This is a genomic window from Alsobacter sp. R-9 (assembly GCF_054612375.1).
Genome location: NZ_JBTSWJ010000009.1, coordinates 44705 through 153198, shown reverse-complemented (window position 1 = coordinate 153198; position 108494 = coordinate 44705). Strand labels below are relative to the sequence as shown.

The window sequence follows — 108494 nt, the reverse complement described above, 5'->3', positions numbered from 1 at the left end:
ATCGGGCGCCGTCGCGGCGTTGCCCTCCTTGCCCGTCGCGTTGCGCATCCGCTTCTTCGCGTCGTCATCCGCCTTGTCGGCGGAACCCTGCGTCACGCCCTGCTGGCGGGTGGCGCCGGTGGTGGCGGCGTCGCCGTCCTTGCCGTCCATCGTGCGAGCGGCTCCCGAGGGGCCGGTCTCGCCGGGCCGCGTGCGGTCCGTCGAGCGCGCATCGGGCGTGCCGGGACGGGGCGCGTCCCTGCGCTGCTCGCTGCGCAGGCGCTGCTGGTCCTCGGACTGCCGTGTCGTGCCGGACCCTCGCGTCTCGGTCGTCGACCCGGTGATCCCGCTGGACGTGGCGTCATCGCCGGCCGGGCGGGTGGCGTCCTTCTGCTGGTCGCGCCGCAGCCGCTGCTGCGCGTCCGGCGTCTGCTGCGTCGAGCCGGTGGTGGTGCGGTCGGTGTCGGTCGCGCCGGACGGACGCGTCGCGTCCCGCTGCTGGTCCGGGGGACGCGCCCCTTCCGTGGTGGTCGACGTCGTCGTGCGCTGCTCGGTGCTGATGGCCTGCACCGCCTGCGGCACGGGCGCCGCCTCGACGCGGGGGAGGTTGCGGGACTCGATGGTCACGCGCGACTCGCGGCGGACGACGTCGGGATCGAGGCCGAAGTTCACCGCGTACGAGCCCCGCCGCTCCACCCGGCCCATCGGTCGCGTTTCGCGGTAGATCGTCGTGATCTGCTGCGGCTCCTCGACGATGACCGTGCTGATCCGTTCGGTCGTGATGCGCTCCGTCGGGACGAACACCCACTCCTCGCGCACCACCGTCTCGCGGCCGGAACGCCGGGCGACGCGCGGGGCCTGCCGCGGCGGCAGCGGACGCCACCCCACGTGCTGGCGGCTGTAGCGCCACTCGACCCACGCCGGCGCCCACTCGGTGTCGGCGATCCAGACCCAGCCCTCGTCGGGGTCGTCGTACCAGCGGCCGTAATGGTAGGTCACCTCGGCCCACGGCTCATGGGACTCGAAATACCAGCCGACCTGCTGGTTGAAGATCCAGCGGCCGCGCGTGTAGGGCTTCCAGTCGTCGTCGACGTCGTCGGGCTTCCAGGCGCGGCCGAGGCCCTTGATCTGCACGAACTCGCCGGTCCGGGCGACCTCGTCGTAGAGCATCTGCGTCGTCACGCGCTGCCCCTGGCCGAAGCGGCCGGCCTCATCGCCGTGCATCCGGCGCCGGCTGTCGGACGACCGCATGTCGTCCGGGCGCGAGCGGTCCTGGCGGTGCATGTCGCGGGACTGGGCAAACGCCGGCGGACCGGCCAGACCGGCCAGCAGCGCCAGCGCGGCGACGCCGGCCAGGCCATTGATCTTGTTCATCATGGCTCGAACTCCTCGTGGGGTGCCCCCGAGAGGTTCGATCAACGCCTTCTGCCGGCGAGCGTTCCGCCCCGACCGGCAGCGCGACGTCAGCGCGTCCGCGGGACGGTCGTCAGTTCCCCGGGCGGCACTCGCGGACCTTGCCGTCGAAGCCGCGGTAGGTCTGCGTCTCCGGGTTGTAGGTCCTGTACTGCGTGCAACCGGCGGCGCCGCGCTGGGGCCTCTCCGCGGCCGGTGCGGCCTGCGCCGGCGCCACGGGCACGGGCGTCGTTGCCGTCTGTGCCGTCTGCACGGCGGGGGCCGCAGGCGCCGGCGCCCGCGGCAGCACGGCCGGCGCGGGCTCGACCGACCGGGCCTCGACGATCGGCTCGGCCGCCGTGTAGCGGGTGGTCACCCGGGGCGCGGGCTCGGCGGCCGGCGCCAGCGCCACCGGTTCGGCCGGCACCACCGCCGGAGCAGTCGTGGCGCCCGTGGCGACGGGGGCCGCCGGGCGTGGCGGCGGCGCGGCCTGGCGCACGGCCAGGGCAGGGCCCACCTTCTCCGCGGGACGGGCCTCGACGGCGGTGGGGCGGGTCTCGAGCATCTGCGCCGTGCCGAAGAGCGCGGCGGTCACACCCGCGACGCCGGCGAGGAGCGCGGCGACGCCGGTGACGACGGTGAGCAGGGGACGGTGGGTCGCAGAACGAGCCAAGAGGGCCTCCCAGACGCAACATCAGCCGACAGGGTCGTCATCAACGGCATCCGGGGGATCCCGTTCGACCGTCACCCCGGCCGCTGGGCACGCGAAAGGCACGAATGGCCTGGAGAGTGGTGCCGCAAGAGGGATTCGAACCCCCGACCCCATCATTACGAATGACGTGCTCTACCAGCTGAGCTATTGCGGCGACGGGGGCACCTCATAGACGGATGGCCGCGGATTGGCAAGACGCCCGGGCCGACGCGCGTCCGGACCGTACCTTCCGCGCAACAGGCGTCGAATCAACGCGCCACAAGCGCCATCCCGGCCCTTGAGCCTCCTCAAAAGAGTCTGCAAGCTGAAGACGTCGGTCCGCAGCGGACCGCGCGACCAGGTGGGGGGACCATGGAGATCGACCGGAGGGCCTTCCTGGCCGGCGTGGCGGCGGCTGCCGCGGTGCCGGTCGCGGCGAGGGCGCAGTCCGAAGCGGACTATTTCGCCGGTACGGCCGAGGACAACGGCTTCGCGTACCGCAAGACCAACATGAACATGATCCCGAAGGAGTTCCGGCGGCAGCTTGTCAAGTACAAGCACAACGAGCCGCCGGGCACCATCGTGGTCGATACGGCGAACCACTTCCTCTACGTCACCTTCGAGAACAACACGGCGCTGCGCTACGGCGTCGGCGTGGGGAAGAAGGAAGGCTTCCAGTGGTTCGGCCGCGCCTACATCGCCCGCAAGGCGATCTGGCCGAACTGGGTCCCGCCGCCCGAGATGCTCGAGCGCCGGCCCGAGCTGCCGCGCTTCATGGCCGGCGGCCCGGACAACCCGCTCGGCCCGCGTGCGCTGTACCTCTATCGCGACGGCAAGGACCTCGGCTACCGCCTGCACGGCACGGTCGAGCCCTGGAGCATCGGCGACGACGTCTCGTCGGGCTGCATCCGCCTGCTGCCGGAGGACATCATCGACCTGTACCAGCGCAGCCCGGTGGGCACGAAGGTGCTGGTCCTGAAGCACCTCGGCGCGCCGGCGGACGCCTGATCCCGTCGATGCCAGGCGGGCGGGGCGCGGCGCCCCGTCCTTGATCTTCGTGAGCCAGGGGGACTCACCATGCGGCGTATCACATCCATCATCGTGGCCATGGCGGCCGGCCTCGTCGTGGCCGGCTGCGTCGTGGCCGAGAAGTCGGCCGACGTCACCAACGCGCCCGTGGGCGAGGGCGCCGACGTCACGCCGGGCAGCCCGGAGGACTTCATCGTCAACGTCGGGCGGCGCATCTACTTCACGGAGAACTCCGACGACCTCGACGACACGGCCCGCGCCACGCTCGACAAGCAGGCGGAGTTCGCCAAGAAGTGGACCCGCTACAAGCTCAAGGTGGAAGGCTTCGCCGACGAGAAGGGCACCGCCGAGTACAACATGAAGCTCGGCATGCGCCGCGCCGAGGCGGCGCGCGACTACCTCGCCGCCAAGGGCGTGCCCGCCAACCGGATGCGGGTGAAGAGCCTCGGCAACACGCGCAAGGTGAACGACTGCCCGGATTCCTCCTGCACCTCGCAGAACCGCCGCGTCATCACCGTTCTCGAAGGCGACATGAGCTCCTGATCCCGCCTTTCGAGGCGCCGGAACGCAGAAGGCCCCGCGACGGCGGGGCCTTTTTTCGTGGGATGACCCGGTGCGACCGGCGCGGTCGGACCCCGCGCTACTGCAGGTAGGTCCGGCCCCGCTGCGGGCGTTCGCCGAGTTCCGTGCCCGGATCGTCCGGCGGCGTGGTCAGCGGAAACACGACGGGGCTCGGTTGCCCTGGCCCGCCGCGGCGGGCAGAGCCGCCCCGGCCGTCGTCCGCCGGGCCTGGAGGGGGCATCACTTCCACCACGGGCGCCGTCGTCGCGGCGGGCGCCGGTTCGGCGCCCGGCTCGGCGGCCGACGCGGTCGTCACGGTCTCCCTGGCGGCAAGGGCGGCGGCAGGCGCGGACGCCGCGGCGCCGTTGGCCGCGGCCGGCTGCGGCGCAGGCTCGGGCGGGGCAGCCGCCTCGGGCTCGTCGACGTCGACGAGCACCGTGTCCGTCGGAGGCACGGGCAGGCGGGCCGCCGGCGGGCGGTACACGCGCTCGGGATGGGCCGCGGTGATCTGCTCCACCGGCGTGCCCCAGACGAAGGCGTCGAGGCGCCCCGTCACCGGGGAGATCGGCGCCCAGCGGTCGGCGATGACGCCGTCGGCGATCCAGGCCGGGTCGCGCGGCGCGCGGGAGGCCCGCGCCAGCCACTCGCGCACGGCGCCGCCGTGCTCGTGCTCGGCCTCCTCGAGGTCGGCCATCAGCAGGCACACGCGCACCGGCGGCCGGCCCTCCTCCAGCAGAGGTCCGACGACCTTGCGCGCCTTGTCGAACTGCCGAGCCGCCAGCGCCGCCTGCGCCACGGCGAGCCGCGCCTCGGGATCGCGCGGCGTCAGCGACAGCAGCTTCTCGGCCCGCGTGAGGCGGTCGCGCACGGAATCGCCGATGCGCACGGCGAGATAGGCGTCGGCGAGGTCCGGGTGCGGCGACTGGCTCCACGCCGTCTCGACGACGCGGGAGGCCTTGCGCAGGTCGCCCCTGCGCGCCAGCAGGCGCGACATCAGCGCCACCGCCGGCACCAGCGCGGGGGCGAGCTTCACCGCCTCCTGCACCTTCTGCAGCGCGGTGTCCGGCTCGCGCTCGGCGCGCGTCATCGCGTCGGCCGTGAGCAGCACGGCCCGCTGGCGGCGGTAGACCGGCTTGTCGAGGCCCTTCGCTCCGCGGTCCAGCGTGGCGAGGGCACCCGTCCAGTCCTCGTCGGCGCACTGGTACTCCAGCAGCGCCTCCCCGGCCCACGACACCGTCGGCGCCAGCCGCGAGGCCTCGGCGGCATAGGCGCGCGCCGCAGCGGCGTCGCCCTTGCGCCGCGCCTCGACGAAAAGGCCGCGCAGGCCGAGCACGCGGGTCTCGGGCTCCTCCAGCATGCGCTTGAAGGCGCCCTCGGCGGCGGGGCGGTCGCCCGCCATCTGCGCCGCCTGCGCCTGCAGCAGCAGGACGAGCGGTTCGTTGCCGAGCAGCTTGCCGGCGTCGTCGGCGTTGCGCTTGGCGCTGCGCGGGTCCCCGGCACCCACGGCGATCATGCCGCGGGACACCGCGGCGAACCCGCGGGCGCGCTTGCGGGCCCGGGACGCGAAGCCGATCGCGGACGGCAGGCGCAGGATCGCGCGGATGAGCGCCCACAGGATGATGATGAAGGCGGCCAGCGCCGCGACGAGGCCCACCGCGGCGAGCACGCTCGTCTCGATGCGGTAGCCCTCGAAGGTCATGACGACCTCGCCGGGGCGGTCGACCAGCCACGCGGCGCCGAAGGCGAGCCCGACCAGCAGGGCGATGAAGACGAGGACGCGGATCATCGCGTGGGCACTCCGGACGCGGCGGTTGCGGCGATCACCTGCTCGACGGCCGTGGCGACGAGCGCATCGGCCGCCTGGCCGGCGGCGAGCCGGGCCTTGAGCCGATCGAGGAAGGGCTGGACGGTCGCCCGGGACTCGGGCGGCAGTGCCTCGAGGTCCTTCGCGGCGGCGGCGAGGTCGCCGCGGCGCAGCGCGGCCTCGGCCCGGGCGCCGATGGCGGCGGGCTTCTCGCCCGTGGCCTCGCCGATGGGTCGCACCCGCACCACGCCCGACAGGAACGTCGAGACGCGGTCGACGACGCCCGCGTTCGCCGGCGCGGCAGGCCCGCTGGCAAGCGAGACGGCCAGCGGCGCGAAGGCGGTGGCGAGCGCGGGCGCCTGCGGGGCGCCGGACGCGGCGAACGGTTTCAGCTTCGCGACCGTGGCGGCATCGGCGCCGCCGGCCTCGAGCGCGGCGAGCTCGCGTCCGTAGGGTGCGCCGCGGCCCACCGCGTCGCGGATCAGCATGGCGACCGCCAGCGCGGCGCTCTCCTTGCCGGCGACGACCACCGGCGGGAGCGGCGCCGGAGGCGGCGCGCTGCCGTCCGCCGGAGCGGGCGCCCGCGACGCGAGCTGCGCCGTGGCCCTGTCGAGCCGCTCGATGCGCTGCGTCAGCGCGGTGATGTCGCCGGGCGCCACCTGCGGCCGGCCGGCGAGCGCCGTGAGGTCGGTCCGCAGCGACTGCAGCGCCGCCTCGGCCGCCTGCGCGCGCTTCTCCACGGCCTCCATCGCCTTGCGCGGGGCGCGGTCGCCGACGTTCGTCTCGATCGAGGTGAGCCGGTCGGGCAGGTCGGCGAAGGGGCCGACCAGCATCAGCACGGAGCCGATGAGCCCGGCCCCGATGATGCCGCCGACGATCCCCATGGCGATCGGCACGCCGACGGAAGGCCCGCGCTGCACGCGGCTGGACACCGGCGCGACCAGCGGCGCCTCCGGCTCGGCGGCCGGCGTCGGCTCGGGCGTCGCGGCGACGATGATGTCACGCTCGACCGGAGCGGGTTCCGCCGCAGGCTCGACCGCGGGCGCCGTGGCCTCGCTGGCCGCCGGCCCGGCCGCCGAAACGGACGGGACGGACGACATGGGCGACGCTTCCGCCGCCGGCAGAGCCTCGGTCGCGGCGCTGTCCTGGGTCGATGGCTCGCCGGCGGGGCCGTCCGTCACGGGCTCGGCCTTCAGCTCGATGACGGGCATCTCGCGCCGGCCACCCTTGCGCCGCGATCCGCGGTCCACCCCCGCGGCCTCCGCGGCAGGCTCCGTCGGCGCTCCCTCCGTTTCCGTCGCCGGAGCCTTGTCCGCCGTCCGGTCCTTGTCCGCTGCCATCGTCAGCCTCTCTGCCGGCCGGAGCCGTTGCGTTGCGTTCCTTATAGCCCGCCCTCGCGAGGGCGGCACCTCTCCTGTAGGCGCAGGCCGGCGCCGGACTCTCCGGCGCCGCGCCGCGTCCTTCCATGACGAATCGCAAGCCGCCGCGCTCAGCCGCCGGCAGCCGGGAGCAGCGCGAGCAGGGCGGCCTCGTCCGGGCGTTCCGCCACCAGCACCCTCGGCGCTCCGGCGGCCGCGAGCGGGGCCGCGACGTCGGGCGAGAGGCACAGATGGGGCAGCGAAACCATGGCCGCTTCGTGGCCGGCGCCCCGGGCCGCTGCGAGGAAGGCCTCCGCGCTGCGGCGCGAGTAGTGCAGCACGGCGGTCGGGCCCGGCCCACCGAGCAGCACGTCCATCGAGGGCTGCGCGGGAACCGCGTCGTAGCCTTCGACGGCGACGGGCTCCAGCCCCGATCCTGCCAGCGCCTGCTCAAGCACCGGCTTGCGCTCCACGCCCGCGAGATAGAGCAGCCGCCCGCGCTGGCCGGCGGCGAGAAGCGTCGCGGCCAGCGCCCGCGCATCGCCGCCGCCGTCTCGCACGTCACGGAAGCCCGCCGTGCGGGCGGCCCTGGCCGTGGCGGCGCCGACCGCGTGGAACGGCAGGCCAGCCAGCGGGCCGGGCGCGCCGTCCGGCAGGGCCAGGAGGGCATTGGCGCTCGTCGCGGCGATGGCGACGAACGGACCGGGCGGCAGCGGCGCCCCGGTGGGGGCGATCCGCAGCACGGGCAGGACGACGGGATCGTGGCCGAGCGCGGCCAGCCGCGCCGCCGTCCGGTCGGCGGCAGGGCGGGGCCTCGTGACCGCGACGCGCATGGTCAGTGGGCGAGGATGTCGGCCGGCGCGCGTGACAGGATGTCCCGGCCGGCGTCCCGGCCGAGCTCGGCCGCGGAGGCGACAGGCCCCGTGCGGCGGCTCTCGAAGGCTTCGGTCCCGTCGCTGCGCAGCACCAGCCCGCGGAAGGCGATGCCGTCCGCCGTCACGGTGGCATGGCCGGCGATGGGCGTCCGGCAAGAGCCGTCGAGCACGGTGAGGAAGGCCCGCTCGGCAGCCAGCGCGATCCCGACGGCCGCGTCGGTGATGCGGGCGATGGCGTTGAGCGTGGCCTCGTCGCCCGCCCGGCAGGTGATGGCGATGGCGCCCTGCCCGACCGCGGGCGGGAACGACTCGAGGTCGAGGACCGACGTGGCGCGACCGTCGAGGCCGAGCCGCTTCAGCCCCGCCAGCGCCAGCAGCGTGGCATCGAACTCGCCCTCGGCCACCTTGCGCAGGCGCGTCTCGACGTTGCCGCGCAGCAGCGTGGTTGTGACGTCGGGCCGCAGGCGGCGGATCAGGGCCTGCCGGCGCAGGCTGGCCGTGCCCACCACCGCGCCGGGGCGCAGCTCGGCGAGCGACGGCGCCGAGCCGCCGATGAACGCGTCGCGCACGTCCTCGCGCGGCAGGTAGCCGGCGATGGCGATCCCGTCCGGGAAGGCGGTCGGCATGTCCTTGGCGGAGTGCACGGCGAGGTCGACGTCCGAGGCGAGCAGCGCCGTGTCGATCTCCTTCGTGAACAGGCCCTTGCCGCCGGCCAGCGCCAGCGCCCGGTCCTGGATCATGTCTCCAGAGGTCTTGATGATGACCAGCGCGACGGCCTCGAGCGGCCAGCCGTGCGCCTCGGCGAGCCTCGCCTGCACTTCCCGGGCCTGCCAGAGCGCCAGCGGGCTGCCCCGCGTTCCAATTCGCAGGCGAACGTCCACGGCCACGCGTCTCTCTCCCTCGGTCGCCCTCCGGCGGGTGAAAGGTCCCCCGTCCGCCGGCCGGCGCATTGTCAACAGGATGCCCGGCCCCCGCCCGGCTCCGGGCACGTTTCCAACGCGCCCGGCGCGGACTATAGGTCGGGACACGGCCGGGCGAAAGCGCGGGCCGCCATGCGGCACGGGGTGAGACGAGATGCGCGTCCTCGGGATCGAGACGACCTGCGACGAGACGGCGGCGGCGGTGGTGGGCACCGACGAGACCGGCGGCGGCGTCATTCTCTCCAACGAGATCCTCAGCCAGATCGCCGAGCACGCGGCCTATGGCGGCGTGGTGCCCGAGATCGCGGCCCGCGCCCATGTCGAGGTGCTGGACGTGCTGGTGAAGCGCGCGCTGGAAACGTCCGGCACCACGCTCGCGCAGTGCGACGCCATTGCGGCGGCGGCCGGGCCCGGGCTCATCGGCGGCGTCATCGTCGGGCTCACCACGGCCAAGGCGCTGGCGATGGTGGCGAAGAAGCCGCTCATCGCCGTCAACCACCTGGAAGCCCACGCGCTGTCGCCCCGACTGACCGACGGCGTGGCCTTCCCCTACCTGCTGCTGCTGGTGAGCGGCGGGCACACGCAGCTGCTGGCCGTGCGCGGCGTCGGCGACTACGTCCGCCTCGGCACCACCATCGACGACGCCATCGGCGAGGCCTTCGACAAGACCGCGAAGCTCCTCGGCCTGCCTTATCCCGGCGGCCCGCAGGTGGAGAAGGAGGCGCAGCGCGGCGATCCCGAGCGCTTCGCCCTGCCCCGCCCGCTCGCCGGGCGCGGCGTGCCCGACTTCTCCCTCTCCGGCCTCAAGACCGCCGTGCGGCTGGAGGCAGAGCGCATCGCCCCGCTCACCGGCACCGACGTCGCCGACCTCTGCGCCTCCTTCCAGGCGGCGGTGGTCGACGTCATCGTCGACCGCACGCGGGTGGCGCTGCGGCTGTGCCGGGAGGTGGCCGGCCATCCCAACGCGCTGGTGGTGGCGGGCGGCGTCGCCGCCAACCAGGCCGTGCGGCGCGCCCTGCAGCGGCTCGCCGCCGAGGCCGGGCTGCGCCTTGCCGCCCCGCCGCCCGCGCTGTGCACCGACAACGGCGCGATGATCGCCTGGGCCGGGCTTGAGCGCCTGCGCGAGGGGCTCGTCGACGATCTCGGCGTCGCGCCCCGCGCCCGCTGGCCGCTCGACGCGGCCGCCGCAGCGACCGGGACGGCGCGGTGATGTTCGAGCGCATCGGCGTCGTCGGGGCCGGGGCCTGGGGCACCGCGCTGGCCAACGCCGCCGGCCGGGCCGGCCGCGGCGTCGTGCTGTGGACCCACGACGCCGACCACGCCGCGGAGATGGCATCCGCCCGCAGCAACGAGCGGCGGCTGCCGGGGGTGCCGCTGCACGGGGCGGTGGAGCCCACGGCCGACCTGCGCAAGGCCTGCGACGTCCGCGCCATCCTGCTCGCCGTGCCCGCCCAGGCGCTGCGCGAGGTGGCGGACGCCATGCGCCTTGTCACCAAGCAGGGCCTGCCGGTGATCGTCTGCGCCAAGGGCATCGAGCGCGACACCGGCCTGTTCATGACCGAGATCGTCGCCGACGTGCTGCGCGGCACCATGCCGGGCGTGCTCTCCGGGCCGAGCTTCGCCGAGGACGTTTCGCGCGGGCTGCCCACCGCCGTCGTGCTCGCCGCCCCGGTCGACCTCGTCGCCGAGGAACTGGCGCGGGCGCTGAGCTCCGCCAGCTTCCGCGTCTACCACGGAAGCGACGTGCGCGGCGTCGAGATCGGCGGCGCCGCCAAGAACGTGCTGGCCATCGCCGCCGGCATCGTCGCCGGGCGTGGGCTGGGCGAAAGCGCCCGCGCCGCGCTGACGGCCCGCGGCTTCGCCGAGCTCGGCCGCTTCGCCAAGGCCTATGGCGGGCGGCCGGAGACGCTGATGGGCCTGTCGGGCCTCGGCGACCTCATCCTCACCTGCGCCTCGCCGCGCTCGCGCAACTTCGCCTACGGGCTCGACCTCGGGCGCGGCCTGCCGCCCGGCGAGGCCGGCGGCAGCAAACTCGCCGAAGGCGTGCACACGGCCCGCATCCTGGTGGAACTCGCCCGCGCCCGGGGCGTCGACATGCCCATCGCCGAGGCCGTCGACGGCGTGCTCTCGGGCGCCGCCGGCATCGACGCCGCCATCGAGGCGCTGATGACCCGCCCCATTCGCGCCGAGGGCTGAGCGCATCGCCATCCGGTGGAGAACGGCCGCCGGCCGCCCCCGCGCGCCTCGACTTCCCCGCGGCCGCGCCTAAGTTCTCGACACCATCCGCAGGAGCGTCCGCATGGCCCACTGGCTCTTCAAGTCCGAACCCGACGTCTGGTCCTGGCAGCAACAGGTCGATGCGGGGGCCAAGGGCACCTACTGGAACGGCGTGCGCAACCACAGCGCCAAGCTGAACCTGATGGCCATGAAGAAGGGCGAGCAGGGCTTCTTCTACCACTCCAACGAGGGCAAGGAGATCGTCGGCATCGTCGAGGTGATCCGCGAGGCCTACCCCGACCACACCGCCGAGGAGGGCTCGCCCTGGGTCATGGTGGACCTCAAGGCGGTGAAGCCGCTGAAGACCCCGGTCACGCTCGCGCAGGTGAAGGCCGAGCCGAAGCTCGCGAAGATGTCCCTCGTCACCTCGATGCGCCTCTCCGTCCAGCCGGTCACGGACGCGGAATGGGCGCTGGTGCTGAGGATGGGCGGGCTGTGACCGCGCGGCACTAAGAATTTTATCCTTGCATTCCGCATTCCAATTGAACAATGTGTGGCATCCGCATCGGCGGAGGCCGCGCCCATCCTGGCAAGAGGGGCAGGCCGACGCCGGGGACCCCGCCGACCGTCCGGCGGGTTGATGCGGAGGCTGTGGTCCCGCGCGCCCGGGTGACGGACCGGATCGCGCGGCGGCCCGACTGGGGTCCTCCGGGACGCCAAAGCCGGCCCCACCCCAGCGTGCGCGGATCGCAGGCGGCGAACGTCGCCCGGTTCCCCACCCACCTTCCCCCCGCTGACCCCGGGGACGCAGACCCGCCTTCGATCCGCGCACACCCCGCAGGATCACGAGAGAAACGCCAGAATGCGATCAGGATCGAGCCCCCGCCGGACGGCGCCGGGGCCGATGGTGCTTGGCCACGCATCGCCGGCCGACCCCGCGGCGGCACGACCTCCCTACTCCCCGCATACGGGGAGAAGGTGCCCCGAAGGGGCGGATGAGGGGAGCGGGCGGGACCCCTCGGGCTCAAGGTTTCGGGGGCGAGGCCGGCCAGCCTTCAGGGGCGTCGAACGTCCCCTCATCCCCCTCCGCTGCGCTCCGGGAGCTTCTCCCCGCGTGCGGGGAGAAGGGAAGGCCGCCGCCGTCACTCAGGCAGCAGGTCCGGCCGCCGCTCGCGCGTGAGCCTCTCTGCCTGCTCGCGGCGCCAGCGGGCGATGCGGGCATGGTCGCCGGAGAGCAGCACGTCCGGGATGGCCCTGCCCTCCCACTCCCGCGGGCGGGTGTAGTGCGGGTACTCCAGCAGCCCGCCCTCGAAGCTCTCCTCGCTGCCGGAGGCGTCCTTGCCCATGACGCCGGGCAGCAGGCGGACGCAGGCGTCCATCAGCACCAACGCGGCGATCTCGCCGCCCGAGAGCACGTAGTCGCCGATCGAGACCTCCTCGAGGCCGCGGCCGGCGATGACGCGCTCGTCGACGCCCTCGAAGCGACCGCAGACCATCATGACGCCAGGCCCGGCCGAAAGCTCGCGCACGCGGGCCTGGGTGAGCGGCCGGCCCCTCGGGCTCATCAGCAGCCGCGGGCGGGCATCTTCGGCGGGCGTCGCGGCGTCGATGGCGGCGGCCAGCACGTCGGCGCGCAGCACCATGCCGGCGCCGCCGCCGGCCGGCGTGTCGTCCACGGCGCGGTGCCGGCCGAGGCCGTGGTTGCGGATGTCGTAGGAGTCGAGGGTCCAGACGCCCCGCGACAGGGCGTCGCCGGCCAGTGACAGGCCCAGCGGGCCGGGAAACATGTCGGGAAACAGCGTGAGGACCGTCGCGCGCCAGCTCTTGGCAAAAGAGGTCATGGCACGGCGTCCGGCGCGGGCTCCCCGTCGCCCGCGTCGTCCTCGCGGGCCTCGGTCTCGGCCGGGGGGTCGGCGACGAGGCGCCCGCCAGCGATGTCGACCACCGGCACCGCCGCCTTGGTGAAGGGCAGCATGACCGGCCGGCCGCCGTCGGGCGGCGCAATCTCGAGGATGTCGCCGGCGCCGAAGTCGAGCACGGCCGCCACGGTGCCCAGCGTGCCGCCGTCGACCGTGTCCACCCGCAGTCCGACCAGATCCGCCTGGTAGTACTCGTCCTCGTCGTCGATGGCGGGCAGCCGTTCGCGCGGGACGTGCAGCCGAACGTTCGTCAGCCGCGCCGCCGCGTCGCGGTCGTTCACGCCCTCGACGCGGACGACGAGCATGTCGTCCTTGACGAGGCGCGCCTGCGACAGCCGCCACGCAGCCGTGCCGGCGGCGTCGGTCAGCGGCCCGTAGCCGGCGATCGCGAGCGGATCGCCGGTGAAGGACTTCAGGCGCAACTCGCCCCGCACCCCGTGAGGGGCGCCGAAGACGCCGACGAGGATGAGGTCGCGCGCCATGGGCTGCTCCGATGGGCAGGCCGGGCACGGGCCGCGTGTCCACCACCGTCATCCCCGGCGGCCTGAAGGGCCGGGAAGGGGATCCAGAAACGCTTCGGCGGGAACCAGGGGCTGGATCCCCCTCCCGCCACTGCGCGGCGCCGGGGATGACAGCCTTGGTTCCGCGCGGCGCTGTGGGGGACGACCCGCCCTGCCGCCTTACTCGGCGGCCGCGGCCGCCGCGGCGGCGCGCTCCTGCGCCTTCTTCTTCGGCTTGGCCTTCTCGGGGTTGTTGCGCGTCTCGCGCTTCAGCACGCCGGCGGCGTCGAGGAAGCGGGCGACGCGGTCCGTCGGCTGCGCACCCTTGGCGACCCAGGCCTTGGCCTTCTCGACGTCGAACACGACGCGGGCGGCGCTGTCCTTGGGCTGCATCGGGTCGAAGGTGCCGAGCTTCTCGATGAAGCGGCCGTCGCGCGGATAGCGGCTGTCGGCGACGACGATCGAGTAGTGCGGACGCTTCTTGGCGCCGCCGCGGGACAGACGGATCTTGAGGGACATGGTGGTTTCCTTTCAGGCTTGATCAGGGGCGCGAGCCGGCCCGCATCCGCGGGCGGCTCACTTCTTCTTTCCGAAGGGGTTGAATCCGCCCAGGCCCGGCAGCTTGGGGCCGCCGAGGCCGGGCAGGGTGGGCTTGCCGCCGAGGCCCGGCAGCGAGGGCTTGGCGCCGAGGCCGGCCGGCGGGGTCGCAGGCAGGCCGGGCGGCGCGCCGGGGAGGCCGGGGGGCAGGCTGCCGGGCGGCAGCTTGTCCTTCAGTTTCTCCAGCATCTCGGGGGTGACCTCGGGCATGCCGCCGCCGCCGAGGCCGAACATGTTGGCGAGGCCGGCGAGAGGGCCGCGCTTCCCGCCCTGGCCCATCATCTTCATCATGTCGGCCATCTGGCGGTGCTGCTTGAGGAGGCGGTTGACCTCCTCGACCTTGGTGCCCGAGCCGGCCGCGATGCGCTTCTTGCGCGAAGCCTTCAGCACGTCCGGGTTGCGGCGCTCCGCCGGCGTCATCGAGTTGATGATGGCGACCTGCTTGCCGATGACCTTCCCGTCGAGGTTGGCGGAGGCCATCTGGTCCTTCATCTTGGCGATGCCGGGCAGCATCGCCATCAGGCCGCCCATGCCGCCGAGCTTCTCGACCTGGCGCAGCTGCTCGCGCATGTCGTCGAGGTCGAACTTGCCCTTGCGCATCTTGTCGGCGATGCGAAGGGCCTTCTCCTGGTCGATCGTCTGCGCCGCCTTCTCGACGAGCGAGACGATGTCGCCCATGCCGAGGATGCGGTTGGCGATGCGGGCGGGATGGAACTCGTCCAGCGCGTCCATCTTCTCGCCGGTGCCGACGAGCTTGATCGGCTTGCCGGTGACGGCGCGCATCGACAGCGCGGCGCCGCCGCGGCCGTCGCCGTCCACCCTCGTCAGCACGATGCCGGTGATGCCGACCCGCCCGTCGAAGGCGCGGGCCGTGTTGACCGCGTCCTGGCCGGTCAGCGCGTCCGCGACCAGCAGCACCTCGTGCGGGTCGGTGACCGCCTTGACCTCGGCGACCTCGGCCATCAGCGCCTCGTCCACCGTGACGCGGCCGGCGGTGTCGAGCATCACCACGTCGAAGCCGCCGAGGCGGGCCGCCTCGAGCGCCCGGCGGGCGATCTGCACGGCCGACTGGCCGGCGACGATGGGCAGCACCTGCACGCCGACCTGCCCGCCCAGCACAGCGAGCTGCTCCATGGCGGCCGGGCGGCGGGTGTCGAGCGAGGCCATCAGGACCTTGCGGCCCGAGCGCTCCTGCAGGCGCCTGGCAATCTTGGCGGTGGAGGTCGTCTTGCCGGAGCCCTGCAGGCCGACCATGAGGATCGGCACGGGCGGCACGGCGTCGAGGTTGATCGGGTCGGCGTCGGAGCCCAGCGTCTCCACGAGGGTGTCGTGGACGATCTTCACCACCATCTGGCCGGGGGTGACCGACTTGATCACCTCGGCGCCGACGGCGCGGCCCCTCACCTTGTCGGTGAAGCTGCGGACGACCTCGAGCGCGACGTCGGCCTCGATCAGCGCGCGCCGCACCTCGCGCAGCGCGGCGTTGACATCGTCCTCGGTCAGCGCGCCGCGGCGCGTGAGCTTGTCGAGAATGCCGGAGAGCTTTTCGGAAAGCCCGTCGAACATCGAAACCCGCCTTTGCCGGACGGCCGCCCCGCGCGACCGTCTCAGAGAGTGCAACGCCTTCGCGGCGACCCCATGGCCGCCTCACACCGACGAACGCCCCAAAGCCGAACGCGCCCGAGGGCGCATCGCGCTGTCGGGCGTGGACCTCCGGGCTCGGGGCCCGGGCGGCGGCTCAGGGACGCAACGTCACCATGAAGTGCGCAGCCGATAGGGGAAAGGCACAAGGGAGTCAAGGAAGACCGGGCTGAACGGCGGCCCCCGGGGTGATGGCCGGGAGAGGCGGCGACGGGAGTGCCGGCCGCAAGCGAGCACATTCCGCCGCAGTCCGGACCCTTCCCGCCCCGCCACGGCCGCCCCATCTCCTCGGCCATGAACCGACGCACGCTGATGAAGCTCGCCGCCCTGCCCGTCCTGGGCGCCGTTCTCGGAGGGACCGCCGCCATGGCCCGCGGCCGCAACTTCTACTACGAGGGTCCGGTCTCCGACCATTTCGACGGGCAGGTCTTCTTCAATCCCGGCAAGCCGTGGACGAAGACGCCGCTCGACCTCCTGAAGTGGAACCTCGCCCGGGAGGGCAAGGAGGCCTGGCCGGCGCAGTACCCGAGCCCCTTCCGCGACAGGCCGCCGGCGCGGGTGGAGGGCGCGCGGCTGCGCGTCACGCCCATCGGCCACGCCTCGTTCCTCATCCAGACGGGCGGGCTCAACATCCTCGTGGATCCGGTCTGGTCGGACCGCGCCTCGCCGGTCGGCTTTGCCGGCCCCAAGCGCGTCAACGCGCCGGGCGTCGCCTTCGAGGACCTACCGAAAGTCGACCTCGTCCTCGTCACCCACAACCACTACGACCACCTCGACACGGAGACGCTGAAGCGGCTCGTGTCGGTACATGACCCGCGCATCGTCACGCCGCTCGGCAACGACACGGTGATGCGGCAGGCCGGGGTCGGCGGGCGGGTCGAGGCGCACGACTGGGACGCCCGCGTCGCCGTCGCGCCCGGCGTCGAGGTGCACCTCGAGCCCTGCTACCACTGGTCGGCGCGCGGGCTCTTCGATCGCCGCCATGCGCTGTGGGCCGCCTTCGTCATCGAGGCGCCCGGCGGGTCCATCTACCACATCGGCGACACCGGCTTCGGCGACGGCGCGCCCTTCGCCGAAATCCGGCGCAAGCACGGCCGGCCGCGCCTCGCCATCGTGCCGATCGGCGCCTACGAGCCACGCTGGTTCATGAAGGACCAGCACATCAACCCCGACGAGGCGGTGCGCATCGTCAAGGCGTGCGGCGCCCGCTACGCCGTCGGCCACCACTGGGGCACGTTCAAGCTGACGGACGAGGGCATCGAGCGGCCGCTTCAGGCCCTCGCCGCAGCCTTGCGCGAGCACGACCACGATGCCGAGCGCTTCCGCCCGCTGCGCCCCGGCGAGGCGTGGGACGTCCCGGCCGTGGGCGGCGCAGGCGCGTAGTCCTCAGCCCGGAAGGAGCAGGCGCGCGATCTCGTCGGGATGGTCGACGAGGGCGGCGGCGCCGGCGTCGAGCAGTTCCTGGTCGGAGCCGTAGCCCCAGCGCACGCCGATGGTGGCGATGCCCGAGACGTCGGCGCCGATGACGTCGTGCTCGCGATCGCCGATCATGACGGCGCCGGCGGGATCGAGCCGCTCGACCGCCACCACGTGCCGCAGCAGGTCGCGCTTGTCGGCCCGCGTGCCGTCGAACTCGGAGCCGTGGATCGCCCGGAAGGCGCCGTCGAGGCCGAAGTGCTCGAGGATGCGCCGGGCGAACGGCCATGGCTTCGAGGTGGCGACGTAGAGCGGGATGCCCTCGGCGACGAGGGAGTCGACCAGCTCCGGTATGCCCGGGATGACCGCGTTCTCGAACAGCCCGGTCACACCGTAGCGCTCCCGGTAGTGCCGCACGGCCTCGTCGGCCAGCGCCTCCGACCCCGTCAGCGCCACGAAGCTCTGGCGCAGGGGCGGGCCGATCACCCAGTGGAGGTCGTCGGCGTCGGGCGCCGGCAGGCCCATGGTCAGCAGCGCGTGGCGGACGCAGCCCGTGATGCCGGGCTTGGGATCCGTCAGCGTGCCGTCGAGGTCGAACAGGACGGCCCGGGGCGGACGCGGCAGGGACGGGCGCGGGCGCCCGGAGACGGGGGATTCGCTCACGGGACGGGAATCACTTCGGCTGGACGTAGATGTAGATCTCGAGCGCCGGGTCTCCGGCGTTGGCGCCGGGATTGACGTACTCCTCGGTGAAGGCCTCCTTCACCTCGATCCCCTTCGAATCGAGATACGCCGAGATCGCCTCGTAGGTGGAGTCGATGTCGTCGTAGGGCGAGCGGTGGGTGAAGCGGATCGCCCGCCCGCCCGGCGTCTGGCCGAAGTTGACGCCCGGCGCGAGTCCGGGCGGCCGCGTCGCCGGCACCGACTCGACCGGGATCTGCGCCTCGAAGCGGAAACCCATGTCGTCGGTCTCGACGAAGGTCGCGAGCGGCAGGCCCGTCGCCCGGATGCCCGCCTTCGCCGTCTCGGACTTCAGGGTCTCGAAGGTCTTCGTCAGCGTCTCGTAGCCGTCGTCCCAGCTCGACTGGCCCTGCATCGTGGTGGACGGACGCGGCGTGAGCTGGACCTCGTCCGGCACCGACGGGTCGGCCGGCGGCGGTGCCAGCGTGGCGAGCCCGCCCGACGGAGGCACGACAGGCGAGGCGGAAGGGCCGACCGGCGAGGCGGGAGCGGGCGAGGCGGGCGCGGGAGCAGCCGGGGCGGGAGCAGCAGGGGCGGATGGGGCGGACGGCGCCGTGGGTGCCGACGGCAGCGGCGGCAGCGGCTGGCTCTGCACCGGGGCGGCTGGCGGCACCGTCTGGGCCAGAACGGGCGCCGCCGTCGCGGCCGCGACGAGGCCGGCGCAGAGGAGATGGCGGATGTTCGTCATGGCGACGGCCTTTCGGTTGCGTGACGGCGCTGCGGGGCGGCACCTGCGATTCGCAGCAAACGTCTGGCCGAGTCTAAGGTTTCCGGCATGGCGCGGTCGAGCGCTTCCCACGCGCGACTCGTCTCCGGCGCGCGCAGGGGTTATAGGAGCGCCGCATCGGGGCCGCGGGATGGCTCCGCGGAGTGCATGCCATGAGCCCGCTGGCCGGCCGGCCGTTCCTGAAGATGAACGGCCTCGGCAACGAGATCGTCGTCCTCGACCTCCGGGGCACCGCGCTGGCGGTGACCGCGGCGGAGGCACGCGCCATCGCCCGCGCCCCGGGCTCGCATTTCGACCAGCTGATGGTGCTGCACGACCCGCGGACGGCGGGCACCGACGCCTTCATGCTCATCTACAACACCGATGGCTCTGAATCCGGCGCCTGCGGCAACGGCACGCGCTGCGTCGCATGGGCCCTCACGGAGGGCACGGAGCGCCGCGCCCTGCTGCTGGAGACCCGCGCCGGCCTGCTGCAGGCGACGCGCGAGGGCGACTGGACGTTCACGGTCGACATGGGCGCGCCCCGGCTGCGCTGGGACGAGATCCCGCTGGCCGAGCCGTTCGAGGACACGACCGGAATCGAGCTGCAGGTCGGGCCCATCGATGCGCCCGTGCTGCACACGCCCTCCGTCGTCAACATGGGCAACCCGCATGCGATCTTCTGGGTGAAGGACGCGCTGGCCCACGACCTCGGGCGCATCGGCCCGGTCCTCGAGCACCATCCGATCTTCCCCGAGCGCGCCAACATCTCGCTGGCGCAGGTGACGGGACCGGATTCGATGATCCTGCGCGTGTGGGAGCGCGGTGCCGGCCTGACCCGCGCCTGCGGCTCCGCGGCCTGCGCCGCGGCGGTCGCGGCGGCGCGAAAGGGCCTCACCGGCCGGCGCGTGCGCGTTTCCCTCCCAGGCGGCGACCTGCACATCGACTGGCGCGAAAGCGACGGCCACGTGCTGATGACCGGCCCGGTCGAGCTCGAGCACGAGGGGCGCCTCGAGCCCGCGGTCTTCGCCGGAGCGGCGTGAATGGGCGTCGACGTCCTCACCTTCGGCTGCCGGCTGAACACCGTCGAATCCGAGGCCATGCGCCGCGAGGCGGCGGCGGCGGGCCATGACGGCCTCGTCATCGTCAACACCTGCGCGGTGACGGCCGAGGCGACGCGGCAGGCGCGGCAGGCGATCCGCCGGCTGAAGCGCGAGCAGCCGGGCGTGCGCATCGTCGTCACCGGCTGCGCGGCGCAGGTGGAGCCCGAGCGCTTCGCCGAGATGGCGGAGGTCGACCACGTCGTCGGCAACGCCGGCAAGACCGAACGCGCCACCTGGGCGGCGCTGGCCGACCCGTCCGGCCTGGGCGAGAAGGTCCGCGTCTCCGACATCATGGCGGTGCGCGAGACGGCGCCGCACCTGCTCGACGGGTTCGAGGGCCGTACCCGCGCCTTCGTGCAGGTGCAGAACGGCTGCGACCACCGCTGCACCTTCTGCATCATCCCCTACGGCCGCGGGAACTCGCGCTCGGTGCCCATGGGCGCCGTCGTGGACCAGGTCTCCCGGCTCGTCGACAACGGCTACGCCGAGGTGGTGCTCACCGGCGTGGACATCACCAGCTGGGGCGCCGACCTGCCGGGGGCGCCGCGGCTCGGAACGCTGGTCAAGGCGGTGCTGCGGCACGTGCCGTCGCTGCCGCGGCTGCGGATCTCGTCGATCGACTCGATCGAGGCCGACCCGGACCTCCTCGACGCGCTGGCGAGCGAGCCGCGGCTGATGCCGCACCTGCACCTCTCGCTGCAGGCCGGCGACGACCTGATCCTGAAGCGGATGAAGCGGCGGCACCTGCGCGGCCAGGCCATCGCCTTCTGCGACGAGGTGCGCCGGCTGCGGCCCGACGTCGTGTTCGGCGCCGACATCATCGCCGGCTTCCCGACGGAGACGGAGGAGATGTTCGCCCGCTCGATCGACCTCGTCGCCGAGTGCGGCCTCACCCACCTGCACGTGTTCCCGTATTCGCCCCGCCCGGGCACGCCGGCCGCCAAGATGCCGCAGGTGGCGCGCGAGACGATCCGCGAGCGCGCCCGGCGCCTGCGCGCCGCCGGCGAGGCAGCGCTCGCCGCCCATCTTTCCGCACAGGTCGGCCGCCGCCACCGCGTCCTCGTCGAGACCGCCGACGTGGCGCGGACGGAAGGCTTCACGCCGGTGCGCCTCGCCGCCCCGGTCGAGCCGGGGCGCATCGTCGCCGTCACCATCGGCGGCCACGACGGCCGCGAGCTGAAGGCGGCGGCCTGACGGCGCCTAGTCGGCGGAAGCCGGCGGCGCGGGCTCCTGCCCGTCCCAGCCGCAGGCGGTGAGGCGTTCCCGCATGTGGGCGGGCACCGGCGCGACGGCGTGGACCGGCGGCCTGGTCTTCGACAGCGGCACCGTCACCTCCCGGGCGTGGAGGTGGAGCATCGGCCCGCCGTGGCGCGGCGCGGTGCCGTAGACCGTGTCGCCGAGGATCGGCCAGCCCATCGACGCACAGTGCACGCGCAGCTGGTGCGTGCGGCCGGTGAGCGGCTCCAGCGCGAGCCAGGTCAATGGCCTCCCCACGGGCCACCCTTCCGCGGAGCGCCCCATCACCTGCCAGCGGGTGCGGGCGTCCTGCCCGTCGTCGTCGACCTTCATCCACCAGCCGCGCGTGGCGTCGCGGCGGCCGAGCGGCCGGTCGATGAGGCCGCCCTCGCCCTCCACGGCACCCTCGACCACAGCCCAGTAGGTCTTCTGCACCTTGCCCTGCTTGAAGAGCTGCCCCAGGGCCTCCAGCGCCTTGCGGTGGCGGCCGAGCACGAGGCAGCCCGAGGTGTCCTTGTCGAGGCGGTGCGCCAGCGCCGGCGGGCGCGGCAGCCCGAAGGTCAGCTGGCCGAAGAACTGCTCGAGGTTGACGTCGCCCGCCGCCGCCTTCGGCCCCTTGTGCACGGGGATGCCGGCCGGCTTGTCGAGGATCAGCATCAGCCCGTCGCGGTGCAGCAGGCGGGCGGCGAGATCGGGGACGGGCGTGTCGGGGTGCGTCATAGCGGGGCAGGTCTTGGCGGGGCAGGTCTTGGCGGCGAATGTCCTGGCGGCGAAGGTCCTGGCGGGTCCGGTGGCCGGGCTTCTCCTGTAGCACCCCTCGCGACGCAAAGCGCCTTCCTGTCGCCGCCCGAAACCGCTATCGGAAGCCCATGAGCGACGACGACAAGAAGCCCGGCCTCCTCTCCCGCCTCTTCGGCCGCGACACGCCCAAGGCCGACCCCGCGCGGTCCGAAGCGGCGCCGCCCCCGGCGGAGCGGCTGTCGTGGTGGCAGCGGCTGCGGCAGGGCCTGTCGCGCTCCTCCGGCGCCATCGGCACCGGGATCACCGACCTCTTCACCAAGCGCAAGCTGGACGAGGACACGCTCGAGGATCTCGAGGACATCCTCGTGCAGGCGGACCTCGGCGTCGACGTCGCCTCGCGCATTGTTCAGGCGGTCGGCAAGGGCCGCTACGGCAAGGACGTGACGCCGGACGAGGTGAAGGCCGTGCTCGCCGCCGAGGTGGAGAAGGCCCTCGCCCCCGTCGCCCTGCCGCTGAAGATCGACGCCGCGACGAAGCCCTTCGTCATCCTGATGGTGGGCGTCAACGGCTCGGGCAAGACGACCACCATCGGCAAGCTCGCCTCCAAGCTTCGCGCCGAGGGCCGCTCCGTGATGCTGGCCGCGGGCGACACCTTCCGCGCTGCCGCCATCGAGCAGCTGAAGGTCTGGGGCGAGCGCACGGGCTGCCCCGTCGTCACCCGCCCGCAGGGCGCCGACGCCGCCGGCCTCGCCTTCGACGCGCTGACGCAGGCGAAGGAAACCGGCACCGACGTCCTGCTGGTCGACACCGCCGGCCGCCTGCAGAACCGCACGGAGCTGATGGCGGAGCTGGAGAAGGTCGTCCGCGTCATCCGCAAGGTGGACGCGACGGCCCCGCACGCCGTGCTGCTGGTCCTCGACGCCACGGTCGGGCAGAACGCGATCTCGCAGGTCGAGATCTTCGGCCGGACGGCCGGCGTCACCGGCCTCGTGATGACCAAGCTCGACGGAACCGCCCGCGGCGGCATCCTCGTGGCGCTGGCGGCGAAGTTCGGCCTGCCGGTGCACTTCATCGGCGTGGGCGAGGGCATCGACGACCTCGAGCCCTTCGCGGCGGCCGACTTCGCCCGCGCCATCGCCGGCCTCGACGCCTGAGGGCGGCGGCATCCGCGTTCCATCGCGCGGCGGCATCGTCTAGAACGGATGACGCAACCGACCGCAGTCGAAACAGGGCCGATGACCGAGATCCAGAAAACGGACGACAAGGCGGGCCCCGGCGACGGCGTGCTCGAGGGCCCGGCGATCCGCAGCCTCAATCCCCTGCTGAAGCTGGCGCTGGAGATCGGACCCCTGGTGGTGTTCTTCATCGCCAACCAGCGGGCGGGCATCTTTCCCGCCACCGCGCTCTTCATGGTCGCGGTGCTGGCCTCGCTGGCCGTGTCATGGGTCCTCACCCGCCATCTGCCGGTCATGCCGATGGTGTCGGCAGTGGTGGTGCTGATCTTCGGCGGGCTGACGCTGTGGCTTCAGGACGACCACTTCATCAAGCTGAAGCCGACCATCGTGAACAGCCTGTTCGGCGCCGTGCTGCTGGGCGGGCTCGCCTTCGGGCGGCCGCTGCTGCCGCTGGTGCTCGACAGCGTCTTCAAGCTGACGCACGAGGGCTGGCGCATCCTGACGCTGCGCTGGGCGATCTTCTTCTTCGTGCTGGCCGCGCTCAACGAGATCGTCTGGCGCACCCAGTCCACCGACGTGTGGGTGAACTTCAAGGTGTTCGCCATCATGCCGCTGACGCTGGTCTTCGCGCTGGCCCAGACGCCGCTGATCCTGCGGCACGAGGAGAAGGACGAGACGGCGGCCTGACGGCTCGCGTGTCCGTCAGGGCGCCTTGCGCGCCGCCGCGGCCTGCAGCGCCGCCTTGAACGGCCCCTCGAGGGAGGCCGGCGACAGCGGGCCGACGTGCTTGTAGGCGATGGTGCCGTCCGGGGCGACGATGAAGCTCTCCGGCACGCCGTAGACACCCCAGTCGATGGCGGCACGCCCGTTCGTGTCGACGCCCACCGCCGCGAACGGGTTGCCCAGCGCGCCGAGGAAGCGGCGGGCGTTCTCCGGCTGGTCCTTGTAGTTGATGCCGACGACGCGGATGCCCGGCGTCTTGGCGAGCTCGATGAGCAGCGGGTGCTCGTCCCGGCAGGGCGCGCACCATGACGCCCAGACGTTGACGACCGTGACGCCGCCCTTCAGGTCGGCCGCCGAGAGCCCGGGCACGGGCTTTCCGTCGGCGCTCAGGCCCTCCAGCGGCGGCAGCGTGAACGTCGGCACCGGCCGGCCGATCAGCGTGGAAGGCAGCTTGGACGGGTCGCCGGCGCCGAGCCGGACCAGGAACAGCGCCGCCAGGGCGCCGAAGACGGCGAGCGGCAGCAGCAGCATCCAGCGCCGGCGGGCCGGGGCTGCGGCCTCCGGCGAAGCCCCTTGGCGGGCGCTGTCGGGAGAGGCCGTCACGCCGCGCCCTCCCTGCCGCGCTCGGAGCGGCGCCGCGCGCCACGCTCCTCCAGCGCCGCCAGCGCGGCCTTCTGCGCCCGGTAGTCGAGCACGGCGCGCAGGATCAGGCCGCCGATGACGAGCACCGCGGCGACGTAGGAGGCGACGATGAAGCCGCCATGGGGTCCGAGGCCGAGCATCAGCGCGCCGCCTCCGCCACGGCGGGCGCGGGCACGTCGCCCTGCGACGCGGCCAGCAGCCCCAGCGTGCGAACGCGCCGCCGCAGGATCTCGTTGCGCATCCCGGCAAGGTGCAGCGCCACGAACAGCAGCGTCGCCGCCACGGCCATGACCAGCAGCGGCCACAGCATCGAGGGGTCGATCGTCGGCCCGTCGAGGCGGATCACGCTCGCCGGCTGGTGCAGCGTGTTCCACCAGTCGACCGAGAACTTGACGATCGGGATGTTGACGAAGCCCACCAGCGTCAGGATCGCGACGGAACGGCCGGCGCGGGTCGGATCCTCGATGGCGTTCCACAGCGCCATGACGCCGCAATACATGAGGAAGAGCACCAGCACCGAGGTGAGGCGGGCGTCCCACACCCACCACGTGCCCCACATCGGCTTGCCCCAGAGCGAGCCGGTGAGGAGGCACAGGGCCGTGAAGGCCGCCCCGAGCGGGGCCGCCGCCTTGGCCGAGACATCCGCCAGGGGGTGGCGCCAGACGAGGGTCCCGATCGAGGACAGCGCCATCAGCGTGTAGCAGCCCATGGCCAGCCACGCCGACGGCACGTGGATGTACATGATCTTCACCGTCTCGCCCTGCTGGTAGTCCGGCGGGGCGACGAAGAAGACCTTCCACAGCCCCACCGCGGCCAGGAGCCCGGCGAGCACGGAGAGGATGGGAATCAGCCGGCCGGCGATGCCGAGGAAGACGGTGGGGTTCGCGTAGCGCCACATGGCGTCATTCTTTAGAGCAAATCGGGCAGGCTTGGGTACGGGTCCGCCTCACAAAATTGCGCGGCCTGCGGCTCGACGCCGCGGCGACCCGGGGGGCCGGCCGTTTCCCGCCGGCTCCCGGCCCGCCTCAGTGCCGGAAATGCCGGTGGCCGGTGAAGACCATGGCGAGCCCGGCCTCGTCGGCCGCCTTGATGACCTCGTCGTCGCGCATCGAGCCGCCCGGCTGGATCACCGCCGTGGCGCCGGCCTCGGCGGCGGCGAGGAGGCCGTCGGCGAAGGGGAAGAAGGCGTCGGAGGCGACCACCGAGCCCTTGGCGAGGCTCTCCGCGAGGCCGGCCGCCCTCGCCGCCTCGCCCGCCTTCCACGCCGCGATGCGGGAACTGTCGACCCGGCTCATCTGGCCCGCGCCGATGCCGACCGTCGCGCCGTCCTTCGCGTAGACGATGGCGTTCGACTTGACGTGCTTGGCCACCCGGAAGGCGAAGGCAAGGTCTGCGAGCTCCCGCTCGCTCGGCTGCCGCCGGGTGACGACGCGCAGGTCCATGTCGTCGACGACGGCGTTGTCGCGGGCCTGGGCGAGGAACCCGCCGGCCACCGTGCGAACCACGACGCCCTCTGCCCGCGGGTCGGGCAGGCCGCCGGTGACGAGCAGGCGCAGGTTCTTCTTGGCCGCCACGATCGCCACGGCCTCCTCGTCCGCCTCCGGCGCGATGATCACCTCGGTGAAGATCTCGACGATGGCCCGCGCCGCCTCGGCGTCGAGCCGCCGGTTGAGGGCGACGATCCCGCCGAAGGCCGACACCGGGTCGCAGCGCAGCGCCTTCGCGTAGGCCTCGGCCAGCGTCTCGCCGGTCGCCACGCCGCAGGGGTTGGCGTGCTTGATGATGGCGACGGCCGCCCCGGCGGCCGGGTCGAACTCGGCCACGCACTCGAAGGCGGCGTCGGTGTCGTTGATGTTGTTGTAGGAGAGCTGCTTGCCCTGCAGCTGCCGCGCCGTCGCGACGCCGGGCCGGCTCTCGGCCGTGCGGTAGAAGCCCGCCCACTGGTGCGGGTTCTCGCCGTAGCGCATCGGCTCGGCCAGCGTGCCGCCGACGGCCCGCCAGGTCGGCGTGGTGTCGCCGAGCTGGCCGAGGAACCAGTTCGAGATGGCCGCGTCGTAGGCGGCCGTGCGCGAATAGGCCTTGGCCGCGAGCCGGCGGCGGGTGACCAGCGACGTGGAGCCGCCCGTCTCGGCGATCTCGGCCAGCACCTTGGCGTAGTCGGCCGCGTCGACCAGGACAGCGACGTCGGCGTGGTTCTTGGCGGCGGCGCGGATCATGGCCGGCCCGCCGATGTCGATGTTCTCGATGCAGTCGTCGAAGCGCTTGCCGGCGGCCACCGTCGCCTCGAAGGGGTAGAGGTTCACCACCAGCAGGTCGATGGGGCCGATGCCGTGCGCCAGCATGGCCGCTTCGTGCTCGGGGTTCTCACGGATGGCGAGGAGGCCGCCGTGCACCTTGGGGTGCAGGGTCTTGACCCGCCCGTCCATCATCTCGGGAAACCCGGTGAGGTCGGACACGTCCAGCACCGGCAGCCCCGCGTCGGCGATCGTCTTGCGCGTGCCGCCGGTGGAGACGAGCTCGACCCCGGCCTGGTGGAGGGCGCGGGCGAAGTCGACGAGGCCCGTCTTGTCCGACACGGAGAGGAGCGCGCGGTTGACGCGCCGGAGGTCGCTGGCCATGGGATCACCCGCCTGTCGCCGAGGGCCGGGACGGCGGTCCCGGCGGTGACGCGCGCTTAGCACGATCGCGCGGGGCGGGAAACCGAGGCGAAGGGCGGATCAGTCCTGCGGCACGGGCGCGTCGGGATCCTCGTCCGGACGGCCCGCGTCCTCGCGCTCGAAGCTCCAGGACACGGCCTCCTGGGCACGGAAGCCGCCGGCGACGACGATCTGCTCGGTGGCCCGCGCCCCGTCGGGCGTGGCGAAGAAGATGCTCTCCTCCAGCACCGTCGGCAGGCCGCCCGCCCGGAAGATCCACGTCCGCCCGTCGGGCAGGTCGAGATAGACCGACACGCCGTCAGCCGCCCGCGACGCCCGGACGGACGGATGCAGGTGGAAGCGCACGGCATAGGTGTCGTCGACGCCCCTGCCCTGGTGGGTCACGATCAGCCGGTCCTCGCCGAGGAGCCGCCGGCCGTCGGCCTCCAGCACGAGGCGGCGCTGGTGCACGACCCCGAAGGCCGGCTCGTAGCCGTCATGGGTGGCGACGACGCCGGGGCCGGGACCCGCCGGCCCGCGCTGGACCTCGCGCTCCATGGTCACCCGGCCGGGGCCGGCGATGATCGGCGTGCCGAGGCCGCCTCGGTTCTGCAGGTCGACGAAGCGGCAGGAGGACGTGTCCGCGATGGTCACCGTCGAATGCGCCGCCGTGGCGCGCGCCAGCGCCCGCCACGGCTCCGCGCCCGGCGGCGGCGCGCCGCAGTTCACGACGATGCGCGACGTGCCGTCGGAGAACTCGAAGGACAGGCACCCCGCATGCGCCCGGTCCGAGTGGACGGGGGGTGGCGGCGGGCCCGCGTCGAGGACGACGACCGCCCGGCGAGCCTGCAGCCGCTGGTAGCCGGAATGCGGGGCGTTCTCGATCGGCTGCACGCGGGCGTCGGTATAGGCAAGCAGCGTCGCCAACCGGTCGGGCGGCGACACGCTCATGCCGTTGAACAGCGCGAGCGACCCGTCGCCGTGCCGGAACAGCCGCAGCGCCGGCATCATCCGGTCGATGGCATTGAGCATGCCGCGCGGCGGCTCGATGCCTTGGCTGGCATAGGCCTGCCGCAGCGGCAGGAGGTCCGTCAGCAGGTCGACGAGCGTCTGCGGGTTGCGCCCCACATGCCCGCCATCAGGGAGGATCTGGCGGTCGAGCTGTTCGCCGAGGAGGCGGGACGCGCGGCGGAACTGCGAGACGGAGGCCTGCGTGCACAAGGCGACGTAGGCGAGCGCGATGGCCGCGAAGAGCTTCGCCTCGGCATCCGGCATGTCGCCCGTCGTCCGGGCGAGCCACACGGTCTGCCGGCCGAGCGACTTCAGGAACCGCCGGTAGAAGGTCCGGTCGGCACCCTCGAGGATCAGGGGGGACTGGGTGAGCCACGAGATCAGCCGGCGCGACACCACCTCGGGCCGCCATGCCGGCCCGGTCGCGCTGCGGCCGGCCTCGCTGATCCAGTCGTCGACGAGGGCCCGGGCATTGGCGCGGGCCAGGGCCGAGTCGGCGGCGCGCAGGTGGCGAAGCCAGCCGAAGCCCATCAGGGCCTCGCTCCACGCCTCCGAGGGCGGCGGCACCCGGAACGGCGAGATGCCGCTGACGGGGACAACCTTGCCCGCGAAGGCGAAATAGCCGGCATAGATGTCGTTGGCGACGGTGGGGTCCGTCGTGCGCAGGTCCTGCGGGGCGATGACGAGCCGGTCGGGCGAGCCGCCGCGGGGGCCCGGCAGGAGGACGCGAACGGGCGCGGTCGCGAGCCGCAGGGCGCGACGCGCGGCATGGCGCGTCACGAGACCCGCGATGCGCCAGCGATCCCCGATCGCCCGACCCGTCAATCAGCCCTCACAGTCCACCGGCCCCTGCCCCGCGCGACCGCGCGACGGCAGGGCCGACACTGGCCCCTTATGGTTAACGGACGTTTACCGCACCCGGACGAGACGGCTGGCGAAGAAGCCGTCGAGGCCCGATTGCCGCGGATCGTCGTCCGGCAGGTGGAAGGGCAGGGTGCGAAGGTCGCCCTCCGCCGTCACCGCCTCGGCGAGGCCGGGCAGCTCGTCAGGCGAAATCGGGTCGCGCTTCACCCTGTCGTCGCGGGCCAGCAGCGCCGCCACCTGCGCCTCGCCCTCCTCCGGCTCCAGGGAGCAGGTGCAGTAGACGATCCGCCCGCCCGGCCGCACGAGGTCGACGGCGTGGGCCAGCAGCCTGGCCTGAAGCCCGGCGAGCCGGGCGACGTCCTCGTCGGACTTCGTCCACGCCACGTCCGGGTGGCGCCGCAGCGTGCCGGTCGCCGAGCACGGCGCGTCGAGCAGGACGGCGTCGGAATCCCCCGACGGCAGGTCCTGCGCGTCGGCGACGCGGGTCTCCACCGCGAGACCGAGGCGGTTGAGGTTGCCCACCAGCCGCCGCATGCGCGGCTCGGAGCGGTCGACGGCCGTCACCTGGGCACCGGCGGCGGCGAGCTGGGCCGTCTTGCCGCCCGGCGCGGCGCAGAGATCGAGGATCCGCTCGCCCGGCGACGGCCGCAGCAGGCGGGCCGGCAGCGCCGCCGCGGCGTCCTGCACCCACCACGCGCCCTCGGCGAAGCCCGGCAGGTCCTGCACCGGCGTGCGCGGGCGCAGCCGCAGCGATCCGCCCGGGAGCAGGCGGGCGTCGAGCCGCTCCGCCCATGCGGCGGCATCGGTCTTCACCGACAGGTCGACCGCCGCCTCGTGCATGTGCGCCGCAGCGATGCGGGCCGCGACGGCCTCGCCATAGGCGGCGATCCAGCGGCGCCGCAGCCAGGCGGGCGTGTCGAGCATCAGCGGGTCCTGCGCCGCGAGGATCGCGTCCCGCTCCCGCCCGATGCGCCGCAGGAGCCCGTTGGCCAGCTTGGTGTAGCGCTGGCCGTGGCGGTCCTGCTGCAGCAGCCGCACGGCGGTGTCGACGGCGGCGTGGTCCGGCACGTCCATGAACAGCAACTGCGCCGCGGCGGTCGCGAGGACCTGCGGCAGCGTCCCGCCCTGCTCGGGCAGCCCCGTCGCCAGCCGGTCGAGGAGGGCGCGCCGGATGGTGCCGAACCGGCGCACGGCCACCGTCGCGATGGCTCGCGCCAGCGCCCGGTCGCGGTCCTCCAGCGCCTGCCCCTGCGGCGAGGCGATGAGCCGGTCGAGCGTGTCGTCGAGCGCCAGCCCGTCCTCCGTGACCGCGGCGAAGGCCTCCGCCGCCAGCCGCCGGGCCGGCATCCCGGCCGTGTCGCGGGCGCCCGGCGGGCGGGGCCGCGCGTCGGGACGCCGGCGGTCCGGCTTGGACGGGGCTGGCTTGTTCGGGCCGGGCTTGGGCATGCGGGCGGGCTTTCCTCGTCGGCGGGGCGTGACGCGGGCCTTGAACCCGGACGCGTGGCGTCCTTTATGACGGGTCCGGGCCCGGCCTGCCAGCGGAGCCATGCGAGGAAAGACGCCATGAGCGACGACCAAGCCCCGGCGAACGCCGGACCAGCACTCCCGCCAGACGCCGGAGAAACACCGCCCAAGGTGCTGACCGAGGCCGCCCGCCGGGCGTTGGCGGAGGCACAGGCGCGGCGCGAGGCCATCGACGCGCAGGCCGCCGCCATCGCCGCCGCGCCGGAGAAGGACGGCCGTGGCGGCCTCGAACCGGTCCGCTACGGCGACTGGGAGGTGAAGGGCCTCGCCTCGGATTTCTGAGACCGGTGCGCATCCGTCTCGCGTGGACGGGCACAGGTTGCGCGTGGATGCCCGAATTCCACGTTCTCGCGGCGTGCTCTAGCCGTCCCCGCCCCCTCTCGGCTATTCAGGATCGTCGGGAGACGGCACCAGCGGGGGCGGTATGTCTCGGGAGACCACGACGGACGGGCGCGAGGCGGCGCGGGCCGCGGCACGGCTGGAGGCGCTGCGGGCGGTGCTCGAGGACGCCCGGCGGACGCTGGGGCTCGGCTTCGGCTTTCGCCTGTGGGACGGCTCCACGGTCCCCGCCGACTGGCCGTCGGACGCGCTGACGCTGGCCATCGCCGACGAGGGCGTCATCGCCGGCCTGCTGCGCCGCCCGAAGCTGGAGACCGTCCTCGAGGCCCACGTTTCCGGGCGGCTCGACCTCCTGAACGGCACGCTCTTCGATCTCGCGAAGGCCCGCCCCGACGGCAAGACCGGCCGCCTGCTGCGAAAGCTCGGCAAGTGGCGGCTGATCAAGGCGGCGGCGCTCTTCCTGCGTGCGCCGAAGTCCCAGGCCGGGTCGCTGGCCGCGATCACGGAGAAGGCGGACGCGCGCTCGGGCGACGCCGCGGTGAACAAGCGCAACATCGCCTACCACTACGACGTGTCGAACGCCTTCTACCGGCTCTTCCTCGATGCCGACATGGTCTATACCTGCGCCTACTTCCGGCCGGAGTGGCACGACGACCTCGACCGCGCCCAGCGCGACAAGCTCGACATGATCTGCCGGAAGCTGCGCCTCGCACCCGGCGACCGCTTCCTCGACATCGGCTCCGGCTGGGGCGCGCTCGTGTGCCACGCGGCCGAGCACTACGGCGTGACGGCGACCGGCGTGACGCTGTCCGAGGAGCAGGCGGCGCTGGCCCGCGAGAAGGCCGCGGCACGCGGGCTCTCCGACCGTGTCACGATCCTGCTCAAGGACTACCGGCAGCTGGAGGGCGAGTTCGACAAGATCGCCTCGATCGGCATGTTCGAGCATGTCGGCATCGACAACCATGCCGCGTACTTCGCCGCGATCCACCGGCTGCTGCGCCCGCGCGGGCTCTACCTGCACCACGCCATCGCCCGGCCCGCGAAGGGCACCGACAAGGCCTTCCGCAAGCAGCGGCCCGAGTACCGGGCCCTCACCCGCTGGATCTTCCCGGGCGGGGAGCTCGACCACCTCGGCATGTCGGTGTCGAACCTGGAGCGCGCGAAGTTCGAGGTGCACGACGTCGAGGGCTGGCGCGAGCACTACCAGCGCACGACACGCCTCTGGCACGACCGGCTGCTCGCCAACCGCGCCGCCGCGGAGGCCGAGGTCGGCGCGGAGAAGACGCGCATCTGGCTGCTCTACCTCGCCGGCTGCTCGCTCGCCTTCGAGCGCAGCGCCGTCGGCATCTTCCAGACGCTCGCCTCCAGGCGCACGCGCGGCCCCGCCGGCCTGCCGCCGACGCGGGCGGGACTGTACGAGGGATGGAGCGATCCGGCTGCGGGCGGATCGTGATCCGGAGCGGCGCCCCTAGGGCAGCACGACCACCTGCGTGCCGACCCTCACGCGCTCGTAGAGGTCGATGATGTCCTCGTTGAGCATGCGGATGCAGCCGAACGAGGCGGCGGTGCCGATGGAGCCCCGCATGGAGGGGCTGGTCCCGTGGATGGCGTACTCGCCCCGGTCGAGCGTCAGCGCCCGCGCCCCCATGGGGTTGTTGGGCCCCGGCGGGATCACGTCGGGCAGCGACGGCTTGGCCCGCTTCACCTCGGCGGGGGGCGACCAGGCCGGCTCGACATACTTGCCGTCGACGCGCGCGGTGCCCTGCCACTGCTTGCCGCGCATGCCGACCGCGACGGGGTAGCGCAGCGCGCTGCCGTCGCCGAGCACGAGGTAGAGCTTTCGCTCGGCGGTCTTCACCACGATCACGCCGGGCGCGACGTCGTGCGGGAAGGGCACGCGGTCGACCGCGGCGGACGCCGGCGCGGCGAGGCACGCCGCCAGCAGGGACGCAAGAACGAGACGCAGCACCGCAACCTCCGCGTGGGCCCCTTCGGAAGCAACGCCGGAGGGTAGGGCGCGGTCTCGGTCGAATGCGACGGGATTCGGAAAGGACAGTTAACGGCGGGGGGCGGATGGGCAGTCGCGGCCCCGCTCCCTCCCCGTCATCCCCGGCGGTCCGCGCAGCGGACCGGGAAGGGGATCCATCCATCCGGGCCGTCTGGGTCCCCTTCCCCTGCGCGGCTGCGCCGCTCCGGCCGGGGATGACCGGTGGAGGGGTCGCACCTCCCTTCGCCCCCAACCGGGGAGAAGGTCCCGGAACGCACGCGCCGGGCTTGCCCGGCTCGTGCCTCGAAGAGTGCGGGAGCGGGCAACAGCCCGTGCCCGCAGCGGAGGGGGATGAGGGGGTGGCTGGGCAGCGAGCCCTTGCCGGAGCCCGCCCCTCATCCGGCCCTGCGGGCCACCTTCTCCCCGCAGGCTGGGAGAAGGGAGAGCGGGCTGCGGCGCTGGCCTCCTGCTCGGCGCGCCTCAGCCGGCGCGGCGGTTCTGCCGGTTGTCGATGAGGTCGGTGACCACGCCGGGGTCGGCGAGGGTCGACGTGTCGCCCAGGTTGCCGAACTCGTCCTCGGCGATCTTGCGCAGGATGCGGCGCATGATCTTGCCGGAGCGGGTCTTGGGCAGGCCCGGAGCGAACTGGATGAGGTCGGGCGAGGCGATCGGGCCGATCTCCTTGCGCACCCAGGCGACCAGCTCCTTGCGCAGCGCCTCGGTGGGCTCCTCGCCCGCCATCAGCGTCACGTAGGCGTAGATGCCCTGGCCCTTGATGTCGTGCGGGTAGCCCACGACGGCGGCTTCCGACACCTTCGGGTGCGCCACGAGGGCGCTCTCGACCTCGGCCGTGCCCATGCGGTGGCCGGAGACGTTGATGACGTCGTCGACGCGGCCCGTGATCCAGTAGTACCCGTCGGCGTCGCGGCGGCAGCCGTCGCCGGTGAAGTACTTGTTGGCGTAGGTCGCGAAGTACGTGTCCATGAAGCGCTGGTGGTCGCCGTAGACCGTGCGCATCTGGCCCGGCCAGCTGTCGGCGATCACGAGGTTGCCCTCGCAGGCGCCTTCCAGGATCTTGCCCTCGGCGTCGACCACCTCCGGCTTCACGCCGAAGAACGGGCGGGTCGCCGAGCCCGGCTTCAGCGCGGTGGCGCCGGGCAGCGGGGTGATCAGCACGCCGCCGGTCTCCGTCTGCCACCAGGTGTCGACGATCGGGCAGCGGTTCTCGCCGACGACGCGGTAGTACCACTCCCACGCCTCGGGGTTGATCGGCTCGCCGACCGAGCCCAGCAGGCGCAGCGAGGCGCGCGAGGTCTTCTTCACCGGCTCCTCGCCGGCGCCCATCAGCGAACGGATCGCGGTGGGCGCGGTGTAGAAGATGTTGACCTTGTGCTTGTCCACGACGTCCCAGAAGCGGGAGATCGACGGATAGGTCGGGATGCCCTCGAACATCAGCGTCGTCGCGCCGTTGGCGAGCGGGCCGTAGACGATGTAGCTGTGGCCCGTCACCCAGCCCACGTCCGCGGTGCACCAGTAGATGTCACCCTCGTGGTAGTCGAACACGTACTGGTGGGTCATCGAGGCGTAGACGAGGTAGCCGCCCGTGGTGTGGACGACGCCCTTCGGCTTGCCGGTCGAGCCCGAGGTGTAGAGCAGGAACAGCGGGTCCTCGGCGTTCATCGGCTCGGCCGGACAGTCGGCCGAGACGCCCTTGGCGGCCTCGTCGTAGTAGACGTCGCGGCCGGCCTTCATGGTCACCGCGCCGCCGGTGCGCTTCACGACCAGCACGGTCTTGACGAGGTCGAGCTTGTCCGCGGCGGCGTCGACATTGGCCTTCAGCGGCACCTTGCGGCCGCCGCGCAGGCCCTCGTCCGCCGTGATGACCACGGCCGAGGAGGCGTCCTCGATGCGCGAAGCGAGGCTGTCGGGCGAGAAGCCGCCGAAGACGATGGAGTGGATGGCGCCGATCCGCGCGCAGGCCAGCATGGCGTAGGCGGCCTCGGGGATCATCGGCAGGTAGATCGTGACGCGGTCGCCCTTCTTCACGCCGTGCGCCTTGAGCACGTTGGCGAAGGTGCCGACCTCGCGGGCGAGCTCCCTGTAGGTGATCGACTTGGAGTCGTTGGGGTCGTCGCCTTCCCAGATGATCGCCACCTGGTCGCCGCGCTTCGCCAGATGCCGGTCGACGCAGTTCAGCGCGACGTTGGTGACGCCGTCCTCGAACCACTTGATCGAGACCGCGCCCGGCGCGTAGCTCGTGTTCTTCACCTTCGTGTACGGCTTGATCCAGTCGATCCGCTTGCCGTGCTCGCCCCAGAAGGCCTCGGGGTCCCGCACGGACGCGGCGTACATGTCCTTGTACTTCGCGTCGTCGACATAGGCGCGCTTCGCCCACTCGGCGGAGACCGGGTACAACTTGTCGGACATGACTCACCTCCCAAATGACGCGACCGCCCTCGTGGACGGTCGTTGAATGCGGGCGCACGGCGTACGGCCATCGCAAGGCCGGGCCCCTTGCGGCCGCTCGCAGCCGGCCCGCGTCTCGTTCACCATTATGCGAATCGCCCTTGAATGCGGCAAGGCGACGCGTGCTCGCACTTTGGTCGCTGAAACTTTGGGCGCATGGCCCGAAGGCCGCCGTTTGCCCGGCGCTCAGCGGCCCGCGCGCAGCCCGTCCAGCACGCTGCCGGAGGCCCGGCCGGTGCGCTCCATGCCGTTCTTCGCCTGCCAGTCGGCGATGGCGGCGCGCGTTTTGGTACCGATGGCACCGTCGGGGGTGCCCACATCGTACCCGCGCCGGTTGAGCAGCGCCTGCACCTCGCGCCGTTCGGCCCGCGACAGGCCGCGGTCGTCGGTCGGCCACCGCGTGGCGAAGGGACCGCCGCCGCGCAGCCGGTCCGAGAGGTGGGCGATCGCGAGCGCGTAGCTTTCGGCCGCGTTGTAGGCGTAGAGCGCGTCGAAGTTCCGCGTCACGAGGAAGGCCGGGCCGTTGCGGCCCGCCGGCAGGATCAGCCCGGCCGAGCCCTCGGCCGGCAGCGCGCCGCCGCCGACCCGCCGCACGCCCAGCGACGACCACGCCGAGAAGGGCCGCTTCTTCGTGCGCCCGGCCATGCCGGCGTCGACACCGGCCGGCAGCGTCACCTCGAAGCCCCAGGGCTGGCCCTGCGTCCAGCCCGCCTTGTCGAGGTAGTTCGCGGTCGAACCCAGCGCGTCAGGGATGGAATCGACGACGTCGCGGCGCCCGTCCCCGTCGAGGTCGACGGCGAGCCGCAGGAAGGTCGAGGGCATGAACTGGGTGTGGCCGAAGGCGCCCGCCCAGCTCCCCGTGAGATGCGAGGGGTCGACGTCGCCCCGGTCGAGGATCTTCAGCGTCGCCGCGAACTCGGTGCGGAAATAGGCCTGCCGGCGGCCGTAGCAGGACAGCGTCGCCAGCGACTGAACCAGGGGCCGCTTGCCGATGGCCTTGCCGAAGTCGGATTCCACGCCCCACACGGCGACGATGGTGAAGCGGTCGACGCCGTAGCGCGATTCCGCCGCCGCCAGCGCCTGCGACCACTGCCGCAGCATCGCCCGCCCGTCGGCGACGCGCTCCTCGTCCACCAGCGCGGCGAGGTAGTCCCAGATCGGCGTCTTGAACTCGGGCTGGTTGTCGAGGAACTCCAGCACCTTCATGTCCGGCTCGAGCCCCCGCGTCGCTTCGTCGAAGGTGGCGGCGGACAGGCCCGGCCCCACCATCGTGGAACGCAGGCCGGCGAGGCAGGACCGGAAGTCCGCCTGTGCGAGCGCGGGAGGAGCGGCCGCGAAGGTCGCGGCGGTCAGGGCGAGGGCGGGGGCAAGGGCGATTCGGCGCATGGCCGGATGGTACCGGACCACGGCGCCGCGGTGAATCCGCCGCGACGGCGCGACAGGCGCCGCCGGCCGCCCCATGCTGTCATCCCCGGCGCGCCGAAGGCGCGGGAAGGGGATCCAGCCATCCTTCGGCCAGTTGCGAAAAGGCATGCCCGACCCGCAGAGCCGCTGGATCCCCTTCCCGACCGGCTGTGCCGGTCGCCGGGGATGACGAGGGTCGTGTCGGAACGCGCCGGGACCCCCAGGCTCACAGCCAGGGGCGGGACTCGGCCGTCTTCTTCTCGAAGCCGTCGATGGAGGACGCCTTCTCCATCGTCAGGCCGATGTCGTCGAGGCCGTTCATCAGGCAGTGCTTGCGGAAGGCATCGATGTCGAACTTCACGACGCCGCCGTCCGGACCGCGGATCTCCTGCGCCTCGAGGTCGACCGTCAGCGTCGCGTTGGCGCCGCGCCGCGCGTCGTCCATCAGCTTGTCGAGGTCTTCCTGCGAGACGGTGACCGGCAGGATGCCGTTCTTGAAGCAGTTGTTGTAGAAGATGTCGGCGAAGCTCGTGGAGATCACGCAGCGGATGCCGAAGTCGAGCAGCGCCCACGGCGCATGCTCGCGCGACGAGCCGCAGCCGAAGTTGTCGCCCGCCACGATGATCTGCGCCTTCCGGTAGGCCGGCTTGTTGAGCACGAAGTCGGGGTTCTCCGACCCGTCCTCCCGGTAGCGCATCTCCGAGAACAGGCCCGTGCCCAGCCCGGTGCGCTTGATCGTCTTCAGGTACTGCTTCGGGATGATCATGTCCGTGTCGACGTTCATGATCTCCAGCGGAGCGGCGACGCCGGTGAGCGTGGTGAAGGGCTGCATGGTCGGTCCCGGAACTGACGCTGTGCGGCGGCTGCCGCCTCGCGGGTTCCTTAGCAGAAGCGCGCTCGCCAGAACAAGCCGGGCGGGCGTAACGCGATCTTTGCGCGATCCTGCGACCCTGGCGGCATGTCGGCCGACCTCGATCGCCTTCCCCCGTCCCTGCGGCGCCGCGTCGCGGCGGAGCTCCAGCCCGGCGAGACCGTTCGGTGGGCGGGGTCGCCGGGCATCGTGCGGGCCGTCCTTCCCACCCTCTTCCTGTTCGGGTTCGGCTTGGCGTGGTCCAGCCTCACCTTCACGTGGGAGGCCATCGCGGTGGCCTCGCTCTTCGCGTCGGCCGGGGACCGGCAGGCCGTGCCGCCGGGCCTCTCGGTCGTCCTCGCCATCTTCGGCCTGCCGTTCGTCGCGATCGGGGTCGCCCTCCTTGCCAGCCCGGCCTACGCCGGCCTGAGGGCCATGCTGACGGCCCATGCCGTCACCGACCGGCGGCTCCTGACGGTCGTCGGGGGTCCGTGGCCGTCGACCGAGAGCCGAGCCCCGGCGTCCCTCACCTATCTCCACCGTAGCGAAGGGGCATCCGGCCGCGGCACGCTGCGGCTCGGGTTCGGCACGGAGACGGACAGCGACGGCAGCACCACGCGCATCGAGGCCCGCTGGCCCGGCGTCCCCGCAGTCCGGGATGCCGAGGCGGCGGTACGCGATCTCGCGCGCAGCGTCGGACGTCAAATCTGAGAGAGCGGATTCCGCGTCACCCGGCCTGCCGCTCGATCTCCTCCATGTCCTCGTCAGACAGGCCGAAATGGTGGCCGATCTCGTGGACGAGGACGTGGGTGACGAGGTGGCCCAGCGTCTCCTCGTGCTCGGCCCAGTAGTCGAGGAGCGGGCGGCGGTAGAGCCAGACCATGTTGGGGAACTGCCCCGTGTGCATCAGCTCGCCGCCCTGGGCGAGGCCGACGCCGCGGAACAGGCCGAGCAGGTCGAAGGGCGTCTCGCACTGCATCTCCTCGAGGGTCTCCTCGTCGGGAAAGTCCTCGACCTTGATGACGACGCCCTCGCACAGCGCGCGGAATTCGTCCGGCAACCGCGCATAGGCGGCGTCGGCGAGGGCCTCGATGTCGGCGAGGCTGGGCGAGGCCAGCCGGCTCCAGTCGGGAGAACTCAAGGGGCGGCTCCGGCCTCAGCGGTAGAAATACTGGACGATCGTCCAGATCAGGTAGAGCGCGAACACGAGGCCGAGCGAGCGGCCGATGCGGCGGCCCCACAGCTCGATGCGGTCGCCCTCGGGCGCGTCGTTCGCGCCGAAATGCCGCGCCGCGCGGGCGAGCGCCGAGTGGCCCACCGTCTCGGTTTCGGCGGAAAGCCGCTCCAGGGTGCGCCGCGCCTCCTCGGCACGCTCCTCCTCGCGGCGTCGGTGCTCGCCGGTCACGGCCCGGAAACCCTGTCGACGCGATGAACGTTCGCTGAACGGGTGGTTACGGACATGTTCAGCGCCTCTGGCGTTGACTGGAGGGGTCGCAGGGGGTCATCGCGTACAAGGACAGCATATCATGCCTGCACATCATGCCATCTGGTCCACTTTCGGCGCCTTGAAGGTCGCCGCCATCAGGGGCGCGGTCCTGGGGGCCCTCGCCCTCGCCGCCGTCACGGCGTCGGAGGCCTCCGCCGCCCCGGCCATGCCCGGCGCCGCCGCGCCGCTCGCCGCGGCCCCGGCCGTGGACCACCAGGACGGAAACCTCCTCGAGCAGGTCCAGTGGGGCCCGCCCTACGGGCGCGCCTACGGCCACCGCCGCCACTGGCGGGAGCCGGGCTGGCGGCATCGCCCGGGCTGGGGACGGCCCTACTACCGCTGCCGCACGGTCTGGGAGCGCCGCTACGACCCGTGGCGCGGCTGGCGCAGCTACCCGGTCCGCCGCTGCTGGTGAGCGGTCAGGGCCGGCCCTGACCGGTCGGCCAGCCTGACGGGAGGCGGGAGGCGGCTCAGCGCCACTCCCGCACGTCGACGAAGCGGCCCGCCACGGCGGCCGCTGCCGCCATCACCGGCGACACGAGGTGCGTGCGGCCCTTGAAGCCCTGGCGCCCCTCGAAGTTGCGGTTCGAGGTGGAGGCGCAGCGCTCGCCCGGCGCCAGCTTGTCGGCGTTCATCGCGAGGCACATCGAGCAGCCCGGCTCGCGCCAGTCGAAGCCCGCCGCCTTGAAGATGCGGTCGAGGCCCTCGGCCTCGGCCTGCGCCTTCACGAGGCCGGACCCCGGCACGATCATGGCGTTGACGTTGGCGTTGACCGTCCTGCCCTCGACCATGCGGGCCACGGCGCGCAGGTCCTCGATGCGGCCGTTGGTGCACGAGCCGATAAAGACGCGGTCGACCGCGATGTCGGTGATCCGCTCGCCGCCCTTGAGGCCCATGTATTCGAGGGCGCGGGCGATGGCCGCCTTCTTCTGCTCGTTCGGCGCGTCCTCGGGCCGCGGCACGAAGCCGGTGACCGAGGTGACGTCCTCGGGGCTGGTGCCCCAGGTGACGATCGGCGGCAGGTTGGCCGCGTCCAGCCGGACCTCGCGGTCGAAGTGGGCGCCCTCGTCGGAATAGAGGGTCTCCCAGTACTTCATCGCCATGTCCCAGGCCGCCCCCTTGGGCGCCTTCGGCCGGTCCTTGAGGTAGGCGTAGGTCTTGGCGTCCGGCGCGACGAGGCCGGCGCGGGCGCCGCCCTCGATCGACATGTTGCAGACCGTCATGCGGCCTTCCATGGAGAGCGAGCGGATCGCCTCGCCCGCGTACTCCATGACGTGGCCGGTGCCGCCGGCGGTGCCGATCTCGCCGATGATGGCGAGGATGATGTCCTTGGCGGTCACGCCCTCGGGCAGCTGCCCGTCGACCGTGATCCGCATGTTCTTCGCCTTCTTCTGGATCAGCGTCTGCGTGGCGAGCACGTGCTCCACCTCGCTGGTGCCGATGCCGTGGGCGAGCGCGCCGAAGGCGCCGTGCGTCGAGGTGTGGCTGTCGCCGCACACGATCGTCGTGCCCGGCAGCGTGAAGCCCTGCTCCGGCCCGATGATGTGGACGATGCCCTGCCGGCGGTCGAGCTCGTTGTAGTACTCGATGCCGAAGTCGCGGGCGTTCTCTGCCAGGGTCTCGACCTGCGTGCGGGACTCGGGATCCTCGATGCCGTGCGAGCGGTCGGACGTCGGCACGTTGTGGTCGACGACCGCCAGCGTCTTCTCCGGCGCGCGCACCTTGCGGCCGGCGACGCGCAGGCCCTCGAAGGCCTGCGGGCTCGTCACCTCGTGCACGAGGTGGCGGTCGATGTAGAGCAGGCAGGTCCCGTCCGGCTGCCGGTCCACGACGTGGTCGTCGAAGATCTTGTCGTACAAAGTGCGCGGGGCCATGGGCGGTACTCGCTGGTCGGAAAGACGCTGAGGCGACTTCCTTTACCCAAGCCACGCCACGGAGGGAAGACGACAATTGCCGCGCCGCGCGGCCGTTCCCAGGCCCGGACGAAACGGGAAAACGCGGGCCGAAACGAAAAAGGCCGGGAACGGGCCCGGCCTGGTCGGTCGATGGAAGTTTGTCCAGTGGCCCCCGCGACTGGACGATCGGTGGCGGGTCCTAGGACCGTGGGGAGCAGGACGGCCCGCCATCGACAAATTGAATGTAACCCAAGACGCAACAGTTCGCTTGCGAAAAGAGGTCACACTTGCGTGTACGGGCCGACCGGCCCGCCGGACGCTTACTTGTTGACGTTGACCGTCTTGCCGGACGCGTCCTTGCGCTCGGCGATGCGGGCCGACTTGCCGCGGCGGTCGCGCAGGTAATAGAGCTTCGCGCGCCGCACCTTGCCGGTGCGCACGACCTTGATGCTCTCGATCATCGGCGAATAGACCGGGAACACGCGCTCCACGCCCTCGCCGTAGCTGATCTTGCGGACGGTGAAGCTCTCCTGGAGGCCGCCGCCGGACCGGGCGATGCAGACGCCCTCGTAGGCCTGCACGCGGGTGCGCTCGCCTTCGACCACCTTCACGTTGACCTGGACGGTGTCGCCGGGACGGAAGTCCGGGATGGCGCGGGCAGACGCGAGCTTCTCGGCCTGCTCCTTCTCGAGCTGCTGGATGATATCCATCGTTGTCTCCTGCCGGTGGGCCTCGCGAACCGGCCCCGTGGTTGATCCGTGGGGTGTCCGCAGGCAGCGTTCGGCGCCGCTGTTTTCAGTTGAGGTGCGAGCCCATACACGAACGCGGCCGCGATGTCGATTCCCGCCCGGCGGAAAAAGCCCGCGCCCTTGCCGGGGCGCGCCGTCGGCGGCATGCGCCCGCTTGCCTCCCGCGCCGCCGCCGCCTAAACCGTCGCCCGGAAAACCGCGATCCCGGGGGAAACCGATGGCGTCCTACAACCTTCTTCTTCTGCCGGGCGACGGCATCGGCCCCGAGGTGATGGCCGAGGTGACGAAGCTCGTGCGCTGGCTCTCGCAGCAGGGCGTCGCCCGCTTCGAGACGGAGACGGACCTCGTCGGCGGCGCCTCCTACGACGCCACCAGGCAGTCGATCACCGACGCGGCCATGGCCCGCGCCATGGCGGCCGACGCGGTGCTGTTCGGCGCCGTGGGCGGCCCGAAGTGGGACAACGTGCCCTACGACGCGCGCCCCGAGGCGGGCCTGCTGCGCCTGCGCAAGGACCTCGGACTGTTCGCCAACCTTCGCCCGGCGATCTGCTACCCGGCGCTGGCGGACGCCTCGTCGCTGAAGCGCGACATCATCGAGGGGCTGGACATCGTCATCGTCCGCGAGCTCACCGGCGGCGTCTACTTCGGCGAGCCCAAGGAGATCGTGACGCTGGAGAACGGCGAGAAGCGCGCCGTCGACACGCAGGTCTACACGACCCACGAGATCGAGCGCATCGCCCGCGTCGCCTTCGAGCTCGCGCGCAAGCGCCGCAACAAGGTGACGTCGTCCGAGAAGCGCAACGTCATGAAGTCCGGCGTGCTGTGGAACCAGACGGTCTCCGCCCTGCACAAGGCCGAGTACCAGGACGTGAACCTCGAGCACCAGCTCGCCGACGCGCTGGGCATGCAGCTCGTGCGCTGGCCCAAGCAGTTCGACGTGATCGTCACCGACAACCTGTTCGGCGACATGCTCTCGGACGTGGCGGCCATGCTGACCGGCTCGCTCGGCATGCTGCCGTCGGCCTCGCTCGGCGCCGAGGACCCCAAGACCGGCCAGCGCAAGGCGCTGTACGAGCCCGTCCACGGCTCGGCCCCGGACATCGCCGGCAAGGGGCTCGCCAACCCGATCGCCATGATCGGGTCCTTCGCGATGACCCTGCGCTACTCGTTCGGGTTGCTGGAGGCCGCCGACCTCGTCGAGAAGGCCGTCGCCAACGTGCTCGACCAGGGCCTGCGGACGAAGGACATCGCCGCCGCCGGCCAGAACGCCGTCGGTACCGGCGAGATGGGCGACGCCATCCTGCGGGAAGTGCAGGCGCTGGCCGGCTGACGCCGGCCGGGCAGACGTGAAGGCATCGGCCGGCTGACGCCGGCCGCCCCCCGCTCAGCGGTTGCTGGAGCCCGGAATCTCCGAGAAGCGCACGTCGCAGCAGTTCGGCAGGTCCCAGCGCCGTGGCAGCGTCTCGCCGCCGAAGCCGCTGCGGTTGGCGTCGAACGGCGGCTGCACCGCGTTCGCGCCGACGCGCACGTAGTTGAGGGCGCCCGAGGTGCCCGGCTTCACGACGTTGCCCGCGTCGAAGTAGGAGCGCGGCCGCACCGTGATCTCGTTCGGACGCCGCTTGGCGGCCTCGGCCGGGACGGCGACGGCCGCGGCGAAGGTGGCGAGGGCGGCGATGGCGAAGGCGGAGGGGCGCATGGATATCCTCTGCTGCGTTGGGGCCGGCCCACCCCCGGAGAGGCGGTCCGACAGGGATTGACCGGCATCCGGCCGGTTCAGGTCAAGCATTTTCGACGCTCACGCCGCCCGCCGGCTTGCGGCGGCAGGCCGCGCCGGCGCGCAGGAGGGCCGTCCGGCCTCGCCGAAGGCGCGGCGCAGGTCCTTCTCGGACACGGACGCCGCGAGCTCCAGCCGGTCGATCGCGCACGACAGGGCCGCCCGTTCCGCAGGGCGGTCGCCGCTGCCGCACAGCCAGCCGGACAGGCGCAGGTCCACGTCGTCCCGGTGCAGGCGCCAGGCGAGGCAGGTCAGCGATCCGTCGCCAGACGCGACGACGACCTCGGCGACCTCGGCCTGGCCGAGGCGGGTGGCGAGCGGGGCGCCGACGCGCGAGCGGGTGACGGCAAGGCCGGCGTCTGCCGCCCGCCGCACGGTCTCCACGAAGAGCGTGGGGGCGGGGCGGACCTCGCTGCCGAAGCGATAGGCCACGATGCGCAGCGCGCCCGGCGGGCCGCCGGCCCGTCCTGCGGTGAAGATGTCCTCGCGCCCGCCGCCGACATGCCGGCGGGCCTCGAGCTGCGGCTTGTCGAAGGCGAGGCCGCCGAGGTCGAGCGTGAAGGCGGGCTGCGGCCGCACGACCGCGGACCACGCGGGCGGCGCCGGCGGGATGGCGGCCGTCTGGTCCATGGTGTCCGGCGTCGTGTCGGGCGCCCAGCCGAGGCCGGCGGCGAGGCACAGGAGCCCGGTGGCGAGCGACAGGGTGGTCCACCACGCCGGCGTCAGCGGCGTCGCCACCCGACGGGCGAGCCGGCGCAGGCGCGCCGCGGCCCCGCGCCAGCCGGAACCGGCGGCGGCGACACGCGATGCGGCGGTGGGCAGGTCGACCATCCTCGTTCCGGTGTCCGGCGGCCCCCGCAGGGGCGGAATGGGTCGACATTGAGCGAACGCGGAAACCCATCGGTTACCGCGACCGGGTCATCTCCGGTTAGGGTCAATGACGCGTGAACGGGCAGGGTTAACCGTCCGTTGGCGACGGCACCGGGCATCCGGCGGCCCCGGGGAGGACGGCGGCTGGCGCCGCCCCCGCCTTTCTCACGATTGACTCCGGCACCGGCTGCTGCTTTTCCTGCGCCGTCGGCAGTCCCGTCCGGGTCGTGCCGCAACATGGAACACGCCATGCGCACCGCATCGTCACAGGTCGGCCGGCTCGCCCGGACGCTGAAAACGACGCAGACCACGCCCGCCACGAAAGGTGGCGCGGCGCTTTAGGCTGTTCCTCGCTCCGGATCCTCCCCCGGCGGGGGAGACGGGGACCGCGGCACGCGGAACGATCCCGGGGGAGACGAACCAGAGCCGATCGGCATTGCCGGGATCGGCCACCAGACAGGAACCAGGACCATGGGCTTCAACGTCGCCGTCGTCGGCGCCACCGGAAATGTGGGCCGCGAAATGCTGTCGATCCTCGCCGAGCGGGCCTTCCCCGCCGACCAGGTCGTGGCGCTCGCCTCCTCGCGCAGCGTCGGCACCGAGGTGTCGTACGGCGACAAGACGCTCTCGGTGAAGGCGCTCGAGCACTTCGACTTCTCGGGCACCGACATCTGCCTGATGTCGGCCGGCTCGGCCGTGTCGAAGGACTGGTCCCCCCGCATCGGCGCGCAGGGCTGCCTCGTCATCGACAACTCGTCCTGCTGGCGCTACGACGACCGCGTTCCGCTGGTCGTGCCCGAGGTCAACGCCCACGTGCTCCCCGAGTACATGGCGCGCAAGGACCGGCTCAACATCATCGCCAACCCGAACTGCTCGACGGCGCAGCTGGTGGTGGCGCTGAAGCCCCTCCACGACCGGGCGACGATCACCCGCGTCGTCGTGTCGACCTACCAGTCCGTCTCGGGCGCCGGCAAGGACGGGATGGACGAACTCGACCGCCAGACCAAGGCGATCTACTCGCTGCGCGACGTCGAGACGAAGAAGTTCCCCAAGCGCATCGCCTTCAACCTGATCCCCCACATCGACGTGTTCATGGAGGACGGGTACACGAAGGAAGAGTGGAAGATGACGGTCGAGACCAAGAAGATCCTCGACCCGAAGATCAAGCTGACCGCGACCTGCGTGCGCGTGCCGGTGTTCATCTCCCACTCGGAGGCGGTCAACGTCGAGTTCGCCAACCCGATCACCGCCGACGAGGCCCGCGACATCCTCCGCGCCGCCCCGGGCTGCCTTGTGATCGACAAGCGCGAGCCCGGCGGCTACATCACGCCGCACGAGGCCGCCGGCGAGGATGCCACCTACATCTCGCGCATCCGCGAGGACGCCACGGTGGAGAACGGCCTCGCCTTCTGGTGCGTGTCCGACAACCTGCGCAAGGGCGCGGCCCTGAACGCGGTGCAGATCGCCGAGTCCCTGATCAACCGCAAGCTGCTGCAGCCGAAGGCGCTCGCGGCCTGACGGCGGCGGGCGGGATCATCGACGGGATGCTCTGGCGCCTGCGTTCCCTTCTCCCCGTGCGCGGGGAGAAGGTGGCGCGAAGCGCCGGATGAGGGGAACCACCGGCCGCTGCGCTACGACCGGGCGGCGATGGCCTCGGCGATGGCGACGGTGCGGCGGCCCATCTCGGCGTGAAGGCGCTCGACCATCTTGCCTTCCAGTTGCAGCGCGCCCTTGTCGCGGTTCTCCGGCAGGGCGAAGGCGGCGATGATGGCGCGGGCCCACGTCACCTCGCCCACCGTGGGGCCGAAGACCTCGTTCGCGACCGCGATCTGGCTGGGGTGGATCAGCGTCTTGCCGTCGAAGCCGAGGTCGCGGCCCTGCTCGCACTCCTCGCGGAATCCCGCCTCGTCGGTGAGCCCGTTGAACACGCCGTCGACGATGTCGATGCCGTAGGCGCGGGCCGCGGCGAGGCAGGCCTGCAGCCACGGGACGAAGGGCAGCCGGCCCGGCACCAGCCGCGCGCGGGTCTCCTTGGCAAGGTCGTTGGTCCCCATGACCATGCAGGCGAGCCGATTGGCCGGGTCTGACGCCGTCGCCGCGATGGGCAGGGCCGTCAGCATGGCCAGCGGCGTCTCCATCATGATCCACAGCCGCGTCCTGTCGGGCGCGCCGGCCTTCGCCAGCGCCGAGGCGGCCCTGACGACGTGGGCCGGCGACGACACCTTGGGGATCAGGATCGCGTCCGCGCCGGTCGTGGCGACGGCCCGCAGGTCGTCCTCGCCCCACCCGGTGTCGAGCCCGTTGATGCGGACCACCACTTCGCGCGGCCCGAACCCGCCCGCCCGCACCGCGTCCGCCACCTGCTGGCGCGCCTGGCTCTTGGCGTCGGGGGCGACGGCATCCTCGAGGTCGAGGATCAGGGCGTCCGCGGGCAGGGTCCTCGCCTTCTCCAGCGCGCGGGCGTTCGAGCCCGGCATGTAGAGGACGCTGCGGCGCGGTCTGACGCTGTGCGACATGGGCTGTGGTCCATCCTTGTTGTGCGGTGCAGCATAACGGCTCGGCAGCACCGCGCCAATCGTGATAAAGGCGGACCCGACGGAGACGCTGCCGATGCCCATCCCCCGCCGCCTCGCCGGAATCGACGGCTGCCCCGCCGGCTGGGTCGCCGTGGTGGCGGCCGAGGACCTGTCGGCGTGGTCGATCCGCGTGGTGGGGCGCCTCGCCGATCTCCTGTCGGGGGACGAGGCGCCCGACCTCGTCGCGGTGGACATGCCGATCGGCCTTCCGGGGCGCACCGGCGCGGGGGGACGCGGCCCGGAGACGCTGCTGCGGCCGCTCCTCGGCGCCCGCCAGTCCTCGGTCTTCTCGGTGCCGTCGCGCGCAGCCGTCTATGCCGCCGACTATCCGGCGGCCTGCATGGCGGCCCTGGCGACGTCCGATCCGCCGCGCAAGGTGTCGAAGCAGTGCTTTCACCTGTTCCCGCGCATCCGCGAGCTCGACGCCCTGCTGCGCGCCGATTCCGCGCTCGCCGCCCGCGTGGTGGAGAGCCATCCCGAGGGCGCGTTCATGCGGATGAACGGCGAGCGCCCGCTCGGGGAGCCCAAGAAGGTGAAGTCCCGTCCCCACGGCCCGGGGCTGGCGCTGCGCCGGGGGCTCCTGCGCTCCGCAGGCCTGCCGCCCGAGCTCGTCGACGCGCCGCCGCCCCGGGGCGCCGGTGCCGACGACCTGCTCGACGCCTGCGCCTGCCTCGTGACGGCCCGGCGGCTCGCGGAGGGAACGGCCCGGTCCTGGCCAGCGAACCCGCAGGTCGACGCCTTCGGCCTTCCCATGGCGATCTGGGCCTGACGAGGACCGCGTTTCCGTCCGCCGCGGCGTGGTCTAGAACAGGCGCCCGGAGGTCCCGCTCATGTCCCTGCCCGTTACCGCCGACGCCATCCGCGACGCCTACGCCCGCATTCGCAGCCATGTGCGGCGCACGCCGCTGCTGCCCGTGGAGCCCGACCTCGCGCCCGGCGCGACGGTGACCTTCAAGCTGGAGTGCCTGCAGCATTCCGGCTCGTTCAAGGCGCGCGGCGCGTTCAACAACCTGCTCTCGCGCACCGCCCCCGCGGCCGGCGTCACCGCCGCCTCGGGCGGCAACCACGGCGCCGCCGTGGCGCTGGCCGCCCAGCGGCTCGGCCTGCCGGCGCGCATCTTCGTGCCGGAGATCTCCTCGCCGGTGAAGATCGCCGCGATCCGCGACCGCGGCGCGGAGGTGGTGGTGGGCGGCGCGCGCTACGCCGACGCGCAGGCCGCCTGCGACCGCTACGCGGCCGAGAGCGGCGCGCTGCTCGTCCATCCCTACGACACCGCGCAAACGATCGCCGGGGCCGGGACGACGGCGCTCGAATGGGAGCAGGACCAGGAGAAGCTGGGCCTCGCGCCGCTCGACACCGTCCTCGTCGCCGTGGGCGGCGGCGGCCTCGTCGCCGGCATGGCGGCGTGGTGGAACGGCCGGGTGAAGGTGGTTGCGGTCGAACCCGAGGGCTCGCGCTGCCTCGCGGCGGCGCTGGAGGCCGGCCAGCCGGTCGACGTCCCGGTGGAGTCGATCGCCGCCGACAGCCTCGGCGCGCGCCGCGCCGGCGACCTCGTCTTCGCCATTGCGAAGGAGGCCGTCTCGGCCTCGGTCCTCGTGCCGGACGCGGCGATCCGCGACGCGCAGCTGCGGCTGTGGTCGAACTGGCGCATCGCGACCGAGCCCGGCGGCGCCGCGGCGCTGGCGGCCCTCACGTCGGGACGCTACAGCCCCGCGCCGGGCGAGCGAGTCGGCGTCCTCGTCTGCGGGGCGAACGTCGATCCGGCGACGCTCGCGGGCTGAACCGTCCGCTTACCGCCGCGCGGCGCGGCGGGCGGGTGTCGCGTCGGTCTCGTCCGGGGCGCGCGGCGCCCGGGCGACGATCCGGACGATGTCCTTCATGATCTCGTCCATGGCGTAGTCCTTGGGCGTGTAGACCGCCGTGACGCCGATGTTGCGCAGCACGTTCTCGTCGTCGGGCGGGATGATGCCGCCGACGACCACGGGAATGTGCCCGAGGCCCTCGGCCCGCAGGCGTGCCATCACGTCGCGCACCAGCGGCACGTGCGAGCCGGACAGGATCGACAGGCCGATGACGTGGGCCCCCGTGTCACGGGCCTTGGCGACGATCTCAGCCGGGGTCTGCCGGATGCCGTCGTAGGTGACCCCGAAACCGACGTCGCGGGCGCGCAGGGCCACCTGCTCGGCGCCGTTGGAATGACCGTCGAGGCCCGGCTTGCCGACGGTGATGCGCGGCGTCTCGCCGAGCTTTGCGGCGAGGTCGGCGACCATCAGCTTCACCTCGCGCTCGGTCTCGAGCGTCCGCGTCTCGGGCGTGACGCCGGTCGGCGCGCGGTACTGGCCGAACACCTCGCGCAGCGTCTCGCCCCATTCGCCGGTCGTCACGCCGGCGCGGGCGCAGGCGATGGAGGGCTCCATGACGTTGCGCCCCTCCTGTGCCGCGGCGCGCAGGTCCGCGAGCGCCGCCTCGGCGGCCTTCGCGTCGCGCGCGTCCCGCCACGCCCGCAGCCGGCCGATGGCCTCGATCTCGATCTGCTCGGGCACGGTGAGCACCGCCCCCTCGCCCGCCGTCAGCGGCGAGGGCTCCGTCTCGCGCCACTTGTTGACGCCGACGACGATCTGCCCGCCAGCCTCGATGCCGGCGATGCGCCGGGCGTTGGATTCCACCAGCGCCCGCTTCATGAAGCCGCTCTCGACGGCCGCGATGGCCCCGCCCATGGCCTCGATCACGGCGAGCTCGGCGCGCGCCGCCTCCTTGAGCTCGCCCACCTTGCGGTCGACTTCGCGCGACCCGTCGAACAGGTCGCCGTACTCGAGCAGGTCCGTCTCGAAGGCCATGATCTGCTGCATGCGCAGCGACCACTGCTGGTCCCATGGGCGCGGCAGGCCCAGCGCCTCGTTCCAGGCGGGCAGCTGCACGGCGCGGGCGCGCGCCTTCTTCGACAGCACCACGGCGAGCATCTCGATGAGGATGCGGTAGACGTTGTTCTCGGGCTGCTGCTCGGTGAGGCCGAGCGAGTTCACCTGCACCCCGTAGCGGAAGCGGCGGTGCCGCTCGTCGGCGATGCCGTAGCGCTCCAGCGTGATCTCGTCCCACAGCTCGCAGAACGCCCGCATCTTGCACAGCTCGGTGACGAACCGCATGCCGGCGTTGACGAAGAACGAGATGCGCCCGACGACCTCGCCGAAGTCGGCGTCGGAGAAGACGCCGGACGCCTTCACCGTGTCGAGCACGGCGATGGCGGTGGCGAGCGCGTAGGCGAGCTCCTGCGTCGGCGTCGCCCCCGCCTCCTGCAGGTGGTAGCTGCAGACGTTGGTGGGGTTCCACTTCGGCATCTCGCGGGTCGTGAACAGGATCACGTCCTTGACGAGCCGCATCGAGGGCGCCGGCGGGAACACGTAGGTCCCGCGGGACAGGTATTCCTTGATGATGTCGTTCTGCGTCGTGCCCTGCAGCCGGTCGCGAGGGGCGCCCTGCTCGTCGGCGACGGCGACGTAGAGCGCCAGCAGCCATGCGGCCGTGGCGTTGATCGTCATCGACGTGTTCATCTCGGCGAGCGGGATGGCGTCGAACAGCGTGCGCATTTCGCCGAGATGGGCGATCGAGACGCCGACCTTGCCGACCTCACCGCGCGACAGGACGTGGTCGGGGTCGTAGCCGGTCTGGGTCGGCAGGTCGAAGGCGACCGAGAGACCCGTCTGGCCCTTCGCGAGATTGCCCTTGTAGAGCTTGTTGGACTCCGCCGCGGTGGAATGGCCCGCATAGGTGCGGAAGATCCAGGGCTTGTCGCGTTCAGCCGTGTCGCGCTCGGGGCGCCCGGCGTCGCGGCTGGCGGTGTCGCGGCTCATGCGGATGTCCTCCGGCAGGGTCTCGGCCCCGACGGGGCCCTTTCTCCAGGATGCTGCACTGCATCATACCGGAGCAAGGACCATCCGCGCCAATCGTACTTAGGTCGCCCGGCGCCGGATCAAGGGACGGCTCGCGCAGGCCTTCAAGGGGTGAGGCGCCGCACGAAGGCCGTCGCCAGCACGGCGCCGAAGGCGGAGCCGATCGCCGTCCACGTCATCAGCAGGGTGTCGGACGTCCGCACCGGGGTCACGGTACCCCAGCAGAAGAGGCCGACGCACATGCCGACGAAGGCGAGGAAGCAGCTGGGCCCAAGGCCTGGCCCCGCATCGCCCAGAATGGCGTCGCAGATCCAGCCGAACACGACGCTGGACGCCATGAGGACGAGGAGGACGGACCCGATGGTCTCGACCGGCAGGGTGGAGAGCTGAAGCGACGCGAGCATGGGGGCGGCCCTTGCATCGACCCGATGGGCAGATCATGGCCGGGAAATCCTTAATGCGCGTAAACCACCGGACGCGGTTTCGATTCAAACTGAGGGAAACCGTGCAGCCTCGACCTTGGCAGGACGGGACGTTCTCACTTCGGCCTATGGCGCACTGCAACATGGCTCCTATAATCCGGGGAAACCCGGACGGAGGACGACCCGTGGCCGCACAAACCGGACTGAAGCAGCCCGCGACCAAGGACCTGTACGATATCGGCGAGATCCCTCCGCTGGGCCATGTCCCGGCGAAGATGTGGGCCTGGGCCATCCGCAAGGACCGTCACGGACCGCCCGAGAGCGCCATGCAGCTCGAGGCCGTTCCCACCTGGAGCATCGGCGACGACGAGGTGCTCGTCCTCGTGATGGCGGCCGGCGTGAACTACAACGGCGTCTGGGCCGCCCTCGGCGAGCCGATCTCCCCGCTGGACGGCCACAAGCTGCCCTTCCACGTGGCCGGATCGGACGCGGCAGGCGTCGTCTGGGCCGTCGGCAGCAAGGTGAAGCGCTGGAAGGTGGGCGACGAGGTCGTCATCCACTGCAACCAGGACGACGGCGACGACGAGGAGTGCAACGGCGGCGACCCGATGTTCTCGCCGTCCCAGCGCATCTGGGGCTACGAGACGCCGGACGGCTCCTTCGCGCAGTTCTGCCGGGTGCAGTCGCGCCAGCTGATGCGCAAGCCGGCGCACCTCACCTGGGAGGAGAGCGCCTGCTACACGCTCACCCTCGCCACCGCCTACCGCATGCTGTTCGGCCACGCGCCGCACACCGTGCGCCCCGGCGACAACGTGCTGGTGTGGGGCGCCTCGGGCGGCCTCGGCGTGTTCGGCGTGCAGCTCTGCGCAGCCTCCGGCGCCAACGCCATCGGCATCATCTCCGACGAGTCGAAGCGCGACTACGTGCTGGGCCTCGGCGCCAAGGGCGTGATCAACCGCAAGGACTTCAACTGCTGGGGCCAGTTGCCCAAGGTGAACTCGCCCGAGTTCCACGCCTACATGGCGGAAGCCCGCAAGTTCGGGAAGGCGATCTGGGACATCACCGGCAAGAAGGACGTCGACATCGTCTTCGAGCACCCGGGCGAGTCGACCTTCCCCACCTCCTGCTTCGTCGCCAAGCGCGGCGGCATGGTGGTGTTCTGCGCCGGCACGACGGGCTTCAACCTCACCTTCGACGCCCGCTTCGTCTGGATGCGGCAGAAGCGCATCCAGGGATCGCACTTCGCGCACCTGAAACAGGCCGCCGCGGCGAACCAGTTCGTCGTCGACCGGCGGATCGACCCCTGCATGAGCGAGGTGTTCCCCTGGGAGCAGATCCCGGTGGCGCACACCAAGATGTGGAAGAACCAGCACGCCCCGGGCAACATGGCCGTGCTGGTGAACTCGCCGCGCACCGGGTTGCGCAGCACCGACGACGTGATCGAGGCGGCGCGCTGAGGCGCGCCGGTCCGGTCAGGTCCGGCCTTCCGACACCTCCGCGGTGCCCGCCGCCTCGGGCGGGCACGGCACCTTCTTCTGCGATCGGCCGAGCAGCACGGCGTTGATGTGCCCGCCGTAGATGAACGTCGCGGCGATGGCGTAGAGGAACACCAGCGCGATCATCACCGAGGCAAGGCCCGCATAGGTGGTGACGTAGGTCTGCCCCGCCTGGTTCAGGTAAGCCGCGAAGGCGATGGCGTAGGCCAGCGACAGCACCACCGTCACCACCACGCCCGGCATGATCTCGCCGAGGCGGCGTCGCCCGCAGGGCAGCCAGAGGTGCACCACGAGCAGCGCGACCACGATGATCAGCGTCGCCGATCCGAGCCGCACCAGCGTCACCGTGTAGGAATAGGGCTCCAGCGCCGGCACGTAGGCCACGATGGTCGACCAGATGAGCGGGCCGAGCACCACGAGGAACGCCAGCGCGAGGATGGTCACGGCGCTGACGAGCACGTAGGCGATCGATTCGAGCCGCGTCAGCCACCACGGCCGCAGCTCCTTGAGGCCATAGGCACGGTTGAGCGCGATGCGCAGCGCCTCCACCCCGTTCGACGAGAAGTACACCGCCAGCACCACGCCCACCGTCAGCACGTCCGTGCGCGTGTTCAGGAGGACGTTGTGGATCTCGCGGGCGATCGGGCCGGAGACGCGCTCCGGCCAGGCGTCGAGGATCAGGTTCGCCGCCTCGTCGGCGAGGTTCTGCGAGCCGAAGAAGGCGGCCAGCGACGTGACGAAGATCAGGAACGGGAACAGCGACATGAGCCCGGACAGGGCGATGTGCGAGGCGATGGCCCAGCCGTCGTCGTCGACGAACCGCCAGTAGGCGTCCCAGGCGATTCGCGGCAGGCTGAGCATCGGCGAGGCTGTCTCCGTGGCGGTGGCCACCCTCCCAAGATTGGCCCTCCGGCGGCCCGGCACAAGCGCTTCGCCCGGATGTGAACGCGGGCCGGAATGGGAACGCGGCCGCGATTGCGGCCGCCGGACGGCGGCTCGACCCCCGCAACGCCGCGCGCTATCAAGCGTTCCTTCCGCCGCAGACCCCGGACGCCGCCTTGCCCAGCACCCAGACCCTCCTCCGCGTCGCGCCGGTCGTCTTCGTCCTGATCTGGTCCACGGGGTGGATCTCGGCCCGCTTCGGGGCGCCCTATGCCGACCCGCTGACCTTCCTGTCGATCCGCTACACGCTCGCCGCGCTCGTCATCGCGGCCATCGCGACCGTCGTCGGCGCGCCGTGGCCCCGTGGCCGCAACGCCGGGCACGCGCTCGTGTCGGGGGTGCTGCTGCACGCGATCTACCTCGGCGGCGTCTGGTGGGCGATCCGAAAGGGCCTGCCGACGGGCGTCTCCGGCCTCATCGCCGCGGTGCAGCCGATCCTGACCGCGCTGCTCGCCCCGGCCCTGCTCGGCGAGCGCATCACCCGCCCGCAGTGGATCGGCATCGCGCTGGGTTTCGTCGGGATCGTGCTGGTGCTGGAGCCGCAGCTCGAGACGGTGTCGCGCGAGACGCTGGCCGCCGTCGTCGGCCCCATGCTGGTCAACGTGATCGCCATGGTCTCGGTGACCTTCGGCACCTTCTACCAGAAGCGCTTCATCGCCACCGGCGACCTGCGGACCGTGACGGCGCTGCAGTATGTCGGTGCACTCGCGGTGACCCTGCCGGTCGCGATGCTGATCGAGCCGATGCAGATCACGTGGAACCTGACCGTCATCGCCACGATGGCGTGGTCGGTGCTGGCGCTCTCCATCGGCGCCATCGGCCTGCTGCTGCTGCTCATCCGGCACGGTGCCGTGTCGCGGGCCGCGACGCTGATCTACCTCGTGCCGCCCGCCGTAGCGCTGGAGGCCTTCCTGCTGTTCGGGGAGCGGATGCTCCCGGTCCAGGTGGTGGGGCTGGTGGTGACGGCCGTCGGCGTCGCGCTGGCCACGCGCCGACGCTGAACCCGGCACCCGGCTCTCCGCCGAAGGCCCCATTGAACCAAAGACGCATCGCAGCCATGCTGCGGTGCGATAGATGATGTTGCATCGCAAGATGAGCCGGAGAGCCCCATGCTGCGCCCCGCCGCCGCCGACATGCCCGCCCGCCGCGACTGGACCGGCCTTGCCGAGGATGCCGGCGCCGCGCTGAACGCGCTTCTCGGCGATGCCGTTGCCGCCGTCCGCAAGACCGTGCTGCAGGACGGCCGGATCTCGGCGGCGCTCGTCGAGCAGGAGCAGCATGCGTGCCACGGCCTCGCCTGGCTCGCCACCTATGCCGAGGCCGTCCGGGAGCTCGGCGCCTACGGCCGCCGGCTGGCGGCGGAGGGGCGGCTCGGCGAGACCGAGGAACTGCTGATCGCCATCGGTGCCGGCGAGTACTGCGCGCAGGTGTTCGGCGGCATCCCCATGAGCCAGGGCGAGATCCTGCGCCTCCCGGCGCTCGGCCTGTCGCCGGCCGCCGTCGCGGCCCGCCGCGTCCCGGCCATCGACATCCTCGTCGACGAGGGCAACACGCCGGCCCACCGGGCCCGGCTCGTGGACCTGATGCGGGCCTCGCAGGGTGCAGCCACCACCGGCGATGCCGGCCTGGACGAGACGCTGGAGGCCATCCGCGCCGAGATGCGCAAGTTCTCCGAGACGGAGGTGCTGCCCCACGCGCACGAGTGGCACCTCAAGAACGACTACATCCCCATGGACGTGGTCGAGAAGCTCGCCGAGCTCGGCGTCTTCGGCCTGACGCTGCCCGAGGCGTTCGGCGGGCTCGGCCTCGGCAAGGTGTCGATGTGCGTCGTCTCCGAGGAGCTGTCGCGCGCCTATATCGGCGTCGGCTCCCTCGGCACCCGCTCCGAGATCGCCGCGGAGCTGATCCTGTGCGGCGGCACCGACGACCAGAAGGCGCACTGGCTGCCGCGCATCGCCTCGGGCGAGGTGCTGCCGACGGCCGTCTTCACCGAGCCGAACACCGGCTCCGACCTCGCCTCCCTGCGCACCCGCGCGGTGCGCGAGGGCGACGTCTACAGGGTCACCGGCAACAAGACGTGGATCACCCACCCCGTCCGCGCCGACGTGATGACCATGCTCGTGCGCACCAACCCGGACGAGCCGGGGTACAAGGGCCTGTCGATCCTGCTCGGCGAGAAGCCGCGCGGCACCGACGAGAACCCCTTCCCGGCCAGGGGCATGACCGGCGGCGAGATCGAGGTGCTCGGCTACCGCGGCATGAAGGAGTACGAGCTCGCCTTCGACGCCTTCGAGGTTCCGGCGGCGAACCTGCTCGGCGGCGTCGAGGGCCAGGGCTTCAAGCAGCTCATGCAGACCTTCGAATCGGCGCGCATCCAGACCGCGGCCCGCGCGGTGGGCGTGGCCCAGTCGGCGCTCGACCTCGGCATGCGCTACGCGCAGGAGCGCATCCAGTTCGGCAAGCCGCTGATCGCCTTCCCGCGCGTCTCCGACAAGCTCGCCATGATGGCGGTCGAGGTGAACATCGCCCGGCAGCTCACCTACTTCGCCGGACGGGCGAAGGACGAGGGCAAGCGCTGCGACCTCGAGGCCGGCATGGCCAAGCTGCTCGGCGCCCGCATCGCCTGGGCTGCAGCCGACAACGCCCTGCAGATCCACGGCGGCAATGGCTTCGCGCTGGAGTACGAGATCTCCCGCGTCCTCTGCGACGCCCGCATCCTCAACATCTTCGAGGGCGCGGCCGAGATCCAGGCGCAGGTGATCGCCCGCCGGCTGCTCGACGGCGGCAACGCCTGACCGTGCACGCTCCTTGATCTGAATCGAGGACGGAACCGAACGGCCGCGGCAATCTTCCCCCGACAGGAAACGGGGAGACGACCCGATGACGACCGCACGCATCAGCCACGGCACGTGGATTCTCGTCAGCGACGGACGCAAGGCGCTGCTGCTGCACCAGGACGGCGACCACGACCTGCCGAACTTCTCGGTGCGCCACGTGCTCGAGGCGCCCGAGAACCCGCGCACCGCCGAACAGGGCACCGACCGTCCCGTGCTGACCCGCCCCGCCAACGGCGCCGGCGGCAGCACGACCGGTCAGACGGACTGGCACGAACAGGCCGAGCGCGCCTTCGCCCGCCAGACGGTGACGACCGTGGCGCGGCTGCTGCAGGAGGCCGACGACGCCACTCGCCTCGTGGTGGTGGCGCCGCCGAAGACGCTGCACGTGCTGCGCGAGGACATGTCGCCGCAGATGCGCGCGATCGTCGTCGGCGAGATGGCCAAGGACTACGTCCGCCATCCCATCGGCGAGATCGAGACGCTGCTGACGAAGGGCTGAGCCCTCAGGCGCCGTGCGCCCGCGCCAGCGCGCGGTCCAGATCGGCAAACAGGTCGTCGGGGTCCTCGATCCCGACCGACAGCCGCAGCAGGTCGGGCGGGCAGGGGCTGCCCGGCCCTTCGATGGACGCGCGGTGCTCGATCAGGCTCTCGACGCCGCCGAGCGATGTCGCGCGCTTCCACAGCTCGACCCCCGCGGCCGTCGCCACGGCGCTCGCCTCGCCGCCCTTGACCCGCACGGACAGCATCGACCCGAAACCGCCCGTCATCTGCCGCGCCGCGACGTCATGGCCGGGGTGCGACGGCAGGCCCGGATAGAGCACTTCCGCCACCAGCCTGTGACGGGCGAAGCGCTGCGCGAGGTCGGCGGCGGCCGCCGACGCGGCCCGGACCCGCAGGTCGAGCGTGCGCATGCCGCGCATGAGCAGGAAGGCCTCGAACGGGCCGAGGATCGAGCCGAGCGACTTGCGGTTGGACGCGATCCGATCCCAGAAGGCGTCCTTCCGGCGCGCCGCCAGCGCCCCCGCCACCACGTCGGAATGTCCGTTGAGCGCCTTCGTCGCGGCGTGCATCACGATGTCGGCGCCGAGCGTCAGCGGCCGGGTGAAGACCGGCGTCGCCACCGTCGAGTCGACGCCCAGCCGGGCGCCCGCCTCGTGCGCGATGGCCGCGATCGCGGCGATGTCGCTGATGCCCCACAGCGGGTTCGACGGCGTCTCCAGCCAGACGAGCTTCGTCCGTCCCGGCCGCATCGCCCTGCGGACGGCATCGACGTCCGCCGTGTCGACGAGCTCGACCTCCAGGCCCCAGTGGCGCGCGTCGTTCATGAGCCAGTTGCGCAGCGCCCAGTACATCACGGTCGGCGCGACCACATGGTCGCCGGGCGCGAGCGCCAGGAACACCGACGTTGCCGCCGCCATGCCCGAGCCGAACAGCATCGCCGCCTCGGCCTCCTCCCACATCGCGATCACCGCCTCGGCCTCGCGGATCGTGGCGTTGTCGGGCCGGCCGTAGACGTAGCCGGAGGAATACTGGTTGTCCGGATCGCGGATGAAGGTCGTGGCGACGTGGATCGGCGGCACGACGGCCCGCGTCGCCTCGTCGATGGTCCCCAGCGCCTGCGCCCCCAGGGTGCGCTTGCTCCAGGAGGGACGGTTCTTGCTGCGGTCGGTCATCATGCGGCTCCGGATCGGGAGCCGCACTGAACCAGAGGACGCGCAGCGGATAAAGCCGGGATTTCGCCACCGTGATCCGCCGGCACCGCAGCCCTGCGCGACACGGGGCCGCCGGTGCCCTATCTTCCGGGCGGACCAGGAGGATCGCGCGGCATGACGGCTTTCGACGGGACGACGGGCACGGGCGGCCGCGGGCGCGCGATCGGACACGGCGTGCTGGCCGGCATCCTGTCGGTCGCGGCCAGCGCCATCGGCGGGATGGTGACCCGCCCGCACATCCCGACGTGGTACGCGGGGCTCGCGAAGCCGTGGTTCAATCCGCCGAACTGGCTCTTCGCCCCCGTGTGGACGATCCTCTTCGCGATGATGGCGCTCGCCTTCTGGCGCGTGCTGCAGACGCCGCCGAGCCCGGCGCGCCGCGCCGCGATCGTCGCCTATCTCGTCCAGCTGGCGCTGAATGTCGGGTGGTCGGCGTCGTTCTTCGGGCTGCAGAGCCCGGGCCTCGGCCTCGGGGTCATCATCCCCTTCGCCGTCATGATCGCCGTGACGATCGCGCTCTTCGCGCGGCTCGACCGGCCGGCGGCATGGCTGCTGGCGCCCTATCTCGCGTGGGTGTCCTTCGCCACGGTGCTCAACGGCTGGATCTGGTGGGCGAACGCCTGAGCCGGGCTCAGACGGGAGGCGCGTCGCCGTCGAGGACGCGGCGCACGGCCGCCCGCAGGTCGGAGAGGGAGAACGGCTTCGTCAGCACGTCGCGGATCAGCGCGTCGAGGTTGCGGGCCCGCTCGCGCTGGTCGGCATAGCCCGTCATCAGCATGATCGGCATGTCCGGCCGGGCCTGCGCGGCGGCCAGCGCCAGCGCGATCCCGTCCATGATCGGCATCCGGATGTCGGTGAGCAGCAGGTCGTAGGCGGCGCCCGGCACCATCAGCATGTCGAGCGCCTCGGCCCCGTCCTCGGCGGCGTGCACCGTGTGCCCGTCGAGCTGGAGGCCCCGCGCCACGAAGCCGCGCAGCGGCTCCTCGTCGTCGGCGATCAGGATCATGGCCATGGCGCTGCCTCCCCCGCCCGCTCACTTCGCCGTGGAGGGGGCGTCCTCGTCCTTCTCGACGACGCCGATGAACGGAAGTTCCCGATAGGAGTGGGCCACGTCCATGCCGTAGCCGACGACGAACTTGTCCGGGCACTCGAAGCCGACGAAGTCCGGCTCGACGCTGACCGCCCGCTTGCCGGGCTTTTCCAGCAGCACGCAGGTCAACACCCGCGCCCCGCGCGCGGCCAGGAGGTCCTTGGCGAAGGCGATGGTGCGGCCGGATTCGAGGATGTCGTCGACCAGCAGCACGTCGCGGTCGCGCACCTCGCTGTCGACGTCGCGCAGGATCGCGACCGCGCCCGAGGACACGGTGGAGGCGCGGTAGCTGGACAGGTGCATGAACTCCACCTGCGGCGCGAGGCCGGCCCGGTGCATGGCGCGGATCAGGTCGGCGGCGAACATGAAGCTGCCCTTCAGCACCGCGACGACGAGCAGGTCCCGCGGCTGGCGCGCCGCGATCTCGGCGGCAATCTCCGCGTTCCGGCGGGCGATGGTGTCTTCGTCGAAGAGCACCTTCACGCGGCGCTGCTCGGTCATGGTTCGGCTCCTGCCTGTCCCGGCCTAGTGGGTGGCGACCCGGGCATCGCGTTCGACGAACCGTACGAGAACGTCGTGTCCTTCCGGCGGCGGCGCGACAAGGCGGGCGCGGAAGGGCACGCTGTCGCCGGAGTCGAGCGTGGCCCGCGGGGCGTCCGCGGTCCACGAGTAGAGATCCTGTCCATCCGCGCCGCGCACGCTGAGCTGCAGGCGCGGCACCTCGGTCGTGCCGGGGGCGATGGCCCTGACCTCGCCCTCGACGACGAGAATGCGCTGGTCGGCGTCGTTCACCACCGAGGACCGCACGCTGCGGAACTCCAGCCCGCGCAGGTTCACCGGCAGGCCAATGGCGGCGTAGATCTTCGCCGTCTGCGGCATCAGCCGCACCACGGCCTTGCGTTGCACGACGGCCACCGCGACCACGAGCAAGATGGCCGCCGCCGCCGCGTGGGCCGGCGAGAAACGACGCGGCAGGTGGAACCGCGAGAGCAGGGGCGCGAGCCTCTCGCGCAGCGGCACGCGCGGCTTCGAGGATTTTGCGCGGCCCTTGCGAGAGGCCGGGGCGGCAGGTTCGGCGACCGGCGGCGGCTCGGCGGCCGAGGAGAAGGCCTGCGCGTCGATCGACATCCCGGCGGGGTCGCTTGCGTCCGCCGGCGCCGCCTCTTCGGCTGGCGGGGTGGCGTACCACTCGTGCCGGCAGGCGGCGCAGCGCAGCTTGCGCCCCGCCCCGAGCTGCTCGGGCGTCAGCGAATAAGTGCTTGCGCAGGACGGGCAGACGATGAGCATGGCGAATCAGGTGGCGGCTTCCGACCCGGCCCTCCGGTCGCGATGAGGCATTCGTGGGCCGCTATCGTTAACGGACGGTGAAGATCGCGGTCGTCCGCGGCGCGAAGTTAACGGAGTGACGGTGGTCCGGTTCGAAAACGTCGGCCTTCGCTACGGAATGGGACCGGAGGTGCTGCGCGACATCACCTTCAGCATCGAGCCCCAGTCGTTCCAGTTCCTCACGGGCCCGTCCGGGGCCGGCAAGACCACGCTCCTGCGCCTGATCCTGCTCGCGCTCAAGCCGACGCGGGGGCTGATCAACCTCTTCGGCCACGATGTCGCCGGGATCGACAAGGACACCCTGACCGCCCTGCGCCGCCGCATGGGCGTCGTGTTCCAGGACTTCAGGCTGCTCGAGCACCTCACCACCTACGAGAACGTCGCCCTCCCCCTGCGCGTGCAGGGCCGCGAGGAGGCGTCGTACCGCGCCGAGGTGGTGGAGCTGCTGCGCTGGGTGGGCCTCGGCGAACGCATGCACGTGCTGCCGCCGGTGCTGTCGGGCGGCGAGAAGCAGCGCGCCGCCATCGCCCGCGCCCTCATCGCCCAGCCGCAGCTCCTGCTCGCCGACGAACCCACGGGCAACGTGGATCCCTCGCTCGCCCGGCGCCTGCTGCGCCTCTTCGTGGAGCTGAACAAGGCGGGCACCGCCATCGTCATCGCCACCCACGACATCGCCCTGATGGACCAGTTCGACGCCGCCCGCCGGCTGGTGCTCGGGGAAGGCCGCCTGCATGTCTATGATTGAGACGCTGCGGGAGCGGGCCGAGGCCGTCGTCGCGCGGGTGCTCGACCGCGGCGGAGACCGGCACGACGCCGAGGACTTCGGCGGGCAGCAGGCGCTCGTGCCGGCGGCCTCCATCGCCGGCCGCTCGCTCGTCACCGTCATCGCCATCATGACGTTTCTCGCCGGGCTCACCGCCGGCGCGGCGCAGCTGGTGGCCGAGGCGTCCGCCGGCTGGCGCTCGCAGGTGGCGCGCGAGGTGACCATCCAGATCCGCCCCACGCCGTCGCGCGACGTCGAGCAGGACGTGGCCCGCGCGGTCGATCTCGCCCGCGGCACCCCCGGCGTCACGGCCGTGCGTGCCTACACGAAGGCGGAATCGGAACGGCTGCTGGAGCCGTGGCTCGGCACCGGGCTCAACTTCGACGAGCTTCCGGTTCCCCGCATCGTCGTCCTCCAGATCGACGCCGAGAAGCGGCCCGATTTCGCCGCCCTGCGGAAAGGGCTCGCCGACGTGGTCCGCGGCGCGACACTGGACGATCACCGGTTGTGGATCGACCGGTTGGCCACGATGGCCAACACGCTGGTCCTGCTGGGTCTGGGCATCATGGGGCTGGTGCTGGCCGCGACGGGGCTCGCCGTCGTCTTCGCCACGCGCGGCGCCATGGCGGGCAACCGGGAGATCGTCGAGGTGCTGCACTTCGTCGGCGCCAGCGACGACTACATCGCCCGCGAGTTCCAGAAGCATTTCCTGAGGCTCGGCCTGCGCGGCGGCGCCATCGGCGGCCTGTGCGCGGCGGCCTTCTTCATCGGCGCCGGCATCCTGGCCGGGACCGTGGTGGCGACGCCCGGCGGCACCCAGATCCAGGCGCTGTTCGGCACCCTCGACCTCGGGCGCGGCGGCTATCTCGCCATCGCGGCCATCGCGGGAGTCGTGGCGGCGGTCACCGCCGTCGTCTCCCGCCTCACGGTCCGCAAGACCCTGCTGGAGCTGGGGTAGACGGCTTGCCCCCGGCTTGCCGCATTGCGGAATATGATGGGGGCATAGGAAATCACAGCCTTGGCGTGCATGATGCGCCGAGCGGGGGTATTCAGGCCATCATGGAGCGGCTCGTCCGGCTCGTCCGCAACCTCGTCCTCACCGGCGTCGTGGCCGGTGTGCTGGTGCTTGCCGGCGGCTTCTGGCTGTTCCTCGGCACGCTGGACCGGCACGAGACGGCGGTGCCCGACAAGGTGGACGGCATCGTCGCGCTCACCGGCGGCGCGGAGCGCATCAACGACGCGGTCGACCTGCTGCTGCGCGGCCGCGGCTCGCGACTGCTGATCACCGGCGTGGGCGAGAAGACGACCCGCGAGGAGCTGTCGCGCGTCCATCCCGACGCCCGCGCCGCCTTCGCCTGCTGCGTCGACCTCGACTACCGAGCGCTCAACACCATCGGAAATGCCGAGCAGACGGCGCACTGGGTCCGCGCCAACGGCTTTCGCTCCCTGGTGGTGGTGACGTCGAACTACCACATGCCGCGCACGCTGGCCGAGATCGCCCACGTCCTTCCGGACGTGAAGCTGGTCGCGCACTCGGTGGTCCCGGACACGCTCGACGTCGATGCGTGGTGGAAGGAGCCGCAGCTGGCCCGCCTGCTCGTCTACGAGTACGCCAAGTTCGTCGTCGCGATGACCCGCATGCGCCTCGGCGACCGCCCCGCCATTCCCGAACCGGCGACCACGGCCAGCCAGGGCCAGGCCCCGGGCTTGCGCCGGATGTGAGACTGCGCCAAGAGACTGCGCCAACGGATGGCGCACCATCCTGCGGAGCCTCCATGCCCTCCCCGCGTTCCCTGGCCCTCAACGCCTGCCTCTACGCCAGCCTCGTCGTCATCATGATCGCGGCGCTGCCGACGCTGGTCCTGCCGCGACAGGCCCTGATGGCCTACATCCGTGGCTGGGGCCGCTACTTCGTGTGGCTGTGCCGCGTCGTCGGCGGGATCGGGCTCGAGGTGCGCGGCCGCGAGAACATCCCGCCCGGCCCCCTGCTCGTCGCCAGCAAGCACCAGTCGATCTGGGAAACCTTCGCCCTGATCGGCCTGTTCGACGACCCGTGCTTCATCCTCAAGCGTGAACTCACCTGGATTCCGCTGTTCGGCTGGTACGCCCTGAAGTCGCACATGCTGCCGGTGGACCGGCGCGGCGGCAGCGCGGTGATGAACAAGCTCAACCAGCGCGCCCGCGAGGAGGTGCGTCGCGACAAGGGCCGCCAGATCCTCTTCTTCCCCGAGGGCACCCGCCGGCCGGCCGGCGCGCCGCCCGCCTACAGGCACGGTGTGTCGTACGTCTACGACAACCTCGGCGTGCCGTGCCTTCCGGTGGCCCTGAACTCGGGGCTCTACTGGCCACGCCGCAGCATGAAGCTGCGGCAGGGGACCGTCGTCGTCGACATCCTGCCCCCGATCCCGCCCGGGCTGCCGCGGGACGTGTTCTTCGCGCGCGTGCAGGCGGACATCGAGGGCGCGACCGACGTCCTCGTGCGCGAGGGCCGCGCCGCGCTGGGCCTGCCCGTCGCATCATCGGCTTGACATTCTCCCGAGGTCGATGTTCGCTCTCTGTTCTCATGGAACAGGGATCACCGGGCATGGCCACGGCCGCGCGCATCCTCGCCTTCCCCAACGCACGGATCCTTCCGGTCCGGCCCGCGCCGCGGCTCGAGCCGCTCGCCGTGGCGGATGCGCTGGGTCCTGATTCGCGGCTGCGGGCGTGGCGTGGGCGATCCGGGCGCCGCTACGTCGTGTTCACGGTGCCGGCAGCGCGGCTTCCCGACCTCGCCGAGGCCGTGTTCGTCGCCGTGCGCCGCCGTCCCGGGATCTCGCCAGCCGTACTGGCCGCCGTCGCCGGGACCGGGGCGGACGCGGCGGCCGACGCACGCTTCGCGGGGGCGGACGAGATCGACGTGCACCTGATCGCCCGCACGCCGGCCGAGAGGCACGAGGTCGCGGCCGACCTCGCGGCGGGATCGGCCTGAAGGGCCGCCGACCCAGCCCGCGCAGGCCGCGGCCGCTAGACCGACGACTGCTCCGCCTCTTCGGCCAGCTCGCCGACGAGCCACGTCAGCGTGGCATCGTGGATGCCGAGCCCGGCAAGATGGGCCTGCGTGGCGCGGACGTAGTCCGGGTTGCGGCCCGACACGCCGACGCCGTTGCGCACGTGGTGCAGCAGCTGCGCCCGCGGCAGGGCCCGCGCATACTGCTCATGCGCCCGGTCGACCGCGTAGCTCAGCGCGGCCACGGTGCGGCCGTCGAGGAGCCGGACGCGGCGCCACATCTCCACATACACGGACGTCACCTGCTCGCGCGCGGTGAGATAGGCGTGGGCGGCCTTCGCCTCCTCCGCCGCGACCCGAAAGGCGATCCCGCGGCAGGACCCGCCCCGATCGAGCCCCAGCACGAGGCCCGGACGCTCCGGCGTGCCCCGGTGCACGTAGGAGTAGACGCACAGCGACCGGTGGAAGCCGTGCAGGATCGCCTGCTGGCGCTCGACGAAGGGGAAGCCCGGGTTCCACATCAGGGACCCGTAGCCGAAGACCCACATGTCGCCCCGATCCGGTGTCATCGGTTGCATCGCTCCTGCTTGGCGCCCCGTCGGCTAGCAGGTAGGAGGAAGCCACGCAACGAGAGGACCCGCCCGATGGCGCCACCGCCCCGCCGCACCGAGCCGGCCTCGCCCGGCCTCCGGCGCTACCGGATCTTCCTGCCCACCGCGATCCTGTTCCTCGCGCTGATCGGGCTCGGCGGCGTCTGGGCCTTCCTCGCGTGGCGGACCGGGCAGGAGATCGACGCGTGGCTGCAGCGCGAGGCGGCGCTCGGCCGGACCTGGGCCTGCCCGGACCGCTCGATCGGCGGGTTCCCGTTCCGCATCGAGATCATCTGCACGAACCCCAGCTTCACCGGCGTCGCCGAGGCGCGGCAGGTCCGCGGCCGGCTGGCGCGCATCCACACGGCGACGCAGATCTACAACCCGAGCCACATGATCGTGGAGGCCGAGGGCCCGCTGGTGGTGGAGGCCGACGGCGGCGACCGGCTCGAGGCCGACTGGCTGCTCGGCCGCGCCAGCATCATGGGCAAGCCCGGCATCGGCCTCGACCGCCTGTCCACGGAGTTCACCGAGCCGCGGGTCACGGTGACGAGCGGCCAGCTCGGAACCACCGCGCTTGCGGCCTCGCTGGCCGACTTCCACATCCGCCGCACGCCGAACCGGCCGCCCGAGGACGGGGCCTACGACGTCGCCTCCCGGATCACCAAGGCCTCGGTGCCGCCGCTCGACGCGTGGCTGGGCGGGCAGGCATCCACGGAGGCCGACATCGTCGCCACCATCACCAAGGCCGAGCCCCTCTCTGGCCGCGGCCTGCCGCTGGAGCTCGAGCGCTGGCGCACGGCCGGCGGGCGCATGCAGGTGTCCACGGTCTCGCTCTCGCACGGCGTGCGCCGCGTGGACGCGGCCGGATCGGTGGGGCTCGACGACCTGCACCGTCCGCAGGGCCGGCTCGACGTCACCATCTCGGGCTTCGACGACCTGCTCGCCCGCTTCGGCATCACCGGTCGCAGCGCGGCCATCGGCGGGCTGATCGCCGGCGTGCTGGGCGGCAAGGCCGCCGCGGCGACGAATGGCGACGGGGCGCAGGCGGGCACCCCCGCCGCCAAGGGCGTCGTGCTGCCGCTTCGCCTCGACCAGGGCCGGGTCTTCCTCGGCCCGATCCCGGTCGCGCAGCTGCTGCCGCTGTACTGAGCGTCAGCTCTCGACCGGCTTGCGGCGGCCGAAATCGGGCTCCGCCGTCTCCTGCCCCAGCTCGATGATGCCGCGCCGGATCGCGCGGGTGCGCGTGAAGAGCGTGAACAGCGTCTCGCCGTCGCCCCAGCGGATCGCCCGCTGCAGCGCCGTGAGGTCCTCGGTGAAGCGGCCGAGCATTTCCAGCACGGCCTCCTTGTTGTTGAGGAAGACGTCGCGCCACATCGTCGGGTCGGAGGCGGCGATGCGCGTGAAGTCGCGGAAGCCGCCGGCCGAGAACTTGATCACCTCGGACTGCGTGACCTGCTCGAGGTCGGCCGCCGTGCCCACGATGTTGTAGGCGATCAGGTGCGGCACGTGGCTGGTGATGGCCAGCACGAGGTCGTGGTGCGACGGCGTCATCACCTCGACGTTGGAGCCGAGGCCCTCCCAGAAGGCGCGCACCCGCGCCACCGCCTCGGGGTCGACCCCCTCGGGCGGCGTCAGGATCGACCAGCGATTGTGAAACAGGGTGGCGAAGCCGGCGTCGGGGCCGGATTGCTCGGTGCCCGCCACGGGATGGGCCGGCACGAAATGCACGCCGTCGGGCAGATGCGGCTGCACCTGAGCGACGACCGCGCCCTTCACCGAGCCCACGTCCGACACGATGGCGCCGGCCTTCAGCACCGGGCCGATGGCCTCGGCCACGGCGCCGCACGCGCCGACCGGCACGCACAGCACGACGAGGTCCGCGTCGCGGGCGCCCTCGGCCACGGTCTCGGCCACGACGTCGGCGAGGCCGAGTTCGCGCACCCGGTCGCGCACCGCCGGGGAGGCATCCGCGGCGACGATGGTGTGCGCCAGGTTCATGCGGCGCACGGCGCGCGCCATGGACGACCCGATCAGGCCGAGGCCGACGATCAGGACGCGGTCGAAGAGGGGCTGCGCCAGCGGCGGGCCGAGACGGTCGGTCACGCCTTGCTCCCTTCCATGAAGGCCTTGAGGCCGTCCACCACCAGCCGGTTCGCCTCCTCCGGGCCGATGGTGAGGCGCAGCGCGTTCGGCAGGCCGTAGGCGCCGACCGCGCGCAGGATGACGCCGCGCGCCGTCAGGAACGCGTCGGCCTCGCGTGCCGTGCGGCCCGGTGTCGTCGGGAAGTGGATGAGCAGGAAGTTGCCTACCGACGGCGTCACCTGCAGCCCCAGCGCCTCGATCTCCTTCGTCAGCCAGGGCAGCCAGCGGTCGTTGTGCTCGACCGCGGCGGCGAGGTGCTTCTCGTCCGCCAGCGCCGCGATACCGGCCTCGATGGCCGGGCCGTTGACGTTGAACGGCCCGCGGATGCGGTTCAGCGCGTCGACCACGTGCGCCGGCCCGTAGCACCAGCCGAGCCGCACGAGAGCCAGCCCGTAGATCTTCGAGAAGGTCCGGGTCATGACGACGTTGTCGGACGTCGAGACGAGCTCGATGCCGGCCGCGTAGTCGTTGCGCCGCACGTACTCGGCGTAGGCCGCGTCCAGCACCAGCAACACGTGCGGCGGCAGGCCGGCGTGCAGCCGCTTCACCTCCTCGAACGGCAGGTAGGTGCCGGTCGGGTTGTTGGGATTGGCGAGGTAGACGACCTTGGTGCGCGGCGTCACCGCTGCGAGGATGCCGTCGACATCCGCCGTGAAATTCTTCTCCGGAACCACGACGGGCGTGCCGCCGGCCGCCAGGATGGCGAGCTTGTAGACGAGGAATCCGTACTGCGAGTAGAGGCCCTCGTCCCCCGGCCCGATGTAGGCGGAGGTGAGCAGCGACAGGATCTCGTCCGACCCCGCGCCGCAGACGATGCGCGCCGGGTCCAGCCCGTAGCGCGCGCCGATGGCCTCGCGCAGCAGCGTCGAGGACCCGTCGGGGTAGAGCTCGAGCTTCTCGGCCGCCTTCACGTAGGCCGCCTTCGCAAGCGGCGAGGCGCCCAGCGGCGTCTCGTTGGACGACAGCTTGTAGACCTTCGCCACGTGGGCGGGGGCACTGCTCTTGCCGGGGACGTAGGGGTCGATCGCGAGCACGCCGGGACGCGGGACGGGGCGGGCTTGGGTGGTGGCCATGGCGGTGATCGACCCTCAGGCTGACGGTTCGAGACGGAAACGGTTGGCGTGGCTGCCGATCTCCTGGACGTCGAAGACGCCCACGTCGAGGCCGGACATTGCCGCGTAGAGGTCGTCGAGCGACACGCTGCCGGGCGCGGAGACAAGCAGGCTGAGCCCGCCCTGGTCCCCGGCGGAGCTCTCGACCGTGGCGCCGAGGCGCACCAGCGCCGACTGCAGGCCCTCGCGCCAGCGCTCGACGCCGAGCGCGAACAGCACGACCTCGCGCACCGCCGCGTCCTCGATCGGTTTCGAGACGACGTAGACGGGCAGCCCCGCCGGATGGTCGGGCCGCTCCACGAAGGGCAGCCGCGCGATGATCTTGGGCCGGCCGGCCCCGGCGAGCGCAGTCCACCACGCCCCGGCGCCGCGGCCGGGTTCGGCGCGGAAGACGCCGAGGTCGCCGGCCGACTGCGCCACCGCGTCGATCACAGCACCCGCGTTCGGGTGCGGCACGTAGGGCACGGTGAAGCCGAAGTGGAAGCGCGCCGTGTCGCGCACCGGCGCGTCGCCGCCCGACACGTCCGCGTGCACGGAATAGGGCGCCTGGACGTAGGTGAAGGTGGAGATGATGACCCGCCAGATGCTCTCGACGGTGTCGAAGGGCAGGATGCCGCGGTGGCGCCCGGCCATCGTCTTCATCATCGAGGCTTCGCGCCCCGGCCGGAAGGCCGAGCCGGAGGCCTGAGTCTTCTTCACCTGGATGAGCGTGTCGATGATCTCGCCCCGCTCCATGAGGAGGCGGTGCATCGCCTCGTCGATGCGGTCGATCTCGCGCCGCAGGTCGGCGAGGGTCGGAGGGGGAGACGCGTCGGCCATGACGGAGCCCGTGGATGGAAGGCCCGCAGTCATAGTGCCGGTGCGCCGGGAACGCAAAGCCCACGGCCCGGCGGGATTGCAGGGATGCCCGCCGGGGAGCGCGCGGCATCGATTTGTCTTGCGGGCCGCGACCAGTGGCGCTACCGAACGTGTTCTCTACTCCGAACGATATGGACTGTGAGCGGAACGCGATGATCCGCAGCCCCGTTGCAGCGTCAGTCACCGCCAACCAGGCGGACCAGCCCTCGAGCCTCTCCGTCCAGTTCGGGCCGGAGACGCCCCTGATGCTGGACTGCGGCGTGGCCCTGTCGCCGGTGACGGTGGCCTACCAGACCTACGGCACGCTGAACGCCGCGCGCAGCAACGCCGTGCTGATCTGCCACGCCCTGACGGGCGACCAGCACGTCGCCAACGTTCATCCCGTCACCGGGAAGAACGGCTGGTGGGAGACCATGATCGGCCCCGGCAAGCCGATCGACACCGACCGCTTCTTCGTCATCTGCTCCAACGTGGTGGGCGGATGCATGGGCTCCACCGGCCCCGCCTCGCGCAACCCGTCCGGCGAAGGGTCCTATGCCCTCGACTTCCCGGTCGTGACCATTCGCGACATGGTCCGCGCGCAGGCGATGCTCATCGACCATCTCGGCATCGACAGCCTGTTCTGCGTCGCCGGCGGCTCGATGGGCGGCATGCAGGTGCTGCAGTGGGCCGCGAGCTACCCGGATCGGGTCTTCTCGGCCCTGCCCATCGCCACGGCGGCCAAGCACTCGGCCCAGAACATCGCCTTCCACGAGGTCGGCCGGCAGGCGGTCATGGCCGACCCCGACTGGCGCGCCGGCCGCTACCTCGCCGACGGCCTGCGCCCGGAGAAGGGCCTCGCCGTCGCCCGCATGGCGGCGCACATCACCTACCTTTCCGAGAGCGCCCTGCACCGCAAGTTCGGCCGCAAGCTGCAGGACCGCGAGGCGCCGACCTTCTCGTTCGACGCCGACTTCGAGATCGAGAGCTACCTGCGCTACCAGGGGCGGAGCTTCGTCGAGCGCTTCGACGCCAATTCCTACCTCTACCTGACGCGCGCGATGGACTATTTCGATCTCGCCGCCGACTACGGCGGCGTGCTGGCCAACGCCTTCCGCGGCACGAAGACGCGCTTCTGCACGGTCTCGTTCACCTCGGACTGGCTGTTCCCGACCACCGACACCCGCGCCATCGTGCATGCGCTGAACGCGGCCGGCGCCTCCGTGTCCTTCGTCGAGATCGAGACCGACAAGGGCCACGACGCCTTCCTGCTCGACGTGCCGGAGCTCCTCGCCACGACGCGCGGCTTCATCAACGCCGCGGCGCGCGCCCGCGGCCTCGCCGTGCCGGCGGAGGCCTGAGCATGGGGGACGCGCTCTTCCCGACCGGCGCCTCGGCGACGCGCATCGACCTCGTGCTCGTAGCCGGCATGGTGGAGCCCGGCTCGCGGGTGCTCGACGTCGGCTGCGGCGACGGCACGCTTCTGCGCATGCTGCAGGACGGCCGCGGCGTGGACGCGCGCGGCATCGAGCTGTCGCAGGCCGGCGTCAACGCCTGCGTGGCGCGCGGTCTCTCCGTCATCCAGGGCGACGCCGACACCGACCTCGAGGCCTACCCCGACGACAGCTTCGACTACGTGATCCTGTCCCAGACGCTGCAGGCGACGCACCGGCCCAAGGTGGTGCTGGAGCACATGCTGCGCATCGGCCGGCACGCCATCGTGTCGTTCCCCAACTTCGGCCACTGGTCGGTGCGCTGGAAGCTCGCCGTCGGCGGCCGGATGCCAGTGACCGAGAATCTTCCCGTCTCCTGGTACGAGACGCCGAACATCCACTTCTGCACGATCCGCGACTTCGTCGACCTCGTCGGCGTGGTCGGCGCCCGCATCGACCGCGGTGTCGCCCTCAATGCGGGCGGCGGCCAGATGAAGTTCAACCTGCCGTGGTGGGTGTGGAACCTCTTCGGCGAGCAGGCTGTGTTCGTGCTGTCGCGGCCGGGCCGGGGCTGAGCCGCCCTACCCCTCGTCCGCCAGCGGATGCAGGTCGCGCACCATGCTCTTGAGCCGCTCGTCGATGACGTGGGTGTAGATCTGCGTCGTCGCGATGTCGGCATGGCCGAGCAGCTGCTGGACGATGCGCAGGTCGGCCCCGTTGTGCAGCAGGTGACTGGCGAAGGCGTGCCGCAGCACGTGCGGGCTCACGCGGTCGGAGCGGATGCCCGCGGCGGCGGCGCAGGTCTTGAGGTCGCGCGCGAACACCTGCCGGGCGAGGAAACCCGTGTCCGTGTCGGCCGGGAACAGCCACGGCCCCGTGACCGCCTGCCCCGCCTCCCGGCGCAGCGCCAGCCACGCGGCGAAGGCCTCCCGCGCCCGCGCGTTCAGCGGCACCAGCCGCTCCTTGCCGCCCTTGCCCCGCACCACGATGAGCCCGTCGGCGACGCGCGCCGCCGACAGCGGCAGCGACACGAGCTCGGAGACGCGCAGCCCCGTGGCGTAGAGCGCCTCCAGCAGCGCCGTGAGGCGGGCGGCGCGAAGGCGCTCGCCCATCGGGCGGCCGGGGTCGTCGATCCCTTCCGCCGCCGTCGCGAGCAGCCGGTCGACTTCGGCAATGGAGAGCACCTTCGGCAGCGGGCGCCGCCGCTTCGGTCCGCTCAGGGCCCCGGCCGGATCGTCGCCGCGCATCTGCTCGCCGTACAGGAAGCGGTGCAGCTGCCGGATCGCCGACAGGCGCCGTGCGGCCGACGAGGCCTTGAGCCCCAGCGCCTCGATCTCGGCGAGGTAGCGGCGGATGCCGTCGGTCGTCACCGTGAGCGGCGTGTCGCCGTGCCTCGCGAGCGATTCGGCATAGTCCCTCAGGTCGCGGCCATAGGCATCGAGGGTGTTCTTGGCGGCCCCGCGTTCCGCCGACAGCATGTCGAGGAAGGCGTCGACCACGCCGCGGGGGGCCCGCGGATCACGCCCGCGCGTCATTTCCCGAGCTTCGAGGCCGGGATGGTGATGGTGATCTCGCGCTGCTCGGGCTCGTAGAATGTCGCCAGCGCGAAGAGGCCGGCATAGGCGCACCCGGCGAGAATGCCGACGACGAGGACAAATCGGATGATGACAGGCACGGCCGCATTCCGTTAACCGCGCCCTTTGCAGCACGCTCCCCGCGCCTTGGCAAGCCGGAGCGTGAGGGTGGCGCCGGAGGGGTGCCGCCGATGGCCGACCCGTGATAGGGGAAGGCCCGGACAAGGGCAGGGCCGACGTGCGCATGGACCTCGGAACATCGGGAACGGACAGGACGGACGACGGCACCGCCGCCGTCGACGTGCCCGCGCGCCTGCGCGAGGCGCTGGCCGGCCGCTCCCTCGTCCTCGTCGGCATGATGGGCGCGGGCAAGAGCTCGGTCGGGCGGCGGCTCGCGGGCCGGCTCGGGCTGCCCTTCTTCGACGCCGACACCGAGATCGAGCGCGCCGCCGGCATGACGATCCCGGAGATCTTCGCCGCGCGGGGAGAGGCCGAGTTCCGCGACGGGGAGCGGCGCGTCATCGGCCGGCTGCTCGCGGGCGGCCCGTCCGTCATCGCCACCGGCGGCGGCGCCTTCATGAGCCAGGACACCCGCGACCGGATCGCCGGGTCCGGCCTGTCCATCTGGCTCAAGGCCGACTTCGACGTGCTGATGCGCCGGGTGCGCAAGCGCTCGAACCGGCCCCTGCTGCGCACCGCCGATCCCGAGGCGACGCTGCGCAAGCTCATCGACGACCGGTACCCCGTCTACGCGCTGGCCGACATCACCGTGCATTCCCGGGACGTGCCGCACGAGACGGTCGTGCAGGAGATCATCGACGAGCTGTCGAGCCGCCTCCTGCCCGGCCTCGCCGCCCCATGGAGCGCGGCACCACAGCCCCATGCCCGCGAGCCCGCCACCATGACAGCCCCGCCGCCCGAAACGGTCCACGTCCCCCTGCCCGGCCGCGCCTACGACATCGTCATCGGCAGCGGCCTCATCGGCTCGGCGGGGGAGCGGATCGCGGCGCTGGCGCCCGGCGCGGCGTGCGGCATCGTCTCCGACACCGCCGTCGCCGACATCCACCTGCTGGCGCTGCGGGAGAGCCTGGAGGAGGCCGGGATCCGGACCGAGACCGTGCTCGTCCCGCCAGGGGAGGGCTCCAAGAGCTACGCGATGCTGCAGGAGGTTTGCGACGGCCTGCTGGCGGCCCGGCTGGAGCGCGGCGATCTCGTCGTGGCGCTGGGCGGCGGCGTGGTGGGCGACCTCGCGGGCTTCGCCGCCGCGGTGGTGCGCCGCGGCATGCGCTTCGTGCAGGTGCCCACGACGCTGCTCGCGCAGGTGGATTCGTCCGTGGGCGGCAAGACCGGCATCAACTCCCGGCACGGGAAGAACCTCGTCGGCGCCTTCCACCAGCCGAGCCTCGTCCTCGCCGACGTCGACGTGCTCGACACGCTGTCGCCGCGCGAGTTCCGCGCCGGCTATGCGGAGGTGGTGAAGTACGGGCTCATCGACGACCCGGCCTTCTTCGCCTGGCTCGAGGAGCACCACCGTGGCGTGTTCGCCGGCGGCGCCGACCGGGTTCACGCCATTCGCACGAGCTGCGCGGCCAAGGCGGCGGTGGTCGTGCGCGATGAGCGCGAGGACGGCGACCGGGCCCTGCTCAACCTCGGCCACACCTTCGCGCACGCCTTCGAGCGCATCACCGCCTATGACGGCCGCCGGCTGGTGCACGGCGAGGCCGTCGCCATCGGGCTCGCCTGCGCCTTCCGCTTCTCCACCCGGCTCGGCCTGTCGCCGGGGCAGGACGCGGGGCGCGTCGAGGGTCACCTGCGCACGGTGGGGTTGCCGACCCGCATCCGAGAGATCCCCGGTTGGGATGCCGGCACCGACGCCATCCTCGATGCCATGGCGCAGGACAAGAAGGTGAAGCGCGGGGCACTGACCTTCATCCTCGCGCGCGGCATCGGCCAGAGCTTCATCGCGCGGGGCGTCGAGTCGGACGCGGTCCGCTCCTTCCTTGACGCGGAACTTGCCGCGCCCTGAATTGGTCCGCCATGGACGCCATCACCCACAGTTTCTGGTTCGCGCTCGTCGTCGTCGTCGGCTGCCTCGCCCTCTCTGCCTTCTTTTCGGGGGCGGAAACCGGAATGACCGCAGCCTCGCGCGCCCGCATGCTGGCGCTGGAGAGCTCCGGCGATGGCCGCGCCCGCATCGTCAACAGGCTGCTCCTGGCCCGTGAACGCCTGATCGGCGCCATGCTGATCGGCAACAACGTCGTCAACATCGGCGCCTCGGCCTTCACGACCAGTGTGCTCGTCGGCCTCTTCGGGCCCGAGGGCGTGCTCTACGCCACCATCGTGATGTCGATCCTCGTGATCGTCTTCTCCGAGGTCCTGCCCAAGACCGTCGCGATCAACAAGCCGGACCAGGCAGCGCTGGCGCTGGCGCGCCCGGTCGCGCTGGTCGTGGCCCTGCTGGGACCGCTCACCATCGCGATCGAGGCGTTCGTGCGGCTCGTCCTGCGGACGTTCGGCGTCGACATCAACGCCAACCAGGCCGTCCTGTCCGCCAGCGAGGAGCTGCGCGGCACCGTGGACCTCCTCCACAAGGAGGGCAGCGTCGAGAAGGAGGCCCGCAAGATGTTCGGCGGCCTTCTCGACCTCGAGGACCTCGAGGTGTCGGACGTCATGATCCACCGCACCAAGATGCGCACGATCTCGGCCGACCTGGCGTCCGAGGAGATCGTGCGCGAGGTGCTCTCCTCCCCCTACACGCGCATGCCGCTGTGGTCCGGCACGCCGGAGAACATCGTCGGCGTGCTGCACGCCAAGGACCTGCTGCGCGCCCTCGACGCCGTGAAGGGCGAGGCGGCGCAGCTCGACGTCAAGGCCATCGCGCTCGACCCGTGGTTCGTGCCCGACACCACGTCGCTCGCCGACCAGCTCAAGGCCTTCCTCAGCCGGAAGACGCACTTCGCGCTCGTCGTCGACGAGTACGGCGAGGTGATGGGGCTGGTGACGCTCGAGGACATCCTCGAGGAGATCGTCGGGGACATCAAGGACGAGCACGACCTGTCGATCCAGGGCGTGCGGCCGCTGCCGGACGGCTCGGTCAACGTCGACGGCTCGGTGCCGGTGCGCGACCTCAACCGCGCCATGGACTGGGCGCTGCCGGACGAGGTGGCGACGACCATCGCCGGCCTCGTCATCCACGAGGCGCAGACGATCCCCGACGCGGGCCAGATCTTCACCTTCCACGGCTACCGGTTCCAGGTGCTCCGGAAGTCGCGCAACCGCATCACGTCGCTGAAGATCGTCCCGCTCAACAACCGGGCGCCGACGACCGCCTGACGCCCCGACCGGTGACGATGCCCGCTGACGCGGAGGTCAGCCCGTGACAATGCCCGCTGACGCGGGCTTGGCGGCCTGGTCCATGAACTGGGCCTTGGCCAGCGCCGCGAAGCGGCCGCCCTTCGAGACCAGTTCGTCGAAGTTGCCGGATTCGACGATCCGGCCCTCGTGGAAGACGAGGATCCGGTCGGCGTTGCGGATCGTGGCGAGCCGGTGCGCGATGACGAGCGTCGTGCGGCCGGCCATGACCTCGGTCAGAGCCTGCTGGAGCTTGGCCTCGGTGGCGGCGTCGAGCGCCGAGGTCGCCTCGTCGAGGATCAGGATCGGCGGGTCCTTGAGCAGCGCACGGGCGATCGAGATGCGCTGGCGCTCGCCGCCGGAGAGCGAACGGCCGCGCTCGCCCACCACCGTGTCGAGCCCGTCCGGCATGCGGGCGATGAACTCGCTCGCCTGCGCCCGGTCGAGCGCGCTGCGCATCTCCGCCTCCGTGGCGTCCGGCCGGCCGACGCGCAGGTTCTCCTCGATCTCCCGGGCGAACAGCATCGGCTCCTGGAAGACGACGCCGATGTTGCGCCGGAGCGAGGCGAGCGACACCTGCCGGATGTCCTGCCCGTCCACGAGGATCCGCCCCGACTGGGGGTCGAAGGCGCGGTGCAGCAGCCCGAGCGTCGTCGACTTGCCCGAGCCGGTGGCGCCGACCAGCGCCACCGTCTCGCCCGGATGGACCGTGAAGGTCACGTCCGCGACCGCCGACCGCTTGCCGTCGTAGGAGAAGCTCACGTCCTCGAAGGCGATGGCGCCGGTGACGCGGCCGAGGTCGGGCGCCCCCGGTACGTCGCGCACGGCCGGGACGGTGTCGATGACGTCGAAGAACTCGCGCAGCTTCGGCGCTTGCAGAAGCACCGCGTTCATGAAGCCGACGGCCTGCTCCATGCGGCCGATCAGCATCGTGGCGAGGCTCATGAAGGCGACGATCTCGCCGACCGTGGCCTTGCCGTTGAGGTTGAGCCACGTGCCGAGCAGGAAGATGCCCAGAATGGTGAGCGTGGCGGAGGCCCGGGTCGCCACCGCGGCCACCGCCCACCACGACAGCACCGGGATCTGGGCCGCCAGCAGCTGGTCGGCGACGTTGCGCAGCGCCCGCGCCTCGAGCTCGACGCGCGTGAAGCTCTGGATCACCGGCACGTTGCCGAGCGCGTCGGACGCGTGCTCGGCGAGCGACGAGTGGTAGCGCTCCACCGAGCCCTGCAACGTCTCCGTGCGGCGCAGGACCACGGCGGTCAGCGCGGTGAACAGCACGAGCAGCGCCATCAGCAGCAGGCCCAGCTGCCAGTTGATGAAGAGGCTGAGCGGCAGCAGCACGAGCAGCGCGATGAAGGAGGCGAAATGCTCGCGGAAGAACGAGAGCATCAGCCCCTGCATGCCCGCCGCTCCGTCGAGCATGACCTTGAGCACGCGGCCGGAGTGGGTGGACGCGTGGAAGGACAGCGGCAGGGTCAGCACGTGCTCGAAGAACGAGGCCATGATGGCGAGCCGGCGCCGGTGCGACAGCCGGTCCGCGTGCAGCGCGACGAGCACGCCGCCGGTGATGGTGAAGAGCCCGAACCCGACCCAGGCGCCCGCGAGCGGGAAGAGATCGCCCCACTGCGGCGGGATCCCGGTCGCCTGCGCCTTGGACAGGAGGTCGACGATCCGGCCGAACAGCACCGGCTCGGCGAACTGCGCGATGGCCAGAAGCACGTTGGCGAAGGCCAGCAGCGCCCCGAGGCGCGCCTCCCCCCCGAGCTGCTGGAGCACCCGGACATACAACCTCAGGAGGTTCATTGCCGAGACTCCACAAGGGTCGGTTGAGCCCCCGACTTAACCGTTCCTTCAGCCGAAAACGCTAGTCTCCTCCGAGGTTTCGCGCCGCAGAAGTGGCCGGGCGGGTTCGGTCGCCAGGATTCTAGAATGGATTTCGCCACAGCCGTCGGTCTCATCTTCGGAGTGATCGTCGTCTGCACGCTCATCCTCATGGGCGGCAGCTTTTCCCTTTACTACGACATCCACGCGGTGATCGTCATCGGCGGCGGCACGCTGGCCGCCACGATCATCCGCTTTCCGTTCTCGGCGCTGCTCCACGGATTTCCCATGGGCCTGCGCTATGCCTTCACCATGCGCAGCATGCACCCGCGCGACCTGATCGACGAGATCACCAAGGTCGCCGACACGGTGCGCCGCAGCGGGCCGATGGCGCTGGAGAACGTGCAGGTCGACGACGCGTTTCTCGCGCAGGGCATCCGCTTCATCGCCGACGGCTACGACCGCGAGTTCATCCGCGACACGATGGAGCGTGACCGCGACAACTTCCTCATGCGCCTCGAGGAGGGTGCGAAGATCTACCAGTCAATGGGCGACGCCGCGCCGGCCTGGGGCATGATCGGCACGCTGATCGGCATGGTGCAGATGTTCGCCAACATGGAGGACCCCTCCAAGCTCGGTCCGTTCATGGCGATCTCGCTGCTCGCCACGCTCTACGGCGCGCTTGTCGGCAACCTGCTCGCCCTGCCGATCGCCGACAAGCTGAAGCTGAAGGTGGAGGAGGAGGAGATCTCCCGTACCCTCATCATCGACGGCATCCTCCAGATCCGCGACGCCAAGAGCCCGTCCGTGGTCCGCGAGATGCTGCTCGCCTACCTGCCCGACCACCACCGCCACGACCTCGCCGAAGCAGCCTGAGCGGGACGCGGGGCCATGGCGCGCAAGAAGGGGGGGCACGGCGGCGGCCACGGCGGCTGGTTCGTGACCTTCGCCGACCTCATGGCCCTGCTGATGAGCTTCTTCGTGATGCTCACCGCCATGTCGACGCAGGACCAGAAGAAGCTGCAGATCGTCGCCGGCTCGATGCGGGACGCCTTCGGCAGCCAGCGCGAGTCCCGCCTGTCCGGCATCGTCGAGGCCGACGGCATCCCCGTCCGCCCGAACCTCAAGAACGTCCGGATCGCGCCGCCCGAGCAGGGCTCCGACTTCACCGCGCCGAGCAACTTCGACCGCCCCGACGAGGGCGTGGCGGTGACATCCTTCGACCGCGCCTTCGCGCTCGCCGCAGTCTCGCTGCGGCAGGCCATGCAGGACATGCCCGAGATCGCCGAGGCCTCGAAGAACATCATCGTCGAGGAAACGAAGGACGGCCTGAACATCTCGCTGGTCGACCAGGACGGCCGATCGATGTTCCCCGACGGCGCGCGAGAGCCCTACGAGCGCACGCGCAAGGTGCTGGAGAAGCTCGCGCCGATCATCCGCCGGCTGCCCAACCGCATCGCCATTTCCGGCCACACCTCGGCGCAGCGCCCCGGCACGCTCCCCGGCTGGACCGCCTGGGACCTCTCGGCCGCCCGGGCCGGCGCCGTGCGCGAGATCCTCGCCGCCGCCGGCGTGCCCGACCAGCGGTTCGCGTCGATCTCGGGCAAGGCCGACACCGAGCCGATGTTCCCCGACAACCCGCATCTGCCCGCCAACCGCCGCGTGACGATCACGCTGGTGCGCGAGGCGCCGCCGCTTCCGATCGGCAAGAAGTTCTGAGCCTGACCCGGGCTACTCGACGATGATCGCCCAGTAGACGCGATACTTGGTGCCCGGCCGGTCGACGGCGGCGATGCCGAGCCGCGTCGCCTGCTTCTCCAGCATGACCGCGTTGTGCGGCGGGGAGTCCCGCCAGCCGGAGAAGGCCTCCGCCAGCGTCCGGTAGCCCGCCGACACGCGCTCCCGCCGCATCCCGGCACTGGCCGTGGCCGCCGCCTGCGACACCTTCGGCACCTCGCCCCAGGTGGAGGTGTCGGTCTCCGCCACCGTCGCGGCGCGGCGGCGCGCCTGCTCCGACAGCTGCGGGTCCAGCGCCACGGGCGCGAGGCCCTGCCGCGCCCGGTGGGCGTTGACGAGACTCGCCGCCGCCTGCTCGTCGAGCCGGGCCCCCTCGTCGATCCGACGGTAGAAGGAGGGCGTCGCGTCGCCTGCCGGCCGTTCCATGCAGCCGGTCGCAGCGAGCAGGATCACGGCCGCGAGCGCCGCAGCTGGCCTTCGGAAGGCGGTCATGTCAGCGCGTGCCCTTCACCGGGTGGAAATCGGGATCCTCGTCGGCGACACGCCGCGCCGCCTGCGTGTCGAGCGCGGCGCGGATGTGGGCCACCTCCTCGCGCAGGTCGAGCATGCCGTCGAGCTCGAACTTCGCCGGTCCGGCCGGCTTGATGATGCCGTTCTCGCGCAGCCGCCGCACGATGGCGAAGGTCAGGTCGCTCGACACGCGGGCGCCCGTGTCGACCTCGGCCACGAAGCAGACGAGGTCGAAGGTGAGCGAGGTCTCGGTGATCCGCTTGAAGAGCACCCGCGGCGCCGGGTCCTCCAGCACGTCCGGGTTCTCCTGCGCCGCCGCGCGCATCAGTGTCGCGACCATGTCGGCGTCCGTGTCGCGCGCCACCGGGATGGTGACAATGATCCGGCCCACCCGGTCCGTGTGGACCCAGTTCTTGACGGTGCCCGAGACGAGATTCGAGTTCGGCACGATGAGGGTGGCGCGATCGAAGGTCTCGATCTGCGTGGCGCGGACGTTGATCTTCTTCACGTAGCCCTGCTCGTCGCCGACCACGATCCAGTCGCCCACCTTCACGCCGCGCTCGGCCAGCAGGATCAGGCCGGAGACGAAGTTGTTGACGATGGACTGCAGGCCGAAGCCGATGCCGAGCGAGAGGGCGCCGGCGACGATAGTGAGCTTGTCGAAGCTCAACCCCAGGTAGGACACCGCAATGGCGCCGGCACCGACGATACCGGCGTAGCCGACGCCGGTGGTGATGGAGTTGCGCAGGCCGGCGTCCATCTTGGTGCGCGGCAGGTACTCCTTCTGCAGCCAGCGCTGCACGGCGCGCGTGGCGAAGACGCCGATGCCGAAGAAGACGAACGCCAGCACGATCGTCGACATCGACAGCGTCACGCCGCCGATGGTGATGCCGAAGAACGCCGCCTGAAGGGACGACAGGACGTCGCGGGATTCGACACCCCACGGCGCCAGCAGGAACAGCACCGCGAGGCCGATGATGACGACGCGCGAGACGCCCGAGGCCAGCACGCCGAGCTGCTCGATCGACTGGCCCGACAGCCCGATCGAGCTGCGCACGACCCGCGACACCGGCCCGCGCGACGCGAACGCCGCCGTGATGCCCTCTCCGGCGAGGATGACGAGCAGCAGGGTGATGGCGATGACGATGCCGGCCCAGGTGAACTGGTCGGCGAGGAAGGAGGCCAGCGCCACGTAGCCGACGGCCGCCGAGGCGGTCACGACCGTGACGACACCCCAACCGACGCCCCGGACGATGCCCGAATAGTCGACCCCCTCGGTGACGTGCGGTCCGAACGCCGCCTCGTCGGAGGGGGACACCGTCTGGATGAGGGGCAGGGCGCGGGAGAAGATCAGCGCGGCCAGCACCGCGAAGAGCCCCTTGAGCGCCACCGAGAGCTTGAGGCTCGCCGCGATGGCCTGCAGGACGGTCTCGCTGAAGCGGCCGAGCGCCAGCACCACCGCGACCGCCGTCAGCACCCGCACGAGGCGCTGGGCCTTGTCGTCGGAGAGCCCGAACAGCCGCCAGTTGGACCGGTCGGGGGCGAGAAGCGCGTCGGCCAGGCCGCTGGCGAAGGCGACGAAGGCCATGCCGTAGGCCAGCGCCCCGAAGATGGGCTCGACGCGGGGCGGCAGCAGGTCGATGGAATCGATGAACGAGTAGACGACGTAGGCGGCGCTCACGGGCAGCAGCGCGCTGATGAGGACGAGCCCGGCCGCGGCGATGGCCTTCTGCAGGCGGTTGGGCTGTCCGGCGAGCCGGTCGCGCTTGACGAAGGCGACGCCGAATCGGCGCAGCGGCAGGATCAGGAAGGCCGCGAGGGCGAGGGCCGCGAAGACGGCGATCGCGCCCCGAGGCGTCAGCCGCTCCAGCGCCCGGTCCCATGTCTGCGCGGCCAGGAACCAGAAGGCCTTGATGTCGCCCGGCAGACCCTTGCCGATCTCCATCCACAGGGTCGGCGAGAGCAGGCTCGCCGAGGATTCGAACAGGCGGCTTGTGAAGAGCGAGCGCCGGAGGTCGGCGATCTCCTTCTCGATCTGCTCGGCCTGCACCAGCAGCGAGCGCGCGATGCGGATCGTCTCGTCGATCTCCGCCAGCGCGGCCTGCCGGTCCTCGCGCTCCTTGGTGACGTCGGCGCCTTCGGGCGGGTCCTTTTCGCCGGGCTTGGGCCCGAGCTCCTTGAGACGGAGCCGGATGGCCTCGGCCCGCGGGGCGAGGTCAACGACGACGGACCGCGCCTGCGTGGCCAGGGGGTCGACGCTGGCGCGAAGCGCCTGCAGGGCCTGGTCGGAGGAGCCGCGCCGCTGGAGGCCTGCCTCCAGCTGGTCGAGCTGGATCCGCACCGCGTCCAGGTTCTGCCGGACCTGCACGGCGTTGGAGGAGCCGGACGGCTGGACCGGCGCCGTGGCGGTCGCGGAGGCAGGCTGCTGCTGGGCCGAGGCGGGCGCCACGGAGGCCGGCCACCAGCCTGCCGCCGCCGCGCACAGGGCGGCGAGCAGGACCACGACGGGCCAGCGTCGCAAGGGGGCAGGGGGCATGGACTCGACCCTCGGCGCAAGGCGATCGGGCCCGCGGCGGGCCGGCGATTCGGTTCAGCCGTCAGGTTTTGCCCTTGCCTTGCGTCAGCGGCAAGGCAGAGGTCCGGTCAGCCCTTGTTGGCCTTGTGCCGGGCCATGCCCTGCAGGATCAGCTCGCGCGCCTCGTTCGCGTCGCCCCAGCGGATCACCTTCACCCACTTGTTGGGCTCGAGATCCTTGTAGTGCTCGAAGAAGTGCTTGATCTGGTCGATCGTGATCGCCGGCAGGTCGGTGTAGTTCTCGACCTTCTCGTAGCGCCGGGTCAGCTTGTTGGACGGCACGGCGACGATCTTCTCGTCACCGCCGGCCTCGTCCTCCATGAACAGCACGCCGACCGGACGGACCGCCATGACCGCGCCGGGCACGATGGCGCGGGTGTTGGCGATGATCACGTCGCAGGGGTCCCCGTCCTCCGAAAGGGTGTGCGGGATGAACCCGTAGTTCCCCGGGTAGCGCATGGAGGTGTAGAGGAAGCGGTCGACGACGAGCGCGCCCGACGCCTTGTCCATCTCGTACTTGATCGGCTCGCCCCCGATCGGCACCTCGATGATCACGTTGATCTCGTGCGGTGGATTCTTGCCGGTCGGCACGGCGTCGATGCGCATGGAACCTGCTCCTCACGGTCCTGGCGGCGCGGCGCCACCGGAATCGCTGGCTAATTAGGGGCGGCAGGCTAAGGCGACAAGAACGACTTTCCGGTCATGCCTAACCGGAATCGCGGCTACACCCAGCCGAAGGCGTGGCGCGAGCGGACCGTTTCGCCGAAGGTCTCGTCCATCTCGCGCACCTTGATGCCCCCGAGATGGCGGTAGAAGTCGCACGCGCGGTCGTTGTCGGCGAGCGCCCAGACGAGCAGCCCCTTCAGTCCGCGGGCGTCGAGGTCCCGCCGGGCCGCGTTGAAGAGCCGCCGGCCGAAGCCGAGGCCCTGGTAGGCCGGGGTGAGATAGAGCTCGAAGATCTCGCCGAGATAGGGCGACACCGCCAGCCGGTTGCGGCCATAGCTCGCATACCCGCGCAAGGCGTCGTCGAACTCCAGCACGGCGATGCGGGCGCCCCGGTCGAGGATGGTGCGCCACCAGACCGGGCCGCGCCGCTGGATCATCCGCTCGAGGTCGCGCCCGGGAATGATGCCGCGATAGGCCTCCCGCCAGGCTTCGTCATGGACGGAGGCGATGGCCGCTGCATCGGCCGGGCGAGCGGGCCGGATGGTGATGTCGACCTGGGTCACCGGCAGAGAGTGGACCGGACTCGCCCGCCCGTAAAGGGCCGTCGCCGCGGCGCGACATTGCGGTCGGGGCGTGTGGCTGCTATGGCGCACCGCCCCCGTGGAGCCGCGCCGCCCCTTGTCCCACCTCTTCTCCCGCTGGTTCGAGACGCCGCCCGAGGAGCGCTACCGCCGCCGCATGGCGCGGATCGCGCGCTGGGACCGTCCCATCGGCGGCACGTGGGACCGGATCGCGGCGTGGACCAACATGCTGCTGGCCGACCACGGCATCTTCCGGCTCGCCTATCTCAACCTGCACAAGGTCGGAACGGGCCTCTGGCGATCGGCCCAGCCGGCGCCCGGCGACATCGACACCCTCGCCCGGCAGGGGCTGAAGACCGTCGTCAACCTGCGCGGCGGCCGCGAATACGGTTCCTGGCCGCTGGAGCGGGAGGCCTGCGAGCGAAACGGGATCGCCATCGTCGACTACGTGGTGCGTTCGCGCGGGGCGCCCGACCGGGACACCCTGCTGGCCGCGCCGGCGCTGTTCGAAACCCTTCAATACCCCGCGCTCGTCCACTGCAAGTCGGGCGCCGATCGCGCCGGCTTCGTCGCCGCGCTCTATCTCCTGGTGCACGAGAAGCGGACGGTCGCGGAGGCGCTCAGGCAGCTGAGCCCGCGCTACGGGCACTTCCGCTTCGCCAAGACCGGCATCCTCGACGCCTTCTTCGAGACCTACCGCGACGAGGGCGAAGCCCGCGGCATCGACTTCGTGACATGGGTGCGCGATCACTACGACCCGGCGGCGCTGGAGCGCACGTTCCGGCCGCACGCCTTCTCCGACTTCGTGGTCGACCGCCTGCTCAGGCGGGAGTAGCCGCCGGCGCGTCGTCCTCCAGCAGCCCGCCGCCCTGCTGCAGGCGGTGCAGGCGCGCGTAGATGCCGTTCAGCGCGATCAGCTCGTCGTGGGTGCCGGTCTCGGCGACGCGGCCCTCGTCCATCACGACGATCAGGTCCGCGGCCCGGACGGTCGACAGCCTGTGGGCCACCACGAGGCTGGTGCGACCCTCCGTCAGCCGCGCGAGCGCGTCCTGGATGAGGCGCTCGCTCTCGCTGTCGAGCGCGCTGGTCGCCTCGTCGAGCAGCAGGATCGGCGCATTCTTGAGGATGGCCCGCGCGATGGCGATCCGCTGGCGCTCCCCGCCCGACAGGCGCGACCCGCGCTCGCCGACGCGCGTCTCGTAGCCCTCGGGCAGCCGGGCGATGAAGTCGTGCGCCGCCGCCGCGCGGGCCGCCGCCTCGACCTCCGCGTCGGTGGCGCCCGGTCGGCCGAAGCGGATGTTGGCGCGGACCGAGTCGTCGAACAGCACCGCCTCCTGCGCCACCACCGCGATCGAGGCCCGCAGGCTCTCGAGCGTGACGGAGGCAATGTCGACCCCGTCGATGGCCACGCTTCCCCGCGAGGGATCGAACAGGCGCGGGACGAGGTTCATCAGCGTCGACTTGCCCGATCCGGACCGGCCGACCAGCGCCGTCATGCGGCCAGGCGGCGCCACGAGCCGGATGTCGGACAGCGCCTCCGTGCCGTCGGCATAGCGGAACGAGACGTCGCGGAACGCGATCGCGCCCTCGCGGACGGTGAGCGTGGAGGCGCCCGGCCGGTCGAGGATCGTCGGGCGCTCGTCGAGCAGCGTGAAGACCCGGGCAAGCGACGCCGCCGCCTCCTGCAGGATCGCGTTGAGGTTCCCGAGGGTGCGCATCGACTGCGCCGCCAGGAGGAGCGCGGTGACGAAGCCGGTGAAGTCGCCGATGGTCGTCTGGTTCTTGACGATGCGCCAGCCGATGAAGACCAGAACGCCGGCCACCGCGATGCCACCGGCGATCTCGAGGATGGGATCGAGCCGGGCGCGCTGGTTCGCCGCCTTCATCTTCAGGCGGCGGATGTCGTCGAAGGCCGACGCGGCGCGCCCCTTCAGGTAGGATTCCATCCTGTAGGTCTTGGCAACCCGCGCCGCGCCGAGGCTCTCGGCGACGAGGCTCGCCATGTGACCGGTCTGCTCCTGCGTATCGCGCGCAGTCCGGCGCAGCTTCTTGCCGATCCGCACGATCGCCGGGGCCACGAGCGGCAGGACCACAAGGGCCAGCAGGCTGACCTGCCAGTCGATCCAGAACATCACGCCGAGGAGGCCGAGGCCCGTCGCGATGTCCCGCAGCGCGACGGTCGACAGCCTGACCAGCGCCTCGCGGATGTAGAGGAAGTCGGTGGTGAAGCGCTGCGTCAGCGCCGCCGGGGTCTCGCGCGCCAGCTGCGCGAGGTCGGCATCGATCAGCCGGGCATAGAGCGCAGACTGCATGTCGGCCTCGATGCGGGTGACGACGCGGTTGGTGAGGACGGTCTGCGCGAACATGGCGAACCCCTTCACGACCGTCACCGCGATGACGACGAAGGGGATGAGCTGGACGAGCCTCTTGTTCTGCTGGTCGAACGCGTCGAACGCCGTCTTGATCACCACCGGATAGAGGCTGCTGGCCCCCGCCAGGACCGCCACCGTGAGCAGGATGACGAGCAGGGCGCCCCGGTGCGGGCGCATCCACTCGCGCCACAGGCGCCCCACCAGGGGCAGCACGTCGGAGGAGAGGTAGGCGGGAAGCTTCACTGTCGCCATGCCGGACCGGGACCGCGCCCGCCGGGTCGGCGGCCGGGAATCCGGCCCGGACGCCGCGGGCCCGCCGCCCATAGCACGGATGCGGCGCACGAAGAACCGCGCAGGAGTGGCCCCCTGCGCGGTCCGCGGCCCCGCGGAACGGGGGCGTTACTTCTTCTCGCAGCCCGACACCACGTCGGCCGGATAGCGGCTGCGGTTGGCGAGCACACCGGCGCAGCGGTCCTCGCCCTGTCCGACGGTGCCCGTCGTGGCCGGGTCGTTCGCGCCGTTCCGGTTCATGGTGCCGCTGCCGGAGCCCATGGTCCCGCTGCTGCCGCCCGCGCCGAGCGAACCGCCCGCGCTGCCGGCCGCTCCGCCCGACACGCCGCCGGCGCCGCCGCTGGCGCTTCCGCCGGCCCCGCCGCTCGACTGGGCCAGCGCCATCGCAGGCAGCGCCACCGCGAGGCCCGCCGCCACGAGCATCGTCTTCAGGTTGATCATCGTCATCTCGGGTCTCCCATCGTGTTGCCGTGGCCATGCAACGCCGCGGGGTGGCAAGGGTTCGGCGCGACATCCGGGGAACGGACCTCCGTCACGCCGCGTTCGGCGGCAGGGATTTCGCCGCTCCAGGGAGGCCGCCGTGAAAGCCATCAACGTGATCGCCATGATCCTGCTGATCGTCGGCGGCCTGAACTGGGGCCTCGTCGGCCTGCTCGACGTGGACGCCGTCGCCGCGATCTTCGGCGAGGGGACGGGCCTCGCCCGGGCAGTCTATTGCCTCGTCGGCCTCGCCGCCCTGTGGGGCCTCTATCTCCTCAAGCCCGTGACCCGGGGGTCGGACGCGGGGTACGCGGTGGAGCGGTTCCGCTGAAAGACGACGCCCAGGAGCGCAGGTAGGGCTGATTTGTGCTGCCGATCCGGGTATCACGGGAGCGACGCTCTCGCTGGATGCCCGGATGACCTACGATCCCGCCGCCTTCGTCTCCACGCCCGCGCCCGGCCGCTCGTGCGGGACCTGCACCCTGTGCTGCAAGGTCTTCGACGTGCCCTCGCTGGAGAAGCCGGCCGGCCAATGGTGCCAGCACTGCGCGCCCGGGCGGGGCTGCGGCATCCACGAGACTCGGCCGCAGCACTGCCGCTCCTTCCACTGCATGTGGATGACCGAGTCGTGGCTCGGCCCGGAATGGAAACCTGAGCGGGCCAAGTTCGTCCTCACCACGGACCCCGCGACACGCAACCTTCTGGTTCAGGTCGACCCCGGTCACCCGCAGGCGTGGAAGCAGGCGCCCTACTACGCGCAGTTCAAGCGCTGGGCGCAGGCCGCGCTCGCCGAGAAGAAGCACGTCATCGTGTTCCTCAACCGCTCGGCGACGGTGGTTCTGCCGGACCGGGACGAGGCGGTGGGCGTGGTCGGGCCGGGCGACAGGCTGACGTTCAACCAGCGCGTCACGGCCCACGGCGTCATGGTGGACGTGAAGAAGGTCAGCCCTGCCTGAGCCCAGCGCCGCCCGGCAGGGGCTTGGCGCGCAGCAGGCGCCGGTCCTCGCGGCGCGCCACGAGCGCCAGTTCGCCCGCCGTCGAGCGCGTCAGGGCCGGTGAATCCAGCGCCACGACCTCGACGTCGGCGACGTGGAGCTGCGCGAGGAAGGTCCAGTCGCGGATCATCAGGCCGAGCTTGGGGAGGATGAGCACGGCATCGCGCTGCTTGCAGAGGTCGAGCCCCTTCCTGAGCTGGACGAACGCCGCGCGGTTGCCGTTCTCGTAGTCGACGAACTCGGCGATCACCTGCAGCCCGTGCGTGGCTGCGTACTCCTTCAGCCGCTTGCGCTGCGCCTCGAGCTCCGCCCGCAGCATCCCCTGCTGGCGTCCGGACACGCGGAAATACCCCACGGCCCGCGCCACGGGGATGGCCGGCATCAGCACGCCTTCGTCCGCCATCGACATGGCGGCGGACTCTAGGCGCTGGAGCCAAACGCAAGCTTAACGAGAAAGGCCAACCTCAAGCTGCCGGAGGTTGTAGAGGGCGCCGAAACGAGAAAGGCCGCTTTCGCGGCCCCGTTTTTCGTCAGCGCTGAGCGGAAACTGGAGCGGGCGAAGGGATTCGAACCCTCGACCCCAACCTTGGCAAGGTTGTGCTCTACCCCTGAGCTACACCCGCATCCTGTTCCGCGACGGCACCCGGCCGTCGGCGAGGCGGTATATGCCGCAACTCGCCGGGTGATGCAACAGGCTTCTCGCGGCATCCTTTCCGTCCACTGGCCGGGCGCGGCCCGCCGCGACGGCGCCCATGCCCGTGCCCGTCTTGCGGCCGGGCGCGTCACTCCTCTAGAACGCGGGCGCAGACCCTCTGGAAGGACTCCCCAGCCGATGGCCGACGCCCCCGCCCCGCGCACGCCGGACGATCTCTTCGCCGCCCTCGACTCGCTCGGGATCGCGCACGAGACGCAGCATCACCCGGCGGTGTTCACCGTGGAGGAATCGAAGCGCCTGCGTGGAGTCCTGCCGGGCGCGCACGTCAAGAACCTGTTCGTCAAGGACAAGAAGAGCAGGCTCTTCCTGATCTCGGCCGTCGAGGACACGCGCATCGACCTGAAGAAGGTGCACGAGCTGATCGGCGGCTCGGGCCGCGTCTCCTTCGGCTCGGCCGAGCTCCTGCGCGAGGTCCTGGGGGTCGAGCCGGGCTCGGTGACCCCCTTCGCTGCCATCAACGACACCGCCGGCCGGGCCACGGTCATCCTCGACGAGCGGCTGATGGCGCACGATCGGATCAACGTCCATCCGCTGGTCAACACGATGACGACCGGCGTGCATCGCGACGATCTCGTCCGGTTCCTGCGCTGGACCGGTCATGAGCCCGTCGTCGTCGCGCTGGAGAGTGCCGAGGCGCCGGCGGCCTGAGCCCCCGTGTTGCAGTTCGCGGGCGTTCATCCCACATTGTGACGACGCAGAGATCAGAGGCCGGCGGCAAGGCCGCCATGCACCGGACCCACCCGCGACGATTCGGGTCGGGCAGCCGGGGAGACGAAGGACGATGGCACTCGACGCGACGATGGCGGCCCCCGGCGGGCAGCAGGATACCCTTGTTTCCGACACCACCACGGCCGGCTTCCGGCAGGACGTGCTGGTCGAATCCACCCGCCGGCCCGTCCTGGTCGACTTCTGGGCCCCCTGGTGCGGGCCCTGCAAGCAGCTGACGCCCGTCCTCGAGAAGGTGGTGAAGGCCGCCGGCGGCAAGGTGAAGCTCGTCAAGATGAACATCGACGAGCATCCGCAGATCGCCGGCCAGCTCGGCATCCAGTCGATCCCCGCCGTCATCGCCTTCCAGAACGGCCAGCCCGTGGACGGCTTCATGGGCGCCCTGCCCGAAGGCCAGGTGAAGGCCTTCATCGAGCGCATCGCCGGTCCGGCCGGCCCCGACGCCATCGAGGAGGCGCTGAAGGAGGCGGAAGCCCTCGCCGCCAGCGGCGACACGGATTCTGCCTCCCAGATCTTTGGCGCGATCCTCGCCGAGGAGCCGGGCAACGTCCCGGCGCTGGCGGGCCTCGCCAAGATCCACGCCGACCGCGGCGAGCTGCAGGCCGCCCGCGACGTGCTCGCGGGCGTGCCGGCCGACAAGCAGTCCGATCCCGCCGTCGCCAGCGTGCGCGCCGCCATCGAGGTCGCCGAGCAGGCCGCCTCGCTGGGCGACCTCGCCGACCTGCAGGCCAGGGTGGACGCCAACCCGGCAGACCACCAGTCGCGCTTCGACCTTGCCCTCGGCCTGGCCGCCAAGGGGGACCGGGAGGCGGCGGTCGACCACCTCGTCGAGATCATCAAGCGCGACCGCACGTGGAACGAGGACGGCGCGCGCAAGCAGCTGGTGCAGTTCTTCGAGGCCTGGGGTCCCATGGACGACATGACGGTCGCCGGGCGCCGCAAGCTGTCTGCCGTGCTCTTCCGCTGACGGCGCGGGGCGGCGGATGAGCATCAACGCGGTCTACGGCGGCCCCTCCGACCTGCCCGGCGTCATCCCGGTGTTCCCTCTGCCCGGCGCGCTTCTCCTGCCGCGCGGGGAGATGCCGCTCAACATCTTCGAACCGCGCTACCTGTCGATGATCGACGACGCGCTCCGCTCGTCGCGCATCATCGGCATGATCCAGCCCGAGCTCGGGACCGGCGAGCTCAAGGTGCCCCGCCTGCTGACGGTCGGTTGCGCCGGCCGCATCACGCAACTGGCGGAGACCGGCGACGGCCGCTACCTCATCACGCTGACCGGCGTCGCCCGCTTCCGCGTGCTGGAGGAACTGGCCTCCGTCACCGCCTACCGCCAGTGCCGGGTGGACTTCGGCGCCTTCCCAATCGATTTCGAGGCCCGGGCCGGCGAGGACAAGGTCGACCGCGGCGCCGTGATCCGCACCTTGCGCGCCTTCGTCGACGCCAACGAGCTCAGCGTCGACTGGAAGGGCATCGAGGAGGCCTCGAACGAGGCGCTCGTCAACGCCCTGTCGATGATGAGCCCCTTCGACATCCGCGAGAAGCAGGCGCTGCTCGAGGCGCCGGACCTCAAGACGCGGGCCGAGATTCTCGTCGCCATGACGGAGATGGAGCTGGCGCGCGGCGACGACGGCTCGGAGACGCCGCTCCAGTAGCGGCACACAGGAGGATGCCCGTGTCCGGAACACCGCCCGCCGAAGGCCAGGCCGCCGCACCGGCCACGCCGCACCGCCTGGACCCGAGGCTTCTCGAGATCCTGGTCTGCCCGCTGACCCGCGGCCCGCTGGAATACGACGCGGAGAGGCAGGAGCTGGTGAGCCGGTCGGCGAAGCTCGCCTATCCGATTCGCGACGGCATCCCGATCATGCTGCCGGACGAGGCGCGGCGGCTCGACGACTGATCAGGGACGCTCGCCGCGCAGCAGGCGCGGCTGCGACGGCGACAGGCCCGCCGCCTCGCGGATGAAGAATCGCTTCAGCCCGGGCAGCCGGTCGACGACGCCGAGGCCGGCGTCGCGCAGCATCCGCAGCGGCGTCAGGTCGTTCGAGAACAGCCGGTTGAGGCCGTCGGTGGCCGCCCCCATGAGCACCGTGTCGAAGCGGCGCGCCCGCTCGTAGCCGGCGAGCACGTCCGGCGCACCGGGGTCGAGGCCGAGCGAGGCAGCCTCGACGACCGCATCGACGAGCGCGGGGACGTCGCGCAGGCCGAGGTTGAGGCCCTGCCCCGCGATCGGGTGCACGACATGCGCCGCGTCGCCGACGAGGGCCAGCCGGGGCCCGACGAACCGCCGCGCCACCGCGAAACTGAGCGGATAGGCACGAGGGCGGCTTTCCAGCGTGATCGGACCGAGGTGCAGGCCGAAGCGCCGCTCGATCTCCTCGTGCAGGTCGGCGTCGTCGAGATGCAGCAGGTCCTCGGCCGTCTGCGTCGACTCGGTCCACACGATGGAGGCCCGCCGGCCCTTGAGGGGCAGGATGGCGAAGGGTCCGCCGGGCAGGAAGTGCTCCTCGGCCCGGCCCTCGTGGTTGCGCGTGAAGGCGACGGTCGCGACGATGCCGGACTGCCGGTACGACCACGACACGACGCCGATCCCCGCCTCTTCGCGCAGCGGCGAGCGCGCGCCGTCGCAGGCGACCACCAGCCGCGCGGCGATGGTCTCGCCGGTCGACAGCCGCACCTCCTGCTCCTCCTCCTGCGGGTCGGCCCGCGTCACGCGTGCAGCCTTCAGGTCCACGCCAGCCGCCGTCGCGGCAGACGTGAGCGACGCCAGCAGGGCGTCATGACGGAGCATGTGCGCGAAGGCCTCTCCCGGGGCGACCTCGCCCGAGAAGGTGAGGAACACGGGCCGCACCGGGTCGTTCACCCGGCTGTCGGTGATCACCATGTCGAGGATCGGCTGCGCGTCCGCCGCGAGCGAATCCCACACGCCGAGCGCCTCGAGCATCCGCCGCGGACCGGCCGCGACGGCGAAGGCGCGGTCGTCGCGCCCGGCGGGGCGGGCGAGGGCGGGATCGCACAGCGTCACGGAGAGGCTGCCCCCGAGGGCCTGCCGCAACGCCGTTGCCAGGGCGAGCCCGGCGACCCCGGCTCCGGCGATGAGGATGTCGGTACGGGCCGCTTCGGCCATCCGGAGGCTCCGTTCTCGCTGGCATCGCCGCCGGGCTACGCCACGACTGGCGCCGCGACGGCGATGGTGATTGTCTCGGTCCCGACAACAGGAGTCATCATGAGTGCCGTCGACCGCCTGCTGACGCTTCTCGATCTTGAGCGCCTCGAGATCAACCTCTTTCGCGGTCGCAGCCCCCAGACCGGGTGGCAGCGCGTCTTCGGCGGGCAGGTGATCGGACAGGCGCTCGTCGCGGCATGCCGCACCGTCGAAGGCATCCGCCCGCATTCGCTGCACGCCTACTTCATGCTGCCCGGCGATCCGGCCGTGCCGATCATCTACGAGGTCGAGCGGCTGCGCGACGGGCGCAGCTTCGCCACGCGCCGCGTGAAGGCGATCCAGCATGGCCACGCGATCTTCAGCCTGTCCGCCTCCTTCCACCAGGAGGAGGCCGGGCTCGATCACCAGATCGGCATGCCCGACGTGCCCCCGCCGGAGGACCTGCCGGGCGAGGACATCTTCCGCTCCAGCATGCTGGCTCACCTCCCGGACGCCGTGCGCGCCTATTTCAGCCGCGAGCGGCCGATCGAGGTGCGTCCGGTCGACCTCAGCCGCTACACCAGCACGGGACCGCGCCCGCCGGTCTCGCACGTCTGGATCCGCGCGACCGCGACCCTGCCGGACGACCCCGTCGTGCACCAGTGCGTGCTGGCCTACGCCTCCGACATGACGCTCCTCGACGCAACGCTCGTCGCCCACGGCAAGTCGGTGTTCTCGAAGGAGGTCCAGGCCGCGTCGCTCGACCACGCCCTCTGGTTCCACCGCGGCTTCCGCGCCGACGAATGGCTGCTCTACGCCCAGGACAGCCCCTCCGCGAGCCGGGCGCTCGGCTTCGCCCGCGGTTCGATCTTCACCCGCGACGGGGTCCTCGTCGCGTCGGTCGCGCAGGAGGGACTCGTCCGCCTGCGGGGAGAAATGCCTAGCGAATAGGCATCTGCTGGAAAAACGGCCTGATCGAAGGGTGGCAGTCCTGCCGGCTGCCCAACCTTGAGTCGTTTCTGCCGTCTTTTCGCGCATCGAACGCGAAGGCGACGACCGCGGCGGAAATCTGGCACGGCCCTTGATTGTCGGACCCCGGCTCGAACCGTGCGCGAAGGCGCAGGTGGCGTAACGGGGAACCGATATCCATGAAAATCGTGATGGCGATCATCAAGCCGTTCAAGCTCGAGGAGGTCCGCGACGCGCTGACCGCCATCGGCGTGCACGGCCTGACCGTGACCGAGGTGAAGGGCTACGGCCGCCAGAAGGGTCACACCGAGATCTACCGCGGCGCCGAGTACGCGGTGAGTTTCCTTCCCAAGCTGAAGATCGAGGTCGCGGTCCCCTCCGACGTCGTGTCGAAGGTGATCGACGCCATCTCCTCGGCCGCCAAGACCGGCCAGATCGGCGACGGCAAGATCTTCGTCTCCCCGATCGAACAGGCGGTCCGCATCCGCACCGGCGAGCGCGACGGCGACGCGCTCTGATTTCAAGAGGCCGACAGGAGTTTTCGTGATGAGAATGACTACGTTCATGAGGGCCGGCCTCGCCGCCGCGACGTTCGCGGCCCTTGCCGCGGTGCCGGCGCTGGCGGAGGAGGCGGCCGCCGCGGCGCCCGTGCCCAACAAGGGCGACACCGCGTGGATGCTGGTTTCGACGATCCTCGTTCTTCTGATGACGGTTCCCGGGCTCGCGCTGTTCTACGGCGGGCTCGTCCGCACCAAGAACATGCTGTCGGTGCTGAGCCAGGTGTTTGCCATCGTCGCCCTGGTCGCCATCATCTGGGTCACCTACGGCTACTCCCTGGCCTTCACCAACGGCGGGGCGCTGAACGCCTATGTCGGCGGCTTCTCCAAGGCGTTCCTGGCGGGCGTCGACACCACCACGGTGGCGGCGACCTTCTCCAACGGCGTCGTCATCCCCGAGCTGGTCTACATGGCCTTCCAGATGACCTTCGCCTGCATCACCCCGGCCCTGATCGTCGGCGCCTTCGCCGAGCGCATCCGCTTCTCGGCGGTGCTGCTGTTCACGGCGCTCTGGGTCACCTTCGTGTACTTCCCGATCGCGCACATGGTCTGGTACTGGGCCGGTCCGGACGCGCTCGCTGCCGCCGCCAAGGCCGTCGCGACCGCCGGTGACGCCGCTGCCAAGACCGCCGCGCAGGCCAAGCTGGACGAGGTCACCGCCGACGCCGGCCTGATCTTCCAGTGGGGCGCGCTCGATTTCGCGGGCGGCACCGTCGTGCACATCAACTCAGGCATCGCCGGCCTCGTCGGCGCCCTGATGATCGGCAAGCGCATCGGCTACGGCAAGGACCTGATGGCCCCGCACTCGCTGACCATGTCGATGATCGGCGCCTCGCTGCTGTGGGTCGGCTGGTTCGGCTTCAACGCCGGCTCCAACCTCGAGGCGAACGCCACCGCGGCGCTGGCGATGGTGAACACCTTCGTCGCCACCGCGGCCGGCGCCCTCGCCTGGCTCTTCGTGGAGTGGGCCGCCAAGGGCAAGCCGACGATGCTCGGCCTCATCTCGGGCGCCGTCGCCGGCCTCGTGGCCGTGACCCCGGCCTCCGGCTTCGCCGGCCCCATGGGCTCGATCGTCCTCGGCCTCGTCGCCGGCGGCGTCTGCTTCGTGTTCTGCAGCAGCGTGAAGAACGCCTTCGGCTACGACGACTCGCTGGACGTCTTCGGCATCCACTGCGTCGGCGGCATCGTCGGCGCGCTGGCCACGGGCATCCTCGTGAACCCGGCGCTCGGCGGCGGCGGCATCCCTGACTACATCTCCAAGCCGGGCGAACTCGCCATCGCTGAGTACGTCTTCAGCGCCGCCTTCACGGCTCAGGTGAAGGCCGTCCTCCTCACGCTGGTCTGGTCGGGCGTCGGTTCCGCCGTGCTCTACAAGGTCACCGACATGATCGTCGGCCTTCGCATCAGCACCGAGAAGGAGCGCGAGGGTCTCGACATCGCCGAGCACGACGAGCGCGCCTACAACTACTGAGGCCGGGCATCGCTCCACCAGCCCCTCCCGGCTGGTGGACCCCGGATGCTCCAGATGTTCCGCCGCGGAGCGACCCGAAGGTCGGCTCGTCCCGCGCCGGGGTTGGAGGGCCTGGCCCTCCGGTTTCCTCCCTGAACTGGGCGGCCGGTGTTCCGGCCGCCCTTTTTCATGGGACCGGCGCCGTAAGGTTAAGGAGGCATTAACCGCGCCCTCCCTACCGTGCGAGGAGGGACCGGCCGCGCCGCGCCGGACCGTTCCACCGCCTGGGTTCCGTGATGCGCACTACGCGGGCAAGCCGTTCCGGCTTCGAGCACGTTTCGGAGATCGTCCGGGACTTCATGTGGAGACGCGCGGCCGAGATCGCCGGGCTGGCGATGCTCGCCTTCGCGGGCGCCTGCGGCCTCGCCCTCGTCACGTGGTCCGTCCAGGACCCCAGCCTGAACCACGCCATCGACGGCCCTGTCCGCAACGCGCTGGGCCGGCCCGGCGCCATCGTCGCCGACATCCTGATGCAGCTGATCGGCGTGGCCTCGATCGCCCTCATCGCTCCGCCCGCGCTGGCGGGCGTGCGCCTGCTGGGCGGCCGGCCGCTCGTGCGGGCCCGTCTCCGCACGCTGCTGTGGATCGGCGGCACGCTGGCCGCGGCCGCCGTCGCCAGCGCCCTGCCCGCCACCGCCCGCTGGCCCCTGCCGACGGGTCTCGGCGGCGTCGTGGGCGATTTCGCTTTCTCCCTGTTCCGCGGCCTGACCGGCCAGGAGCACGGGCCGATGCGCGTCCTCGTGACGCTCGGCCTCGCCCTGCTCGCCATCCTCGGCCTTTCCGCCGCCGCAGGCTTCGGCTTCGACCAGGCCGAAGCCGAGGAGCAGGAAGCACGCGAGAAGCGTCCCGCCCGCCTCGAGGACCTCGACGAGGACGACGGCGCCGGCGAGCCTGGCCTCGGCATTGTTTCCGTGGGGGCGATCTTCCACGGTCTGCTGTCCGTGAAGGGCAGCGCCGTCCGCTTCTGGCAGCGACGCCGGTCGTCCGCCCGCCCCGGCCTGCTGGCGCGCCTGCGCGCCGCCGTCCCGGCCCCGAAGCGGCAGGAGGAGGACGACCCGCTCGCCGCCCTGCGCCGTCGCATGATCGACCGGACCGAGCCCGGCTTCGGCCCGCCGCCGGCCGGCCCCGCGCCCGTCGCGCCCGGCGGGGCCATGGACGACGACGACTTCGCCGACGAGGACGACGCGCCGCCCCCGCCGCCCGCCCGGGCCGAGGCCCCGATCATCGACGGAACCGCGCAGCCGCGCGTCGCGCCGCGCGCCCCGGCGCCCAAGCCGGGCAAGCGGCTGGCGCGCGAGGCGCAGCCCTCGCTTCTCGACGAGGACCGCTACCACCTGCCGCCGCTCGCCCTGCTGGCCGAGCCGAAGAAGACCGGCGTCGCCACGGTGTCGACCGACGCGCTGGAACAGAACGCCCGCCTGCTGGAAGGCGTGCTGGAGGACTTCGGCGTCCGCGGCGAGATCATCAACGTCCGCCCGGGCCCGGTCGTCACGCTCTACGAGCTGGAGCCCGCCCCCGGCATCAAGTCGTCGCGGGTCATCGGTCTCGCCGACGATATCGCCCGTTCGATGAGCGCCGTCTCGGCCCGCGTCGCGGTGGTTCCGGGTCGCAACGCCATCGGCATCGAGCTGCCCAACCAGAAGCGGGAGACCGTCTACCTGCGCGAGCTGCTGGCCTCCGAGGACTTCGAGAAGACCAAGCTCAAGCTGGCCCTGTGCCTCGGCAAGACGATCGGCGGCGAGCCGGTGATCGCCGAGCTCGCCCGCATGCCGCACCTCCTCGTCGCCGGCACCACGGGCTCGGGCAAGTCGGTCGCCATCAACACCATGATCCTGTCGCTGCTCTACCGGCTGCAGCCGGAGCAGTGCCGCCTCATCATGGTCGACCCGAAGATGCTGGAACTCAGCGTCTACGACGGCATTCCCCACCTGCTGACGCCCGTCGTCACCGACCCCAAGAAGGCGGTCGTGGCGCTGAAGTGGGCCGTCCGCGAGATGGAGGAGCGCTACAAGAAGATGTCGAAGGTCGGCGTGCGCAACATCGACGGCTTCAATGCCCGCGTGGCCGAGGCCAAGGCGAAGGGCGAGGTCATCACCCGTACCGTGCAGACCGGCTTCGACCGCGAGACCGGGGCGGCCGTGTACGAGGACGAGGTCATGGACCTCGAGCAGCTGCCCTACATCGTCGTCATCGTCGACGAGATGGCCGACCTCATGATGGTGGCCGGCAAGGACATCGAGGGCGCCATCCAGCGCCTTGCGCAGATGGCCCGCGCCGCCGGCATCCACGTCATCCTCGCCACGCAGCGCCCGTCGGTGGACGTCATCACCGGCACGATCAAGGCGAACTTCCCGACCCGCATCTCCTTCCAGGTGACGTCGAAGATCGACAGCCGCACCATCCTCGGCGAGATGGGCGCCGAGCAGCTGCTGGGCCAGGGCGACATGCTCTACATGGCCGGCGGCGGCCGGATCGGCCGCGTTCACGGGCCGTTCGTGTCGGACGACGAGGTCGAGAAGGTCGTCGCCCACCTCAAGATGCAGGGCCGGCCGCAGTACCTCGAGGCCGTCCTGCAGGACGACGAGGAGGCCCCGGGCGAGGAGGCCGACGGCGGCGCCGTCTTCGACAAGGGCGAGTTCGGCGCGCCCGGCGGCGACCTCTACGATCAGGCCGTCGCGGTCGTGCTGCGCGACCGCAAGGCCTCCACGTCCTATATCCAGAGGCGGCTGCAGATCGGCTACAACCGCGCGGCCTCTCTGATGGAGCGCATGGAGAACGAGGGGATCGTGGGGCCGGCCAACCATGCCGGCAAGCGCGAGATCCTCATGGAGCAGCCCGCGGGACGCGGAGACGCGCCCTTCGACGACGACTGACGCGGCGAGGTCGCGAAAGCGCCACAACAGGGGGCTACCCGGACGGCATGGACATCAGGCGACGAGCGACGCGATTCACGGCCGGCACCCTGCTCGGCGGGGCCGCCCTGCTGGTGGCGTCCGCCGCCGGCGCGCAGCCTCTGCAGCTGCAGCCGCCGCGTCCGCCGGGATCCGTCGGCACGCCCGCCGCGCCCGCTCCGGTCACCGCACCGCCGGCCGCGGCGGCGCCCAAGCCCGCGCCGGTGGTTCAGGCCCGCCCGATTCCGCTCCCGCCGCCCAGGCCCGCCGGCCTCGCCGAGGGCGCCGCTCCGAGCGCGGCCGCGCCGGAGGAGAAACAGGTCGCCCGGCCTGCTCCGGTCCCCGCCGCGCCGGCGCCGGCCGCGACCGTGCAACCGGTGGCAGCGGTCGAAACATCGCCGGACGCCGTGCTCCGGCGCGTCAATGCATCGCTCAACGCGCTCTCGTCGATGCAGGCCGAGTTCGTGCAGACCGGCAGCAACGGCCGCCGCGTCGAGGGCAAGCTCTTCCTGCAGAAGCCGGGGCGCCTGCGGTTCGAATACAAGGCGCCGGCGCAGCTCGAGATCGTCGCCGACGGCACGTCGGTGGTGATCCGCGACCGGAAGCTCGGCACGCAGGACATGTACGGCATCGGCCAGACCCCGCTGAAATTCCTGCTGCGCGACAAGGTGGACCTCGCCCGCGACACCCGCCTCGTCGAGGTGAACCCATCGCCCGACCTCGTCTCGGTGCAGATCGAGGACCGCTCCACCTTCGGCGGGACGTCGCGGATCGAGCTCTTCTTCGACCCCAGGTCCTACGCGCTGCGGCAGTGGACCGTGGTCGACCCGCAGGGCTACCAGACGGCGGTGGCGCTGCGGAACGTCGACACGAACCACCAGCCGGATCCCGGCCTGTTCCAGATCGACTATTCCCGCAACATGCCCAACATGACGGGGAGCAACCGCTGAGGCGGTGACGGTGGCGCTTGCCCTCCCGGGTCCGACGCTTTAGCCCTTCCCGCGACCATCCGCGGGAGACGAGCGTGCGCTTCACCGTCGCGACCTGGAACATCAATTCGGTTCGGCTGCGCGCCGGTCTCGTCGGGCAGTTCCTCGAGACCCACGCCCCCGACGTCCTGTGCCTGCAGGAGACGAAGTGCCCGGACGACAGCTTCCCGCTGTCGGCCTTCCGCAAGCTCGGCTACCACCACGTCGCCGTGCACGGGCAGAAGGGCTACCACGGCGTCGCCATCGTCTCGAAGCTGCCCTTCGAGGCCCGTGACGCGATCCGCTTCTGCGACAAGGACGACGCGCGCCACGTTGCCGTTACCCTGACCAAGGACGCGGGCGCTGCCGCGGGGATCACGCTCCACAACTTCTACGTGCCCGCCGGAGGCGACATCCCCGACCCCGAGGCGAACGTGAAGTTCGCCCACAAGCTGCAGTTCCTCGACGAGATGGTGGCGTGGGGGCGCAAGGACCGCCCGGCCGCGGGCCGGTCGATCCTCGTCGGCGACCTGAACATCGCGCCGCTCGAGCACGACGTGTGGAGCCACCGCCAGCTGCTCGACGTGGTCTCTCACACGCCCGTCGAGACGGAAAAGCTCGGCATCGTGCAGGAGGCGGGCGACTGGGTCGACGCGGTGCGCACGCTGCGCCCCGAGCCGGAGAAGCTGTTCACCTGGTGGAGCTACCGCGCCCAGGACTGGCAGAAGGCCAACCGCGGCCGCCGGCTCGACCATGTCTGGCTGTCGCGGGGGCTGGAGGGATCGCTCGCCGGCAACACCATCCTGTCGGAAGCCCGTGGCTGGGAGCGCCCGTCGGACCATGTACCGGTGATGGTCAACCTCGAGCTGTGACGGGGGTCGTGTCGTCGAGCGCCAGCAACTGGCGCCGCACGCCGCCCAGGTCGCCCGTCATCGCCTCCAGCCGCGCCAGGCAGTGCGCCTGGACCGAAGCCGCGACCTCCGGGAACTCCTCGAGCACGCGCCGGAAGACGTGCCGGCTGATCTTCAGCACCGAGCAGGGCTCCCGCACGATGGCGGTGGCCGGGCGCTGCGTGTCGACGATCAGCGCCAGCTCCCCGATCAGCGTCCCGGTGGTGGCCACCATCGGCGCGGGTGACCCGTCGTCGGCCTCGTCGAGGGCCACCGCCCCGCTGGTGACGACATAGCCGCCGTCCGACATGTCGCCGCGCCGGAACAGCAGGTCCCCGGCTCGGTAGACCCGGTTCTCGGCGGAAAACGCGATCAGCCGCAGCGCGTCCTCGTCCATCGCCGCGAAGAGCGGCACGGTCTGCAGGATCGCGATGTCGCGCTTGAGCGCCATGGAACTCTTACGGGTTGAGCTTGTAGCCGCCCGATTCCGTCACGAGGATCTGCGCGTTGGAGGGATCGCGCTCGATCTTCTGCCGCAACCGGTAGATGTGGGTTTCCAGCGTGTGCGTGGTCACGTTGGCATTGTAGCCCCAGACCTCCGTCAGGAGCACGTCGCGGGTGACCACCTTGGAGTCGGCCCGGTAGAGGAACCGCAGGATCGCCGTTTCCTTCTCGGTGAGCTTCAGCTTGGAGCCCTGCGGCGACACGAGCAGCTTGGCGCTCGGCCGGAACGTGTAGGGCCCGATCGTGAAGATCGCGTCCTCGGAGGCCTCGTGCTGGCGCAGGTGGGCCCGGATCCGGGCCAGCAGCACCGCGAACCGGAACGGCTTGACGACGTAGTCGTTCGCCCCGGCCTCGAGCCCGAGCACCGTGTCGCCCTCTGAATCGTGCCCGGTCAGCATGATGATGGGCGAGCGGAACCCGCTGCTGCGCATGATCTTGACGGCGTCGCGACCGTCCATGTCGGGCAGGCCGACGTCCATCAGCGCGAGGTCGACGCGGTTGTCGCGCACGAAGGCGATGGCCTTGCCCGCGGTGTCGACCGTGGTCGTGGTGAACTCCTGGTGGAGGGCCAGCTGCTCGCAGACGGCAGCCGCCAGTTCGAGGTCGTCGTCGACCACCAGGATGGTACGCACATTCGACATCAGTCGCAGTCCCCGGGGCGTCCTGCCGCGACCCGGACTTGGTGCGCGGCAGGCCCTGTGATTGAAGTAGACGAGAGAGGCGTCGCTTCGCAAGCACGCCCCACCCCGGCGCCGGAGCCGAAGAGTGCTGCAAATCCGCCCATGATCGCGCCGTCCCGTCTCCTGTACGTCCGTGTCGACCCGCTCGATCATCGCCGTGGCCGGATCGGCATCGGCCATCGCACCTATCCCTGTGCCCTTGGCCGAAGCGGAGCCACGCGGCGCAAGCGGGAAGGCGACGGCGCCACGCCGCTGGGCGTGCTGCGCCCCCTCGGGGTGTTCTGGCGGCGCGACCGCGTCACCCGCCCGCTGTGCCTCCTGCCGCGTCGGCCGATCCAGGCAAACGACGGGTGGTGCGACGACGTGAATCACCCGCGCTACAACCGTCCCGTCCGGCTGCCCTTCCCGGCCAGCCATGAGACCATGCGGCGCGCCGACCACCTCTACGATGTCGTGATCGACCTCGACTGGAACCGCCGCCCGGCGATCCGCGGCCGCGGCAGCGCCATCTTCCTCCACCTCGCCCGGGCGGGCTACGCGCCCACCGAAGGGTGCATCGCCGTCTCGGCGAAGACCATGCGCCTCCTGCTCCCCCTGCTGACGCCGGCGACACGCCTCGTCGTCACGCGCTGACCCTGCAAGGATCCCCCGATGCCCGTTCCGCCGCGCCCCGGCCTGCTGTTCGACCTCGACGGCACGCTGGTCGAGACCGACCCCGTCCACTTCGCGGCCTTCAACGACGTGCTCGCCAAGTACGGCAAGCCGACCGTCGACCAGCACTTCTACGACACGCACATCATCGGCCACCCCAACGCCGACATCTTTGCCCGCCTCTTTCCGGACCGGGACACGCAGGAGCACCGCCGCCTCGCCGACGAGAAGGAGGCGCTCTTCCGCTCGCGGGCCGGCGACCTGGAGCCCGCAGCCGGTCTCTTCGACCTTCTGGCATGGGCCGAGAGCCGCGGCGTCGCCATCGCCGTGGTGACCAACGCGCCGCGCGCCAATGCCGACATGATGCTGGGGGCGCTGGGGCTCGGCGGACGGTTCCCGCACGTCGTCATCGGCGACGAGCTGCCCCATCCCAAGCCGCACCCGATGCCCTACCTCGTCGGCCTGGAGATGACGGGCGCCAGCCGCGGCCATACCGTCGCCTTCGAGGATTCGCGGTCCGGCGTGCGCTCGGCGGCGGCTGCGGGCCTCGGCGTCGTCGGCATGGCCACGTCACTGGCGCCCGACGACCTCATCGCCGCCGGAGCCCGCCGGGCCGCCCGCGACTTCACCGATGCGGATCTGATCGCCTTCGTGCGCGAGACGACCGGCGTCGCCTGAGGCTGCTCAGCCGCGGGCGCCGAAGATGGCGCTGCCGACGCGGACATGGGTGGCGCCGAGCTGGATCGCCTCCTCGAAGTCCGCGCTCATGCCCATCGACAGCAGGCCGATGCCGTTGCGCAGGGCGATGGCGGCCAGCAGCGCGAAATGCGGCGACGGCGGCTCGTCCGCCGGCGGGATGCACATCAGCCCCTCGATCGGCAGGGACCAGCGCTCCCGACACGCGGCGAGGAAGGAATCCGCCTCCCCCGGCGCGATGCCGGCCTTCTGCGGTTCCTCGCCCGTGTTCACCTGGACGTAGAGCCGGGGCAGGCGTCCGCGCTTGCCCTTCTCCTGCGCCAGCGCCACGGCGAGGCTCTCGCGGTCCACCGTCTCGATGACGTCGAACAGCTGGCACGCGTCACGGACCTTGTTGGTCTGCAGCGGGCCGATCAGGTGCAGCTCGATCCCGGGGAATCGCTCGCGCAGGCCCGGCCACTTGCCCGCGGCCTCCTGGACGCGGTTCTCGCCGAAGACGCGGTGGCCGGCCTCCAGCACGGGCGCGATTCCCTCCGCGGGAATGGTCTTCGACACCGCGACCAGCCGGACGTCGCCGGGCGCCCGGCCCGCATCCTCCGCTGCCCGTCCGATCGCCGCCTCGACGTCGTGGAGCCGCGCCACGGCGTCGATGCCCGTCGCCTGCCCTGCCATGGTCCGATTCCCTTGCTCCCCGCGCCGATTGACCGGCGCAAGCATTCGTGTCCTAGTCCGGCCGGGTCGGGCGGCGCAAGCCGCGCGAACCCTTTTCCGTGTCCGCCCGTCCCTTGTCCGATTTGCCGAGCATACCCGCACCATGATGTCCGAGCGCTACAACGCCCGCGAGGCCGAGCCGAAATGGCAGAGCGTGTGGGAGGAGCGTGAGCTTTTCCGCACCCGCAACGACGATCCGCGGCCGAAGTACTACGTGCTCGAGATGTTCCCCTACCCGTCGGGGCGCATCCACATGGGCCATGTCCGCAACTACGCGATGGGCGACGTGGTCGCCCGCTACAAGCGCGCCCGCGGCTTCAACGTGCTGCATCCCATGGGGTGGGACGCCTTCGGCATGCCGGCCGAGAACGCCGCCATGGCCAACAAGGTCCACCCGGCGCAGTGGACCTACGCCAACATCGCCACCATGCGCGGCCAGCTGAAGAGCATGGGCCTGTCGCTGGACTGGCACCGCGAGATCGCGACCTGCGATCCCACCTACTACAAGCACCAGCAGCGGATGTTCCTCGACTTCCTGGCCGCCGGGCTGGTCGACCGCAAGACCGCCAAGGTGAACTGGGACCCCGTGGACCAGACCGTGCTCGCCAACGAGCAGGTGATCGACGGGCGCGGCTGGCGCTCGGGCGCGCTCGTCGAGCAGCGCGAGCTCACCCAGTGGTTCTTCCGCATCACCGATTTCGCGCAGGAGCTGAACGACGCGCTCGACACGCTGGACCGCTGGCCCGAGAAGGTCCGCGTCATGCAGCGCAACTGGATCGGCCGCTCGGAGGGCCTGTCCGTGCGCTTCGCGCTCGATCCCGCGACGACCCCGTCCGGGGAGACCGACCTCGAGATCTACACGACCCGCCCGGACACGCTGTTCGGCGCCAAGTTCATGGCGCTGGCGCCCGACCATCCGCTGGCGCGGGCCGCCGCAGAGCGCGACCCGGCGCTGGCCGAGTTCATCGCCGAGTGCAAGCGCACCGGCACGGCGCTGGAGCTGATCGAGAAGGCCGACAAGAAGGGCTACGACACGGGCATCCGCGCCGTGCATCCCTTCGACCCGTCGTGGACGCTCCCCGTCTACGTCGCCAACTTCGTGCTCATGGAGTACGGCACGGGCGCCATCTTCGGCTGCCCGGCGCACGACCAGCGCGACCTCGAGTTCGCCAACGCCTACGGCCTCGGCAACCAGGTCGTGGTCTGCCCGGCGGGCGTCGATCCCGCGGGCTTCGTGGTCACCGACACCGCGTTCGACGGCGACGGCCGGATCGTCAACTCCCGCTTCCTCGACGGCATGACGATCGCCGAGGCCAAGGAGGAGGTTGCCCGCCGGCTGGAGCGCGAGACGCGCGGCAACGCGCCGGTCGCGCGGCGCAAGGTCAACTTCCGCCTTCGCGACTGGGGCATCTCCCGCCAGCGCTACTGGGGCTGTCCGATCCCCGTCATCCACTGCGACGCCTGCGGCGTGGTGCCGGTCCCGGTGGCCGACCTGCCGGTGAAGCTCCCGGACGACATCGACTTCGACAAGCCGGGCAACCCCCTCGACCGTCACCCCACGTGGAAGCACGTCGCCTGCCCGACCTGCGGTGGAAAGGCCCGCCGCGAGACGGACACGATGGACACCTTCGTGGATTCCTCGTGGTACTTCGCCCGCTTCACCGATCCGTGGCGGGAGGACGCGCCGACCGACCGCTCGGCGGTGGATTCGTGGCTGCCCGTCGACCAGTACATCGGCGGCATCGAGCACGCGATCCTGCACCTGCTCTATTCGCGCTTCTTCACCCGCGCCATGAAGCGGACGGGCCATGCCGGGCTCGACGAGCCCTTCGCCGGCCTCTTCACGCAGGGCATGGTGGTGCACGAGACCTACAAGGGGCCGGACGGCGGCTGGGTGCCGCCCTCGGACGTGAAGATCGAGGCGGAGGGCGCCACGCGCCGCGCGACGCTGCTGTCGACCGGTGCGCCGGTCGAGATCGGCCCCATCGAGAAGATGTCGAAGTCCAAGAAGAACACGGTGGACCCGGACGACATCATCGGCACCTACGGCGCCGACACCGCGCGCTGGTTCATGCTGTCCGACTCGCCGCCCGAGCGCGACGTCATCTGGACCGAGGAAGGCGTGCAGGGCGCCGCCCGCTTCGTTCAGCGCCTGTGGCGGCTCACCGGCGAACTCGCGACGCTGGCCGCCGCGCCCGGCACGCCGGCCCCGGCCTCGTTCACCGAGGAGGCGCTGGCGATCCGCAAGGCTGCCCACCGCGCGCTGATCCGCGTGGAGGAGGATGTCGAGCGGCTGCGCTTCAACCGCTGCGTCGCCCATATCTACGAACTCTCCAACGCCCTCTCGGCCGCCGTCGGCGCCGTGGCGAGCGAGCAGCGCCCGGCCGACCTGGCCTGGGCCTTCCGGGAGGCAGCCGACATCCTGGTGGCGATCCTGTCGCCGATGATGCCCCACCTCGCCGAGGAGTGCCGGGCGGCGCTGGGCCACGCGACACTCGCCGCCGAGACGCCCTGGCCCGTCGCGGACCGCTCGCTGGTCGTCGAGGACATGGTCACGCTGCCGGTGCAGGTGAACGGAAAGAAGCGCGCCGAACTCGTCATCGCGCGCGACGCCTCGGAGGAGGCGGTCAAGGCCGCGGTGATGGCGCTCGACGCCGTCCAGCGCGGACTCGAGGGCCGTCCCGTCCGCAAGATCGTCGTGGTGCCGCAGAGGATCGTCAATGTCGTCGGTTGATCGCCGGTCCCTGCTGCGCACGGTCGTCCTCGTCGGCCTCCCCCTGGCGCTCGCCGGCTGCATCCGGCCGATGTACGCGCCCACCTCGGGCCCCGGCGGGGACGTCGCGGCCCGGCTGGCCCAGGTCGCGGTGGACCCCGTCCAGGACCGCCTTGGCCACTACCTCGTGCAGGAGACCCGCTTCGAGCTGTTCGGAGCCGGGGAGCCGCCGCAGCCGAAGTACCGGCTGACCATGACGGTCAAGGAAAGCATCCAGTCGGCCACGGTGAACACGCTGACCGGCCGCACCACGTCGGCGACCCTGGTGGCGACGGTCACCTTCCAGCTGACCCCCTACGAAGGTGGCAGCGTGCTGATGCAGGGGACGGCCACGGCCACGGCCACCTATGACCGCACCCAGCAGCGCTTCGCCTCGACCCGCGCGGCAAGGGATGCGGAGATACGGGTGGCGCGGACCCTCGCGGACCAGATCCGGACCCGCATCGCCGCGCACTTCGCCACGGCCAAGTAGTCCCGTCGTGGCCCAGCGCAAGGCGCACGAGGTCGACGCCTTCGTCCGCCGCCCCGATCCGGCCTGCCGCATCATTCTGGTCTACGGCCCCAATGCCGGCCTGGTGGCCGAGCGCGCCCGCGAACTGGCGCGCGGCGCGGTCGACGACCCCGAGGACCCCTTCCAGCTCATCCGGCTCGACGGCGACGAGGTCGCCGGCGATCCGCTCCGGCTTGCGGACGAGGCCAACACGATCGGGCTGTTCGGCGGCAAGCGGTCGCTGTGGGTGCGCGTCGGGGCGCGGAACCTGGCACCTGCCGTGGCACCCCTGCTCGTCGCACCCCCTGCCGATGCCGTCGTCGTGCTGCAGGCCGGAGACCTGACCCCGCGCCACCCGCTGCGCCAGGCCGTGGAGGCGAATCCGCGGGCCATGGCGCTGCCCTGCTATGCGGACGAGGCGAGGGACCTCGCCGGTTTCGTGGAGAGCCTCCTGCGCGAACACGGCCTCGGCATCGAGCGGGACGCCCGCGACGCGCTGGTGGCGACACTGGGCGCGGACCGCGCCCTCAACCGGCAGGAAGTCGAGAAGGTCGCCCTCTATGCGCATGGCGACCGGACGGTGACGCTGGACCACGTCGAGGCGATCGCGGCGAGCTCTGCGGTTTCGGCCGTCGACGGGGTGGTGGACGCGGCCTTCGCCGGCGAAGGCCTGGCGCTGGACATCGGGCTGCGGGCGGTCGTCGCGGAGGGCGAGGACCCCGGCATGGTCGTCGCCGCGGCGCTGCGCCATGCGATGGTGCTGCACCGCGCCCGCCTCGGCATGGACCGTGGCGGCTCGGCGGACGCCGCCCTCCAGCAGGCGCGCATCTTCTTCAAGCGAAAGGCGAGCGTGCAGCGCCAGCTGCAGCTGTGGTCGACGGAAAACCTCGAGGACGCCATCGGCCTGCTGCGCGAGGCGCAGGCCAGCACGCGGCGGCAGGCCCGCCTGGGCGAGGCTCACCTCGCCCGCACCCTTCTCCAGATCGCCTCCCGCGCCCGCCGGCGCTGAAGTTCAGTCGCGCAGGCGCCGGCAGACGGTGTCCAGCTGGTCCAGCGTCTTGTACCGGATGCGGACCTCGCCGCCTCGCGCCCCGTGGCGGATCTCGACGGCCATGCCGAGGACATCCTCGAGCGCCTTCTCAAGCGCGCGGGTGTCCGGATCCTTCTCCCGGGTGGCACGAGCCGCGGGCTCGGCGGCGGGCTCGACCGCCCGCGTCGCCTCGTCCTGAGCGAGCCGCTCGACGTCCCGGACGTTCAGGCCCTTCTCGATCACGGCCTTCGCCGTGCCCTCCGGATCCGGCACGGACAGCAGCGCCCGCGCGTGCCCCGCGCTGAGCTCGCCGCGCTGGACATGCGCCTTCACGCTCTCCGGCAGCTTCAGGAGGCGCAGCGTGTTGGCCACGTGGCTGCGGCTCTTGCCGATGATTTTCCCGAGGTCGGCCTGGGCATAGCCGAACTCGCCGATGAGGCGCTCGTAGCCCTGCGCCTCCTCCAGCGGATTCAGGTCGGCGCGCTGGACGTTCTCGATGATCGCCAGCTCCAGCGCCTCGCGGTCGCCGGCCTCGACGAGGAGCACCGGAACGTCGTGCAGGCCGGCGCGCTGCGCCGCCCGCCACCGCCGCTCCCCGGCGATGATCTCGTAGACGTCGGCCATGCCGGGCAGCGTGCGCACGAGGATGGGCTGGATGATGCCCTTCTCGCGGATCGAAGCCGCGAGGTCCTCCAGATCCGCATCGTCGAAGCTCTTGCGCGGGTTGCGCGGGTTGGGCCGGAGGAACTCGACGGGAACGCGACGCTGGCCGCGGCTGCGCTCGACGGCAGCCACCTCGTCGCCGACGTCGCCGATCAGCGCGGCGAGGCCACGGCCGAGGCGCGGGCGGGCGGGTTCGTCGGCCATGGCGGCCTCCTTCTTCATACGCACGACGGTGTTCATGTCAGGCTGCCTGCAGGGCGCGTTCACGCTGGATAATTTCGGAGGCGAGACGAAGATAGGCCTGCGCCCCGGTGCACTTCAGGTCGTAGAGCAGGACCGGCTTGCCGTGGGACGGCGCCTCGGACACCCGGACATTGCGGGGGATGATGGTCTCGTAGACCTTCTCGCCCATGAACTGCCGCACGTCCTGCACCACCTGGGTGGAGAGGTTGTTGCGCGGATCGAACATCGTCAGCACCACGCCGTGGATGGTCAGCCGCGGATTGAGCGCCGCGCGCACCTGCTCGACCGTCTTGAGGAGCTGGCTGAGACCCTCCAGCGCGAAGAACTCGCACTGCAGCGGCACCAGCACCGCATCGGCGGCGCTCATCGCGTTGATCGTCAGCAGGTTCAGCGACGGCGGGCAGTCGACGAGAATGTAGGTGAAGCCCTCGCCGCCCGCTTCGAGCGACTGCGCATGCAGGGCGCGAATGGCGCTCCGCAGCCGGAAGGCCCGGTCCTTCTCCGCCGCGATCTCCAGCTCGACGCCGAGGAGATCGAGCGTCGAGGGGGCCACGGACAGCCGGGGAACGGCCGTCTCCAGCACGACCTCGCCAAGCGTCGCATCACCCACGAGCACGTCGTAGGTGGAACGGGTGCGGCTGCGCCGGTCGATGCCGAGCCCTGTCGAGGCATTGCCCTGCGGGTCGAGGTCGACGATCAGCACGCGCTCGCCGATGGCCGCCAGGGCCGTGCCCAGGTTGATCGCGGTGGTC

Annotated in this window: 109 protein-coding genes, 2 tRNA genes and 1 pseudogene (1 of these 112 cut by a window edge); 53 read left to right on the top strand and 59 right to left on the bottom strand. The window is 71.7% G+C overall.

Going from position 1 to position 108494, the window contains the following annotated elements; genetic code table 11:
* The 3 genes from ACX9GQ_RS15775 to ACX9GQ_RS15765 form a co-directional block, all read right to left on the bottom strand.
* Nucleotides 1–1356, bottom strand: the 5' portion of a protein-coding gene (locus ACX9GQ_RS15775; RefSeq protein WP_459630515.1) for a DUF6600 domain-containing protein. It extends 348 nt beyond the left edge of the window; the window shows 1356 of its 1704 coding nt (coding positions 1–1356); the start codon lies at nt 1354–1356; its stop codon lies beyond the left edge, outside the window.
* A 109-nt stretch (nt 1357–1465) separates the two neighbouring features.
* Nucleotides 1466–2044, bottom strand: a complete 579-nt coding sequence (locus ACX9GQ_RS15770) for a hypothetical protein (RefSeq protein WP_459630514.1) — start codon at nt 2042–2044, stop codon at nt 1466–1468.
* Between the two features lie 117 nt (nt 2045–2161).
* Nucleotides 2162–2237: transfer RNA gene (locus tag ACX9GQ_RS15765), tRNA-Thr, on the bottom strand.
* A 197-nt stretch (nt 2238–2434) separates the two neighbouring features.
* Between ACX9GQ_RS15765 and ACX9GQ_RS15760 the strand changes: the two genes are divergently transcribed.
* Nucleotides 2435–3070 (top strand): L,D-transpeptidase, encoded by a 636-nt coding sequence (locus ACX9GQ_RS15760; protein ID WP_459630513.1) that lies wholly within the window; start codon nt 2435–2437, stop codon nt 3068–3070.
* Between the two features lie 69 nt (nt 3071–3139).
* A complete protein-coding gene (locus tag ACX9GQ_RS15755; RefSeq protein WP_459630512.1) occupies nt 3140–3634 on the top strand; it encodes an OmpA family protein in 495 nt (164 codons plus the stop codon).
* Between the two features lie 97 nt (nt 3635–3731).
* Here ACX9GQ_RS15755 and ACX9GQ_RS15750 read toward each other — a convergent pair whose 3' ends face one another.
* From ACX9GQ_RS15750 to hemC, 4 genes are all read right to left on the bottom strand, one after another.
* Nucleotides 3732–5438: a heme biosynthesis HemY N-terminal domain-containing protein gene (locus ACX9GQ_RS15750; RefSeq protein WP_459630511.1), complete on the bottom strand. Its 1707-nt coding sequence runs from the start codon at nt 5436–5438 to the stop codon at nt 3732–3734.
* The gene (locus tag ACX9GQ_RS15745; RefSeq protein ID WP_459630510.1) at nt 5435–6796 is read right to left on the bottom strand and encodes a COG4223 family protein; all 1362 of its coding nucleotides are present in this window, start codon (nt 6794–6796) and stop codon (nt 5435–5437) included. Before ACX9GQ_RS15745 ends, ACX9GQ_RS15750 begins: the two co-directional genes overlap by 4 nt.
* A gap of 149 nt (nt 6797–6945) precedes the next feature.
* Entirely contained in the window at nt 6946–7647 is a 702-nt protein-coding gene (locus tag ACX9GQ_RS15740) for a uroporphyrinogen-III synthase (protein WP_459630509.1), read from the bottom strand.
* 2 nt (nt 7648–7649) lie between these two features.
* Entirely contained in the window at nt 7650–8576 is a 927-nt protein-coding gene (gene hemC, locus ACX9GQ_RS15735; protein WP_459630508.1) for a hydroxymethylbilane synthase, read from the bottom strand.
* 187 nt (nt 8577–8763) lie between these two features.
* On the opposite strand from hemC, the gene tsaD reads away from it, so the two are divergent.
* The 3 genes from tsaD (at nt 8764) to ACX9GQ_RS15720 (ending at nt 11325) form a co-directional block, all read left to right on the top strand.
* On the top strand, nt 8764–9819 hold the full coding sequence (tsaD, locus tag ACX9GQ_RS15730) for a tRNA (adenosine(37)-N6)-threonylcarbamoyltransferase complex transferase subunit TsaD (protein ID WP_459630507.1): 1056 nt from the start codon (nt 8764–8766) through the stop codon (nt 9817–9819).
* Entirely contained in the window at nt 9819–10805 is a 987-nt protein-coding gene (locus tag ACX9GQ_RS15725) for an NAD(P)H-dependent glycerol-3-phosphate dehydrogenase (RefSeq protein WP_459630506.1), read from the top strand. Before tsaD ends, ACX9GQ_RS15725 begins: the two co-directional genes overlap by 1 nt.
* Before the next feature lie 103 nt (nt 10806–10908).
* On the top strand, nt 10909–11325 hold the full coding sequence (locus tag ACX9GQ_RS15720; protein WP_459630505.1) for an EVE domain-containing protein: 417 nt from the start codon (nt 10909–10911) through the stop codon (nt 11323–11325).
* Nucleotides 11326–11968: 643 nt separating this feature from the next.
* Here ACX9GQ_RS15720 and trmD read toward each other — a convergent pair.
* From trmD to ffh, 4 genes are all read right to left on the bottom strand, one after another.
* Nucleotides 11969–12667, bottom strand: coding sequence for a tRNA (guanosine(37)-N1)-methyltransferase TrmD (trmD, locus tag ACX9GQ_RS15715; RefSeq protein ID WP_459630504.1), 699 nt, complete (start codon nt 12665–12667; stop codon nt 11969–11971).
* Nucleotides 12664–13227: a ribosome maturation factor RimM gene (rimM, locus tag ACX9GQ_RS15710; protein WP_459630503.1), complete on the bottom strand. Its 564-nt coding sequence runs from the start codon at nt 13225–13227 to the stop codon at nt 12664–12666. The genes trmD and rimM overlap by 4 nt, the downstream gene beginning before the upstream one ends.
* Nucleotides 13228–13425: 198 nt before the next feature.
* Nucleotides 13426–13764, bottom strand: coding sequence for a 30S ribosomal protein S16 (gene rpsP, locus ACX9GQ_RS15705; RefSeq protein WP_459630502.1), 339 nt, complete (start codon nt 13762–13764; stop codon nt 13426–13428).
* Nucleotides 13765–13821: 57 nt separating this feature from the next.
* Nucleotides 13822–15408 (bottom strand): signal recognition particle protein, encoded by a 1587-nt coding sequence (gene ffh, locus ACX9GQ_RS15700; RefSeq protein ID WP_459630501.1) that lies wholly within the window; start codon nt 15406–15408, stop codon nt 13822–13824.
* Nucleotides 15409–15795: 387 nt separating this feature from the next.
* On the opposite strand from ffh, the gene ACX9GQ_RS15695 reads away from it, so the two are divergent.
* Complete coding sequence (locus ACX9GQ_RS15695; protein WP_459630500.1) at nt 15796–16866, top strand: MBL fold metallo-hydrolase; 1071 nt, start codon at nt 15796–15798, stop codon at nt 16864–16866.
* Between the two features lie 3 nt (nt 16867–16869).
* On the opposite strand, the gene ACX9GQ_RS15690 is transcribed toward ACX9GQ_RS15695, so the two are convergent.
* The gene (locus ACX9GQ_RS15690; protein ID WP_459630499.1) at nt 16870–17562 is read right to left on the bottom strand and encodes an HAD family hydrolase; all 693 of its coding nucleotides are present in this window, start codon (nt 17560–17562) and stop codon (nt 16870–16872) included.
* Between the two features lie 10 nt (nt 17563–17572).
* Entirely contained in the window at nt 17573–18328 is a 756-nt protein-coding gene (locus ACX9GQ_RS15685; RefSeq protein WP_459630498.1) for a GyrI-like domain-containing protein, read from the bottom strand.
* A 191-nt stretch (nt 18329–18519) separates the two neighbouring features.
* On the opposite strand from ACX9GQ_RS15685, the gene dapF reads away from it, so the two are divergent.
* Nucleotides 18520–19389, top strand: coding sequence for a diaminopimelate epimerase (dapF, locus tag ACX9GQ_RS15680; RefSeq protein ID WP_459630497.1), 870 nt, complete (start codon nt 18520–18522; stop codon nt 19387–19389).
* The gene (mtaB, locus tag ACX9GQ_RS15675) at nt 19390–20643 is read left to right on the top strand and encodes a tRNA (N(6)-L-threonylcarbamoyladenosine(37)-C(2))-methylthiotransferase MtaB (protein WP_459630496.1); all 1254 of its coding nucleotides are present in this window, start codon (nt 19390–19392) and stop codon (nt 20641–20643) included.
* A 6-nt stretch (nt 20644–20649) separates the two neighbouring features.
* On the opposite strand, the gene ACX9GQ_RS15670 is transcribed toward mtaB, so the two are convergent.
* The gene (locus ACX9GQ_RS15670) at nt 20650–21405 is read right to left on the bottom strand and encodes an RluA family pseudouridine synthase (protein WP_459630495.1); all 756 of its coding nucleotides are present in this window, start codon (nt 21403–21405) and stop codon (nt 20650–20652) included.
* Nucleotides 21406–21554: 149 nt separating this feature from the next.
* Between ACX9GQ_RS15670 and ftsY the strand changes: the two genes are divergently transcribed.
* Together ftsY and ACX9GQ_RS15660 are read left to right on the top strand one after the other, a co-directional pair.
* Nucleotides 21555–22580, top strand: coding sequence for a signal recognition particle-docking protein FtsY (gene ftsY / locus ACX9GQ_RS15665; protein ID WP_459630494.1), 1026 nt, complete (start codon nt 21555–21557; stop codon nt 22578–22580).
* 81 nt (nt 22581–22661) lie between these two features.
* On the top strand, nt 22662–23288 hold the full coding sequence (locus tag ACX9GQ_RS15660) for a septation protein A (protein ID WP_459630493.1): 627 nt from the start codon (nt 22662–22664) through the stop codon (nt 23286–23288).
* 15 nt (nt 23289–23303) lie between these two features.
* Here the strand turns inward: ACX9GQ_RS15660 and ACX9GQ_RS15655 are convergent, their stop codons facing one another.
* From ACX9GQ_RS15655 to ACX9GQ_RS15630, 6 genes are all read right to left on the bottom strand, one after another.
* Entirely contained in the window at nt 23304–23855 is a 552-nt protein-coding gene (locus tag ACX9GQ_RS15655) for a DsbE family thiol:disulfide interchange protein (RefSeq protein WP_459630603.1), read from the bottom strand.
* Nucleotides 23856–23923: 68 nt separating this feature from the next.
* Nucleotides 23924–24106 (bottom strand): heme exporter protein CcmD, encoded by a 183-nt coding sequence (gene ccmD / locus ACX9GQ_RS15650; protein WP_459630492.1) that lies wholly within the window; start codon nt 24104–24106, stop codon nt 23924–23926.
* Entirely contained in the window at nt 24106–24864 is a 759-nt protein-coding gene (locus tag ACX9GQ_RS15645) for a heme ABC transporter permease (RefSeq protein ID WP_459630491.1), read from the bottom strand. Before ACX9GQ_RS15645 ends, ccmD begins: the two co-directional genes overlap by 1 nt.
* Nucleotides 24865–24991: 127 nt before the next feature.
* The gene (purH, locus tag ACX9GQ_RS15640) at nt 24992–26584 is read right to left on the bottom strand and encodes a bifunctional phosphoribosylaminoimidazolecarboxamide formyltransferase/IMP cyclohydrolase (RefSeq protein ID WP_459630490.1); all 1593 of its coding nucleotides are present in this window, start codon (nt 26582–26584) and stop codon (nt 24992–24994) included.
* A gap of 99 nt (nt 26585–26683) precedes the next feature.
* Nucleotides 26684–28438, bottom strand: coding sequence for a heparinase II/III family protein (locus ACX9GQ_RS15635; protein ID WP_459630489.1), 1755 nt, complete (start codon nt 28436–28438; stop codon nt 26684–26686).
* Between the two features lie 84 nt (nt 28439–28522).
* A complete protein-coding gene (locus ACX9GQ_RS15630; RefSeq protein ID WP_459630488.1) occupies nt 28523–29923 on the bottom strand; it encodes an RsmB/NOP family class I SAM-dependent RNA methyltransferase in 1401 nt (466 codons plus the stop codon).
* Between the two features lie 117 nt (nt 29924–30040).
* Here ACX9GQ_RS15630 and ACX9GQ_RS15625 point away from each other — a divergent pair, with 117 nt between their 5' ends.
* Together ACX9GQ_RS15625 and ACX9GQ_RS15620 are read left to right on the top strand one after the other, a co-directional pair.
* Nucleotides 30041–30283 carry a DUF1674 domain-containing protein gene (locus ACX9GQ_RS15625; RefSeq protein WP_459630487.1) on the top strand — a complete coding sequence of 81 codons (243 nt, stop codon included), beginning with the start codon at nt 30041–30043 and terminating at the stop codon, nt 30281–30283.
* A gap of 142 nt (nt 30284–30425) precedes the next feature.
* Nucleotides 30426–31793 carry a class I SAM-dependent methyltransferase gene (locus tag ACX9GQ_RS15620; RefSeq protein ID WP_459630486.1) on the top strand — a complete coding sequence of 456 codons (1368 nt, stop codon included), beginning with the start codon at nt 30426–30428 and terminating at the stop codon, nt 31791–31793.
* A gap of 15 nt (nt 31794–31808) precedes the next feature.
* On the opposite strand, the gene ACX9GQ_RS15615 is transcribed toward ACX9GQ_RS15620, so the two are convergent.
* From ACX9GQ_RS15615 to leuD, 4 genes are all read right to left on the bottom strand, one after another.
* On the bottom strand, nt 31809–32309 hold the full coding sequence (locus tag ACX9GQ_RS15615) for a L,D-transpeptidase (protein WP_459630485.1): 501 nt from the start codon (nt 32307–32309) through the stop codon (nt 31809–31811).
* Nucleotides 32310–32807: 498 nt separating this feature from the next.
* Nucleotides 32808–34754: an acetate--CoA ligase gene (gene acs / locus ACX9GQ_RS15610; protein WP_459630484.1), complete on the bottom strand. Its 1947-nt coding sequence runs from the start codon at nt 34752–34754 to the stop codon at nt 32808–32810.
* 225 nt (nt 34755–34979) lie between these two features.
* Nucleotides 34980–36179: a lytic murein transglycosylase gene (locus tag ACX9GQ_RS15605; RefSeq protein ID WP_459630483.1), complete on the bottom strand. Its 1200-nt coding sequence runs from the start codon at nt 36177–36179 to the stop codon at nt 34980–34982.
* A 244-nt stretch (nt 36180–36423) separates the two neighbouring features.
* Nucleotides 36424–37029 carry a 3-isopropylmalate dehydratase small subunit gene (gene leuD, locus ACX9GQ_RS15600; RefSeq protein ID WP_459630482.1) on the bottom strand — a complete coding sequence of 202 codons (606 nt, stop codon included), beginning with the start codon at nt 37027–37029 and terminating at the stop codon, nt 36424–36426.
* Between the two features lie 126 nt (nt 37030–37155).
* On the opposite strand from leuD, the gene ACX9GQ_RS15595 reads away from it, so the two are divergent.
* Nucleotides 37156–37758 (top strand): hypothetical protein, encoded by a 603-nt coding sequence (locus tag ACX9GQ_RS15595; protein WP_459630481.1) that lies wholly within the window; start codon nt 37156–37158, stop codon nt 37756–37758.
* Nucleotides 37759–37774: 16 nt separating this feature from the next.
* Here ACX9GQ_RS15595 and ACX9GQ_RS15590 read toward each other — a convergent pair whose 3' ends face one another.
* Together ACX9GQ_RS15590 and ACX9GQ_RS15585 are read right to left on the bottom strand one after the other, a co-directional pair.
* Nucleotides 37775–38188 carry a metallopeptidase family protein gene (locus ACX9GQ_RS15590; RefSeq protein WP_459630480.1) on the bottom strand — a complete coding sequence of 138 codons (414 nt, stop codon included), beginning with the start codon at nt 38186–38188 and terminating at the stop codon, nt 37775–37777.
* 15 nt (nt 38189–38203) lie between these two features.
* Nucleotides 38204–38452, bottom strand: a complete 249-nt coding sequence (locus tag ACX9GQ_RS15585; RefSeq protein WP_459630479.1) for a hypothetical protein — start codon at nt 38450–38452, stop codon at nt 38204–38206.
* A 121-nt stretch (nt 38453–38573) separates the two neighbouring features.
* Between ACX9GQ_RS15585 and ACX9GQ_RS15580 the strand changes: the two genes are divergently transcribed.
* Nucleotides 38574–38948, top strand: coding sequence for a hypothetical protein (locus ACX9GQ_RS15580; RefSeq protein ID WP_459630478.1), 375 nt, complete (start codon nt 38574–38576; stop codon nt 38946–38948).
* A gap of 55 nt (nt 38949–39003) precedes the next feature.
* Here ACX9GQ_RS15580 and leuC read toward each other — a convergent pair whose 3' ends face one another.
* Together leuC and rplS are read right to left on the bottom strand one after the other, a co-directional pair.
* The gene (leuC, locus tag ACX9GQ_RS15575) at nt 39004–40407 is read right to left on the bottom strand and encodes a 3-isopropylmalate dehydratase large subunit (RefSeq protein ID WP_459630477.1); all 1404 of its coding nucleotides are present in this window, start codon (nt 40405–40407) and stop codon (nt 39004–39006) included.
* Between the two features lie 353 nt (nt 40408–40760).
* A pseudogene (rplS, locus tag ACX9GQ_RS15570) lies at nt 40761–41138 on the bottom strand (50S ribosomal protein L19); the annotation flags it as partial.
* Between the two features lie 256 nt (nt 41139–41394).
* Here rplS and leuB point away from each other — a divergent pair.
* A complete protein-coding gene (gene leuB / locus ACX9GQ_RS15565) occupies nt 41395–42507 on the top strand; it encodes a 3-isopropylmalate dehydrogenase (protein ID WP_459630476.1) in 1113 nt (370 codons plus the stop codon).
* Nucleotides 42508–42561: 54 nt separating this feature from the next.
* Here the strand turns inward: leuB and ACX9GQ_RS15560 are convergent, their stop codons facing one another.
* On the bottom strand, nt 42562–42873 hold the full coding sequence (locus ACX9GQ_RS15560; RefSeq protein ID WP_459630475.1) for a hypothetical protein: 312 nt from the start codon (nt 42871–42873) through the stop codon (nt 42562–42564).
* A gap of 99 nt (nt 42874–42972) precedes the next feature.
* Entirely contained in the window at nt 42973–43782 is an 810-nt protein-coding gene (locus ACX9GQ_RS15555; protein ID WP_459630474.1) for a hypothetical protein, read from the bottom strand.
* Nucleotides 43783–44292: 510 nt separating this feature from the next.
* Here ACX9GQ_RS15555 and ACX9GQ_RS15550 point away from each other — a divergent pair.
* The gene (locus ACX9GQ_RS15550; protein WP_459630473.1) at nt 44293–45339 is read left to right on the top strand and encodes an aspartate-semialdehyde dehydrogenase; all 1047 of its coding nucleotides are present in this window, start codon (nt 44293–44295) and stop codon (nt 45337–45339) included.
* Between the two features lie 113 nt (nt 45340–45452).
* Here ACX9GQ_RS15550 and ACX9GQ_RS15545 read toward each other — a convergent pair whose 3' ends face one another.
* On the bottom strand, nt 45453–46337 hold the full coding sequence (locus tag ACX9GQ_RS15545; protein WP_459630472.1) for an HpcH/HpaI aldolase/citrate lyase family protein: 885 nt from the start codon (nt 46335–46337) through the stop codon (nt 45453–45455).
* Nucleotides 46338–46431: 94 nt separating this feature from the next.
* On the opposite strand from ACX9GQ_RS15545, the gene ACX9GQ_RS15540 reads away from it, so the two are divergent.
* Nucleotides 46432–47166, top strand: a complete 735-nt coding sequence (locus ACX9GQ_RS15540; RefSeq protein ID WP_459630471.1) for a DUF429 domain-containing protein — start codon at nt 46432–46434, stop codon at nt 47164–47166.
* Between the two features lie 61 nt (nt 47167–47227).
* Nucleotides 47228–48178, top strand: a complete 951-nt coding sequence (locus tag ACX9GQ_RS15535) for a threonine/serine dehydratase (protein ID WP_459630470.1) — start codon at nt 47228–47230, stop codon at nt 48176–48178.
* Nucleotides 48179–48187: 9 nt separating this feature from the next.
* Here ACX9GQ_RS15535 and ACX9GQ_RS15530 read toward each other — a convergent pair whose 3' ends face one another.
* Both ACX9GQ_RS15530 and ACX9GQ_RS15525 read right to left on the bottom strand, forming a co-directional pair.
* Nucleotides 48188–50245, bottom strand: coding sequence for a protein meaA (locus ACX9GQ_RS15530; RefSeq protein ID WP_459630469.1), 2058 nt, complete (start codon nt 50243–50245; stop codon nt 48188–48190).
* A 143-nt stretch (nt 50246–50388) separates the two neighbouring features.
* Nucleotides 50389–50688 carry a hypothetical protein gene (locus ACX9GQ_RS15525; RefSeq protein ID WP_459630468.1) on the bottom strand — a complete coding sequence of 100 codons (300 nt, stop codon included), beginning with the start codon at nt 50686–50688 and terminating at the stop codon, nt 50389–50391.
* 203 nt (nt 50689–50891) lie between these two features.
* Between ACX9GQ_RS15525 and ccrA the strand changes: the two genes are divergently transcribed.
* Nucleotides 50892–52163, top strand: a complete 1272-nt coding sequence (gene ccrA, locus ACX9GQ_RS15520) for a crotonyl-CoA carboxylase/reductase (protein ID WP_459630467.1) — start codon at nt 50892–50894, stop codon at nt 52161–52163.
* A 15-nt stretch (nt 52164–52178) separates the two neighbouring features.
* On the opposite strand, the gene ACX9GQ_RS15515 is transcribed toward ccrA, so the two are convergent.
* A complete protein-coding gene (locus tag ACX9GQ_RS15515) occupies nt 52179–53093 on the bottom strand; it encodes a YihY/virulence factor BrkB family protein (RefSeq protein WP_459630466.1) in 915 nt (304 codons plus the stop codon).
* 167 nt (nt 53094–53260) lie between these two features.
* Between ACX9GQ_RS15515 and ACX9GQ_RS15510 the strand changes: the two genes are divergently transcribed.
* From ACX9GQ_RS15510 to ACX9GQ_RS15500, 3 genes are all read left to right on the top strand, one after another.
* Nucleotides 53261–54145 (top strand): DMT family transporter, encoded by an 885-nt coding sequence (locus ACX9GQ_RS15510; RefSeq protein WP_459630465.1) that lies wholly within the window; start codon nt 53261–53263, stop codon nt 54143–54145.
* Nucleotides 54146–54253: 108 nt separating this feature from the next.
* The gene (locus ACX9GQ_RS15505; protein WP_459630464.1) at nt 54254–55939 is read left to right on the top strand and encodes an acyl-CoA dehydrogenase family protein; all 1686 of its coding nucleotides are present in this window, start codon (nt 54254–54256) and stop codon (nt 55937–55939) included.
* Nucleotides 55940–56024: 85 nt separating this feature from the next.
* Nucleotides 56025–56480 (top strand): baeRF12 domain-containing protein, encoded by a 456-nt coding sequence (locus ACX9GQ_RS15500; RefSeq protein WP_459630463.1) that lies wholly within the window; start codon nt 56025–56027, stop codon nt 56478–56480.
* A 4-nt stretch (nt 56481–56484) separates the two neighbouring features.
* On the opposite strand, the gene ACX9GQ_RS15495 is transcribed toward ACX9GQ_RS15500, so the two are convergent.
* Nucleotides 56485–57654, bottom strand: coding sequence for a trans-sulfuration enzyme family protein (locus tag ACX9GQ_RS15495; RefSeq protein WP_459630462.1), 1170 nt, complete (start codon nt 57652–57654; stop codon nt 56485–56487).
* A gap of 153 nt (nt 57655–57807) precedes the next feature.
* Here ACX9GQ_RS15495 and ACX9GQ_RS15490 point away from each other — a divergent pair, with 153 nt between their 5' ends.
* Nucleotides 57808–58317, top strand: a complete 510-nt coding sequence (locus ACX9GQ_RS15490; RefSeq protein WP_459630461.1) for a TspO/MBR family protein — start codon at nt 57808–57810, stop codon at nt 58315–58317.
* A 7-nt stretch (nt 58318–58324) separates the two neighbouring features.
* On the opposite strand, the gene ACX9GQ_RS15485 is transcribed toward ACX9GQ_RS15490, so the two are convergent.
* The 3 genes from ACX9GQ_RS15485 to ACX9GQ_RS15475 are packed head-to-tail and all read right to left on the bottom strand — an operon-like array spanning nt 58325 to nt 60070.
* Nucleotides 58325–58705, bottom strand: coding sequence for a response regulator (locus ACX9GQ_RS15485; protein ID WP_459630460.1), 381 nt, complete (start codon nt 58703–58705; stop codon nt 58325–58327).
* A 21-nt stretch (nt 58706–58726) separates the two neighbouring features.
* Nucleotides 58727–59284: a hypoxanthine phosphoribosyltransferase gene (gene hpt, locus ACX9GQ_RS15480; RefSeq protein ID WP_459630459.1), complete on the bottom strand. Its 558-nt coding sequence runs from the start codon at nt 59282–59284 to the stop codon at nt 58727–58729.
* A 24-nt stretch (nt 59285–59308) separates the two neighbouring features.
* Nucleotides 59309–60070 (bottom strand): DUF3426 domain-containing protein, encoded by a 762-nt coding sequence (locus ACX9GQ_RS15475; protein WP_459630458.1) that lies wholly within the window; start codon nt 60068–60070, stop codon nt 59309–59311.
* Between the two features lie 121 nt (nt 60071–60191).
* Between ACX9GQ_RS15475 and ftsE the strand changes: the two genes are divergently transcribed.
* The 5 genes from ftsE to ACX9GQ_RS15450 all read left to right on the top strand — a co-directional run bounded on the left by ftsE (nt 60192) and on the right by ACX9GQ_RS15450 (nt 63843).
* Nucleotides 60192–60854, top strand: coding sequence for a cell division ATP-binding protein FtsE (gene ftsE, locus ACX9GQ_RS15470; protein WP_459630457.1), 663 nt, complete (start codon nt 60192–60194; stop codon nt 60852–60854).
* Nucleotides 60841–61830, top strand: a complete 990-nt coding sequence (locus tag ACX9GQ_RS15465) for a cell division protein FtsX (protein WP_459630456.1) — start codon at nt 60841–60843, stop codon at nt 61828–61830. Before ftsE ends, ACX9GQ_RS15465 begins: the two co-directional genes overlap by 14 nt.
* A gap of 101 nt (nt 61831–61931) precedes the next feature.
* Complete coding sequence (locus ACX9GQ_RS15460) at nt 61932–62594, top strand: YdcF family protein (protein ID WP_459630455.1); 663 nt, start codon at nt 61932–61934, stop codon at nt 62592–62594.
* A gap of 53 nt (nt 62595–62647) precedes the next feature.
* The gene (locus ACX9GQ_RS15455) at nt 62648–63400 is read left to right on the top strand and encodes a lysophospholipid acyltransferase family protein (protein WP_459630454.1); all 753 of its coding nucleotides are present in this window, start codon (nt 62648–62650) and stop codon (nt 63398–63400) included.
* Nucleotides 63401–63456: 56 nt separating this feature from the next.
* On the top strand, nt 63457–63843 hold the full coding sequence (locus ACX9GQ_RS15450; RefSeq protein WP_459630453.1) for a hypothetical protein: 387 nt from the start codon (nt 63457–63459) through the stop codon (nt 63841–63843).
* A 35-nt stretch (nt 63844–63878) separates the two neighbouring features.
* Here ACX9GQ_RS15450 and ACX9GQ_RS15445 read toward each other — a convergent pair whose 3' ends face one another.
* Nucleotides 63879–64430, bottom strand: coding sequence for a gamma-glutamylcyclotransferase (locus tag ACX9GQ_RS15445; protein ID WP_459630452.1), 552 nt, complete (start codon nt 64428–64430; stop codon nt 63879–63881).
* 75 nt (nt 64431–64505) lie between these two features.
* Here ACX9GQ_RS15445 and ACX9GQ_RS15440 point away from each other — a divergent pair, with 75 nt between their 5' ends.
* The gene (locus ACX9GQ_RS15440) at nt 64506–65603 is read left to right on the top strand and encodes a DUF2125 domain-containing protein (protein ID WP_459630451.1); all 1098 of its coding nucleotides are present in this window, start codon (nt 64506–64508) and stop codon (nt 65601–65603) included.
* Nucleotides 65604–65606: 3 nt separating this feature from the next.
* Here ACX9GQ_RS15440 and ACX9GQ_RS15435 read toward each other — a convergent pair whose 3' ends face one another.
* Genes ACX9GQ_RS15435 through ACX9GQ_RS15425 form a run of 3 tightly spaced genes read right to left on the bottom strand, consistent with a single transcriptional unit; the run spans nt 65607 to nt 68527 of the window.
* A complete protein-coding gene (locus ACX9GQ_RS15435; protein ID WP_459630450.1) occupies nt 65607–66557 on the bottom strand; it encodes a prephenate/arogenate dehydrogenase family protein in 951 nt (316 codons plus the stop codon).
* A complete protein-coding gene (locus tag ACX9GQ_RS15430; RefSeq protein WP_459630449.1) occupies nt 66554–67669 on the bottom strand; it encodes a pyridoxal phosphate-dependent aminotransferase in 1116 nt (371 codons plus the stop codon). Before ACX9GQ_RS15430 ends, ACX9GQ_RS15435 begins: the two co-directional genes overlap by 4 nt.
* Before the next feature lie 15 nt (nt 67670–67684).
* The gene (locus ACX9GQ_RS15425; protein WP_459630448.1) at nt 67685–68527 is read right to left on the bottom strand and encodes a chorismate mutase; all 843 of its coding nucleotides are present in this window, start codon (nt 68525–68527) and stop codon (nt 67685–67687) included.
* A 191-nt stretch (nt 68528–68718) separates the two neighbouring features.
* Here ACX9GQ_RS15425 and metX point away from each other — a divergent pair, with 191 nt between their 5' ends.
* The gene (gene metX, locus ACX9GQ_RS15420; RefSeq protein ID WP_459630447.1) at nt 68719–69906 is read left to right on the top strand and encodes a homoserine O-acetyltransferase MetX; all 1188 of its coding nucleotides are present in this window, start codon (nt 68719–68721) and stop codon (nt 69904–69906) included.
* 2 nt (nt 69907–69908) lie between these two features.
* Complete coding sequence (gene metW / locus ACX9GQ_RS15415) at nt 69909–70553, top strand: methionine biosynthesis protein MetW (protein WP_459630446.1); 645 nt, start codon at nt 69909–69911, stop codon at nt 70551–70553.
* A 6-nt stretch (nt 70554–70559) separates the two neighbouring features.
* Here the strand turns inward: metW and ACX9GQ_RS15410 are convergent, their stop codons facing one another.
* Nucleotides 70560–71513, bottom strand: a complete 954-nt coding sequence (locus tag ACX9GQ_RS15410; protein WP_459630445.1) for a site-specific tyrosine recombinase XerD — start codon at nt 71511–71513, stop codon at nt 70560–70562.
* A complete protein-coding gene (locus tag ACX9GQ_RS15405; protein ID WP_459630444.1) occupies nt 71510–71653 on the bottom strand; it encodes a histidine kinase in 144 nt (47 codons plus the stop codon). Before ACX9GQ_RS15405 ends, ACX9GQ_RS15410 begins: the two co-directional genes overlap by 4 nt.
* Before the next feature lie 143 nt (nt 71654–71796).
* Between ACX9GQ_RS15405 and aroB the strand changes: the two genes are divergently transcribed.
* Complete coding sequence (aroB, locus tag ACX9GQ_RS15400) at nt 71797–73578, top strand: 3-dehydroquinate synthase (RefSeq protein ID WP_459630443.1); 1782 nt, start codon at nt 71797–71799, stop codon at nt 73576–73578.
* Nucleotides 73579–73589: 11 nt separating this feature from the next.
* Complete coding sequence (locus ACX9GQ_RS15395; protein WP_459630442.1) at nt 73590–74885, top strand: HlyC/CorC family transporter; 1296 nt, start codon at nt 73590–73592, stop codon at nt 74883–74885.
* A gap of 36 nt (nt 74886–74921) precedes the next feature.
* On the opposite strand, the gene ACX9GQ_RS15390 is transcribed toward ACX9GQ_RS15395, so the two are convergent.
* A complete protein-coding gene (locus tag ACX9GQ_RS15390; protein ID WP_459630441.1) occupies nt 74922–76709 on the bottom strand; it encodes a glucan ABC transporter ATP-binding protein/ permease in 1788 nt (595 codons plus the stop codon).
* A 126-nt stretch (nt 76710–76835) separates the two neighbouring features.
* On the opposite strand from ACX9GQ_RS15390, the gene ACX9GQ_RS15385 reads away from it, so the two are divergent.
* Nucleotides 76836–77603, top strand: coding sequence for a motility protein A (locus tag ACX9GQ_RS15385; protein ID WP_459630440.1), 768 nt, complete (start codon nt 76836–76838; stop codon nt 77601–77603).
* A 15-nt stretch (nt 77604–77618) separates the two neighbouring features.
* Nucleotides 77619–78446, top strand: coding sequence for an OmpA/MotB family protein (locus ACX9GQ_RS15380; protein ID WP_459630439.1), 828 nt, complete (start codon nt 77619–77621; stop codon nt 78444–78446).
* A gap of 12 nt (nt 78447–78458) precedes the next feature.
* Here ACX9GQ_RS15380 and ACX9GQ_RS15375 read toward each other — a convergent pair whose 3' ends face one another.
* The 4 genes from ACX9GQ_RS15375 to ACX9GQ_RS15360 form a co-directional block, all read right to left on the bottom strand.
* Nucleotides 78459–78956, bottom strand: coding sequence for a CAP domain-containing protein (locus tag ACX9GQ_RS15375; RefSeq protein ID WP_459630438.1), 498 nt, complete (start codon nt 78954–78956; stop codon nt 78459–78461).
* Between the two features lies 1 nt (nt 78957).
* Nucleotides 78958–81510: a DUF3772 domain-containing protein gene (locus tag ACX9GQ_RS15370; RefSeq protein ID WP_459630437.1), complete on the bottom strand. Its 2553-nt coding sequence runs from the start codon at nt 81508–81510 to the stop codon at nt 78958–78960.
* 107 nt (nt 81511–81617) lie between these two features.
* The gene (gene ppa / locus ACX9GQ_RS15365; RefSeq protein WP_459630436.1) at nt 81618–82154 is read right to left on the bottom strand and encodes an inorganic diphosphatase; all 537 of its coding nucleotides are present in this window, start codon (nt 82152–82154) and stop codon (nt 81618–81620) included.
* A 116-nt stretch (nt 82155–82270) separates the two neighbouring features.
* A complete protein-coding gene (locus ACX9GQ_RS15360; protein ID WP_459630435.1) occupies nt 82271–82777 on the bottom strand; it encodes an N-acetyltransferase family protein in 507 nt (168 codons plus the stop codon).
* Between the two features lie 175 nt (nt 82778–82952).
* On the opposite strand from ACX9GQ_RS15360, the gene ACX9GQ_RS15355 reads away from it, so the two are divergent.
* Nucleotides 82953–83630: a phosphatase domain-containing protein gene (locus ACX9GQ_RS15355; RefSeq protein WP_459630602.1), complete on the top strand. Its 678-nt coding sequence runs from the start codon at nt 82953–82955 to the stop codon at nt 83628–83630.
* Here ACX9GQ_RS15355 and ACX9GQ_RS15350 read toward each other — a convergent pair.
* Together ACX9GQ_RS15350 and ACX9GQ_RS15345 are read right to left on the bottom strand one after the other, a co-directional pair.
* Entirely contained in the window at nt 83617–85419 is a 1803-nt protein-coding gene (locus ACX9GQ_RS15350; protein WP_459630434.1) for an ABC transporter ATP-binding protein, read from the bottom strand. The genes ACX9GQ_RS15355 and ACX9GQ_RS15350 overlap by 14 nt on opposite strands.
* Nucleotides 85420–85566: 147 nt before the next feature.
* On the bottom strand, nt 85567–85905 hold the full coding sequence (locus tag ACX9GQ_RS15345) for a hypothetical protein (RefSeq protein ID WP_459630433.1): 339 nt from the start codon (nt 85903–85905) through the stop codon (nt 85567–85569).
* 133 nt (nt 85906–86038) lie between these two features.
* Here ACX9GQ_RS15345 and ACX9GQ_RS15340 point away from each other — a divergent pair, with 133 nt between their 5' ends.
* Together ACX9GQ_RS15340 and ACX9GQ_RS15335 are read left to right on the top strand one after the other, a co-directional pair.
* On the top strand, nt 86039–86269 hold the full coding sequence (locus ACX9GQ_RS15340; protein ID WP_459630432.1) for a DUF378 domain-containing protein: 231 nt from the start codon (nt 86039–86041) through the stop codon (nt 86267–86269).
* 85 nt (nt 86270–86354) lie between these two features.
* Nucleotides 86355–86894: a hypothetical protein gene (locus ACX9GQ_RS15335; RefSeq protein ID WP_459630431.1), complete on the top strand. Its 540-nt coding sequence runs from the start codon at nt 86355–86357 to the stop codon at nt 86892–86894.
* On the opposite strand, the gene ACX9GQ_RS15330 is transcribed toward ACX9GQ_RS15335, so the two are convergent.
* Together ACX9GQ_RS15330 and ACX9GQ_RS15325 are read right to left on the bottom strand one after the other, a co-directional pair.
* Nucleotides 86881–87342: a recombinase family protein gene (locus ACX9GQ_RS15330; protein WP_459630430.1), complete on the bottom strand. Its 462-nt coding sequence runs from the start codon at nt 87340–87342 to the stop codon at nt 86881–86883. The genes ACX9GQ_RS15335 and ACX9GQ_RS15330 overlap by 14 nt on opposite strands.
* A gap of 139 nt (nt 87343–87481) precedes the next feature.
* A tRNA-Gly gene (locus tag ACX9GQ_RS15325) sits at nt 87482–87556 on the bottom strand.
* A 209-nt stretch (nt 87557–87765) separates the two neighbouring features.
* Between ACX9GQ_RS15325 and ACX9GQ_RS15320 the strand changes: the two genes are divergently transcribed.
* From ACX9GQ_RS15320 to ACX9GQ_RS15305, 4 genes are all read left to right on the top strand, one after another.
* A complete protein-coding gene (locus tag ACX9GQ_RS15320; protein ID WP_459630429.1) occupies nt 87766–88296 on the top strand; it encodes a prolyl-tRNA synthetase associated domain-containing protein in 531 nt (176 codons plus the stop codon).
* A gap of 133 nt (nt 88297–88429) precedes the next feature.
* A complete protein-coding gene (trxA, locus tag ACX9GQ_RS15315; RefSeq protein ID WP_459630428.1) occupies nt 88430–89341 on the top strand; it encodes a thioredoxin in 912 nt (303 codons plus the stop codon).
* 16 nt (nt 89342–89357) lie between these two features.
* Entirely contained in the window at nt 89358–90026 is a 669-nt protein-coding gene (locus ACX9GQ_RS15310; RefSeq protein ID WP_459630427.1) for an LON peptidase substrate-binding domain-containing protein, read from the top strand.
* Nucleotides 90027–90040: 14 nt separating this feature from the next.
* Nucleotides 90041–90271 (top strand): Trm112 family protein, encoded by a 231-nt coding sequence (locus ACX9GQ_RS15305; RefSeq protein ID WP_459630426.1) that lies wholly within the window; start codon nt 90041–90043, stop codon nt 90269–90271.
* On the opposite strand, the gene ACX9GQ_RS15300 is transcribed toward ACX9GQ_RS15305, so the two are convergent.
* Nucleotides 90272–91498: a ubiquinone biosynthesis hydroxylase gene (locus ACX9GQ_RS15300; RefSeq protein ID WP_459630425.1), complete on the bottom strand. Its 1227-nt coding sequence runs from the start codon at nt 91496–91498 to the stop codon at nt 90272–90274.
* Nucleotides 91499–91597: 99 nt separating this feature from the next.
* Here ACX9GQ_RS15300 and tesB point away from each other — a divergent pair, with 99 nt between their 5' ends.
* The 6 genes from tesB (at nt 91598) to xth (ending at nt 99283) form a co-directional block, all read left to right on the top strand.
* Nucleotides 91598–92467: an acyl-CoA thioesterase II gene (tesB, locus tag ACX9GQ_RS15295; protein WP_459630424.1), complete on the top strand. Its 870-nt coding sequence runs from the start codon at nt 91598–91600 to the stop codon at nt 92465–92467.
* Between the two features lie 197 nt (nt 92468–92664).
* Nucleotides 92665–93003 carry a P-II family nitrogen regulator gene (locus tag ACX9GQ_RS15290; protein ID WP_459630423.1) on the top strand — a complete coding sequence of 113 codons (339 nt, stop codon included), beginning with the start codon at nt 92665–92667 and terminating at the stop codon, nt 93001–93003.
* Between the two features lie 28 nt (nt 93004–93031).
* On the top strand, nt 93032–94513 hold the full coding sequence (locus ACX9GQ_RS15285) for an ammonium transporter (protein ID WP_459630422.1): 1482 nt from the start codon (nt 93032–93034) through the stop codon (nt 94511–94513).
* A gap of 275 nt (nt 94514–94788) precedes the next feature.
* The gene (locus tag ACX9GQ_RS15280; protein WP_459630421.1) at nt 94789–97425 is read left to right on the top strand and encodes a DNA translocase FtsK; all 2637 of its coding nucleotides are present in this window, start codon (nt 94789–94791) and stop codon (nt 97423–97425) included.
* A 47-nt stretch (nt 97426–97472) separates the two neighbouring features.
* Nucleotides 97473–98393 (top strand): outer-membrane lipoprotein carrier protein LolA, encoded by a 921-nt coding sequence (locus ACX9GQ_RS15275; protein ID WP_459630420.1) that lies wholly within the window; start codon nt 97473–97475, stop codon nt 98391–98393.
* Between the two features lie 74 nt (nt 98394–98467).
* The gene (gene xth, locus ACX9GQ_RS15270) at nt 98468–99283 is read left to right on the top strand and encodes an exodeoxyribonuclease III (protein WP_459630419.1); all 816 of its coding nucleotides are present in this window, start codon (nt 98468–98470) and stop codon (nt 99281–99283) included.
* Here xth and ACX9GQ_RS15265 read toward each other — a convergent pair.
* On the bottom strand, nt 99267–99752 hold the full coding sequence (locus ACX9GQ_RS15265) for a cyclic nucleotide-binding domain-containing protein (protein WP_459630418.1): 486 nt from the start codon (nt 99750–99752) through the stop codon (nt 99267–99269). The genes xth and ACX9GQ_RS15265 overlap by 17 nt on opposite strands.
* A 7-nt stretch (nt 99753–99759) precedes the next feature.
* Nucleotides 99760–100446: a response regulator transcription factor gene (locus ACX9GQ_RS15260; RefSeq protein ID WP_459630417.1), complete on the bottom strand. Its 687-nt coding sequence runs from the start codon at nt 100444–100446 to the stop codon at nt 99760–99762.
* A 141-nt stretch (nt 100447–100587) separates the two neighbouring features.
* Between ACX9GQ_RS15260 and ACX9GQ_RS15255 the strand changes: the two genes are divergently transcribed.
* Both ACX9GQ_RS15255 and ACX9GQ_RS15250 read left to right on the top strand, forming a co-directional pair.
* Nucleotides 100588–101118 carry a L,D-transpeptidase family protein gene (locus ACX9GQ_RS15255; RefSeq protein ID WP_459630416.1) on the top strand — a complete coding sequence of 177 codons (531 nt, stop codon included), beginning with the start codon at nt 100588–100590 and terminating at the stop codon, nt 101116–101118.
* Between the two features lie 18 nt (nt 101119–101136).
* Nucleotides 101137–101814 carry an HAD family hydrolase gene (locus ACX9GQ_RS15250; RefSeq protein ID WP_459630415.1) on the top strand — a complete coding sequence of 226 codons (678 nt, stop codon included), beginning with the start codon at nt 101137–101139 and terminating at the stop codon, nt 101812–101814.
* Nucleotides 101815–101820: 6 nt separating this feature from the next.
* Here the strand turns inward: ACX9GQ_RS15250 and ACX9GQ_RS15245 are convergent, their stop codons facing one another.
* A complete protein-coding gene (locus ACX9GQ_RS15245; protein WP_459630414.1) occupies nt 101821–102504 on the bottom strand; it encodes a YggS family pyridoxal phosphate-dependent enzyme in 684 nt (227 codons plus the stop codon).
* 142 nt (nt 102505–102646) lie between these two features.
* On the opposite strand from ACX9GQ_RS15245, the gene leuS reads away from it, so the two are divergent.
* Genes leuS through holA form a run of 3 tightly spaced genes read left to right on the top strand, consistent with a single transcriptional unit; the run spans nt 102647 to nt 106815 of the window.
* The gene (gene leuS, locus ACX9GQ_RS15240) at nt 102647–105277 is read left to right on the top strand and encodes a leucine--tRNA ligase (RefSeq protein ID WP_459630413.1); all 2631 of its coding nucleotides are present in this window, start codon (nt 102647–102649) and stop codon (nt 105275–105277) included.
* Nucleotides 105264–105788, top strand: coding sequence for an LPS assembly lipoprotein LptE (gene lptE / locus ACX9GQ_RS15235; RefSeq protein WP_459630412.1), 525 nt, complete (start codon nt 105264–105266; stop codon nt 105786–105788). Before leuS ends, lptE begins: the two co-directional genes overlap by 14 nt.
* A gap of 7 nt (nt 105789–105795) precedes the next feature.
* On the top strand, nt 105796–106815 hold the full coding sequence (gene holA / locus ACX9GQ_RS15230; protein WP_459630411.1) for a DNA polymerase III subunit delta: 1020 nt from the start codon (nt 105796–105798) through the stop codon (nt 106813–106815).
* A 3-nt stretch (nt 106816–106818) separates the two neighbouring features.
* Here the strand turns inward: holA and ACX9GQ_RS15225 are convergent, their stop codons facing one another.
* Nucleotides 106819–107703, bottom strand: a complete 885-nt coding sequence (locus tag ACX9GQ_RS15225; protein WP_459630410.1) for a ParB/RepB/Spo0J family partition protein — start codon at nt 107701–107703, stop codon at nt 106819–106821.
* A 37-nt stretch (nt 107704–107740) separates the two neighbouring features.
* A partial coding sequence (locus ACX9GQ_RS15220; protein WP_459630409.1) for a ParA family protein occupies nt 107741–108494 on the bottom strand: 754 nt, incomplete at its 5' end.

Bases quoted from the DNA above. Each gene is read 5' to 3' on its own strand.
- ACX9GQ_RS15760 (WP_459630513.1), top strand. From the start codon at position 2,435: ATGGAGATCGACCGGAGGGCCTTCCTGGCCGGCGTGGCGGCGGCTGCC.
- ACX9GQ_RS15755 (WP_459630512.1), top strand. From the start codon at position 3,140: ATGCGGCGTATCACATCCATCATCGTGGCCATGGCGGCCGGCCTCGTC.
- ACX9GQ_RS15750 (WP_459630511.1), bottom strand. From the start codon at position 5,438: ATGATCCGCGTCCTCGTCTTCATCGCCCTGCTGGTCGGGCTCGCCTTC.
- ACX9GQ_RS15745 (WP_459630510.1), bottom strand. From the start codon at position 6,796: ATGGCAGCGGACAAGGACCGGACGGCGGACAAGGCTCCGGCGACGGAA.
- ACX9GQ_RS15740 (WP_459630509.1), bottom strand. From the start codon at position 7,647: ATGCGCGTCGCGGTCACGAGGCCCCGCCCTGCCGCCGACCGGACGGCG.
- tsaD (WP_459630507.1), top strand. From the start codon at position 8,764: ATGCGCGTCCTCGGGATCGAGACGACCTGCGACGAGACGGCGGCGGCG.
- ACX9GQ_RS15725 (WP_459630506.1), top strand. From the start codon at position 9,819: ATGTTCGAGCGCATCGGCGTCGTCGGGGCCGGGGCCTGGGGCACCGCG.
- ACX9GQ_RS15720 (WP_459630505.1), top strand. From the start codon at position 10,909: ATGGCCCACTGGCTCTTCAAGTCCGAACCCGACGTCTGGTCCTGGCAG.
- trmD (WP_459630504.1), bottom strand. From the start codon at position 12,667: ATGACCTCTTTTGCCAAGAGCTGGCGCGCGACGGTCCTCACGCTGTTT.
- rimM (WP_459630503.1), bottom strand. From the start codon at position 13,227: ATGGCGCGCGACCTCATCCTCGTCGGCGTCTTCGGCGCCCCTCACGGG.
- rpsP (WP_459630502.1), bottom strand. From the start codon at position 13,764: ATGTCCCTCAAGATCCGTCTGTCCCGCGGCGGCGCCAAGAAGCGTCCG.
- ffh (WP_459630501.1), bottom strand. From the start codon at position 15,408: ATGTTCGACGGGCTTTCCGAAAAGCTCTCCGGCATTCTCGACAAGCTC.
- ACX9GQ_RS15695 (WP_459630500.1), top strand. From the start codon at position 15,796: ATGAAGCTCGCCGCCCTGCCCGTCCTGGGCGCCGTTCTCGGAGGGACC.
- ACX9GQ_RS15685 (WP_459630498.1), bottom strand. From the start codon at position 18,328: ATGACGAACATCCGCCATCTCCTCTGCGCCGGCCTCGTCGCGGCCGCG.
- dapF (WP_459630497.1), top strand. From the start codon at position 18,520: ATGAGCCCGCTGGCCGGCCGGCCGTTCCTGAAGATGAACGGCCTCGGC.
- mtaB (WP_459630496.1), top strand. From the start codon at position 19,390: ATGGGCGTCGACGTCCTCACCTTCGGCTGCCGGCTGAACACCGTCGAA.
- ACX9GQ_RS15670 (WP_459630495.1), bottom strand. From the start codon at position 21,405: ATGACGCACCCCGACACGCCCGTCCCCGATCTCGCCGCCCGCCTGCTG.
- ftsY (WP_459630494.1), top strand. From the start codon at position 21,555: ATGAGCGACGACGACAAGAAGCCCGGCCTCCTCTCCCGCCTCTTCGGC.
- ACX9GQ_RS15660 (WP_459630493.1), top strand. From the start codon at position 22,662: ATGACCGAGATCCAGAAAACGGACGACAAGGCGGGCCCCGGCGACGGC.
- ACX9GQ_RS15655 (WP_459630603.1), bottom strand. From the start codon at position 23,855: ATGCTGCTGCTGCCGCTCGCCGTCTTCGGCGCCCTGGCGGCGCTGTTC.
- ccmD (WP_459630492.1), bottom strand. From the start codon at position 24,106: ATGCTCGGCCTCGGACCCCATGGCGGCTTCATCGTCGCCTCCTACGTC.
- ACX9GQ_RS15645 (WP_459630491.1), bottom strand. From the start codon at position 24,864: ATGTGGCGCTACGCGAACCCCACCGTCTTCCTCGGCATCGCCGGCCGG.
- purH (WP_459630490.1), bottom strand. From the start codon at position 26,584: ATGGCCAGCGACCTCCGGCGCGTCAACCGCGCGCTCCTCTCCGTGTCG.
- ACX9GQ_RS15630 (WP_459630488.1), bottom strand. From the start codon at position 29,923: ATGCCCAAGCCCGGCCCGAACAAGCCAGCCCCGTCCAAGCCGGACCGC.
- ACX9GQ_RS15625 (WP_459630487.1), top strand. From the start codon at position 30,041: ATGAGCGACGACCAAGCCCCGGCGAACGCCGGACCAGCACTCCCGCCA.
- ACX9GQ_RS15620 (WP_459630486.1), top strand. From the start codon at position 30,426: ATGTCTCGGGAGACCACGACGGACGGGCGCGAGGCGGCGCGGGCCGCG.
- acs (WP_459630484.1), bottom strand. From the start codon at position 34,754: ATGTCCGACAAGTTGTACCCGGTCTCCGCCGAGTGGGCGAAGCGCGCC.
- ACX9GQ_RS15605 (WP_459630483.1), bottom strand. From the start codon at position 36,179: ATGCGCCGAATCGCCCTTGCCCCCGCCCTCGCCCTGACCGCCGCGACC.
- leuD (WP_459630482.1), bottom strand. From the start codon at position 37,029: ATGCAGCCCTTCACCACGCTCACCGGCGTCGCCGCTCCGCTGGAGATC.
- ACX9GQ_RS15595 (WP_459630481.1), top strand. From the start codon at position 37,156: ATGTCGGCCGACCTCGATCGCCTTCCCCCGTCCCTGCGGCGCCGCGTC.
- ACX9GQ_RS15580 (WP_459630478.1), top strand. From the start codon at position 38,574: ATGCCTGCACATCATGCCATCTGGTCCACTTTCGGCGCCTTGAAGGTC.
- leuC (WP_459630477.1), bottom strand. From the start codon at position 40,407: ATGGCCCCGCGCACTTTGTACGACAAGATCTTCGACGACCACGTCGTG.
- leuB (WP_459630476.1), top strand. From the start codon at position 41,395: ATGGCGTCCTACAACCTTCTTCTTCTGCCGGGCGACGGCATCGGCCCC.
- ACX9GQ_RS15560 (WP_459630475.1), bottom strand. From the start codon at position 42,873: ATGCGCCCCTCCGCCTTCGCCATCGCCGCCCTCGCCACCTTCGCCGCG.
- ACX9GQ_RS15555 (WP_459630474.1), bottom strand. From the start codon at position 43,782: ATGGTCGACCTGCCCACCGCCGCATCGCGTGTCGCCGCCGCCGGTTCC.
- ACX9GQ_RS15550 (WP_459630473.1), top strand. From the start codon at position 44,293: ATGGGCTTCAACGTCGCCGTCGTCGGCGCCACCGGAAATGTGGGCCGC.
- ACX9GQ_RS15545 (WP_459630472.1), bottom strand. From the start codon at position 46,337: ATGTCGCACAGCGTCAGACCGCGCCGCAGCGTCCTCTACATGCCGGGC.
- ACX9GQ_RS15540 (WP_459630471.1), top strand. From the start codon at position 46,432: ATGCCCATCCCCCGCCGCCTCGCCGGAATCGACGGCTGCCCCGCCGGC.
- ACX9GQ_RS15535 (WP_459630470.1), top strand. From the start codon at position 47,228: ATGTCCCTGCCCGTTACCGCCGACGCCATCCGCGACGCCTACGCCCGC.
- ACX9GQ_RS15530 (WP_459630469.1), bottom strand. From the start codon at position 50,245: ATGAGCCGCGACACCGCCAGCCGCGACGCCGGGCGCCCCGAGCGCGAC.
- ACX9GQ_RS15525 (WP_459630468.1), bottom strand. From the start codon at position 50,688: ATGCTCGCGTCGCTTCAGCTCTCCACCCTGCCGGTCGAGACCATCGGG.
- ACX9GQ_RS15505 (WP_459630464.1), top strand. From the start codon at position 54,254: ATGCTGCGCCCCGCCGCCGCCGACATGCCCGCCCGCCGCGACTGGACC.
- ACX9GQ_RS15500 (WP_459630463.1), top strand. From the start codon at position 56,025: ATGACGACCGCACGCATCAGCCACGGCACGTGGATTCTCGTCAGCGAC.
- ACX9GQ_RS15495 (WP_459630462.1), bottom strand. From the start codon at position 57,654: ATGACCGACCGCAGCAAGAACCGTCCCTCCTGGAGCAAGCGCACCCTG.
- ACX9GQ_RS15490 (WP_459630461.1), top strand. From the start codon at position 57,808: ATGACGGCTTTCGACGGGACGACGGGCACGGGCGGCCGCGGGCGCGCG.
- ACX9GQ_RS15485 (WP_459630460.1), bottom strand. From the start codon at position 58,705: ATGGCCATGATCCTGATCGCCGACGACGAGGAGCCGCTGCGCGGCTTC.
- hpt (WP_459630459.1), bottom strand. From the start codon at position 59,284: ATGACCGAGCAGCGCCGCGTGAAGGTGCTCTTCGACGAAGACACCATC.
- ACX9GQ_RS15475 (WP_459630458.1), bottom strand. From the start codon at position 60,070: ATGCTCATCGTCTGCCCGTCCTGCGCAAGCACTTATTCGCTGACGCCC.
- ACX9GQ_RS15465 (WP_459630456.1), top strand. From the start codon at position 60,841: ATGTCTATGATTGAGACGCTGCGGGAGCGGGCCGAGGCCGTCGTCGCG.
- ACX9GQ_RS15460 (WP_459630455.1), top strand. From the start codon at position 61,932: ATGGAGCGGCTCGTCCGGCTCGTCCGCAACCTCGTCCTCACCGGCGTC.
- ACX9GQ_RS15455 (WP_459630454.1), top strand. From the start codon at position 62,648: ATGCCCTCCCCGCGTTCCCTGGCCCTCAACGCCTGCCTCTACGCCAGC.
- ACX9GQ_RS15450 (WP_459630453.1), top strand. From the start codon at position 63,457: ATGGCCACGGCCGCGCGCATCCTCGCCTTCCCCAACGCACGGATCCTT.
- ACX9GQ_RS15445 (WP_459630452.1), bottom strand. From the start codon at position 64,430: ATGACACCGGATCGGGGCGACATGTGGGTCTTCGGCTACGGGTCCCTG.
- ACX9GQ_RS15440 (WP_459630451.1), top strand. From the start codon at position 64,506: ATGGCGCCACCGCCCCGCCGCACCGAGCCGGCCTCGCCCGGCCTCCGG.
- ACX9GQ_RS15430 (WP_459630449.1), bottom strand. From the start codon at position 67,669: ATGGCCACCACCCAAGCCCGCCCCGTCCCGCGTCCCGGCGTGCTCGCG.
- ACX9GQ_RS15425 (WP_459630448.1), bottom strand. From the start codon at position 68,527: ATGGCCGACGCGTCTCCCCCTCCGACCCTCGCCGACCTGCGGCGCGAG.
- metX (WP_459630447.1), top strand. From the start codon at position 68,719: ATGATCCGCAGCCCCGTTGCAGCGTCAGTCACCGCCAACCAGGCGGAC.
- metW (WP_459630446.1), top strand. From the start codon at position 69,909: ATGGGGGACGCGCTCTTCCCGACCGGCGCCTCGGCGACGCGCATCGAC.
- ACX9GQ_RS15410 (WP_459630445.1), bottom strand. From the start codon at position 71,513: ATGACGCGCGGGCGTGATCCGCGGGCCCCCCGCGGCGTGGTCGACGCC.
- aroB (WP_459630443.1), top strand. From the start codon at position 71,797: ATGGACCTCGGAACATCGGGAACGGACAGGACGGACGACGGCACCGCC.
- ACX9GQ_RS15395 (WP_459630442.1), top strand. From the start codon at position 73,590: ATGGACGCCATCACCCACAGTTTCTGGTTCGCGCTCGTCGTCGTCGTC.
- ACX9GQ_RS15390 (WP_459630441.1), bottom strand. From the start codon at position 76,709: ATGAACCTCCTGAGGTTGTATGTCCGGGTGCTCCAGCAGCTCGGGGGG.
- ACX9GQ_RS15385 (WP_459630440.1), top strand. From the start codon at position 76,836: ATGGATTTCGCCACAGCCGTCGGTCTCATCTTCGGAGTGATCGTCGTC.
- ACX9GQ_RS15380 (WP_459630439.1), top strand. From the start codon at position 77,619: ATGGCGCGCAAGAAGGGGGGGCACGGCGGCGGCCACGGCGGCTGGTTC.
- ACX9GQ_RS15375 (WP_459630438.1), bottom strand. From the start codon at position 78,956: ATGACCGCCTTCCGAAGGCCAGCTGCGGCGCTCGCGGCCGTGATCCTG.
- ACX9GQ_RS15370 (WP_459630437.1), bottom strand. From the start codon at position 81,510: ATGCCCCCTGCCCCCTTGCGACGCTGGCCCGTCGTGGTCCTGCTCGCC.
- ppa (WP_459630436.1), bottom strand. From the start codon at position 82,154: ATGCGCATCGACGCCGTGCCGACCGGCAAGAATCCACCGCACGAGATC.
- ACX9GQ_RS15355 (WP_459630602.1), top strand. From the start codon at position 82,953: ATGGCGCGGATCGCGCGCTGGGACCGTCCCATCGGCGGCACGTGGGAC.
- ACX9GQ_RS15350 (WP_459630434.1), bottom strand. From the start codon at position 85,419: ATGGCGACAGTGAAGCTTCCCGCCTACCTCTCCTCCGACGTGCTGCCC.
- ACX9GQ_RS15345 (WP_459630433.1), bottom strand. From the start codon at position 85,905: ATGACGATGATCAACCTGAAGACGATGCTCGTGGCGGCGGGCCTCGCG.
- ACX9GQ_RS15335 (WP_459630431.1), top strand. From the start codon at position 86,355: ATGACCTACGATCCCGCCGCCTTCGTCTCCACGCCCGCGCCCGGCCGC.
- ACX9GQ_RS15330 (WP_459630430.1), bottom strand. From the start codon at position 87,342: ATGTCGATGGCGGACGAAGGCGTGCTGATGCCGGCCATCCCCGTGGCG.
- ACX9GQ_RS15320 (WP_459630429.1), top strand. From the start codon at position 87,766: ATGGCCGACGCCCCCGCCCCGCGCACGCCGGACGATCTCTTCGCCGCC.
- trxA (WP_459630428.1), top strand. From the start codon at position 88,430: ATGGCACTCGACGCGACGATGGCGGCCCCCGGCGGGCAGCAGGATACC.
- ACX9GQ_RS15310 (WP_459630427.1), top strand. From the start codon at position 89,358: ATGAGCATCAACGCGGTCTACGGCGGCCCCTCCGACCTGCCCGGCGTC.
- ACX9GQ_RS15305 (WP_459630426.1), top strand. From the start codon at position 90,041: ATGCCCGTGTCCGGAACACCGCCCGCCGAAGGCCAGGCCGCCGCACCG.
- ACX9GQ_RS15300 (WP_459630425.1), bottom strand. From the start codon at position 91,498: ATGGCCGAAGCGGCCCGTACCGACATCCTCATCGCCGGAGCCGGGGTC.
- tesB (WP_459630424.1), top strand. From the start codon at position 91,598: ATGAGTGCCGTCGACCGCCTGCTGACGCTTCTCGATCTTGAGCGCCTC.
- ACX9GQ_RS15290 (WP_459630423.1), top strand. From the start codon at position 92,665: ATGAAAATCGTGATGGCGATCATCAAGCCGTTCAAGCTCGAGGAGGTC.
- ACX9GQ_RS15285 (WP_459630422.1), top strand. From the start codon at position 93,032: ATGAGAATGACTACGTTCATGAGGGCCGGCCTCGCCGCCGCGACGTTC.
- ACX9GQ_RS15280 (WP_459630421.1), top strand. From the start codon at position 94,789: ATGCGCACTACGCGGGCAAGCCGTTCCGGCTTCGAGCACGTTTCGGAG.
- ACX9GQ_RS15275 (WP_459630420.1), top strand. From the start codon at position 97,473: ATGGACATCAGGCGACGAGCGACGCGATTCACGGCCGGCACCCTGCTC.
- ACX9GQ_RS15265 (WP_459630418.1), bottom strand. From the start codon at position 99,752: ATGGCGCTCAAGCGCGACATCGCGATCCTGCAGACCGTGCCGCTCTTC.
- ACX9GQ_RS15260 (WP_459630417.1), bottom strand. From the start codon at position 100,446: ATGTCGAATGTGCGTACCATCCTGGTGGTCGACGACGACCTCGAACTG.
- ACX9GQ_RS15255 (WP_459630416.1), top strand. From the start codon at position 100,588: ATGATCGCGCCGTCCCGTCTCCTGTACGTCCGTGTCGACCCGCTCGAT.
- ACX9GQ_RS15250 (WP_459630415.1), top strand. From the start codon at position 101,137: ATGCCCGTTCCGCCGCGCCCCGGCCTGCTGTTCGACCTCGACGGCACG.
- ACX9GQ_RS15245 (WP_459630414.1), bottom strand. From the start codon at position 102,504: ATGGCAGGGCAGGCGACGGGCATCGACGCCGTGGCGCGGCTCCACGAC.
- leuS (WP_459630413.1), top strand. From the start codon at position 102,647: ATGATGTCCGAGCGCTACAACGCCCGCGAGGCCGAGCCGAAATGGCAG.
- lptE (WP_459630412.1), top strand. From the start codon at position 105,264: ATGTCGTCGGTTGATCGCCGGTCCCTGCTGCGCACGGTCGTCCTCGTC.
- ACX9GQ_RS15225 (WP_459630410.1), bottom strand. From the start codon at position 107,703: ATGGCCGACGAACCCGCCCGCCCGCGCCTCGGCCGTGGCCTCGCCGCG.